103 protein-coding genes, 2 tRNA genes and 2 pseudogenes (1 of these 107 running past the window's edge) are annotated in these 115,343 nt (G+C 56.3%); 67 read left to right on the top strand and 40 right to left on the bottom strand.

What is annotated here, in order from left to right:
- Positions 1-533: 533 nt before the first annotated feature.
- The 4 genes and pseudogenes from ED661_RS17415 to ED661_RS17430 all read right to left on the bottom strand — a co-directional run bounded on the left by ED661_RS17415 (position 534) and on the right by ED661_RS17430 (position 4,490).
- Positions 534-1,040, bottom strand: coding sequence for a phosphoribosyl-AMP cyclohydrolase (locus ED661_RS17415; protein WP_122075522.1), 507 nt, complete (start codon positions 1,038-1,040; stop codon positions 534-536).
- 78 nt (positions 1,041-1,118) lie between these two features.
- Positions 1,119-3,039, bottom strand: a pseudogene (gene thrS, locus ED661_RS17420) (threonine--tRNA ligase).
- Positions 3,036-3,284, bottom strand: coding sequence for a membrane protein insertion efficiency factor YidD (yidD, locus tag ED661_RS17425; RefSeq protein ID WP_254054885.1), 249 nt, complete (start codon positions 3,282-3,284; stop codon positions 3,036-3,038). Before yidD ends, thrS begins: the two are co-directional and overlap by 4 nt.
- Before the next feature lie 63 nt (positions 3,285-3,347).
- Complete coding sequence (locus ED661_RS17430; RefSeq protein WP_371412459.1) at positions 3,348-4,490, bottom strand: GTP-binding protein; 1,143 nt, start codon at positions 4,488-4,490, stop codon at positions 3,348-3,350.
- A gap of 80 nt (positions 4,491-4,570) precedes the next feature.
- Here ED661_RS17430 and hisI point away from each other — a divergent pair, with 80 nt between their 5' ends.
- The 6 genes from hisI to ED661_RS17460 all read left to right on the top strand — a co-directional run bounded on the left by hisI (position 4,571) and on the right by ED661_RS17460 (position 8,987).
- Positions 4,571-5,044: a phosphoribosyl-AMP cyclohydrolase gene (gene hisI / locus ED661_RS17435; protein WP_122075527.1), complete on the top strand. Its 474-nt coding sequence runs from the start codon at positions 4,571-4,573 to the stop codon at positions 5,042-5,044.
- 139 nt (positions 5,045-5,183) lie between these two features.
- A complete protein-coding gene (locus tag ED661_RS17440; RefSeq protein ID WP_122075529.1) occupies positions 5,184-5,420 on the top strand; it encodes a hypothetical protein in 237 nt (78 codons plus the stop codon).
- Positions 5,421-5,467: 47 nt separating this feature from the next.
- Positions 5,468-5,797: a glycoside hydrolase family protein gene (locus ED661_RS17445; RefSeq protein WP_254054886.1), complete on the top strand. Its 330-nt coding sequence runs from the start codon at positions 5,468-5,470 to the stop codon at positions 5,795-5,797.
- A gap of 255 nt (positions 5,798-6,052) precedes the next feature.
- Complete coding sequence (locus ED661_RS17450; protein ID WP_162930167.1) at positions 6,053-6,448, top strand: hypothetical protein; 396 nt, start codon at positions 6,053-6,055, stop codon at positions 6,446-6,448.
- Positions 6,449-6,635: 187 nt separating this feature from the next.
- Positions 6,636-7,520 (top strand): AraC family transcriptional regulator, encoded by an 885-nt coding sequence (locus ED661_RS17455; protein ID WP_122075532.1) that lies wholly within the window; start codon positions 6,636-6,638, stop codon positions 7,518-7,520.
- Between the two features lie 66 nt (positions 7,521-7,586).
- The gene (locus ED661_RS17460) at positions 7,587-8,987 is read left to right on the top strand and encodes an amidase (protein ID WP_122075534.1); all 1,401 of its coding nucleotides are present in this window, start codon (positions 7,587-7,589) and stop codon (positions 8,985-8,987) included.
- A 252-nt stretch (positions 8,988-9,239) separates the two neighbouring features.
- Here the strand turns inward: ED661_RS17460 and ED661_RS17465 are convergent, their stop codons facing one another.
- On the bottom strand, positions 9,240-9,635 hold the full coding sequence (locus ED661_RS17465; RefSeq protein WP_162930168.1) for a hypothetical protein: 396 nt from the start codon (positions 9,633-9,635) through the stop codon (positions 9,240-9,242).
- 82 nt (positions 9,636-9,717) lie between these two features.
- A tRNA-Thr gene (locus ED661_RS17470) sits at positions 9,718-9,792 on the bottom strand.
- Between the two features lie 246 nt (positions 9,793-10,038).
- Between ED661_RS17470 and murA the strand changes: the two genes are divergently transcribed.
- From murA to ED661_RS17540, 14 genes are all read left to right on the top strand, one after another.
- The gene (murA, locus tag ED661_RS17475) at positions 10,039-11,307 is read left to right on the top strand and encodes a UDP-N-acetylglucosamine 1-carboxyvinyltransferase (RefSeq protein ID WP_122075538.1); all 1,269 of its coding nucleotides are present in this window, start codon (positions 10,039-10,041) and stop codon (positions 11,305-11,307) included.
- A gap of 3 nt (positions 11,308-11,310) precedes the next feature.
- Positions 11,311-11,787 carry a DUF2948 family protein gene (locus ED661_RS17480; RefSeq protein ID WP_122075540.1) on the top strand — a complete coding sequence of 159 codons (477 nt, stop codon included), beginning with the start codon at positions 11,311-11,313 and terminating at the stop codon, positions 11,785-11,787.
- 26 nt (positions 11,788-11,813) lie between these two features.
- Complete coding sequence (locus tag ED661_RS17485; RefSeq protein ID WP_122075542.1) at positions 11,814-12,341, top strand: GNAT family N-acetyltransferase; 528 nt, start codon at positions 11,814-11,816, stop codon at positions 12,339-12,341.
- Positions 12,342-12,399: 58 nt separating this feature from the next.
- Positions 12,400-13,704, top strand: a complete 1,305-nt coding sequence (gene hisD, locus ED661_RS17490; RefSeq protein ID WP_122075544.1) for a histidinol dehydrogenase — start codon at positions 12,400-12,402, stop codon at positions 13,702-13,704.
- 365 nt (positions 13,705-14,069) lie between these two features.
- Entirely contained in the window at positions 14,070-14,549 is a 480-nt protein-coding gene (locus ED661_RS17495; protein ID WP_122075546.1) for a UPF0262 family protein, read from the top strand.
- A gap of 3 nt (positions 14,550-14,552) precedes the next feature.
- Positions 14,553-15,011: a low molecular weight phosphatase family protein gene (locus tag ED661_RS17500; protein ID WP_122075548.1), complete on the top strand. Its 459-nt coding sequence runs from the start codon at positions 14,553-14,555 to the stop codon at positions 15,009-15,011.
- Complete coding sequence (locus ED661_RS17505) at positions 15,008-15,418, top strand: ketosteroid isomerase-related protein (RefSeq protein ID WP_122075549.1); 411 nt, start codon at positions 15,008-15,010, stop codon at positions 15,416-15,418. The genes ED661_RS17500 and ED661_RS17505 overlap by 4 nt, the downstream gene beginning before the upstream one ends.
- Positions 15,419-15,434: 16 nt before the next feature.
- Positions 15,435-16,028: a GNAT family N-acetyltransferase gene (locus ED661_RS17510; RefSeq protein ID WP_254054887.1), complete on the top strand. Its 594-nt coding sequence runs from the start codon at positions 15,435-15,437 to the stop codon at positions 16,026-16,028.
- Positions 16,029-16,114: 86 nt separating this feature from the next.
- Positions 16,115-16,993 carry a carbon-nitrogen hydrolase family protein gene (locus ED661_RS17515; protein ID WP_122075551.1) on the top strand — a complete coding sequence of 293 codons (879 nt, stop codon included), beginning with the start codon at positions 16,115-16,117 and terminating at the stop codon, positions 16,991-16,993.
- A gap of 84 nt (positions 16,994-17,077) precedes the next feature.
- Positions 17,078-17,296 carry a translation initiation factor IF-1 gene (gene infA / locus ED661_RS17520; protein ID WP_005620785.1) on the top strand — a complete coding sequence of 73 codons (219 nt, stop codon included), beginning with the start codon at positions 17,078-17,080 and terminating at the stop codon, positions 17,294-17,296.
- Positions 17,297-17,473: 177 nt separating this feature from the next.
- A complete protein-coding gene (locus ED661_RS17525) occupies positions 17,474-18,055 on the top strand; it encodes a nucleoside triphosphate pyrophosphatase (RefSeq protein ID WP_122075553.1) in 582 nt (193 codons plus the stop codon).
- On the top strand, positions 18,052-19,074 hold the full coding sequence (locus ED661_RS17530; RefSeq protein WP_122075555.1) for a ribonuclease E/G: 1,023 nt from the start codon (positions 18,052-18,054) through the stop codon (positions 19,072-19,074). Before ED661_RS17525 ends, ED661_RS17530 begins: the two co-directional genes overlap by 4 nt.
- On the top strand, positions 19,071-19,274 hold the full coding sequence (locus tag ED661_RS17535) for a DNA gyrase inhibitor YacG (RefSeq protein WP_122075557.1): 204 nt from the start codon (positions 19,071-19,073) through the stop codon (positions 19,272-19,274). Before ED661_RS17530 ends, ED661_RS17535 begins: the two co-directional genes overlap by 4 nt.
- Positions 19,275-19,356: 82 nt before the next feature.
- Positions 19,357-19,431, top strand: a tRNA-Phe gene (locus tag ED661_RS17540).
- Positions 19,432-19,462: 31 nt separating this feature from the next.
- Here ED661_RS17540 and ED661_RS17545 read toward each other — a convergent pair.
- Genes ED661_RS17545 through ED661_RS17555 form a run of 3 tightly spaced genes read right to left on the bottom strand, consistent with a single transcriptional unit; the run spans position 19,463 to position 21,033 of the window.
- The gene (locus ED661_RS17545) at positions 19,463-20,575 is read right to left on the bottom strand and encodes a tyrosine-type recombinase/integrase (RefSeq protein ID WP_122075559.1); all 1,113 of its coding nucleotides are present in this window, start codon (positions 20,573-20,575) and stop codon (positions 19,463-19,465) included.
- Complete coding sequence (locus ED661_RS17550; RefSeq protein WP_081893890.1) at positions 20,575-20,811, bottom strand: hypothetical protein; 237 nt, start codon at positions 20,809-20,811, stop codon at positions 20,575-20,577. Before ED661_RS17550 ends, ED661_RS17545 begins: the two co-directional genes overlap by 1 nt.
- Positions 20,812-20,826: 15 nt before the next feature.
- Complete coding sequence (locus tag ED661_RS17555) at positions 20,827-21,033, bottom strand: hypothetical protein (protein WP_122075561.1); 207 nt, start codon at positions 21,031-21,033, stop codon at positions 20,827-20,829.
- Between the two features lie 138 nt (positions 21,034-21,171).
- Between ED661_RS17555 and ED661_RS17560 the strand changes: the two genes are divergently transcribed.
- The 9 genes from ED661_RS17560 (at position 21,172) to ED661_RS17605 (ending at position 32,573) form a co-directional block, all read left to right on the top strand.
- Positions 21,172-21,594 carry a helix-turn-helix domain-containing protein gene (locus ED661_RS17560; RefSeq protein WP_014881196.1) on the top strand — a complete coding sequence of 141 codons (423 nt, stop codon included), beginning with the start codon at positions 21,172-21,174 and terminating at the stop codon, positions 21,592-21,594.
- 4 nt (positions 21,595-21,598) lie between these two features.
- Positions 21,599-21,895, top strand: a complete 297-nt coding sequence (locus tag ED661_RS17565; RefSeq protein WP_014881195.1) for a hypothetical protein — start codon at positions 21,599-21,601, stop codon at positions 21,893-21,895.
- Between the two features lie 116 nt (positions 21,896-22,011).
- Positions 22,012-24,477 carry a type I restriction-modification system subunit M gene (locus ED661_RS17570; RefSeq protein WP_122075563.1) on the top strand — a complete coding sequence of 822 codons (2,466 nt, stop codon included), beginning with the start codon at positions 22,012-22,014 and terminating at the stop codon, positions 24,475-24,477.
- On the top strand, positions 24,470-25,801 hold the full coding sequence (locus ED661_RS17575; RefSeq protein WP_122075565.1) for a restriction endonuclease subunit S: 1,332 nt from the start codon (positions 24,470-24,472) through the stop codon (positions 25,799-25,801). Before ED661_RS17570 ends, ED661_RS17575 begins: the two co-directional genes overlap by 8 nt.
- Positions 25,791-29,057, top strand: coding sequence for an HsdR family type I site-specific deoxyribonuclease (locus tag ED661_RS17580; protein WP_122075567.1), 3,267 nt, complete (start codon positions 25,791-25,793; stop codon positions 29,055-29,057). The genes ED661_RS17575 and ED661_RS17580 overlap by 11 nt, the downstream gene beginning before the upstream one ends.
- Positions 29,057-29,809: a M48 family metallopeptidase gene (locus tag ED661_RS17585; protein ID WP_122075569.1), complete on the top strand. Its 753-nt coding sequence runs from the start codon at positions 29,057-29,059 to the stop codon at positions 29,807-29,809. Before ED661_RS17580 ends, ED661_RS17585 begins: the two co-directional genes overlap by 1 nt.
- Before the next feature lie 366 nt (positions 29,810-30,175).
- On the top strand, positions 30,176-30,763 hold the full coding sequence (locus ED661_RS17595; protein WP_122075571.1) for a hypothetical protein: 588 nt from the start codon (positions 30,176-30,178) through the stop codon (positions 30,761-30,763).
- 14 nt (positions 30,764-30,777) lie between these two features.
- On the top strand, positions 30,778-31,023 hold the full coding sequence (locus tag ED661_RS17600; protein ID WP_122075573.1) for a HigA family addiction module antitoxin: 246 nt from the start codon (positions 30,778-30,780) through the stop codon (positions 31,021-31,023).
- 158 nt (positions 31,024-31,181) lie between these two features.
- Positions 31,182-32,573 (top strand): Fic family protein, encoded by a 1,392-nt coding sequence (locus ED661_RS17605; RefSeq protein ID WP_162930169.1) that lies wholly within the window; start codon positions 31,182-31,184, stop codon positions 32,571-32,573.
- A 45-nt stretch (positions 32,574-32,618) separates the two neighbouring features.
- Here the strand turns inward: ED661_RS17605 and ED661_RS17610 are convergent, their stop codons facing one another.
- Genes ED661_RS17610 through ED661_RS17620 form a run of 3 tightly spaced genes read right to left on the bottom strand, consistent with a single transcriptional unit; the run spans position 32,619 to position 35,490 of the window.
- On the bottom strand, positions 32,619-34,172 hold the full coding sequence (locus tag ED661_RS17610; RefSeq protein WP_122075577.1) for a relaxase/mobilization nuclease domain-containing protein: 1,554 nt from the start codon (positions 34,170-34,172) through the stop codon (positions 32,619-32,621).
- A complete protein-coding gene (gene mobC / locus ED661_RS17615) occupies positions 34,166-34,639 on the bottom strand; it encodes a plasmid mobilization relaxosome protein MobC (protein WP_254054879.1) in 474 nt (157 codons plus the stop codon). The genes ED661_RS17610 and mobC overlap by 7 nt, the downstream gene beginning before the upstream one ends.
- Positions 34,636-35,490, bottom strand: coding sequence for a hypothetical protein (locus tag ED661_RS17620; RefSeq protein WP_122075579.1), 855 nt, complete (start codon positions 35,488-35,490; stop codon positions 34,636-34,638). The genes mobC and ED661_RS17620 overlap by 4 nt, the downstream gene beginning before the upstream one ends.
- Before the next feature lie 257 nt (positions 35,491-35,747).
- On the opposite strand from ED661_RS17620, the gene ED661_RS17625 reads away from it, so the two are divergent.
- The 4 genes from ED661_RS17625 (at position 35,748) to ED661_RS17640 (ending at position 42,796) form a co-directional block, all read left to right on the top strand.
- Positions 35,748-36,935 carry a phage integrase SAM-like domain-containing protein gene (locus ED661_RS17625; protein WP_174214195.1) on the top strand — a complete coding sequence of 396 codons (1,188 nt, stop codon included), beginning with the start codon at positions 35,748-35,750 and terminating at the stop codon, positions 36,933-36,935.
- A 256-nt stretch (positions 36,936-37,191) separates the two neighbouring features.
- Positions 37,192-38,511 carry a hypothetical protein gene (locus ED661_RS17630; RefSeq protein ID WP_162930170.1) on the top strand — a complete coding sequence of 440 codons (1,320 nt, stop codon included), beginning with the start codon at positions 37,192-37,194 and terminating at the stop codon, positions 38,509-38,511.
- 197 nt (positions 38,512-38,708) lie between these two features.
- Complete coding sequence (locus ED661_RS17635; protein WP_122075583.1) at positions 38,709-39,074, top strand: hypothetical protein; 366 nt, start codon at positions 38,709-38,711, stop codon at positions 39,072-39,074.
- 941 nt (positions 39,075-40,015) lie between these two features.
- Positions 40,016-42,796, top strand: a complete 2,781-nt coding sequence (locus tag ED661_RS17640; protein WP_254054880.1) for a DNA polymerase — start codon at positions 40,016-40,018, stop codon at positions 42,794-42,796.
- A gap of 52 nt (positions 42,797-42,848) precedes the next feature.
- Here the strand turns inward: ED661_RS17640 and ED661_RS17645 are convergent, their stop codons facing one another.
- Positions 42,849-43,739 (bottom strand): hypothetical protein, encoded by an 891-nt coding sequence (locus ED661_RS17645; protein WP_122075585.1) that lies wholly within the window; start codon positions 43,737-43,739, stop codon positions 42,849-42,851.
- Positions 43,740-44,181: 442 nt separating this feature from the next.
- Between ED661_RS17645 and ED661_RS17650 the strand changes: the two genes are divergently transcribed.
- Entirely contained in the window at positions 44,182-44,442 is a 261-nt protein-coding gene (locus ED661_RS17650; protein ID WP_162930171.1) for a hypothetical protein, read from the top strand.
- A gap of 42 nt (positions 44,443-44,484) precedes the next feature.
- Here the strand turns inward: ED661_RS17650 and ED661_RS17655 are convergent, their stop codons facing one another.
- From ED661_RS17655 to ED661_RS17675, 5 genes are all read right to left on the bottom strand, one after another.
- Complete coding sequence (locus tag ED661_RS17655) at positions 44,485-45,135, bottom strand: recombinase family protein (protein WP_122075882.1); 651 nt, start codon at positions 45,133-45,135, stop codon at positions 44,485-44,487.
- 376 nt (positions 45,136-45,511) lie between these two features.
- A complete protein-coding gene (locus tag ED661_RS17660; protein WP_162930172.1) occupies positions 45,512-50,635 on the bottom strand; it encodes an AAA domain-containing protein in 5,124 nt (1,707 codons plus the stop codon).
- Positions 50,628-51,809: a M48 family metalloprotease gene (locus ED661_RS17665; RefSeq protein WP_122075591.1), complete on the bottom strand. Its 1,182-nt coding sequence runs from the start codon at positions 51,807-51,809 to the stop codon at positions 50,628-50,630. Before ED661_RS17665 ends, ED661_RS17660 begins: the two co-directional genes overlap by 8 nt.
- Positions 51,810-52,247: 438 nt before the next feature.
- Complete coding sequence (locus ED661_RS17670; protein WP_122075593.1) at positions 52,248-52,619, bottom strand: hypothetical protein; 372 nt, start codon at positions 52,617-52,619, stop codon at positions 52,248-52,250.
- 44 nt (positions 52,620-52,663) lie between these two features.
- Positions 52,664-53,497 (bottom strand): DUF4339 domain-containing protein, encoded by an 834-nt coding sequence (locus ED661_RS17675; protein ID WP_122075595.1) that lies wholly within the window; start codon positions 53,495-53,497, stop codon positions 52,664-52,666.
- A 149-nt stretch (positions 53,498-53,646) separates the two neighbouring features.
- Between ED661_RS17675 and ED661_RS17680 the strand changes: the two genes are divergently transcribed.
- Positions 53,647-53,904 carry a helix-turn-helix domain-containing protein gene (locus ED661_RS17680; protein ID WP_122075597.1) on the top strand — a complete coding sequence of 86 codons (258 nt, stop codon included), beginning with the start codon at positions 53,647-53,649 and terminating at the stop codon, positions 53,902-53,904.
- Positions 53,905-54,134: 230 nt separating this feature from the next.
- On the opposite strand, the gene ED661_RS17685 is transcribed toward ED661_RS17680, so the two are convergent.
- Positions 54,135-55,316: a DUF2235 domain-containing protein gene (locus ED661_RS17685; protein WP_122075884.1), complete on the bottom strand. Its 1,182-nt coding sequence runs from the start codon at positions 55,314-55,316 to the stop codon at positions 54,135-54,137.
- A 132-nt stretch (positions 55,317-55,448) separates the two neighbouring features.
- Here ED661_RS17685 and ED661_RS17690 point away from each other — a divergent pair, with 132 nt between their 5' ends.
- The 4 genes from ED661_RS17690 to ED661_RS17705 all read left to right on the top strand — a co-directional run bounded on the left by ED661_RS17690 (position 55,449) and on the right by ED661_RS17705 (position 62,757).
- Entirely contained in the window at positions 55,449-57,329 is a 1,881-nt protein-coding gene (locus ED661_RS17690; protein WP_216822463.1) for a hypothetical protein, read from the top strand.
- Positions 57,330-57,751: 422 nt separating this feature from the next.
- Entirely contained in the window at positions 57,752-58,711 is a 960-nt protein-coding gene (locus tag ED661_RS17695; protein WP_122075599.1) for a DUF1837 domain-containing protein, read from the top strand.
- On the top strand, positions 58,708-61,320 hold the full coding sequence (locus ED661_RS17700; RefSeq protein WP_122075601.1) for a DEAD/DEAH box helicase: 2,613 nt from the start codon (positions 58,708-58,710) through the stop codon (positions 61,318-61,320). The genes ED661_RS17695 and ED661_RS17700 overlap by 4 nt, the downstream gene beginning before the upstream one ends.
- A 249-nt stretch (positions 61,321-61,569) precedes the next feature.
- Entirely contained in the window at positions 61,570-62,757 is a 1,188-nt protein-coding gene (locus ED661_RS17705) for a site-specific integrase (RefSeq protein WP_174214196.1), read from the top strand.
- Positions 62,758-63,605: 848 nt separating this feature from the next.
- On the opposite strand, the gene ED661_RS17715 is transcribed toward ED661_RS17705, so the two are convergent.
- From ED661_RS17715 to ED661_RS17730, 4 genes are all read right to left on the bottom strand, one after another.
- Entirely contained in the window at positions 63,606-63,995 is a 390-nt protein-coding gene (locus ED661_RS17715) for a hypothetical protein (protein WP_122075605.1), read from the bottom strand.
- 374 nt (positions 63,996-64,369) lie between these two features.
- Positions 64,370-67,588 carry an error-prone DNA polymerase gene (locus tag ED661_RS17720; RefSeq protein ID WP_122075607.1) on the bottom strand — a complete coding sequence of 1,073 codons (3,219 nt, stop codon included), beginning with the start codon at positions 67,586-67,588 and terminating at the stop codon, positions 64,370-64,372.
- Positions 67,585-69,072, bottom strand: a complete 1,488-nt coding sequence (locus ED661_RS17725; protein ID WP_122075609.1) for a DNA polymerase Y family protein — start codon at positions 69,070-69,072, stop codon at positions 67,585-67,587. The genes ED661_RS17720 and ED661_RS17725 overlap by 4 nt, the downstream gene beginning before the upstream one ends.
- Complete coding sequence (locus ED661_RS17730) at positions 69,002-69,574, bottom strand: ImuA family protein (protein WP_122075890.1); 573 nt, start codon at positions 69,572-69,574, stop codon at positions 69,002-69,004. The genes ED661_RS17725 and ED661_RS17730 overlap by 71 nt, the downstream gene beginning before the upstream one ends.
- 413 nt (positions 69,575-69,987) lie before the next feature.
- On the opposite strand from ED661_RS17730, the gene ED661_RS22000 reads away from it, so the two are divergent.
- Positions 69,988-70,164: a hypothetical protein gene (locus ED661_RS22000; protein WP_162930173.1), complete on the top strand. Its 177-nt coding sequence runs from the start codon at positions 69,988-69,990 to the stop codon at positions 70,162-70,164.
- Between the two features lie 498 nt (positions 70,165-70,662).
- Positions 70,663-71,589, top strand: a complete 927-nt coding sequence (locus ED661_RS17740; protein WP_122075613.1) for a carbohydrate kinase — start codon at positions 70,663-70,665, stop codon at positions 71,587-71,589.
- A gap of 70 nt (positions 71,590-71,659) precedes the next feature.
- On the opposite strand, the gene ED661_RS17745 is transcribed toward ED661_RS17740, so the two are convergent.
- Positions 71,660-72,019 carry a hypothetical protein gene (locus ED661_RS17745; protein ID WP_162930174.1) on the bottom strand — a complete coding sequence of 120 codons (360 nt, stop codon included), beginning with the start codon at positions 72,017-72,019 and terminating at the stop codon, positions 71,660-71,662.
- A gap of 14 nt (positions 72,020-72,033) precedes the next feature.
- Between ED661_RS17745 and ED661_RS17750 the strand changes: the two are divergent.
- A pseudogene (locus ED661_RS17750) lies at positions 72,034-73,084 on the top strand (IS5 family transposase).
- A gap of 210 nt (positions 73,085-73,294) precedes the next feature.
- Positions 73,295-74,881 (top strand): Na/Pi cotransporter family protein, encoded by a 1,587-nt coding sequence (locus ED661_RS17755; protein ID WP_122075617.1) that lies wholly within the window; start codon positions 73,295-73,297, stop codon positions 74,879-74,881.
- Between the two features lie 98 nt (positions 74,882-74,979).
- Here ED661_RS17755 and leuB read toward each other — a convergent pair whose 3' ends face one another.
- Together leuB and ED661_RS17765 are read right to left on the bottom strand one after the other, a co-directional pair.
- Positions 74,980-76,083 carry a 3-isopropylmalate dehydrogenase gene (leuB, locus tag ED661_RS17760; protein WP_122075619.1) on the bottom strand — a complete coding sequence of 368 codons (1,104 nt, stop codon included), beginning with the start codon at positions 76,081-76,083 and terminating at the stop codon, positions 74,980-74,982.
- Between the two features lie 36 nt (positions 76,084-76,119).
- On the bottom strand, positions 76,120-77,064 hold the full coding sequence (locus ED661_RS17765) for a LysR family transcriptional regulator (RefSeq protein ID WP_122075621.1): 945 nt from the start codon (positions 77,062-77,064) through the stop codon (positions 76,120-76,122).
- Between the two features lie 95 nt (positions 77,065-77,159).
- On the opposite strand from ED661_RS17765, the gene ED661_RS17770 reads away from it, so the two are divergent.
- Positions 77,160-78,065: a sugar nucleotide-binding protein gene (locus tag ED661_RS17770; RefSeq protein ID WP_122075623.1), complete on the top strand. Its 906-nt coding sequence runs from the start codon at positions 77,160-77,162 to the stop codon at positions 78,063-78,065.
- Here ED661_RS17770 and ED661_RS17775 read toward each other — a convergent pair.
- The 4 genes from ED661_RS17775 to leuC all read right to left on the bottom strand — a co-directional run bounded on the left by ED661_RS17775 (position 78,062) and on the right by leuC (position 82,493).
- Positions 78,062-79,144, bottom strand: coding sequence for an endonuclease/exonuclease/phosphatase family protein (locus ED661_RS17775; protein ID WP_122075625.1), 1,083 nt, complete (start codon positions 79,142-79,144; stop codon positions 78,062-78,064). The genes ED661_RS17770 and ED661_RS17775 overlap by 4 nt on opposite strands.
- Positions 79,144-79,977, bottom strand: coding sequence for a hypothetical protein (locus ED661_RS17780; protein WP_122075627.1), 834 nt, complete (start codon positions 79,975-79,977; stop codon positions 79,144-79,146). The genes ED661_RS17775 and ED661_RS17780 overlap by 1 nt, the downstream gene beginning before the upstream one ends.
- Before the next feature lie 490 nt (positions 79,978-80,467).
- Complete coding sequence (gene leuD, locus ED661_RS17785; RefSeq protein WP_122075629.1) at positions 80,468-81,073, bottom strand: 3-isopropylmalate dehydratase small subunit; 606 nt, start codon at positions 81,071-81,073, stop codon at positions 80,468-80,470.
- 13 nt (positions 81,074-81,086) lie between these two features.
- Entirely contained in the window at positions 81,087-82,493 is a 1,407-nt protein-coding gene (leuC, locus tag ED661_RS17790; protein ID WP_122075630.1) for a 3-isopropylmalate dehydratase large subunit, read from the bottom strand.
- Positions 82,494-82,888: 395 nt separating this feature from the next.
- On the opposite strand from leuC, the gene rsfS reads away from it, so the two are divergent.
- Positions 82,889-83,320 carry a ribosome silencing factor gene (gene rsfS, locus ED661_RS17800; RefSeq protein ID WP_174214197.1) on the top strand — a complete coding sequence of 144 codons (432 nt, stop codon included), beginning with the start codon at positions 82,889-82,891 and terminating at the stop codon, positions 83,318-83,320.
- Between the two features lie 104 nt (positions 83,321-83,424).
- A complete protein-coding gene (rlmH, locus tag ED661_RS17805) occupies positions 83,425-83,895 on the top strand; it encodes a 23S rRNA (pseudouridine(1915)-N(3))-methyltransferase RlmH (protein ID WP_122075894.1) in 471 nt (156 codons plus the stop codon).
- A gap of 56 nt (positions 83,896-83,951) precedes the next feature.
- Here the strand turns inward: rlmH and rpiB are convergent, their stop codons facing one another.
- Both rpiB and ED661_RS17815 read right to left on the bottom strand, forming a co-directional pair.
- Positions 83,952-84,401: a ribose 5-phosphate isomerase B gene (gene rpiB, locus ED661_RS17810; RefSeq protein ID WP_122075632.1), complete on the bottom strand. Its 450-nt coding sequence runs from the start codon at positions 84,399-84,401 to the stop codon at positions 83,952-83,954.
- Positions 84,402-84,517: 116 nt separating this feature from the next.
- The gene (locus ED661_RS17815) at positions 84,518-84,874 is read right to left on the bottom strand and encodes a hypothetical protein (protein ID WP_122075634.1); all 357 of its coding nucleotides are present in this window, start codon (positions 84,872-84,874) and stop codon (positions 84,518-84,520) included.
- A gap of 151 nt (positions 84,875-85,025) precedes the next feature.
- Between ED661_RS17815 and ED661_RS17820 the strand changes: the two genes are divergently transcribed.
- The 7 genes from ED661_RS17820 (at position 85,026) to ED661_RS17850 (ending at position 92,053) form a co-directional block, all read left to right on the top strand.
- Positions 85,026-86,474, top strand: a complete 1,449-nt coding sequence (locus ED661_RS17820; RefSeq protein ID WP_122075636.1) for an FAD-linked oxidase C-terminal domain-containing protein — start codon at positions 85,026-85,028, stop codon at positions 86,472-86,474.
- A 60-nt stretch (positions 86,475-86,534) separates the two neighbouring features.
- Positions 86,535-87,674, top strand: coding sequence for an FAD-binding protein (locus ED661_RS17825; protein WP_162930175.1), 1,140 nt, complete (start codon positions 86,535-86,537; stop codon positions 87,672-87,674).
- A gap of 3 nt (positions 87,675-87,677) precedes the next feature.
- Positions 87,678-89,000 (top strand): glycolate oxidase subunit GlcF, encoded by a 1,323-nt coding sequence (gene glcF / locus ED661_RS17830; RefSeq protein WP_122075639.1) that lies wholly within the window; start codon positions 87,678-87,680, stop codon positions 88,998-89,000.
- Between the two features lie 184 nt (positions 89,001-89,184).
- Positions 89,185-89,973 (top strand): serine protease, encoded by a 789-nt coding sequence (locus ED661_RS17835; RefSeq protein WP_122075896.1) that lies wholly within the window; start codon positions 89,185-89,187, stop codon positions 89,971-89,973.
- A 169-nt stretch (positions 89,974-90,142) separates the two neighbouring features.
- On the top strand, positions 90,143-90,613 hold the full coding sequence (locus tag ED661_RS17840; protein ID WP_122075641.1) for an Hsp20 family protein: 471 nt from the start codon (positions 90,143-90,145) through the stop codon (positions 90,611-90,613).
- Positions 90,614-90,837: 224 nt separating this feature from the next.
- Positions 90,838-91,476: a TetR/AcrR family transcriptional regulator gene (locus ED661_RS17845; protein ID WP_122075643.1), complete on the top strand. Its 639-nt coding sequence runs from the start codon at positions 90,838-90,840 to the stop codon at positions 91,474-91,476.
- Positions 91,477-91,633: 157 nt separating this feature from the next.
- On the top strand, positions 91,634-92,053 hold the full coding sequence (locus ED661_RS17850) for a globin domain-containing protein (protein WP_122075644.1): 420 nt from the start codon (positions 91,634-91,636) through the stop codon (positions 92,051-92,053).
- A 105-nt stretch (positions 92,054-92,158) separates the two neighbouring features.
- Here ED661_RS17850 and ED661_RS17855 read toward each other — a convergent pair whose 3' ends face one another.
- Positions 92,159-93,631: an NAD-dependent succinate-semialdehyde dehydrogenase gene (locus tag ED661_RS17855; protein ID WP_122075898.1), complete on the bottom strand. Its 1,473-nt coding sequence runs from the start codon at positions 93,629-93,631 to the stop codon at positions 92,159-92,161.
- A gap of 189 nt (positions 93,632-93,820) precedes the next feature.
- Here ED661_RS17855 and ED661_RS17860 point away from each other — a divergent pair, with 189 nt between their 5' ends.
- The 5 genes from ED661_RS17860 (at position 93,821) to ED661_RS17880 (ending at position 98,142) form a co-directional block, all read left to right on the top strand.
- Positions 93,821-94,609 (top strand): alpha/beta hydrolase, encoded by a 789-nt coding sequence (locus tag ED661_RS17860; RefSeq protein ID WP_122075646.1) that lies wholly within the window; start codon positions 93,821-93,823, stop codon positions 94,607-94,609.
- Positions 94,610-94,818: 209 nt separating this feature from the next.
- A complete protein-coding gene (locus ED661_RS17865; RefSeq protein WP_122075901.1) occupies positions 94,819-96,027 on the top strand; it encodes an aminopeptidase P family protein in 1,209 nt (402 codons plus the stop codon).
- A 379-nt stretch (positions 96,028-96,406) separates the two neighbouring features.
- Positions 96,407-97,147 carry a CDP-diacylglycerol--serine O-phosphatidyltransferase gene (gene pssA / locus ED661_RS17870; RefSeq protein ID WP_122075648.1) on the top strand — a complete coding sequence of 247 codons (741 nt, stop codon included), beginning with the start codon at positions 96,407-96,409 and terminating at the stop codon, positions 97,145-97,147.
- A 74-nt stretch (positions 97,148-97,221) separates the two neighbouring features.
- Positions 97,222-97,488: a hypothetical protein gene (locus ED661_RS17875; RefSeq protein WP_122075650.1), complete on the top strand. Its 267-nt coding sequence runs from the start codon at positions 97,222-97,224 to the stop codon at positions 97,486-97,488.
- Positions 97,489-97,500: 12 nt separating this feature from the next.
- Positions 97,501-98,142, top strand: a complete 642-nt coding sequence (locus ED661_RS17880) for a DUF1523 family protein (protein ID WP_122075652.1) — start codon at positions 97,501-97,503, stop codon at positions 98,140-98,142.
- A gap of 43 nt (positions 98,143-98,185) precedes the next feature.
- Here the strand turns inward: ED661_RS17880 and ED661_RS17885 are convergent, their stop codons facing one another.
- The gene (locus ED661_RS17885) at positions 98,186-99,763 is read right to left on the bottom strand and encodes a DUF5928 domain-containing protein (protein WP_122075903.1); all 1,578 of its coding nucleotides are present in this window, start codon (positions 99,761-99,763) and stop codon (positions 98,186-98,188) included.
- Positions 99,764-99,902: 139 nt separating this feature from the next.
- Here ED661_RS17885 and ED661_RS17890 point away from each other — a divergent pair, with 139 nt between their 5' ends.
- The gene (locus tag ED661_RS17890) at positions 99,903-100,721 is read left to right on the top strand and encodes a sulfotransferase family protein (RefSeq protein ID WP_122075654.1); all 819 of its coding nucleotides are present in this window, start codon (positions 99,903-99,905) and stop codon (positions 100,719-100,721) included.
- A gap of 511 nt (positions 100,722-101,232) precedes the next feature.
- On the opposite strand, the gene ilvD is transcribed toward ED661_RS17890, so the two are convergent.
- Positions 101,233-103,083, bottom strand: coding sequence for a dihydroxy-acid dehydratase (gene ilvD / locus ED661_RS17895; protein ID WP_122075656.1), 1,851 nt, complete (start codon positions 103,081-103,083; stop codon positions 101,233-101,235).
- A 174-nt stretch (positions 103,084-103,257) separates the two neighbouring features.
- Positions 103,258-104,421, bottom strand: a complete 1,164-nt coding sequence (locus tag ED661_RS17900; RefSeq protein ID WP_122075658.1) for a benzoate/H(+) symporter BenE family transporter — start codon at positions 104,419-104,421, stop codon at positions 103,258-103,260.
- A 128-nt stretch (positions 104,422-104,549) separates the two neighbouring features.
- On the opposite strand from ED661_RS17900, the gene ED661_RS17905 reads away from it, so the two are divergent.
- From ED661_RS17905 to ED661_RS17940, 7 genes are all read left to right on the top strand, one after another.
- Entirely contained in the window at positions 104,550-105,113 is a 564-nt protein-coding gene (locus tag ED661_RS17905; RefSeq protein ID WP_122075660.1) for a helix-turn-helix transcriptional regulator, read from the top strand.
- 43 nt (positions 105,114-105,156) lie between these two features.
- Positions 105,157-106,011: a DMT family transporter gene (locus ED661_RS17910; RefSeq protein WP_122075662.1), complete on the top strand. Its 855-nt coding sequence runs from the start codon at positions 105,157-105,159 to the stop codon at positions 106,009-106,011.
- A gap of 44 nt (positions 106,012-106,055) precedes the next feature.
- Positions 106,056-106,532 (top strand): SsrA-binding protein SmpB, encoded by a 477-nt coding sequence (smpB, locus tag ED661_RS17915; RefSeq protein ID WP_122075664.1) that lies wholly within the window; start codon positions 106,056-106,058, stop codon positions 106,530-106,532.
- Positions 106,533-106,818: 286 nt separating this feature from the next.
- The gene (locus tag ED661_RS17920) at positions 106,819-107,364 is read left to right on the top strand and encodes a hypothetical protein (RefSeq protein ID WP_254054882.1); all 546 of its coding nucleotides are present in this window, start codon (positions 106,819-106,821) and stop codon (positions 107,362-107,364) included.
- A 431-nt stretch (positions 107,365-107,795) separates the two neighbouring features.
- Positions 107,796-108,650: a 3-mercaptopyruvate sulfurtransferase gene (gene sseA / locus ED661_RS17930; RefSeq protein ID WP_122075669.1), complete on the top strand. Its 855-nt coding sequence runs from the start codon at positions 107,796-107,798 to the stop codon at positions 108,648-108,650.
- The gene (locus ED661_RS17935) at positions 108,650-109,834 is read left to right on the top strand and encodes an amino acid aminotransferase (protein ID WP_122075671.1); all 1,185 of its coding nucleotides are present in this window, start codon (positions 108,650-108,652) and stop codon (positions 109,832-109,834) included. The genes sseA and ED661_RS17935 overlap by 1 nt, the downstream gene beginning before the upstream one ends.
- Before the next feature lie 161 nt (positions 109,835-109,995).
- Positions 109,996-110,253: a hypothetical protein gene (locus ED661_RS17940; protein ID WP_162930176.1), complete on the top strand. Its 258-nt coding sequence runs from the start codon at positions 109,996-109,998 to the stop codon at positions 110,251-110,253.
- A gap of 83 nt (positions 110,254-110,336) precedes the next feature.
- On the opposite strand, the gene ED661_RS17945 is transcribed toward ED661_RS17940, so the two are convergent.
- Positions 110,337-111,647 carry an ammonium transporter gene (locus ED661_RS17945; RefSeq protein WP_122075675.1) on the bottom strand — a complete coding sequence of 437 codons (1,311 nt, stop codon included), beginning with the start codon at positions 111,645-111,647 and terminating at the stop codon, positions 110,337-110,339.
- A 23-nt stretch (positions 111,648-111,670) separates the two neighbouring features.
- Complete coding sequence (locus ED661_RS17950; RefSeq protein ID WP_122075905.1) at positions 111,671-112,009, bottom strand: P-II family nitrogen regulator; 339 nt, start codon at positions 112,007-112,009, stop codon at positions 111,671-111,673.
- Positions 112,010-112,293: 284 nt separating this feature from the next.
- Here ED661_RS17950 and ED661_RS17955 point away from each other — a divergent pair, with 284 nt between their 5' ends.
- On the top strand, positions 112,294-114,546 hold the full coding sequence (locus tag ED661_RS17955) for a transglycosylase domain-containing protein (protein WP_122075677.1): 2,253 nt from the start codon (positions 112,294-112,296) through the stop codon (positions 114,544-114,546).
- A gap of 85 nt (positions 114,547-114,631) precedes the next feature.
- Here ED661_RS17955 and ED661_RS17960 read toward each other — a convergent pair whose 3' ends face one another.
- Together ED661_RS17960 and ED661_RS17965 are read right to left on the bottom strand one after the other, a co-directional pair.
- Positions 114,632-115,222, bottom strand: a complete 591-nt coding sequence (locus ED661_RS17960; protein ID WP_122075907.1) for a phospholipid-binding protein MlaC — start codon at positions 115,220-115,222, stop codon at positions 114,632-114,634.
- A 3-nt stretch (positions 115,223-115,225) separates the two neighbouring features.
- Positions 115,226-115,343, bottom strand: the 3' portion of a protein-coding gene (locus tag ED661_RS17965) for a VacJ family lipoprotein (RefSeq protein WP_122075679.1). 644 nt of this gene lie beyond the right edge of the window; only the last 118 of its 762 coding nucleotides appear in the window; its start codon lies beyond the right edge, outside the window; its stop codon occupies positions 115,226-115,228.

The following is a 115,343-nucleotide window of genomic DNA, read 5'->3' on the forward strand; positions in this document are numbered from 1 at the left end:
AMGAGACAGTTCCTGAGGGCGATACGGATCTAGGCCTCGGCGACCTGACGTTCCAAGTCCTGCGCCATGAGATGTGACCGCTGATCTGAAGCCCGCATGGGCCAAGGCAGATATAAAAATTCACGACACTCTTTTTATACAAAGTATTTGGCTAATAGGCACAACTGGCTTTGTTGCACAAATCGTTTGTAGGGATTCATGCTGTGAATCCAGCATGATAGATGGGAGGTGTGAGTGGCAGGCCCTCAATAATGTACAAGACAAAAACTGGTCGTCTTACAATGCTAGTCTGAAGCAGCGTGGATCTCTGTCGGGAAATGTCGACCAGCGCGTCACAGACCGCCTCTGGCTGCAAGATCATTCGCGCCTTTGGCAATTGATCGAGCGGCAACCTATCGATTCATTCCTGGAAGCCCGGCAGCGGTTTGCGCTGCCAGACCGTTGAAGCGCAGTTTGACTGATGAATTGCAGTCAGACTTCCAGGTGCGGATACAAAAGCCTGCAATCATCGAGTGCAGGGATTTTGTCGAGGATCATTTGAGGGGCCCTGTTTTCAGGGCCGGTTCCGGCGGCTGGTAGGGCAGCGAGGAGTGGTGCAGAACGATTCGCAGCGTACCGGTTTCGTCCTTTTTGTAACCAAAGCTCTTGTCGACCGTGGTGACCGACCCGTCCGAGTTGGTCAGTTTGACCCAGCCCATCCACATCGCCACGTCGCCCTGAAGGAAGCTGGCCGAGGGGATGCTTTCCATCGCGCGCCAGCCCATGATCGCAAAGCCGTTGTCGAGCGGGTATTCTTGGGAGTGTCCACAGAAATAGGCCAGGGCCCCCGCCTTGGTTGGACGGAAGGTCTGCGCGCCACTGGCCATGGTCGGTTTGAACAGGACCGGCCCAAGATCGTAGCCATAGTAGCTGTCGATATTGGCAGAGGCGACCGCGCGAGCCGCTTCAATGCCACCCTCCTCGAAAGCCTTTGAAATGGCGATTTTTCCATTGCCCCAGGTTGCCAAGGCCGTTTCGATATCATCTTGAGTGATCGGCAAGAGTTGTTCCTTTTTCGTCTATACTTCAAAAAGCCCAGGGCGCAGGGGAACTCGGTACCACTTGACCGAGCGTCGCCATCAGCCGTGCCGACTGGGGGATTGCGCCTCTGCTACCAGTGCCTGCACGGCTTCCTCCATGGACAGAGTCTGGGTTTTGTCGGTCCCGTGGCGGCGGATGGTCACGCTGCGTTCTTCGGCCTCCCGCCCGCCAAGCGCGATCTGCACTGGGACCTTCTGCAGGGCGTGTTCTCGCACTTTATAGCCGATCTTTTCGTTGCGCAGATCGGTCTCGACCCGCAGCCCCGCGGCTTTCAACGCTCCAGCGACCTCTGTGGCCCAACCGTCTGCCGCACTTGTCACTGTGGCCACAACCGCCTGCACTGGTGCCAGCCACAGAGGCAGGTGCCCTGCGTGGTGTTCGATCAAAATGCCGGTGAACCGCTCCAGCGAGCCAAAGAGCGCCCGGTGCAACATGACCGGCGCCAGTTTGTCACCGGAAGGGGCAACATAGGTGGTGGCGAACCGTTCCGGCAGGTTGAAGTCCACCTGAAGCGTCCCGCATTGCCAATCCCGCCCGATGGCGTCGCGCAGGACATATTCCAGTTTCGGCCCGTAAAACGCGCCTTCGCCCTCAAAGATCGTATAGGGATGCCCCGCTTGATCCAGGGCTGTGCGCAGTGCCTCCTCGGCGCGATCCCAGCTGTCATCGTCGCCGATGCGGTTTTCGGGGCGGGTCGACAGTTTGATCCGCACGTTGTCAAATCCGAAATCGCGGTAGATGGAAAGGACCAGATCGTTGACCTTCAGGCACTCCTCGGTCAGCTGTTCGGGTGTGCAATAGATATGGGCGTCATCCTGGGTAAAGCTGCGCACGCGCAGCAGCCCGTGCAAAGCCCCCGAAGGCTCGTAGCGGTGTACCTTGCCAAATTCGGCGATTTTTAGCGGCAGATCGCGGTAGCTCTTGGTGCCTTGCCCGTAGATCAGCATATGGCCGGGGCAATTCATCGGTTTCAGGGCGTAGTCGCGGTCGTCCTCGGTCTTTGCCAGGAACATGTTCTGGCGAAAATTCTGCCAATGGCCGGAGGTTTCCCAGAGCGCACGATCCATGATGTCTGGGGAGTTGACCTCAATGTAACCTGCCTCTTCCTGACGATCGCGCATATAACCGATCAGCGTTTGGAACAATCGCCAGCCCTTGGCGTGCCAGAAGACAGAGCCGGGCGCGACCTCTTCAAAGTGGAACAGGTTCATTTCGCGGCCCAGCCTGCGGTGATCACGTTTCTCGGCTTCGGCCATCATCGTCATATGGCCGTCAAGCGCAGCTTTGTCGGCAAAGGCAACGCCATAGATACGGCTGAGCATCTGGTTATTGCTGTCACCCCGCCAATAGGCCCCCGCCACACGGGTCAGCTTAAAGGCGCTGCCCGCATCACCGGTGCTACGCATATGCGGTCCCCGACACAGATCCAGCCAATCCCCTTGGCGATAGACCTTAACCGCCTCGCCCTCAGGGATCGCGTCAAGCAGCGCGACCTTGTAGGGCTCTCCGGCGGCTTCAAAGTGCTGCTGAGCCTGCTCGCGGCTCCATTCTTCGCAGGTGAAGGACGTCTTGCTGGCAATGATCTGGCGCATCTTTTTCTCAATGACGGGCAGATCCTCAGGCGTAAACGGCGTGTCGCGCTCAAAGTCATAGTAGAACCCATGCTCGATAGCGGGGCCAATGGCCGTTTTGGTGTCGGGCCAGAGCGCCTGGACGGCTTCCGCCAGAATATGGGCCAGATCATGACGGATCAGCTCCAGCGCGCGGATCATCGCGGGACATCAGTTCTACCGCGGCACCATCGGGGAAGGGCGCAGACAGATCGCTCACCTGGCCATTCACAACCGCAGCCACCGTGCGCTTGGCGAGGCTGGGGCTGATGGAGGCGGCAAGATCGGCGGCAGTGCTGGCAGGATCAAGCGCGCGGGTCGCGCCATCGGGCAGGCTAATGGTGATCACTTTGAAGTCTTTCTTTCGCGGGGGCAGGGCACCGGATCGTAGCCGCTGCCTCCCCAGGGGTTACAGCGGGCAAGGCGCCAGAGCGTCAGCCATGATCCGCGCAGCGGTCCATGTGTCTCCAGCGCCTCGATGGCATAGGCGGAACAGGTGGGTTGAAACCGGCAGGCATGGCCCAGCCAGGGTGACAACAGCAGGCGATAGCCACGCACAGGCAGGGCCAATAACCAGACAGCAAAGGCGCTGATCGGGCCGCGGCTGACCTGTGGCGCAATTGGGCGCTTTGACTGGGAACAGCAGCTCGGCATGGCTCAGAACGGCATCTCGATGGTCTCGACCATCATGCCGCCGGGCAGGTCTTTTGATCCGGCACCGTCTTTGGGCTGCATCAAGAGCATTTCCAGGCTGGCCTGCAGATCCGCCTGCTCCATGTCGCGTGCGATCACAACGACACGGCTGGTTGTGTCCTGCCCCGACCAGCTCTTTATTGGTACGGGGGCCTCAAAGATGTGCTGCACCCCGTGAAAGACAAATGGGTACTGCAGCCCTTCGACATGCAAAATACCCTTCATGCGCAGGATGTTCGGGCCTTTGAGCGCGATCAGCGTATCCAGCCAGAAGTCAAAAACATCCGCCGGAATTGGTTCTGTTACTTCGATGGATGCGGAATTGATCCGGTGATCATGATGGGCCACTGGCGCCGAGGGGCTGAAGGTGGCAGGCGTTGCAGGCTGGGCTGAGAAGCCGGAAAGCCCTGCCAGGGGATCGGGCTTGGCCATTTGCGCGGCCAGCCCCAGCCAATTGTCCACCTCTGATGATGTCACTTCGGTTTGCATGGCGGACAGGCCAAAAAGCACCCCCAATGGGACGCTCCCGTGGTCTGCATAGATGCGCCGTGCAGAGGCATTGATGCCTTCTAGCCGGGTCTCGAACCGGGACAGATCAAAAGCTTCGACAAGATCTGTTTTTGACAGGATCAGCACGTCGGCCATAGCGACCTGGTGAACCGCTTCGAACTGCTGATCGAGCGTTTTCATTCCTGTTGCCGCATCGGCCAGTGTCACAACACCGTCTAGCCGATAGGCCTGGGCGATCTGATAGTCCGTGGCAAGCGTGTGGACGATCGGGCCTGGATCAGCGATACCGCTGGTTTCAATTACAACCCGGTCGAAATCGACCTTTCCTGCAAAGCGTTTGTCAATCAAAGCCGCGAGCGTTTTAGCAAGATCGCTCAGGATTGCACAGCACAGGCAGCCGGATTGCAGCAATACGGTTTCCTCGGTCGCCTCCTCGATCAAGTCGTGATCAAGACCCACATCCCCGAATTCATTCATGATGACAGCAATCCGCCCGGCCTCCGGATCGCGGATCAGGTGGTTGAGCAGCGTTGTCTTTCCCGCGCCCAAGAACCCCGTCAACAAGGTGACAGGAACGCGGTTGTCCATTGATGCCATTTTGGCCTGCGCCTCAAAAAGTATCTGCTTTCAGTTGTGAACCGTTATGCTATAACATCTCAAAACACAAGAGAGCCAAGATGACACAATTGAAATTTCAATCCCGTCAAACCGTGGAACAGGTCGAAGAAAGCACAGATCTCGCCCCCAAGTTTGACGAAGATGGCCTTCTGCCCTGCATCACCACCGATGCCGCCACGGGTGAGGTGCTGATGCTCGGTTGGATGAATGCCGAAGCCTTCCGCTTGACCATCGAAACTAGTGAGGCGCATTACTTCAGCCGTGCCCGCCAGGTACTTTGGCACAAAGGCGCCACCTCTGGTCTGGTCCAGAAACTGGTTGAAGCGCGCATTGATGATGATCAGGATGCGCTGTGGCTGCGCGTCGATGTCGCCGGGTCCGGTGCGTCTTGCCACGTTGGCTATCGCTCCTGTTTCTACCGGGCGGTCCCGCATGGAGCAGAGGCTGGTGGCCCGCTGACCTTTGTCGAAGACCACAAGTCATTTGATCCCGTGGCTGTTTATGGTGATGTGCCAAACCCAACCCAACTCTGAACTGTATGCGTCGAGCCTTGGCGGGGCCAAGCGCGCGGCCGTGCCTAGCCCTTTCTCCCTATCGAGCTTTGGCTTTCAAATATTATTGCGCGAACAAACACCGGGATATTCTAAAGGCGGTATGTCAGAACGTAGTCCAATGCAGGCCGCAAAAGCCATGTGGCACAGACAACGCATCAAGCGTTTGGTCAGAGAGTATCTCGGCAGCGGTGCGGCCTGCCTCGTCTCGGTCCGCGAGACAATTTGTACCGATCCGGGCTGCACCGGACCGGCAACCGAGGTGCGCGTAATGAACCTGAGCTTTTGCGAAACCCGTTTTACCATCCACAAGCCAATATCTTCTGTGTCAAATTCCGACATCTTCGAGATTCTTTGACCGAAGATAAAGTCGCCAGAATGCTGCGAAATGCACGAATAGCCGCAATGCGAAAGCTGCAGCGCAGCGTTCAAATAACCAGCGGACAGCGGCTGTGGGCCGATCGCGCCTCTAAGGAGCGGCCTTGCGCCCTAGACTTTGCAAAATCCGCTAGCCGGCTGCCCTCTGAGCGAGACGCAGCATATGTGAGCCTTGCCTATAATGTCGGGATCCGTGGGATAGGGCGAAGCACCGCGACACGCGGCCTGAATGCAGGGGGTGTCGCGGGTGGGTGCCAGGCACTGACCTGGTGGAACAAGGCCGGAGGGCGCGTTGTGTGCGTACTGGTGCGTCGTCGCACTGATGAATACCGGCTCTGCATGTTGGGTGTGAGCTGATTATTGGGTGGCTTCGCTGGATTCCGCACATCGCCCTTGTCGGGGCCGTCTGGTGGCTGGTTGATCTGGTCAATGACCGGACCCAACTGCGCGAGGATCTTGCAGCGATTAAGTCCGACCTTTCCAGCAGGAATGCAGAGCTGGAACGGGCCGCAGAGACCGTTTGCATTCACCACGCTCACCTGGACCGCGCTTCCGATGAGGCGCGCGGCTGGGCGGCGCTTTCTAAAGATCTGCAATCCATGGAGGGACGCCATGCGCCTTTATCCCCTTTGCTTGCCGCTATTGCTGGCCGGATGCTTCGGGCTGGGCAGTGAGCCGATTACGCCACCACCCAGAGTGCCGGCCGATCTGCTGCAGCCCTGCGCTGGCTACACCGGGCCAGTGCCGCAGTCTGAAGGACAGATCTCGGATGCCCTGGTTGCCGAGGCGCGAGGTAGGGCCTGTGCTAATGGAAAACTCCAAACCGTTTCAGAGATCCTGAAACAAACCCAGCCCGAACAAGGGTTGATTGTTCCACTAGAAATAGAGGCCCTCAGGGTCGTGCAGGACACGGTGTTTAGCGAGAATGGCATCCTGGTGCAGCTCTCGGATACCCTGCGCACCTATGAGCTGCAGGGCGTCCGTCAGATCGACGGTAACGGGATCTAAACCCCGCTGCGGGTCTGGGCGGAGTGAAGAGGCGCAGTAGGAGGTAATGGCGGCTTTGCGCAGGTAGCGACCTTTGCAAAGTGGTGCCCGAGGCGCAAGTGAAGCGGATGAAGCTGTTCCTCCAAACAACGTTCAATATGGTCGCAAACCCCATTTAACTCCGCGAGGAGATTGCTAGTCTGTACGAATGCAGACACAGGATCGAAACCGAACAAAGATTGCCAGAGCAGCCCTCTATATCGAAGAGAACCTTTCGGAGCCATTGCGAGCCTTTGACATCGCCAACAAGGCAAATCTCTCGCCCTTTCACTTTCAGCGCTTGTTTTGCGCATACATGGGGGAACCCGTAAGCCAATACATCGTTGTACGCCGGTTGGAGGCCGCAGCCTTGGAACTGGCAAGCAACTCATGTGCCAATATTTTGCAGGTTGCTCTGGACTATGGTTTCCAGACACACAGTGCGTTTTCCAAGGCCTTTAAAAAGCAGTTCGGCGTGAGCCCATCCGCGTTTCGCAATGATCCAGATGCGGCAGTAAAAGGCATTGATCAAGACCGGCGATTTCTCATCAGCTCCCCTCCTAGCAAAACGATTGAGACCCTGGGCATTGCAAAACTGGAAGCGTTTCATTTTCTGCACCGCCAGTCATCCGGAACGCAAGAAGGACAGTTCTTTCAAAAAGGTAACCAAGATGTCGCCCTGCAGTTCTCATCGCTACTGGCCTCCCCCTCACCTCCTGATCTGTTCCTGATGAGTTGTTTTCCGAGCACGCCACAAAAGCTGAACGATGGCGATGTTCCGATCTGGTTCGGGGGGGCATTCTCCGCAACCGCAGAAAGTGATTGGAGCAAAGATTGGCATAGGTTTTCAGCGGGAAACTGGGCCGTTTTTGAACATTGGGGGGAATATGATTTTCTCTATCAGACATGGAACCAGATCTACCGCAACTGGTTGCCGCAGTCCGATCATGTTTTACGCGACGACATCCCCTTTGAAGCCTACCTGAGCCCAGGGGATGAAGCCGAAGGGGTGCCTCAACTCACTCACATCTACATTCCTGTCAAAAAAGCATGATCGGAACAGCAAGGCCAATTTTCACTTGTTACTTCGGGTTCAACTCTGAAACCCGAGGATCAACAAATGTCACTTCATCAACTCTCAGCAACCCAGATTGTAAAAGGCCTGAAATCCGGTGAACTTACTGCACATCAAGTTACGCAAAGCCAACTGGACCGCATCAATCGGCTGAACCCTGAGATTAACGCAATTGTCGCTACAAACGAAAAACCTGACAATGACATGTTTGGCAGTCTGGCTGGGTTGCCAATCACACTTAAGGATCAAATTCACCTTAAGGGAATGACATGTACCTTTGGCTCTGAGCAGCACAAGGACTTTCGCCCCACCCGGACGGCGCCGGTAGTTGAACGGCTATTGAGCGCAGGTGCTCATGTCATTGGGAGGACCAACCTGCCGCCATTTGCGATGGATTTTCAATGCAGTAACCCGCTGTTTGGCACAACCAACAATCCATGGAACATAGACTATACGACCGGCGGCAGCAGTGGGGGCGGCGCTGCTGCTGTTGCGGCAGGTTTGAGTTTTCTTGACATCGGAACCGACTTAAGTGGCTCTTTACGCATTCCGGCATCCTTCTGTGGTGTCTTCAGTTTGCTGCCAACCGAGAACGCCCTGCCAAATGACGGGATGATGGCGAATGGCGCTGCACCACTCCGACATTTTGCTCGCATGGGACCGATTGCCAGAACACCAGAGGACCTTGATTTGGCATGGGCCCATATGAGCGAGCCGACCGGTGAAGCAGAAAAGGAATTTGTGATGCCGGATGCCTTTTGGAGCGTTGACAGCGCTGGGATAGAGGTCTGCGACGGCATCCGTCAGTGCTTTGAGAACGCCGCAAAGGAATGGAGAAAATCCGGCTTTCAAGTATCTCAGGGCCAGCCAAAACACTTTGATTTCTCGCGCGCACGCCGCGCATTTGGCGAGATCATGGGCTTTGAAACTGGCGAGCTGATACCTGCGTCAGTCCGCTTCCTTGCCCGCCTCTTTGGACGTTCTAGCGCTCGCAGGTCTCCGGCGTTTATCGCCAACGTTATGCTTGGGTATCGCCACAATCAGAAACGCTATGATGACGCGCTTGCTGAAAAGGCAGTTTTATCTGAAGCTGTTGATGCTTTTCTGGGTGAGAATGGCATCTGGCTACTTCCTGTAACCGCAGTCTCTGCATTCAAACATATGGCGCCAACCAGCGATCGGAGCGGAATACGCGACTACGCCAACCCGCTGTTCATCAACGGGCAACCAGTGAATTACTTTGATGCCATGACGTCGTTTGTCACGCCAATCTCATTGACGGGGCACCCAGTTGTCACCCTGCCGCTCGGGCAGGATAAAAATGGCTTGCCGATCGGAGCTCAGTTGATTGGCAAGAAGGGGCAGGAAAGGCACTTAATCCAAACTGCGAAGTTTCTCTATGACGTTTTGAAGAAAGCAGATTGCCCAATGTTTACACGCGCGTAGGCAACGAAGAAGGACAGTTGCAGCCCTGATAGCGGTTTCTTCAAAGCAGCAATTGGCGGGAATGCAGGTCACGAACCTACCTGGCCTCAAAATGACTGTTTTTTCATCGTGGGCCAGCGTCCGCTATGGGCTGCCTTCAGACTTTGTGCGTTGGAGTTTCCTTCTTGGATGACCTTTGGTTCTAGGGCTGGTCAGGCTAGCTAGTCTCGCCTATTTTTTTCGCTAATGTTAATGCGCGGCGAAACCGAACTTTCAGTGATCGATCGGCACGAACTCTATGTGATGTGCAACTGCGGTCATGCTGAAACCGTGCGGGTTCTGGATCTCATCGAGAAACTTGGGGATCAGGTGAGGGTTGGTTTTGCCATCAGTAAAATGCGTTGCTCGTGGTGTTGGATGAAGCACGTCAGGGAATACCGGATCACCTTCTCCGCGGGCTCCCAATAGCTCCGCGGGCTCCCAATAGCGCTTTTTCGTGGTGGCGGCTTTGGTTTGAGTGAGTCTTGTTGCAGCAAGAGAAAAACCCATAGGCCCTGGCATCAGCTGGGGCATTTCTCTTTGATACGAAAAGAATCGCGGATTCTGCCAGTGCGGCATTTCTCCGCAATTGGAACGAAGTGCGAACAGATTTTGCCAATTTTTTGCCACACCCTGTCGCACGTTCTTGCAGTGTTCTGCAAATCAGCTCGCAGCGTCTTACAGAAAATATATAACAATCAAGGGGGTTTACTGGTGCTGCTGGAGAGAATCGAACTCTCGACCTCTCCCTTACCAAGGGAGTGCTCTACCTCTGAGCTACAGCAGCGCCGGTGAAGGGGCTTTTAGGGATAAACACCGAAGGGCGCAAGAGCTTCTGGACGGTTTTTTCTCACTAAGTTACAGAAGGTTTATGGCAGAGAAAAAAACACAGAAATCGAGCCCTTCTCCCACTCAGCGTGAGGATCGGCTAAAAGCCTCGTTGAAGGCTAATATGGCGCGTCGCAAGGCGCAGGCAAAAGCGCGTGCAGTGAAACAAGACACAACGACCGAAGAGTCGGAAAGGTAGAGGCAGATGGATTCGATTTTGGTAAAAGGTAACGGCCCCCTGAATGGTCAGATTCCAATCGCAGGGGCAAAGAATGCCTGCCTCGCTCTGATGCCCGCGACCCTGCTCAGCGAAGAGCCGCTGACACTGACCAATGCGCCACGGCTCAGCGATATCAAAACCATGACCGAGCTGCTGCAATCGCTGGGGGCCGAGGTCTCCAGCCTGCAGGATGGTCTGGTTCAGGCACTGTCGAGCCACACTATCGACAACCACGTCGCCGATTATGAAATTGTGCGCAAGATGCGCGCTTCAAACCTGGTGCTGGGGCCAATGCTGGCCCGGCTCGGTCAGGCGGTGGTTTCCTTGCCGGGCGGCTGTGCCATTGGTGCGCGCCCGATGGATCTGCACATTCACGGGCTTGAAGCATTGGGTGCCGAGATCGAACTGAAAGATGGCTACCTGCACGCCAAGGCGCCGCGCGGCCTCAAAGGGGCCGTGATCCAGCTCGGCTTTGCCTCCGTCGGGGCGACTGAGAACATCATGATGGCGGCGACCCTGGCCAAGGGCACCACCCAGATCAAAAACGCCGCGCGCGAGCCTGAGATCGTCGATCTGGCCGACTGTCTGAAGAAGATGGGCGCTCATATTGAGGGCGCCGGTAGTGAGGTCATCACCATTGAGGGGGTCGACCGTCTGCATGGCGCCACCCATCCGGTGGTCACGGACCGCATCGAACTGGGTACCTATATGCTGGCGCCTGCGATCTGTGGCGGCGAAGTCGAACTGCTGGGTGGACGTCTTGATCTGGTTGGCGCCTTTGTGGAGAAACTGAATGAGGCAGGTGTTGATGTCATCGAGACCAAGGCGGGTCTGAAGGTCAAACGGCGCGGTGACCGCGTTAAAGCGGTGAATGTCACCACCGAGCCCTTTCCCGGCTTCCCCACGGATCTGCAGGCCCAGATGATGGCCCTGATGTGCACCGCCGAAGGCACCAGCGTGCTGGAAGAGAAAATCTTTGAGAATCGCTTTATGCATGCGCCCGAGCTGATCCGCATGGGGGCCAAGATCGACGTGCAGGGCGGCCATGCCACGGTGACCGGCGTTGACCGCCTGAAAGGCGCGCCAGTCATGGCTACTGACTTGCGGGCCTCGGTCTCATTGATCCTGGCCGGTCTTGCGGCCGAAGGGGAGACCATCGTTAATCGGGTCTATCACCTGGATCGCGGCTATGAGCAGGTGGTGCGCAAATTCTCAGGCGTTGGGGCCCAGATCGAACGCATAAAAGGGAGCTGACCTATGTCAGACGCGAGCTTTCATGATGGGCGCGAGGCCCCGCTGAACCTTGGCGCGCTGAGCGCCGAGGATCTCCAGGTGGTGTCCACTCTGGTGCAGGATGCCGTCTTTCCCATCAACGAGATGAGTTGGCGCGCTAAGGAACGCCGCTTTGCGCTCCTGCTCAACCGGTTCCGCTGGGAGGATCTCTCCAGCGCCGAAAAACGCGGCCGCCCTTTTGAGCGGGTTCAGTCACTACTGGTGATCGACGCGGTCCTGGGCGTTGCCTCCCAGGGCATTGATCGCAGCGACAAGGAGATGGTTCTGTCGCTGCTCTCGGTCCATTTTGAACCGGGGGAAGATGGTGCAGGTCACTTGCTGCTCACACTTGCCGGTGATGGCAGTATCCGACTGGCGGTTGAAGCCCTTGAGGTCAGCCTGCGCGATGTCACCCGTCCCTATGTGGCACCCTCTAAACAGGCGCCGGATCACGGCGACTAAGGTAAAAACCGGGGGATGCCGTGGACATGCAAAACAAGCGCGGCATTTCACAGGTCTTTTCAGCTTTGCCCCTCTCGCAGGAACTGGTGCTGCGCCCTGCCACGGTGTTTGACGTCTTTGAAGTGAGCGAGGTTTTGGTGGCCTCCATCACCCAGCTTTGCCAGCGGGATTCTCTTGGCGATCCGGAATGCTTGGCGCAGTGGTGCGGCAACAAAAGCCCTGCAGATATCCGGGGTTGGATTGCCGCTGGCGTGGTCCCCACCGTTGCGACTTCACCTGAGAGAATCTTAGGAGTTGGTCTGATAGGGCCGCAGGCGGAGGTCTCGTTGTTGTATGTCGCGCCCTGGGGCATCAACTGCGGCGTTGGCGGCGCGTTGTTAAGGCATATGGAAGCAGAGCTCGCAGCACAGGGACATACGGCGGCGCAGTTGACCGCGACCAAAAGCGGGCTGGATTTTTATCTGTCGCAGGGCTGGCAGTGCAGTGGGGCGGCGACCAATTGCTTTGGCTTGCCAGGGCAGCCTATGCGCAAACTGTTGCAGGCGGCGCCGTAACGCTTGTCGCAGGCTGCTCTGGGCGATATGTCGACCCTAACAGCCAGAGAGAGCCGATATGCCCGTTTTCCTAGACTCATCAGACGCAGATTTTGAAACCGCCTTTGCCGGGTTGCTCAATGCCAAGCGCGAGGACAGTCCGGATGTAGATGCCGCTGTTGCTGAAATCATCGCAGATGTGCGCGCGCGCGGAAATGCCGCGGTCCTTGAACTCACCGCCAAGTTCGACCGCCTGGATCTCACCGCTGACCAGCTGGCGATCTCGGAAGCCGAAGTGGATGCAGCCATTGCCACCGTGTCACCGCAAGAACGTGCCGCGTTAGAACTGGCTGCTGAACGCATCCGTGCCTACCACATGCGGCAAATGCCGACAGATGCGCAATGGCAAGACGCCACCGGGGCGACATTGGGGTGGCGCTGGTCGCCGGTTTCGGCGGCCGGGCTCTATGTCCCCGGCGGGCTTGCCTCCTATCCGTCATCGGTACTGATGAATGCGATTCCAGCGCAGGTGGCTGGGGTGGAACGCCTGGCCATCACCGTACCAGCCCCGGACGGGGAGCTGAACCCGCTGGTCCTGCTGGCGGCGCGCCTGTCCGGCGTCACAGAGATCTACCGCATCGGCGGCGCCCAGGCGATTGCGGCACTGGCCTATGGTACCAAAACAATTGCCCCGGTGGATAAGATCACCGGCCCCGGAAACGCCTTTGTTGCCGCCGCCAAACGGCGGGTTTTTGGCAAGGTCGGCATCGATATGATCGCCGGACCGTCCGAGATTCTGGTCATCGCTGATAAGAACAATACCCCTGACTGGATCGCGCTGGATTTGATGAGCCAGGCAGAACACGACGAGAGTGCTCAATCACTGCTGATCACGGATGATGCCGATTTTGGCCGTGCTGTCGCCAAGGCGGTTGAGGCGCGATTGGAAACATTGGAGCGCCGCGAGATTGCAGGTGCCAGTTGGCGTGATTTTGGTGCGGTGATCACGGTTCGTGATCTGGACGAGGCCGCAGAGCTTTCCAATCGTATAGCCCCTGAACATTTGGAGCTTTGTGTTGCTGATCCGCAAGCGCTGAGCCTGAAAACCATCCATGCAGGGGCGATTTTCCTTGGCCAATACACTCCAGAAGCCATTGGGGACTATGTTGGCGGACCCAACCACGTCTTGCCAACAGCGCGCTCTGCCCGCTTTTCTTCCGGGCTCTCCGTGATGGATTTTGTAAAACGTACCACCCTTAGCCAGATGACCCCTGCTTCCCTACGTGCAATTGGCCCCGCCGCCGAAGTGCTCGCACAAAGTGAAAGCCTGGAGGCTCATGGGCTTTCCGTGACTGCCCGCCTTGAGGCCCTAAACCAAGAATAAGGGGGGGCGCTGCCCCTCTTGGCCTGTGGCCAATTCACCCCGGGATATTTTGGGCCAAATGAAGATTGGTCACCTCTCGGTCATGCGCTGGCGCAGACCGAGAGGCTTCACTTGGCACGGCCATCGGCGTCCCCGCCTGTTCCGCCTCTTGAGCCTAGAAGCATAGCAAGAGCGATTCCCAGCTTCATTTGGCCCAAAATATCCTCGCCGAAGGCAAGAGTTTCTCTTTTGTTGCCCTGTTTTCGAGAGTTTCACGGCCATTTTTTGTTGTACGGACAGCTGTACTGTGGACTGTCTGTTTGCCCCAGGCGGCGCCATAGATTAGAGAGATTGGTGAACCGCTTTTTCGACAGAGACCAAAACCCATGAGCCGCATCAGCCAAATCGATTTGGACGACCGCAATCTGCCTCCGCCCACGGCTGAGATAGAGCAGGAGCGCAAGGTTGCGATTTACGATCTGATCGAAGAAAATTCCTTTACCTTGCCTGAACGGGCCGACCGTCCAGTTGTGGATGGCCCTTATCATTTGGGTCTTTCCATCCGCGAGAAACGTCTGGTGTTTGATTTGGAGACCGAGGCTGGGCAAAAGGCTGCGGAATTCCATCTGTCACTCTCACCTTTCCGACAGGTGGTGAAAGACTATTATCAGATCTGCGAGAGTTACTTTTCGGCGGTGAAAACCCTGCCCCCCAGCCAGATCGAGACCATCGACATGGCGCGGCGCGGTATTCACAATGAAGGTAGCCGGGTGCTGCAGGAACGCTTGGAAGGCAAGGCAGAGGTTGATACCGACACTGCACGCCGTCTTTTTACGCTTATTTGCGTGCTGCATTTTGGGGGCTGATGCGTGAGCGAGTTGCCGCAGTCCGTTTTGTTCTGCTGTGATCATAACGCGGTCCGCTCGCCTATGGCCGAGGGGATCATGAAGAAGTTTTACGGCACTGGCACCTATGTGCAGTCTGTGGGCGTCAAAAATGATCTTGAAATCGACGGGTTCTGCGTTACTGTCTGTCAGGAAATTGACGTGGAGCTGTCGCGCCACCGGTCGCGCTCTTTTGACGAGATGGAACAATGGGGCGATGATCTGTCGTCCTTTGACTTGGTCATCTCTCTCTCGCCCGCCAGCCAACGTCGCGCACTGGAACTGACGCGGGTCTTTCATTTGGACGTTGAATACTGGCCGATCATGGATCCCACGGGGCTTGGTGAAACGCGTGAGGCCAAGCTGGACAGCTATCGGCAGACGCGTGACCAGATTATCCAACAACTTACAGCGCGCTGGGGCGAAGCCACGGAGATCCTATGACCAAGACCATTGCCCGTTATTTTGCGGCCTTTAATGCAGGCGATACAGCAGAAATGCTGGACTGCCTGTCCGACAATGTTGCCCATCACGTCAATGAAGGCGAGATACGACTGGGCAAGGAACGCTTTGCCGAATTCTGTTCTCATATGAGCCGGTGCTACAAAGAAGAGCTGACGGGCATTGTGCTGTTTGGCACTGAAGATGGCTCTCGTGCGGCGGCCGAATTCATTGTCAATGGAACCTATCTTGAAACTGATGAGGGGCTGCCAGAGGCCAAGGGGCAGACCTACCGCCTGCCTGGAGGGTCCTTTTTTGAGCTGCAAGATGGCAAGATCACCCGGGTGACCACCTATTACAATTTGGCTGACTGGATGGCGCAGGTTTCTGGCAAATCGGCCCAGGCCTGATGGCATTGTGAGCTCTGTGCGTCTCGAGATCCTGGCCAGTGCGGCGCTGGACCGCGTTTTGCCTGCACTCGCAGGGCTGCGCATAGAGGTGTTTCGCGACTGGCCTTATCTGTATGATGGCGACCTGGAATACGAAACAGCCTATCTGCAAAGCTACCGCAACAGCAAAGAGGCCATCGTTGTCGGTGCCTTTGATGGCGGGACTTTGATTGGGGCCTCGACCGGTACCCCGTTAACCGATCACGCCGAGGATTTTGCTGCGGCGTTTGAAGGTCGAGATATTGATCTGAACTGTGTCTTCTACTGCGCCGAATCAGTGCTTTTGCCTGCCTATCGGGGCCTGGGTCTGGGGCATGAGTTCTTTGATGCCCGCGAATCCCATGCCCAGGCGTGGGGCTATTCCAAATCGGCATTTTGCAGCGTGCTGCGACCAGTTGATCACCCGATGCGCGCTAAAGACTACAACCCGCTGGATCCTTTTTGGCGAAAGCGGGGTTACGTGCCGATGGAGGGGGTTGTTGCACAGTTTTGCTGGAAAGATCTCGACAGTTCGACCGCAACAGATAAGCCGCTGCAATTCTGGGTGCGGGATCTGACTGCGACACCTTAAGGTCGCAGCGGTTCAAAGCGAGAGTTGCCATTTCTTTTTTGATCTGGCCTGTTGGGGCTAGTCATAATCAACAAGGACCAGAGCATATGAAAATCGCGACCGCGGCCTATCCGCTTGATTGGCTCGACAGCTGGGCACAGTATGAGGACAAGCTGGCGACCTGGGTGGCGGATGCTGCGGGGCAGGGCGCTGATCTGCTGGTTTTCCCTGAATATGGTGCGATGGAGCTTTCCACTTTGGATGGTCCCGGTGTTGCAGCACACCTGCAGGCCTCTATCTCTGCAGTCTCGGATCGGATGGAAGAGGCCGCAGCACTGCACCAAAGGCTCTCTGCCGAATATAACGTATATATTCTAGGGGCTTCGGCACCAGTGCGGGCAGGGTTTGATTTGCCGGTCAACCGGGCTGAGTTTTACAGCCCCTGTGGCGCGCGGGATCATCAGGACAAGCAGATCATGACCATGTTTGAGCGTGATCCCTGGCGGATTGGCGCTGGTGGGCCGCTCAAACTGTTTGATACGGCGCTGGGCAAGATTGGTGTATTGATCTGCTATGACAGCGAGTTTCCTCTTTTGGGGCGGGCGCTGAGTGAGGCCGATATCATCTTGGCGCCGTCCTGCACCGAGGCCCTTGCTGGCTATTGGCGGGTGCGCATTGGCGCCATGTCCCGCGCGCTTGAGGGGCAATGTGTTACGGTACAGTCTTCTATCGTTGGCACCGCGCCCTGGTCGACCTCAGTAGAGGTCAATATGGGGACGGGGGGCATTTTTGGACCGCCCGATACCGGTTTTCCGGCCACGGGGGTTATTGCCGAAGGCAGATTGGGTCAGCCCGGTTGGACCCTGGCGGAGGTGGATCTAAAATCCATTGCAGATGTGCGTGCCCGGGGCGTGGTACGCAATCGCAGCCACTGGCCAGAGCAGGAGCAGAGGATAAAAACCTCTAGAATCCTTCTGAAGCCGTGATTGCGCCCTTGAAATATTGGGAAAATAGGCTCATTTAGTCCCAGTTCCCGCAGATCGGCGGGGTAATGTGAAGATGGAGACAACATGGCCAAGGAAGATACGCTCGAATTTCCCGGTGTCGTGAAGGAACTCCTGCCTAATGCGACGTTTCGGGTCGAGCTGGAAAACGGCCATGAGATCATCGCACATACGGCAGGCAAGATGCGCAAGAACCGCATCCGTGTTCTGGCTGGCGACCGGGTACAGGTGGAAATGACCCCCTATGACCTGACCAAGGGCCGGATCAATTACCGCTTCAAGTAAGCTGTTGATCCGCCAATTGAACCAAAGCCCGGCCTTTGTGCCGGGCTTTTGTATGTGCGGCCCTACGGGCCGCTGCCTCTGGCAGGAATATTTTTGGAAAGATGAAGTCCAGGGCGGCTCTTTCTTCGTGAAGCTTTCCGCTTTATGAGGGGGTGAATTGAAAAAGGGGCCAGGGTGATGGCATTTATTCTGGGATCAGGCAGTCCACGACGGCTGGAGCTTCTGGCGCAGCTGGGAATCAAACCTGACCATATACGTGCTCCGGATATTGACGAGACGCCTATGGCGCGGGAACTGCCGCGCGTCTATTGCGCCCGGGTGACCCGTGAAAAAGTAGGGGCTGTTCCTGCCGAAACCGATGATGTGGTGCTCTGTGCCGATACCACTGTGGCCTTGGGGCGCCGCATTTTGGGTAAACCTGCGGATGCCGGCCAAGCGGCCGAATTTCTGCTGGCCCTTGCCGGGCGTCGCCATCAGGTGATTACCGCCGTTGCCGTCCGTCGCGGCGAGCGGCTTTGGCAGCGCTCGGTGGTGAGCCAGGTTAAGATGAAGCGCCTCTCTGACGCAGAGCTGAACGCCTATCTCGCCAGCAATGACTGGCAGGGCAAGGCCGGGGGCTATGGTATTCAGGGAGCTGCGGGGGCGTTTATTCCCTGGATTAGTGGCTCCTTTACAGGAATCGTTGGTCTGCCCCTTGCTGAGACCGCAAATATGCTGCAGGCCGCTGGCTGCCAGCTTTACAAGGAGGCCGCCGCATGAAGGGCCGTTCGATCATTCTGGACCACATCCAAGGCCGCGAAGCCGCTGCCCTTATGGTGGATGGCAGGCTTGATGATTTCCTCATTGACGGCGATGCGCCGCTGCCAGGGACCATCTACCGCGCCCGTGCCGATCGTCCTGTCAAGGGGCAGGGTGGGATGTTTCTATCCACTCCTGACGGCCCAGCCTTTTTACGCCAGGTTAAGGGGCTTGCTCCGGGGCAGATGCTGCTGGTGCAGGTCACAGGCTATGCTGAACCCGGCAAGGCAATTCCTGTCACCCAGAAGCTGCTGTTCAAAAGCCGCTATGCCATCGCCACACCGGGAGCGCCTGGGCTCAATATCTCCCGCTCCATTCGTGATGAGGAGGAGCGCGACCGGCTACTGGAGATCGCGCATGGTGCTCTTGAAGGTGCGCGCTATGGCATGATCCTGCGCTCGGCCTGTGCGGGGGCGGATGCGGATGAGGTGGCCGAGGACATCGAAGCCATGGCGGATTTGGCTGCACAGGTGCTCGCCGATACAGAGGGGGAGATGGAGGTTCTGACCGAAGGTGATACTCCTCACCTGCGGGCTTGGCGTGAGTGGTCAGAGCCCGCTGAGCTCTTCCGTGAAGGCGGTGATTTTGAACACCACGGCGTGCTGGATGCGCTGGATGTTACGCTTAGTATCCGGGAACCGCTTTCGGGTGGTGCTCATCTGTTTATTGAACCCACCCGGGCGCTTGTGGCTGTGGATGTGAATACCGGCAGCGATACCTCACTGGCGGCGGGAACCAAGGCGAACATCGCCTGTGCAAAACACCTGCCCCGCGCCCTGCGCCTGCGTGGGCTTGCCGGTCAGATCGTGATTGATGTTGCTCCCATGCCAAAAAAGGATCGTAGCACCTTTGAGAGCGCGCTACGTGCAGCCCTGCGGGTGGATAGTGAAGAAACAACCATGGTGGGATGGACCAACCTGGGCAATTTTGAGCTTCAGCGTAAACGGTCCCGTGTTGTGTTATCGGAACTGCTGACATGAGCTGCCCGATCTGTGGGTCGGAGACCCAGCAGGCCCATCGCCCATTTTGTTCCAAACGCTGCGCAGATTTAGATTTGGTCAACTGGCTGAATGGCAGCTATGCGGTTCCGAGCAATGACCCAGAAGACATTGAAAACGCATTGAAAGAAATGGAAAAAGTGGAGAGTGGGCCTGTTGGAAAGCTTCCAACCCAGCATTAGTGCTTTTCTTTTAAAAACCCTCTGGACACCACCGCATGGACGTCATAGAAGGCCCCCACCCAAGGTGAACAACCTTTCCCGTGCCCGGGTAGCTCAGGGGTAGAGCAGTGGATTGAAAATCCTCGTGTCGGTGGTTCGATTCCGCCCCCGGGCACCATTTAACATCCTGATATATTTGTATTTTTTGCTCATGATTGATCCTCGTTTCGGTCAGGTTTGACGCTTTTCTGCGAAGGTTTGACAATCTTCGCGCGCTTTTCGTTTTCTTTTTCCAGCGTCGCTATGGTTTCGCGGTTCTTTTCGGCAAGGTTGGCCGAGCGGGAATAGTGCCGCGCCATGGAAGGTGTCTTCTGTCCTAGAAGGTCGGCGATGCGGCGTTCATCGAGCCCTGCTTCGCGCAAAGTCGTGGCGACGGTGTGCCGCAAGCCCTTGAGGGTCAGGCCTTTTTCAATAAGGCCTTCATTCTCAAGGGCGGTTTTGAAGCGGTGCCAAACGGTCGAAAAGCCGTTGTATGTCCATGCCTCACCGCGCGAATTGGAAAGCACAGTCTCGGCGTCGTGGTTAGGCATGCGGTTAAGCGCGGCCTGAAGGGTCGGGCTGACCGGAATCGCAACCTCTTCGCCTGTCTTGCCGCGTACGCCCCAGATCGTGCCGCCGTCGACCTGATCATTCCGCAATCTTAGGGCGTCGGACGGGTCGAGGCCGGTGTTCATCATCAGGGCAAGGGCCACGCGCACATGAGGCTTGGCCTTGCCCAAGACGGTGTCCCGTTCTTCGATGGTCCAAGGGCGGTTGGCATATGCGCGGTCGCGCGGGCGTCTCTTGGGAATGACGTCTTTGGCGAAGTTGGCGGAGATGAGCCCCTGCGGGATATTGTAGCGAAACACCTCGCTGAGAAGCGTGCGGACCATATTTGCCCGCCGCCAACCAATCTTCTTTGCGGCCTTGTCATGGATACCCGCGATTAGCGGTGTGTCGATAACGTGGATCGGCGTATCGCGGATCGGCTCAAGGAAATCGGCACATTTGCGGTAGTCGCGCCGGGTGGCTTCGGCGAGGTTTTGGAAGTGCTCGGTCTCAAAGTAGGACTGGATCAGCCCCCCAAGTGTTCCGGCCTTCGGTGCCTTCGCCCGCTGCGCCTCGGCGATCGCGCGGATCGTCTCGCATTCGGCAAAGAACTCGGCGGAACCAATAGGCGCGTGGGTCAGGTCAACCTTGTGGCCGGTCTCGCGGTGATAACATCGCTGCTTGCCGTGCCGGTCCTTGAAAATCTTGAACCCTTTGACCCGCACCTGTGTCATCAAAGGCGGTCCAGAATGGTGTCGCGGGTATCGGTCACAGCCCCAGACTTCACATCATCAATCCAGAGATCGAGGTCACGGCGATCCCAAAGCAGCGTGCCTTGCTTCAACTCAACGGGGCGCACGGGACAAGCCGCCTTGAAGTGCTTCACCGGCAACCCGGCATAACTCGCGGCTTCGGACTGCTTCAGCATGCGCTTGTCGATCACGCTGATATTGAGATTGGTCGTCGCCATAACCGGACACCCCCGTCAATTCGCCATCGAACTCTCGGCCCTTTTGACCTTGGTCGCGTTCTTCTGAAACCGCTCCCAGCCGCTCATCGTCAGCATCTTGGTCTTCGATGAGATCTCCACGAACTCTAGCTTCCCGGTGTTCATGAGCGCGCGAATTTGCGCAGGACTGAGCCCAACGATCTCGCTGAGCTGTTTGGGAGAGAGAAGACGTTCCTGGGTCAATTTCGGCCTCCATCGCTGGATATGAATAGAATCGCTTGTTCTGCACCTTATGACATGCTCAGATGATTTAAGGGCAAGAAATACGTCATTTCGTGCAGTTTCGCTCGTTATGGCGATTTCGTCAATAGGGAACCTTGCATGCGGCAGGACGCAAAATCAGTTTTCATTGCTATGGGCGCGCGCCTTGCTATCGCGCGCAACGAAGTCGGCCTGACGCAAACAGCAATGGCGGAGGCGATTGGCGTCTCACATCGCGCCTATCACAGCTACGAAAAGGGCCAACGGGGTCTTCCTGTGGAGGCGCTTGTCGCGATGTCAGACCGGTTTGAAGTAGATGCTGCGTGGATATTGCTCGGAACGCAGACAGTCCGTGCATCTCATGACTTTGAAGCCTTGAAACAGATTGAGACCTCGCTCGATCAGCACCTCAACGAAGAAAACATAAAGATCAAAAGTGAGAAGCGCGGGGCCATCGTCGCGCGCTGGTATCAGTCACATCTCGAGGGGCGGGAAGTCAGAGATGATGACGTTCACACTTGGATCGAACTGGTAAGGGATTAAGCCGATGCAAAAGCCAAGCGACAACTGGAAGAAACTTCGGCGCGCAACACTGGAGCGTGCACGCCGCAACGCAGTCGAGCCGTTGGAACCGCTCAATACGGTACTCTTGGTTGCCAGCGCACTCTATTTGATCGGTTTCCTAAGGCTGAGTTTCGGGGGGCAGCCTCATGATTTTACGTTGATATCCGGCGCGGCCATCTTTGCGGTAGCACTATCTGGAATTCTGGTGCCCATTCTTTCGGGTTCCGTCATCACGTTGCGGCTTGCAGACCGTCAGCTCAAAAAATTGATTGAAGAATGACACGATGCATTAAAGCCCCTCGCATTGATACCTCTGCGGCCTGTCCTGCGGCGTACGCCAGCGTAATTTGTACATTTGCACGCTCTGAGCGCGCGCCAACTTAGGAATACCAGTAGATGCCACTGACACTCGCCCAATTGGAGCGTCACCTTTTTAGCGCTGCAGACATCCTTCGCGGCAAGATGGATGCCTCGGAATTCAAAGAGTACATTTTCGGGATGCTCTTCCTGAAGCGCTGTTCGGACGTGTTCGAACAGGCCCGCTTAGAGGTGGTGCAAAAACGTATCGCGAGCGGTGTGGCCCCGGAGCAGGCCGCCGAAGAAGCGGAGAACAAGGTTTGGTACGGGCGCAGCGGCACGTTCTGGGTTCCGCCGCAATCGCGCTTTGGTCACCTGGTTGACGAAGCGCACGAGAACATCGGCGACAAGCTCAACAAAGCCCTGGGCGGCGTTGAATCCGAAAACATTGCGCTCGAAGGTGTCCTCGACCACATCGATTTCACCCGCAAAGTGGGCCAAAGCAAGATCAGCGACCAGAAGCTGCGCCAACTCATCAATCACTTCGGTGAAATCCGGCTTCGCAACGAAGATTTTGAATTTCCTGACCTTCTGGGCGCAGCATACGAATACCTGATTGGTGAGTTCGCGGACTCTGCCGGCAAAAAAGGCGGCGAGTTCTATACCCCGCGTTCGGTCGTCCGGATGATGGTCAGGTTGCTGAAGCCAACGCTCGAACATGATATCTACGATCCCTGCTGCGGGTCCGGCGGTATGCTCATCGCGGCCAAGGATTACATCGACGAACATGGCCAGGACGGGCGCAGGGCTAACCTTTTCGGTCAGGAAGCTGCTGGCACCGTTTGGTCCATCGCGAAGATGAACATGCTGCTCCATGGCATCAACAGCGCGGACCTGCGGAACGAGGACACCTTGGGCGAACCGCAACACGTCGAGGATGGCGAACTGCGCCGCTTTGATCGGATCCTCACGAATCCGCCGTTCTCGATCAACTGGGGTTCCAAGGACAAGGATCGCTCTGGCGAATACACGTGGCAGCCCAAGTTCCGGGAACGCTTCTTCCATGAGGTGCCGCTTGGCTCCAAGAAGGCTGACCTCATGTTCCTGCAGCACATGCTGGCCGTCAGCCGAGACGGCGGCATGATCGCGACGGTGATGCCGCACGGCGTTCTGTTCCGGGGCGGAGACGAAGGTAAAATCCGTCAGAAAATCATCGAGAGCGATCAGGTTGAGGCGGTCATCGGCCTCGGCCCGCAGCTCTTCTACGGCACCGGCATTCCGGCTTGCGTGATCGTCCTGCGCCAGCGGGTGCACCATGGCGCGAACCTGGTCTCGGGCAAGCCAGCCGAACGGCAGGGCAAGGTGCTCTTCATCAACGCCGACCGCGAATATTTCGAAGGGCGCGCGCAGAACCACCTGCTGCCGGAGCACATCGAAAAGATCGTCACTACGTTCGAGGAATACCGCGCAATCCCCGGTTTCTCGGCCATCGTCGACATCGACACGCTGCGCGAGAATGACTTCAACCTCAACATCCGCCGCTATGCCGACAACGCCCCGCCGCCCGAGCCGCATGACGTGCGCGCGCACCTTGTCGGCGGAATCCCGAAATCAGAGGTTGAGGCCAAGGCGGACCTGTTCCAATCCCACGGGCTGGACCCGATGGACCTGCTGACGCCGCGCGATGAAAACTATCTCGACTTCGCCGCAAGCCTGACCGCCAAGTCAGACCTCAAACCGGCCATCGAAACCAATGCGGGCCTCGTCGCCCGCGAAGCGCAGATCAAGGACAGCTTCAACGCGTGGTGGGGCGCGCATCAGGACAGCATCAAATCCCTCGCCGGGGCCGAAGACCCCGCCGCGCTCATCACGCTGCGCGATGAACTGCTCTCCAGCTTTTCCGAAACGCTCGAAAGCCTTGCCATGCTCGACCCGTTTACCGTGCGGGGCATCATCGCGCAGTTCTGGAACCAGTCGCGGTTTGACTTCCTGACCCTCATGGCGCGCGACACCAAGGGCGTGGTCGATGCCTGGCGCACCTCTATCGTCACGGCGCTGGAGGATAAGGGGAACAAGGAAAACCCGCTGGATCACAAGCTGGTCGCTTTCCTGATGGGCGACTTCGTGCGCGAGATTGCCGAGCTTGAGGCGCGCAAGGCGGAACTGGATGCACAGATCAAGGCGGCGACGGCCAAGCCCGAAGAGGACGAGGAAGAAGAGGACGAGGACGAACCGGTGGATGAGGCGCAGATCAAGCGCTGGAAGAAGGAGCTGAGCGAGGTCAAGAAGACGCTTAAGGCCAAGCAGGCGCAGTTCACGGATGAGATCAACGCAGGCGTTGACGGGCTGTCACCCGAGGAGGCGGCGGAGCTGCTGCTGAAAATCCTGCATGATGACATGCAGAAGATCCTGACCCGCTACATCGCAGCGCAGCGCGGCCAGATCGTGGCGGCGTTCGAGAACTGGTGGGACAAGTATCGCGTAACCCTGACCAAGATCGAGGGCGCACGGGCCGAGGCGACAGACAAGCTGGCCGGGTTTTTGAAGGGGTTGGGCTATGTCTGAGCCACTTACAGAATACGCGGACTTCCTTAGCAAAACACCGGCTCATTGGCCGAAGAAAAAGATTCGTGATGTTGGCACTGTTGTCAGTGGCGGAACGCCTTCTCGGGATGCGCCATCACTTTGGAATGGAAGCATACCATGGGTCACGCCGGGCGAACTGACTTCGCTTGCCACGAAAGAAATCAGCGAAACGAGTGAGACGATTTCACAGGCCGGATTGGCAGGCAGTGGGGCCAACCTGCTACCGCCAAATTCTCTCTTAATCACATCCCGCGCTACATTGGGGGCGCGCGCTGTGAACACCGTACCAATGGCAACAAATCAGGGCTTCAAGTCCATTGTGCCATTCAATCTGCGCAACACTGATTTTCTCTACCACCTTGTCGAGAAGCTTAAACCCGAACTGATGCGCCGCGCTTCTGGAACCACGTTTCTCGAAATATCTGGTTCTGAGTTCGGTGACATCGACCTTCCGCTTCCCGAAGTAGATGAGGCCACCAAAATCGCTGAGGTGCTGGATACGTTGGATGCGGCGATCCGGGGGACGGAGGCGGTGGTGGCGAAGCTGAAGGCGATGAAGCAGGGCTTGCTGCATGACCTTCTGACCCGCGGCATCGACGCCAACGGAGACCTCCGCCCCCCACACGCCGAGGCCCCCCACCTCTACAAAGAAACCCCACTCGGCTGGCTCCCGAAGGAGTGGGATGCTGTGGAACTGGACAGCGTAGTCGAAAACCGGAGACCCGTCGTTTACGGCATTCTGATGCCCGGCCATCACTATGAAGGCGGTGTTCCAGTTGTAAAAGTCCGCGACATAATCGGCGGTCGGATTTTGTCCGAGCAACTGTTGCTGACCGATCCAAGAATTGACGTCGAGTACCGTAGATCGCGACTGAAAGGTGGCGATCTGCTGTTTAGCATTCGTGGGTCAGTCGGACGGATGGTGATTGTTCCTGATCATCTTGAGAATGCCAACATTACCCAGGATACGGCGCGGCTCAGCTTAAGGGGGCTCGACGCACGTTTTGTCGCAGCGTATCTCGAAACTGAGCAAGCAAAGCGATTTGTCGCTAACCACACCATTGGCGTTGCAGTACAAGGGATTAACCTTCGCGACGTTCGCAGAATACCGATTGCGAAGCCGACAAACGGTGAGGACAAGATTATTGCCGACCGGATAGCTGGACTTGATCGCAAGTTAAGCTTTGAAGTCGCTGAGCTTGAAAAACTCCGGCTCCAAAAATCCGGCCTGATGGACGACTTGCTCACCGGGCGGGTGCCCGTCACGCCGCTGCTCGACGGGGAGGCTGCACATGGGGCATGAGTTCGACGATGTGGAACAGCCCTTTATCGACCAATGTGTCGCCATGGGCTGGCAGGCGCAGACCGGCAATATGGACGACCCCGCCCTGACCGGGCGCAACAGCTTCAAACAGGTCATCGCCGAGGCCACGCTGCGCGAGCGCCTGCGCGCCATCAATCCCGGCCCCGATGGCAAACCATGGCTCGACGAGGCGCGCCTGTCCGAGGCTGTCAGCGCGCTCACCCGCCACGGCCAGCGCGGGCTGATGGAGGCCAATCAGGCGGTCACAGACCTGCTGCTCAAGGGCCTGACGGTCGAGGGCCTGCCCGGCTGGGACGGTGGGCGCGGCCAGACCATCCGCTACATCGCCTGGGACGATGTGGAGGCGAACAGCTTCACCGTTTCCAACCAGTTCCGCGTCGATTGCCCGCCCGGCCATGACGTGGGCAAGGGCTTTATCATTCCCGATGTGGTGATGCTGGTGAACGGTATCCCCGTTGTGATGGTCGAGGCGAAAAGCCCCGGCATCCCGGAACCGCTGGCCGAGGCGGTCAAGCAACTGCGCCGCTATCACAACGCCCGCAAGGCCGCGCTGGAGGTGGACGAGAACGAAGGCGCGCCTGCGCTGTTTGCCTCGGTCCAGTTGCTGATCGCCACAAGCTTCGATCAGGCCCGCGTCGGCTGCATCGGTGCGGGGCTGGAGTATTACGGGCAGTGGAAGACGGTCGTGGGGCCGGATGGCAAAGGCTCCGAGGATGAGGTGGCTGCGGCACTTGGCAAGACACGCCTGTCCGAGCAAGAACGCATGATCGCGGGCATGCTGCGCCCCGCGCATCTGCTGGATATCCTGCGGCACTACCTGCTGTTCATGAATGTGGGCGGCCAGACCATCAAAACCGTCTGCCGTTATCAGCAATACCGCGCCGTGAACCGCGCGCTGGAGCGCCTGCGGACCGGCAAGACGCGGTTGCAAGACGGCGAATATGACCGGCGCGGCGGCATCGTCTGGCACACGCAAGGCTCCGGCAAGAGCCTGACCATGGTCTTCATGATCCGCAAGATGCGGACGGATTTGGACCTGAGGAAGTTCAAGGTGATCATGGTCACCGACCGCAAGGACCTGCAACGGCAACTGTCTGAAACGGCGACGATGTCCGGTGATGTGGTGGAACTGGCGACAAGCAACAGTTCCTTGAAGCGGCTGGCCCGCCGGAAGGGTCCGGGGTTGGTCTTTGCCACGATCCAGAAATACCGCACCGACGAGGATGTGGCCGAGGTCACGAAGGGCCCGGCCTTTGATGTGCTGAACGAAGATGACACGATCCTGGTCGTTGTGGATGAAGCGCACCGTACGCAGGCGGGCGATCTGCATGCCAATTTGCTGGCAGCGCTGCCGAACTGCGCGCGGATCGGTTTTACCGGCACGCCGATCATCATGGGGGAGAAGAAGCGTTCGACCGAGATTTTTGGCGATTTCATCGACCAGTATACGATCAAGGAAGCCGAGGCCGATGGGGCAACTGTGCCGGTGCTCTACGAGGGTCGCACCGCTGAGGGTGCGGTGAAGGACGGGGCCACCCTGGACGGCCTGTTCGAGGATATGTTTCGCGGCCGTTCGGATGAGGAACTGGAAGCGATCCGCAAGAAATACGCGACCAAGGGCAACATCCTGGAGGCCAAGGAACTGATCGGGGAAAAGGCCCGCGACATGCTGCAGCACTACGTGACCAATCTTTTGCCGAACGGGTACAAGGCGCAGGTCGTGGCCTACAGCCGCACAGCGGTCGTCCGGTATTATGCGGCTTTTTTGGAGGCACGTGATGAGCTTTTGGCCGAAGCGGCGGCTCTGCCTGATCGTGACAAGTCGTTGGACGATGAAGAGCTTTGCATCAGACCCGCAAAGCTGCAGGCGTTGGTCCAGGCTTGGCGATACCGCGATACGCTGGAGAAGATCGAGTTTGCGGCGATTATGTCCGGTGGCAACAATGATGATGCCAGCTGGAAGCAGTGGACCGAAGGATCAGCGCAGGAAATGCGGATCAAACGGTTCAAGAAACCTCTGTTTCACAAGGACCCTACCAAGTCGGACCCCCTCGCGTTTCTGATCGTGAAATCAATGCTTTTGACGGGCTTCGATGCGCCCATCGAAGGCGTGATGTACCTTGACCGATCGATCCGTGAAGCCGAGCTGTTGCAGGCCATTGCCCGTGTAAATCGAACCGGTTTTGGCAAGACCTGCGGGATCGTCGTGGACTATTTCGGCGTTGCGCATCACCTGAAGTCGGCCCTTTCCGCCTATTCGGATGAAGACATCGACGGAGCGCTGGTCAGTCTCACCGACCAAATTCCCATTCTGCGAGATCGGCACATTCGGGTCGTCGACATTTTCCGGCGGGAGGGCCTAGATGACTTGTCTGACGATGAGAAATGCCTTCAGGTTTTGGCCACCGAAAAGGTTAGGGCTGAGTTCACGGTGAAGCTGAAGGACTTCCTCAAATCCTTGGAAATCGTGCTTCCAAGACCCGAGGGTCTGCCATTTGTGAAGGATGCAAAGCGCCTTGCCTATATCCAGGCGCGCGCGCGGAACAGGTTCCGCGATGTCGCCGTCATAGGTTCAGATGTGGGTGCTAAGGTCCGAAAGCTGATTGATGACCATGTGATCTCGTTGGGTATCGATCCCAAGATACCTCCCGTTCAACTTACGGATGCCGAGTTTGAAGACCAGGTTGGGCAAGCAAGCGGTGCGCGCGCCAAAGCTTCGGAGATGGAACACGCGATCCGTTCACATATCCGCAAGAAGCTCGAAACTGACCCTGTTCGGTTCAAGAAGATGTCCGAGCGCCTTAATCAGATTTTAGATGGCTTTGGCCATCAGTGGGATGAAATCATCGAGCAGCTTCAAGCGATTATTGATGAGCTCCGGTCAGAGTCCCAATCAACTGGCGAAACTGAATTCGATATACCGGAGATTTATGTCCCCTTCCTTCGCACCGTTCTAGAAGAGGCGGGAGCGGACGAAAACACTCCGGCACAACATCTTCAGGCTCTGCATCGTGTGACCCAGGAAATCGTGGATCGCATTGTCGAAGAGGTTGTTGCCAATCGCTCAATCTGGAGCACATTCAAGATGGCTGATCAAGAAAATCTGCGATCTGAAATCTTCGAAAAACTGGTTGATGCAAAGATCGAGGGGCTTGGTGTTTTGGATGCAGAGCGGTTGTCGGAGCATTTGATGCAGCAAGCCAAGGCCAATGACGAAGCCTTGAGGGGATTCTGATGCCAAACCTCCCGCTTTCACCCATTCGAACCGGGGGCCGCTCAGTCCGTTTTTTCGACCAGCATTTGGACGTAGATGGCCTGTCGTTCAACATACGACGAAGCGATAGAAGAAAGACCCTCCAAATTACCGTGGAGAGGTCGGGTGAACTTGTAATTCTTGCGCCGCCGGACGCAACAGAAAGTGAACTGGTCGAGTTCGTTAAGGAGAAACTGCTTTGGGTGCATACCAAGTTAGAGGAAAAGGCGCGGCTTCAGCGAAGGGCCCCTGTTAAGGAGTTCGTCGATGGCGAGGGGTTCCTGTATCTTGGTAAAAGTTATCGCCTTCGCTTGGTCGACCGTCAGCTTGTCGATCTGACATTGAAGAATGGACGCTTCTGTCTTCGAACGGCCTCGGTCCATAGAGGCCGGGAAGTCTTTATTTCCTGGTATATTCGCAAGGCGCAGGCCTGGTTCGAGAAGCAAACCCTTCAGCATTCAAACCGCATGGATGTGAACATCAATGAAGTCAAAGTCCAGGACCTAGGCTTCCGGTGGGGTTCGTTCGGATCAGAGGGGAGGGTTTCCTTTCACTGGAAGGCTGCGCTTTTGCCGCCGAGGATCGCGCAATACATCATCATCCATGAACTGGCACATGCCCATCATTCCGATCATTCGGCGAAATTCTGGATCAAGGTTGAGCAACATCTCCCTGATTGGAGGGCCCGTAAAGAGTGGTTGGCCGAAAATGGAATGCAAGTTGAAGGCTTGTGAACGTTTCGATTTTGTTGGGGTAGCCCCTCAATCGACTCGAAGCAATAAAGTTGTCAGTTGACAACTTAAAGAAAGAGACCTATTTAATGCCTAGAAAGTCGCACAAGTCCAAGGAGATCGAAGCCGTTCTGCGTGAGCTGGAGGCCTTGGGTTGGACGGTCACTTTGCGTTCCGGGCGCGGTCATGCTTGGGGCCTGATCCGGTGTCCGAACAACGATCCTGACTGTAGGTGCGGTGAGTTTTGTCAGATGGGTGTCTGGTCGACGCCTCAAAATCCTGGCCGCTTTGCGCGGCAATTGAGAAGTCGGGCGCTTGGTTGCACGAAACTCGATAACACGAACGAAGGCGCGCAAGAGGACGAATAATATGGCAGAAATCGAGTTTGAACTGATCTTCGCCCTTCCAGAGGGTGAACATGAAGCGTTCCATCTGATGGACGCGGTCTTCGAGGCTGGCTTCGAGGATGCCATCGTCGGCACTGGTGTGCCTGGCGTGCTTGGCGTTGCGCTGGAAGCAGCGAGTGATCGTGCGGAAGATGCGATCCTCGATGCGGCGCGTGCGATCAAAAAGCAATTGCCGGAAGGCTCGGTTTTGTGGGAAGTGCGGCCTGACCTCGTCAGCTTGGCCGATGTTGCCAAGCGGTTGGACGTGACGCGCCAGTCGCTGCAAAAGCGCAAGATGCCCCCGGCCAGCCAGGGCGGGCTGTTCCGGATGGAAGAGGTCGCTGTGGTCATCATGGACGCTGCGGAAGGCAAGGGAGCTGGAGCGCGCAAAGGGCGCTTCGCAGTTGGCAAAGCGGGAAAGTGGCTTAGTGCGGGTAAACCGGCGCGGCGGGTGAACGCAGGCCTTGCCGTTGGCGCGATTGACGGGGCGACGCTGGAAGTGCGCGACGATGCCAAGCAATTCATCTACGCTGATGAGATGAACGCAGAACCCCGAACTGGCGCGGCCTGAGAGAGTATCCGGCGATGAGCTTGCTTGAAGACCCAATGCATCCCGGTGAAGTCCTCAAAGAGCTTTACCTTGATCCTCTGGAGATGGGGGCCATCGCGTTTGCGCGGCGTCTGGGCGTGCCTCGGACGCGGATCGAGCGGCTGATCAAGGGCACGACGGGGATCACACCTGATACAGCGTACCGCCTTGCCCGCTTGTTCAACACGACCCCAGCTTACTGGGTTAGCTTGCAAACGAATTACGACTTAGCGCGGGCATAACGATAGATCGGTGTATCTGATATTGATCGCTTTTCGCGGTTCTTTGCGGCGATTGCCAGTTCAGCGACGCCTATGGAGCGATTTCCATCAGGGATGGAACTTGGCTTGAGTTTGTGTTGATCTCAAGCGCAAGATGCTTTTTCAAAAAGGGGAAAATTTTGGAAGTTTTGGATCCACGAACCGCAGAATTGGCCCCCGAAACACAGAACCTCTTTGATGAAGTTTCAAGTGTCGCAAGCGATCTGGCAAAGAAGCGCCCGTTTAGTCAAGAGGTCAACTCCCGGCTTAGTACCGAGTTTTTGCCAGACAGGATTACCGCGAGTCTGAACATGGAGGGTATCTCCGTTTCCAGAAGGCAGACTCTGCTGATGATGGATGCAATGACACTCTCCGAAAATAGCTCCAAAGCCGAAGCGGAAATTTACAATGCTCTGAAGGCAGACGAGTTCATTTTTGGCCTCACGGAGGAAAATCACCCACTGACACCAAGTGCTATTCGAGAGACAAACAAGATACTTCAGAAAGAGATTCTGCCGAGTGCGGGCAAATTTCGTGAAACCGAGGTGGAGATCACCGGCGCTTCTTTTCAGCCACCACCACCTGCCGACATCGAACCCCTCGTGCGGGAAATGACGTCGCTCTACGGCGAAACGGAGGCGCTTCATCCGATTCTGCGCGCTGCCTGGCTTCATGCCACGTTTACCAGAATCCATCCGTTTGAAGATGGGAATGGCCGCACCGGTCGTCTGCTTCAAGATTACTCGCTACTATCCAGTGACCTTTATCCAACAGGAATTCCTTCATCTCGAAGAGATGACTACTATGATGCGCTTGAGAAAGCTGACAGCGGTGATTGGAATCCACTCTGCCAGATGATCTGTGAGTTCGAACTGGCGATCTTATCTCGCGTGACATCTATTCTGGAAGAAGTTCAATCTCGGGGCCAATTCATCGAGACGCTGGCGAGGAGAGCTAGCGACAAAAAAACCGGGGGCCTGCACAAGCAATACGTTGTCTGGAAACAGAGAATGCAGAACTTTTCAGACCAACTGGCGGCAACTTGCGAAGAATTGAACTCCAGCTCAGACATTCTTCATGTGCGCTCTGAAAAGTTTGATGCCATAGACTTCAGAAAATGGCGAGAAATCAGCGAAACGGGAAAATCAACGAATACTTGGTTTCTCAAGCAAACTTGGTTCTCTGAAGGAGAAGCGTTTTATCGAACGATCTTCTTCTTCAAGCGCCACAACTTCAGACCTGAGGACGTCCACGATAGGGATGACCTATATGGAGCTGTTTCGCTGTGCCTAACGGGCGGCGAACCACAGGCCAATGTCAGATATAATTTTGATCAGTTCACGGACGACGAAATTCGACTCCGCGAGCTTCTTTACATCAACGACAAAATGCACCTTTACACAGCAACAACGGAAAAGCGCAAAGGCCGCTTTGGTCCAGAGGAAATTTGGGCCTGTGAAGAGATTGGAGATACTTCGGTTCTTGTCCAGAGCTTCTTAGAGGATATGTTTGTCCGCAAGCTCGGCATCTGAACTGAACTTTGCAGTCAAGCGATGTTCGATTGGGGCCCAGCGAGTCTAATGCCGCAACCCCCGCTCCGCATGCGCGTCCTGGCTATCTAGCTGTCCCTCAATCTCTCGGCGGCGGCTTTCGCTAAGGTCAAGCTCTGCTGCAAGCTCTCGTTCAGCGTCTTGTAGCTCGCCTCGTCGTTCAGCAATCCGTTCAAGGCCTTCATGGATGCGGCCTGCGAACGAATGAGCAAGGCCACGCAGTCTTTCAAGCCAGCCAGTTCCCTCTCGATCCTGCCGGTCGAGCGTGTCTCCAAGGCGGTCAAGTCCTTCGCGGAGGCCTCTGAGGCCGTCACCAACCGCTCGACGCAGGCGAGCAAGTCGCGTTCCAAGGCTGTCAGTTGGGTCATCTAATCCTCCTCGATCCGAATGCAGGTGATGCTTTGGCCGCCCATCGTGCAGGTTCTGAGCCGCGTCTTCGATGGGTCCAGGATCAGCCAGGTCCCCTCGGGCCGCTCGATCCGCGTCAGGCCCAGTTCCGTCAGTTCCGAGCGCGTCAGATGCGCCGTCCAGAAAAAGCTCGCGACCATCATCAAGGCGATCCCCGTCAGCACCATCCCCGCGATCAGCCAGGGCGAGATCGTCAGCCAAAGGCGGATCGATCTGAGCCGCGTCTCGAACAAGGTCTCCGTTTCGGTCTGAAAGTGGCGCGTATCGCTCGCGATGGTATGCTGCGCGGCGCTCACAATGTTCTTCAAATCGATCCTGAAGCTCTTGAGCTGGGACGAGATCGAGGCGACGTGCTCGGCCCGGATCGTGTCGAGCTCCGCGTTCAGCTTCTCGCTCAGCCGGGTCGGCTTGCCAGTCTTCATGGAAAATCTCTCCTTTCAGCCGCCAGCGTTCGCCGGTCTCGGGGTCGCGGGCGGTGATGTAGGCCTTGCCCGCGCGTGGCAGGTCGAAGCCTGCGTCGGTTAGTGCGTCGACCATGGTGGCGCGGTCTGTGATCAGACCCATATCGATCTGGTCCTGTATCCAGGCGTGCAGCTCGTCCCGGCCCTGTGCGCGGGTGGGGGCTTCGATGGTGTCCCGGACGTCTTGGGCGCGCTCTACGTCCATGGGGTCGGCCCAGTCGTGGCGCTGGTTCATGACGTCCCGCAGGCTGTCATAGGCGTCCTGGTAGCCCGGTGGCGCGATGTTGAGGCTCTTGCCCGTGGTCAGCTCAAGGCGCGGCGTACAGAAGTGGAGTTCAACCCGGCCTTCGTGGCGATGGCGGACCCAGAGCACCTCATATTGCTCAGGGTCCAGCCCCGCGAAGGCCAGCCGTTCGAACTGGTCCATGACCTCGGCCTGTTGGTCCTCAGTCGGGGCGTCGCTGTCCGCAAAGCTGATCACGCCCGCGCGATAGGTCCACTGGTGGCGGCTGGCATCGATGAGGGCCTCGGTGCGCTCGGGGTTACCGCGCAGGACCTCGGGCAAAGGATCGCGCGTGACGGTTACGGGCTGGCCGTCGGCATCGCGGATCAGGTCGCGGTTGCCGTCATAGGCCAAGACTCGCTCGGCCACGAGATAGCCGACCGGCCCCGCGCCTGCGCCTTTGCCATTGGGGAAGAACTTGATCAGCACTGCCGCGCCTCATCGAGGAGGGCGGTAAGCTGGCGTTCAATCACCACAAGGCGGCGCGCGACGGTCAGCGTGTCGAGGTCCGTGCGCCCGGCCTTCATGGCGCGATTGAGCCAGCGGGCGATTTGGTTGAGGTTGCCGCCGATGCGTCCGACAGCGAGCACCAGCGCCGGATCGACGCGCGGCACGGGCTTACGTCGTCGCGCCTCAGTCAGGCCCAAAGCCTCACGCAGCAGGGTCGCGGCAGGCAGGCCAGCGGCCTCGGCCTTGGCGCGCAACTGGGCCTTCTCGGACGCTGTGCACCGGAAGACGAAGGTCTCGGTCAGCGGCTCTTTGGTGCGGGCTTTTCCCGCGCCGGTGGGGTTCGAAGGGGAGGCTTGCCGCCCCTCGCAAGGTCCCGTGTCAGCAGCGCCAGCGTATGACATGGGTCGCCTTGCTGTTTGCTCTTCGGTGGGATCGGTGCTGGTCATGTTCTGAGGCCTGCCGCCGTGATTTGCGCCTGCGTCACCAACTCAGCGGCCAAGAGCGCATCGATCTGGCCGGGTGTGATATGGCGGCAAAGGGGATGCTTGTCCGTGACCCAATTAGCCAAGCCTGTGAGCATCTGGGCTTCCTTCGCCTTCGCTTCATCTCGGCCCTTGGCGATGTCTTCGACATAGGCGCGCCACCGTCCCGACCTGAACCAGTTATCCGAGAAACAGACTTTCGAGCGGGTGAAGCCCGCGCTCTCGGTCGCGTAGGCCCTTACGGCCTGGAACAGGTCCTCGACCTCTGTTCCAGCGTCCAAAGCCTCCCTTATCCGGCTGAGGCACTCAGCCTTCCCGCGCAAACGGTCGGGCGGATAGGAGGCCAAAATCTTCTCAGCCTCTTCATCCTCCGCCGCCTCGCGCTCGCGCGTAGGTGGTTTATGGATGGTTTTAGGATGGTTTGGGGGCCGTGGTGGCCCCGGTACCCCGGCCACTGTGGCCCCCGTTCCGGGTCCAGTCTGGACGGGGTCCACAGTGGCCCCCGTCTCGATCTCGGGCTCGGCGGTCAGTTCAAGCGCCTCGACCCTGGCCAGATCGATCCGGTAGACGACGGTGAAACCGTTCTTGCAAGTCCTCGCGCCGGTCTCGACGAGGATGCCTTCTTTCAAGAACTCGCGCACGGTCCGCTTAACGGTGGTCTCTCCCAGCTCCGTATGCCGCTGGATCGTGCCCTTCGAACACCAGATGCCCGACCCATCATCAGAGGCCTTGTCCGCCAAAAACATGATGATCTGCTTGCGCGTCGCACTCCCAAACTTCCGCTCGGCACAAGCGTTTGCCACGCGCCAGCTCATTGGAAGGCCTCAGGGGCAAGGTTTGACAGTTCGCCGCTAAGTGCTTGATGCGCCGTGGTGGGTTTGACAGATTTTTCGTGACTAACCTGTTGAGCCTTATCAATAAGCTTCGGTTTGAAAATCCTCGTGTCGGTGGTTCGATTCCGCCCCCGGGCACCACTAAATCACTGAAATAGTTGATTTATTTGGCTCGTTGAAGCCTTTGAAATTCTCCCGTAAAAGTTACACACAGTTATACACTCTTTTACGGGCTTGCTTTGGCAGAAGATTCCAAAAATCGAATTCTCAAAAACAAACCCCTTCGAAAGGGCTTGGCGATACTGCTGACAGCCCGCAGCCCCTACTGGCTCATTCGGTTGTGGGATCCGGTTGCTCAGAAATACGTCCATCGATCCTCCAAAGAAACATCCCGTGTGGAAGCGAGAGAAGCAGCCTTTGAGTTTGCGGATAATTTCCACAGCAAAGCCAACAGCGACCATGCCAAGAAGAAAACCACCAGCTTCGAGCATTATGCCAAGAAACTGATGGCGATGCAGAAGGGCCAGTCCAAATGGTCCGAGGGTGACAACAAGCTGCTGAACCGAACAAAAGATGGTCTGATCTGCTATTTCGGCAAGCACGATGTCTCTAAGATCACCACGGGCATGGTTCGGGACTACCTGACGCACCTCGATGGGAATCGTAAAAGGCCATTGGCGCATTCGACCAAATCCAAACACGTCATCATCATTCGCAAAGTTCTGACGGTTGCTGTGGAAGATGGTGTCCTGAACGTCCTGCCGGTCATGCCGAAGATCAAAACCAAGGACACTCCCCGGCACACCTTCACAGACAAAGAATACAAGCAGTTCATGCGGGCTGCTGGCGAATGTGCCAAGCGTGGTGATGTGGTCCGGGGCGTTAAAATCACCGGCCACCATGCCAGGATGTTCCGGTTTGTCGTCCACACCTTCTTGCGCCCTACGGAAGGAGAGCTGTTTGGCCTGAAGCACAAAGATATTCAGGTTAAAGGTGAGCCTGCACACTTGGAAATGAACGTCCGTGGTGGCAAGACAGGTGGACGCGTGAGTGTCACCATGCCTCTCGCGGTTCCAATGTATCAGGGAAGTCTAAATCCCTTCGACAAGGGTGCTATCGACAAGGAAGCCTACGTCTGGATGCCGGACTATCCAAACCGCAGGACTGCCATCAACACCGCTCGACGCCTCTTTAATCACATTTTGGCCGAGGCAGAGCTCGTTGATGAAGACCGAAAACTGTCTCCCTATTCGCTTCGCCACTATGCCATCCAAGCGCGGCTCAGAGGCTCCAAGGGAAAGGTGAACCTTTACACGCTGGCCAAGAATGCTGGGACATCTGTTGACCAGTTGGAGCGCTTTTATCTCAAAAACATGGCTCCAACCAAAGAACTGATCGAGAACTTGCAGACCAAAGGCGATGATTGAGATACTAAAATTTTTCCAGCCGATCCTATCATGATGATCACTAATTCAAGACACTTCGATGATCTGATGTGGGGCAAGATTTTTGGGGCGATCTTTTGTCGAAGGTGAGCTTCAGACAAGCCAAAGCAATTGCTAGCCACCACCGCTATCGTAGGAGTGATTTTTGGAGAAAGGTGTGAGGACTTGACGGCGAGCCATCACGCAAGGTCTAGTCAGTTTAATACTTCATGAAGTTACAGATGATTAAGGATATCCCTTGGAAAATTTTGATTTCTTGACAAAGACCTTTGATGGATTTTTTGGGTATTTTCTTGCTGCGATCATAGGTTTTTTTAGCAGAGCTGTATTTTTACGCATCCCTCGCTTCTTCAGATACGTAAGTCGAAAAGCTCATGTTCGCTGGAAGGAAACCTATTTCCCAGATGATACTGACACAATAACTCTCGACTTGGCAGGAACGAACTTAGACGACGATGCCGGAAGTGGCTTCATATACGACTACAAGTCAATTCGGGACTCTGCGCAGGTCTTCCGATTAAGTTTTCCAGTGTCAGTTGTATCTGGAGAGGATATAGGATCAACGTCATTTTCACTGAAAGATTTCAATACAAAATCCGATGAAGTGTTTGGCAAAAATCACATTTCACACCTGGAGGAAATTACTGGGATTGAAGGCCTTTCTGAGAAAATCGTAAGAGCCTCAGAAATTGAAGCCAAGCTATTCTTTTCAAAAAAGAACGGAAGGCACTTCAATGGGAAAGCTTTCGGATTGAGGTCTGTAAATTTTAATAGATCTGGAAATCTTGAACAGCCAAAAATTGACATTTCACTATATAGAACTGACTATTTCACACAATGCGTTATGCATCGAGTTGCCCTTGACCTATTGTCTGATGGCACCCTTTCTCCTGACGAAATTTCTTCCAATCGCAATAGTGGGTTTGATGTTATTAACTCCACTTACTACCCTTTTATTGCCGGATTGGCCATCAATGCTTTTGTCCTTACTGACGAAGGTAGGGAAATCGTACTAGTACGGCGCTCAGCGAACGCAAACAATAGCCTTGACCATGCGGGAAAGTACAACACCTCCATCGATGAGGCCTTCTCTCAATTCGACACGACGCACTCCAAATTTGGTCATGGGAACGTGACGATACAGAACTGCTTTCGCCGCGGTGCAAAAGAGGAGCTTGGAATAAATTTGGATGACCCCATGCTAGGTGAACTAAGTGTTTACCAAGTGTTTTTTGTTAAGAGTCTATTTCAAGTTGCTTTGGCTGGACATTGTACATTTGATGGAACATTCGAAGAGCTCAGATCACTTCCTGCCCAAGACAAACCTCTGGAGCATGAAAGCATGGAGAGTTTTGAATTCCGAGTGAGACCTATGTCCAAGCTCGTAAATAGCGGTGAGCTTATACCTTTCGCACGTGATCTTTTAATTGATCTATGCAGAATAAGGGGTATTGATGTTGATTCAACTCTGGGAAAAGGAATTTCCCCATTATTCATGTATATAAAAATTTACGTTGGAACATTTGTGAAAACATTGACTTCAAGGATGGGTCAATAAGTCAACCTCGCAACTACGGGTGTAGCAATTCTGTAAACATGTAGAATTAATTACTTCTTGTTTGGACCTCCTAAGCGAGAAATCGATTTGCATAGTTTCATGCCAGCTCTTCGATCTTCCAGTGCATATCTGTCAAAGGCCCGTTGCCCTCTCTGTATGACCCAAAGGACGCCATAGGGGTAACAAAGGAGACCCCAATGGCACTTGAGAAACAGTTCAAACTAGAAGCGGCAGAGAAGCCAAAAGCGATTCAGCCGTTTGCTCAGCGTCGTCAGAAGTTCATCGCTGCTGTCGAAAAGCAACTGGCCGGTGTGCCGGATGATGGGACCAGCACGATCACCAGCACATGGGTGTGGAAGTCAGATGATGGCGATTGGTTCATCTCGCCCCGTTATGGGAGAACGCCGCTTGAGCTGTCCCCCGGCCTGAATGCGATCAAATGTGTGGATGTGGGTGACGTCGCCAAGAACCTCCAAAAGCTGAAGACGCTCGCCGATGAGGGCACGCTGGATGATGTGTTGATGGAAGCCGCCACCACGATCCGCAGCCGCTTCGGCAAATGAGACAATTAGCGGGCTGGGAACCAGTTTGGTCAAAGGCCGAACTCAATACTCAGCCCGCCCAAACCAACCAACGAATAGAAATCTCAAGCACCTGCGAAGCACTTCACGAAGTGAAGCCATATGCCAATCGTTGGTCAATTGCTTGATCCCTTCGTGATCAAGAACGGCGTTGGTATCTGATTGTAATATTTAAGTGTTTTGGATTTTGGACATACTTCTCCTATCCGTTGAGGAGAAGCCTGCAAGGCACAGCGGCCTGACAAACCATCTACACACGATTGCGTTCGACGCTCGGCTGGCGGTTATCCTGTCTCAGCCTACGTGCTGCTTACACAGCGGACCGATGTACTAGCGCCCTGTAGATGGCAATTTGGCTAGCTCGGCGACGGCACTTCCCCGTCTCGTGATGACAATTCATTTGCTCTGTCTCTCTCATGGGGGCTTTCATCCTTCCCCCGGCTTTCGCTGTCCCCTGACCCTACTATTCGATGACATCATGTCTGCTGACCTACTGGACTTCGGTTCGGCACCATCCGGCGGAGATTACCTTCTGATCGCATGACGCTTCGGGCTGTCTATGTGGTTTTCTGTATCGCGTTCCTGATACGAAGAGAGCTTCGAGCTGTGTGGAATATGGCTATGTGTGTCGGTGGGTATCGATGTATGTTTCTGTGTGTGTGAGGTTATTTATGGGCTGACGGTTGGGACTTTTTCGGGGTATGGCGGATTTGGGAGAATGTCCCACAGAAACTGTGTTTAGGGGCAGATTATCCCCCGAGGTCGGTAGCGAGCTCTAGTGATCATGACGAATGGTCAAAAATAGTAAAAGTGCCGTATGGGTGTGAGCGCATGACATTTACTATTTTTGCGATCTGGCGCAGGGTCGACTCATTGGATGATCCATAGCAGCCCTTCGTACCTTCAATAGATCTGGAAACCGCATGACCATCAAGCCTCAGTTTCGTCCAGATCAGTTTGGTCGCCGCAACAGCCCCAAGACCAAGTACCCTCGATATCTGATCATTGGCTTTGACACGGAGTATCAGCGTGAAGTCATCACAAATGCCGAGGGCAAAGTTGAGCTGAGGAACCAAGTTCTCTCATACCAGTACAGCTGCCGTATCATCTCACAAGAGAATGCTGATTTTGAGCCTCATTGGTCGGGTATCGTTCTGCCGGAAGGAACGGATGATGATGATCGTCTGACGCTAGCTGAATTCATCGAGCATGCTCTGACAGCCGGGTTTAAGGCACTTCCAGATCAGAAGATGCCTGTCGATATCTATTTGGTGGCCCACTTCACCCGTGCGGATGTGCCGGGGTTCAGCGACTTTAAGGACGAAGCCAGCCGGTCGGCAATGAACCTCGAAAACATTCGGGGCCTCTTCATGAATGTTGAAAAAGACATCACGGTCAATCTGAGCTGTGGCAAGGGGTTCAAACCTATTCGGCTTGGCGTGAAGATCAGGGACACGATTGCTCTGGCCCCAGCAGGGGCAAAGAGCCTTGCTAGGTTGGGTGATATTCTTGGGTTTGAGAAACTGAAGCTGTCCGTCGACCCTGATGAAGAGCTGCGGCTTAAGCAGAACATGGCAGAAGTATTGGCGACGGACTGGGACCTGTTTCGTGAATACGCCATCCGTGATGCTGAGATCTGCGATCAGTACACCACTAGAATTATCCGGATGTATTTTGAGAGAACAGGCAGGTTCAAGCTGCCTGTGACATTGACCTCAATCGGCGTCGATCTGATCCAAGAGTTCTGGAAATCTCAGGGACTTGATCCTCTGGCAGTCGTGGCCAAGGAGGAAGTGGTCGAGAAATACTGGAGCAAGAAAAAGGAACGCTTCCAGACTCGCAAGAGGACCGTTTCCACCAAAAAGATGCACTGGAACGAGGACTTTTTCACCGAGTGCTATCATGGCGGGCGCAATGAACAGTTTTGGTTTGGTCCAGCACCCGAAGGGGTTTGGTATGACTATGATCTGTCCAGTGCCTATCCATCCGGCATGGCGATCATTGGCAACCCGCATTGGGATACGATCAGGGCCATCAAAAGTACTGAGGAGCTTCTGACCAATTTTGAGCCTGATGATCTGGCCTACGCCAATGTAGATTTTGAGTTCCCTGAAGACGTCCGATATCCCGTTCTGCCAGTGCGGACGGAGAATGGGCTGCTGTTTCCGAGGAAAGGCAACAGCACCACCCATATCAGTGAGATCCTTCTGGCCAAGCGGCTTGGATGTAAAATCGATTTGGTTGAAGGGCGGCAGATCGATTCCGATAGGATCATCAGCAGGACAGAGGAGTTTTCCCCGGCCAAACGCCCCTTCTCTGGCTTTGCCCGCAACTGCATTGCGGAACGCTCCAAATACCCCAAGAAGTCTTTGGACAATCTGTTTTGGAAAGAGCTCGTCAACTCGACCTATGGCAAAACTGCCCAAGGGCTGAGGGAGCGTCGGATATATGATTTGCGGGACGCTGAGACAAAACCTCTTCAGCCCAGCAAGATTACCAACCCAGTCTATGCCGCCTTCATTACGGCCTTCTGTCGGGGTGTGCTTGGCGAGATCATGAATGCGCTTCCCCCTGAGGTGCAGATCTTCAGCGTGACGACGGATGGCTTTCTGACGACAGCAACAGACGAACAGATGCAAGCAGCTGCTTTTGGACCCTTGGGGCGAAGGTATTTGGATTCCCGTCGCAGGCTTGCAGGTGAGTGGGGCATCTATGAAATCAAGCATGTCATCCGTCAACCTGTCGGGTGGCGAACCCGAGGGCAGGCCACTTTGCAGCCCTCCCAGTCTACAGATTGGGAGGGAACAGGCATGACGCCCAAAGAGGACGAAAAGGTCGTTCTGGCCAAAGGCGGGATCAAGCTCGATGCGATGCTTTCCAAGAAGGAACAGAACGATGAAATCCTTCGTCTGTTCTTTGACCGCAAGCCGACGGACACAATGGTCGTCAAACTCGGGGCGGGCATTCGCGAGATGTACGAACAGGGAATGGACTTCGTTGACAAGACAATGAACAAACGGTTGTCGATGGAATTTGACTGGAAACGGCGGCCTTATAGTGCTGGCGACGTGAAGGTGCCAAGCTCAGGCAAGCAAACCTATGACCACCTCGCGTTCTCAACCCAAGTATGGGACAGCGTGGACCAGTTCAACACCGTGCGGGCGATTTGGTCTGACTACAACAAACAAGCCCCCCATTGCCTGAAGACGTTGGAAGACTATCAGGCATGGGCTGAGTATTTTGAGGGCAAGCTGGCAGCCCAAGGAGAGGCTGGGGCCTATCTGGCCAAGGACGACGGCATTCTAAAGCGTGTGCGTAGGGATCTGATCATTGCTCACAAACTCCGAAAGGCTGGCACCCATGTTCTGAAGCCACACGCCTTTGGCAACACAAAGATCTTCCCGACCTACAGGCTCAAGTCGCAGGAACTTGCTGACATTCTCAACGACGACCTTGGCATCCCTTGTTCGAAATTTGACGTCGACAATGCAAAGAAGAAGACCGCATTCATTCCGCACCAAGTGCCGAACTGTGTGGAAGCTGTCACCGTCCTCAGGAAGGCCAAACGGTATCTGTTCCCCCAACTGGACATCGATCAGTTCCTGACGCCGAAGGCAGCGTTCAATCTCGATGTGGAGAAGGCGGATATGACCCTGCACCCGCGTGATCCGTTGGAGGGGTGGGGTTCGACGGTCGAGAAGTAATCTGTTTATGGCTGAAAGGCTCCTGCACCTGACAAGTGGCGGTGCTTGAGGCCTAGAAAGGAAGTCCGCTATCTATCTGACTTTGGGTGTGTTTGACAAAGCTCTCAGCAGTATCGATCACTTCAGTAACATACAGCTTGTCGAAGACATTTAGCTGTGTGCCGCTCTTGTCCATTCCGTTCCTGTGGACGCAGTCATGCCGGTATCCAATGGCTTTTTTAATAGTCGTGAGCGCGTTACGGTCTGGGCGGATCGTTATGCCAAGTGCTTTTTTGTAGAGTTTCGCAACTTCGTCTATCTTGTGATAAAGCCTGTTTTTTAGGCTGGCCTCAATCATGCTTTTTACCAGGTCACTTCCGTCCAAGACATCTGTGAGACCGATTTTGATTTCGGAAAGTGATCCGTCTCCTGCAATCAGCTTCTTCATAGCATCATTTGACTTTGTAACTTCGATGATAAACGCGTCGCAGAAGTAGGCTTCAAATGCAGCGATGACCTGGGCGAAGATCATCCGATTCATTAGGGCTTCAGGGTCCATGCTGCCGTGCTTCTTCAGCATTTCTCTCAGCTCGGATGTCGTCGTCATAAAGATCTGGTAGGGGTCCTTTGGGAGTTCATAATCGTCCCAGTCATCTGGTTGAGTGTAGTAGGGAATATCCGCATGAACTGTAACGTCTGAATAGTCGTCCAACTCAATTGAGCAATGCGAGGGGCCTGCGTAAGCATATGCGGAGAAACAGGTCTCGCATTCTGGGCAAACGACTTCCGCCACGTCGTCAGTTTGCATGTCGGAAGATTTTTCACCGCCAAAAAATGGCTCAGGAACAGCGACTTCTGTTAGGACTGTCTTTTTGCACTCAGGGCACGTGAAGTGGACTCTAGAGACAAACCTCTGGGTGTTTTCCCACATTTTTTCGATAACGTAATCGGTTGTAGCTGACATCGGTGCCCTCTCTGGCAATCGTTCCCACTACATTGCTCCCGAACGACCCTAAATGACGTATGGTTGAAAGTAGGTTTTGTTATTCCCTCAATGTGGACAGCATGTTGCTGTCAGAAGCAATAGTGTTTGAGGCGGAAATCGTCGCACCCTGTTCGTTCAGCAATCTGAATCCAACAAGAGGAAGACACTTTGATCCAAGTCATGGAACACTCCCGTTAAACCAGGGTGAATACTGCTCATTGAAAACACCCATTGGGAGAATCATTGTGAAACTCATTATTGCAGCTGCGCTTGCTGTGAGCTTTAGCGCGGGCATCTCTGTCGCCGAAATCGAAACTTCCGCACCACGCGCTGAAAAACAAAGTGAAGTCGAGCACGGTGGAGGTTGCCGGAAAGACTCCCCAAGAGGGAAGTGCTGTCATGCAGGATCTAAACCCTATCATTGCCACTGACTTTTGAAAAATTGGGCGTCTTGCTACTCTGCAGGACGCTTTGGCTCGACGGTGTGAACGTTGTTGATGGTGCCTTGAACGCCTTCTACGCAACGAAGAACTTTTCAGCCGACGATGTTGATGACAATGAATTTACCAGCGCCGGAGATTTTACCCTCCATATGCTTGATGCCAACTCAGGTTTTGTAGAGGTCATCAAGAAGGCGTTTGGCGCGACAACAATTCCCTTCTCTGAGGATAAGGCGGCTTGATGATGCAAAGCTGATCTAAGAAACGGAAACGTGGGGCCAGCTCTAGGTTGGCCTCACGCCACTGGAAGCCATATCTGAATAGTTCCTCACAGTCTGAGGGTACCATTTCCCACCTTTGGCAGTTCGGACGCCTCTGTCGTTCAACAGTCGTGCGGTTCCCGAAAACGTCCCAGCCTCGGCAATCGCCTGTTCAAAATCGGTCCGTATCGTTTCGAAGAATTCCTGCTTCTCTAATCGTCGTTGAGCGGCCAGCGCCAGAGCATTCCGACCAAGCACGGTCCCTCGCTTCTTTGCCACTCTGAGTGCCGCTCTGGTGCGTTCTGAAATCTGTCGGCGTTCCTCTTCGGCAAAACAGGCCAGCAGGTGCAGGAAGAAGGTCGAGACGTTTGGATGCTCACAAACGACCAGTTCGACGCCTTGGTCGATGATCCCCGAGATGAATGACACCTTCCGAGAGAACCTGTCCAACTTCGGGATCAGTAGCTTGGATCGGGTCTTCTTGACTAGGTTGATTGCGTTCCACAGCTCGACCCGGTCGTCACGCTTGCCAGACTGGATTTCCGTGAACTCGGCAATCACCGTGTCATGCGGCTGAAGGAACTGCTCAACCATCGAACGCTGGGCTTCCAGCCCCAGACCAGACCGCCCCTGCCGTTCCGTCGAAACCCGATAGTAGGCAACGTATTCTGTCAAATCGAACCCTCCGTATAAAACAAACCTTGGTTTGTCGTGTAAGGGGTCCGAAAGTTGGACAGTGTTGGGCAACGGTCGAGTAGAGGCTTGGCCGATTGGCTTTGCCCAGATGGCCGCTATGCGCAGATTGGGTACTTTGCAAAGTCAAGCCGTTTTCCCAAAGCGGACCATCAGTGACACGGTCGCAAAGGTTGCTCTAAACCTACTTAGGGCAGTTCGCTTTGATCCTAGAGCCGCACGCAACGCTGATTGTTTTGGCCATTTCCCAGATCAATTTGTGTAGGCAAAATGCGAGATTTGGACTGCGAAATGTTCTGAATCCCTCGTAAGAAACATTCCTATTCAGCGCGAGGCCAATGGAAGCCTTGCTTGGCATTCAACTGGGTTCGCCTTCCAAGCAGGCCCTTATCACGTCAACGATCTTGGTAGGATTATCCCGCCATTCCCGCGAGGTGACGGTCACAGCCTTCCAACCAAAAGCTTCCAGCAGAATGGCACGTTCAGTCAAAACTTCTAAAGTGGCATGGTTCGCATAGGTCTCTTTTCTATCGATCAGAATGGCCAGCTTAAAGTCTGGTTCATCCGCGTGGCGGACGGCGACATCGACGCAAAAGCGGGACATGCCGTGGTTGACCACTGCAACAATTCCGCGCCTTTGCAAGGCATCGGCAATCTGTTCTGCGGCCACATTCACAGGTTTTTCGTTCCGGTCCACATTGCTCATTACCGCCTTAAGGGCCAGACCTGCTCCTTGCCTATCTCCGGTTGAGGCAAGTTGCGCATACCGCAAGAAAGTCTTCAGCGCGTTGGCACCTGCATTATAGTCGTTGGTGATCTGCTCAGAGGTGATCGACGACACAACGATCATGTTTTCCTTCGCACGCGAAAAGATAACATTCAGGCGCTTTTCGCCTCCGACCTTGTTGATGGGGCCAAAGTTCATCCGCATCTTACCATTTTCCGGCGGAGCATAGCAGATCGACAGCAAAATGATGTCTCGTTCGTCGCCCTGTACATTCTCGAGGTTCTTTACGAAAAGCCCGATGAATTCGCCATCACTTTCGCGTTCAAATTCAGTTTCGAGCTGGCGAGAAAAGTCCTTGTCGGTACGTGCCAGATCTCTCAAAGCGGTTTCAATCTCGGATTGCTGCGCCTCCGAGAAGGCGACGATGCCGATCGTTTTGTGACTTTCCTGAGCAAGGATGTCGCGCAGCAGATGGGCGATATAGCGAGCTTCTTCGGCGTTTCGCCGCAGGGCATAAACACCCTCATTGATCATATGATAGGAAATTGGACGCGCCAAAATCTCGGATGCGGTTAGCGGGGGAGCCCCTGCATCCATCACATCGATTTGAGGTTGCGCCTGCCGGTTGTGTGTCGCCGGAATCGTCAATAACTGCCCATTGTAAAAGGCCCCGTTGGAAAAGCTTATCAGCTCTTCGCTGCGCGATCGATAGTGCCAGCTAAGCATCGTCGATTTCAACCGTTCTGCCGCAAGGGTCAGAAAGCTATCCTGCTCCAATTCAAAGTTCAAATCTTCTTCAGCATCATCAAAACCCTCGGCAGCGTCACTACTGCCAAAGAACTTTGACGGCGGGAGCTGCATCTCATCTCCCACAACGATGATCTGCGGAGCGCGCATCAATGTTGGCACCGCATCTTCTACTGGAATTTGCGATGCCTCGTCGAAGATCACCACATCAAACAGATCGGAATCAAGTGGCAGCACATCCGCCACTGAAAGCGGGCTCATCAACCAGATCGGCTTCATGTCCGGTATCAATGCTCCGGCAGGACCACCTAACATTTCGCGCGGCGACCGATAGGCACGGGTCTTTTTGAATTCATGTTCTAATGCCCGACGCGCCTTGGCATAGGATGACTTGTGCGCCCGGTCTTCCATCGACAGGTTGCGATCCATTTCAGCGGTCAACGCGATATGGGTGTCAAAGGTTTCCATGGCACGCAGTTCCAGCAGACTCGCATTGACCTTTTGCAGGGCCTTCCGGCTCTCTGCGATCTTTGCACGAGCCCGCTCAAGCATGGCATGATCAATAGCCGACAGGCCAGGAGTCTGGACCACGCTGCGGCGCACAGTCTCAGACAGGATTTCTGCGTGCAACTGATCTGTTGATAAATCAAGGTTGCGCAAACAACGCCAGATCGATGCAGGCGCTTCTGCCAGCGGTTGCAACATGAACTTCAGATCACGCAAATGCGGCCGGCTGAGTGCGAGCGCATCAAGCACCAGAGCCAACTCAGACAGTGGCAATGTTTCCAGCCCGTCAATCAGGCCGGTAGCTTCTTCCAACAGCCCTTCGACCACAGGAGCGTGGCGGGCCAACGCCAGCACCTGACGCTCCGAAGCGGCCGGATCACTCGCCACGTTGGCCAGGATCGGGTCTACTGCGACCCCTTCTGCCATTCTCCCTGCCGCCCGTTCCGCCACAATTGTGGAAAGGACTGTGAAATCTTCAAATCCATACCGCCCAGCAGTTTGCCGTTTGGTTTCAACCAGTACCGCTCTGGCTGTATGTTCAGCATCAAGCTGCGATAGAAGATCTACCACAGTGGGAGCAACAGCGGCATCCACCGTCCGTGTGCGCGACGAAACGGTTTTTTTCAATTGCCGCCAAGGGCCAGACAGGAACGACAGGAATTTGCCTTCTTTGTCCTGCGCCAGCCGCAGCGCTGTTTTGGTTTCATCAGGGGTCAGCCGCTGGGTCCAGGCGGATGCCTTTTCAGCTGCCGCAGCTAAGGCACGCTTTTTCTCCTCTACCAGGCGCAATTCGCCCTTGAACTGGCGGCTTTCGCGGCTTGCAGGGTCCAGCAGGCCTAGTTGTCCCACCTCTGCCATTGCGGCAACACGCGCAGCAAACCGAATTTGCGCAAACCCAGCACCCGCGCTGGTGATCTCACCAAACAGGTCGGCGCTTATTCCGGTCAACAGCTTGGCGCGCGACGCCAGATTTGCGGCCCGTTCCGGCACCTGATCCAGGGTCTTGTCATCTGCCCAGACCGCCGGGGCCAACAGTCTTTCGGGTCGTTGCGACAGACACTGCCCCCCTGCCAAGCCTTTGGTTCCGGTCAGCGCCCGGTCTACGGCATCCTCATACTCCAACCAATCCGACAGATCAGGCAACAGGTCCCGATCATCATCGTCCAAACCGGTCGCAGGGGCGCTCAGCGCGCGGTCAATCACGGAATAAAGCGCTTCATTTGTCCCAACCGCAGCGGAGGACATGGCCTTGATATGCACGCGCACATCAGCAAGCGCTTCTGAAATACGTCTTAGCAGTGCCGTACGTTCATCCGTCAGCATGGCCGTGGTCTTTGGACGAGCCTCACTGGTCCAACGCGTGTAGATCTCCTCCATCTCTTGAATGAAATCGCGCTTGTTTTGCTGACTGTCGTGCACAAGACTACACAGAGCCCCAAGGCCCACGCCCGTCAAACGGTTGAACACCACATCCAAAGCGGCGCGTTTTTCACAAACGAACAGCACACGTTTCCCTTGCCCGATGAAGTCCGCAATCAGGTTGGTGATGGTCTGTGATTTGCCCGTACCAGGCGGGCCCTGAATGACATAACTTTCCCCACTGCGAGCATTCAGAACCGATTTTTCCTGACTAGGATCCATTTCGATGACTGGATAGCGATGTTCCGGCTTGGGAAGGCTGGGAATGCCACCAGTATCAAAATTGCGTTCATTGAACAGCAGATCAAAGGCGGGATTTGGAGGCAATTCACCCGCCAAGATGGAGTCATAATCCCGCACTAGAGACATTTTTCGATAGTTAAAGTTGGCAAGGGTTACCGAGCAAAGATCAAAGCTCCAGTTAAAGCGTCCATCAGTGTCCTGCGCCGAAGAAAACGTTGTCGCCTCACGTTCTGCCATTGCAGGATCGACCACGTGAGAGGTACTGAACATCCGAGGCAGTGCCCGCCCCATCACGGCCTGATTGGGAGCCTGCGCAGGTGTGACGTATTCTTTGAATAGCTGTAGCCCCAGCGGGTTGAACCCAGGATGCTCATAGGAATAGCGAAGCCCAGATCGCGCCCGCCTGCCTTTAACTATGCCAACGCGGCGCTTGTTAAATTGATCTAGGCGGCGGCGCACCTTTTGGTGCAATACCTTGATACGCGGTTTGTCTGCATATTCCAGGCGTACACCGGGCTCGCTGGACAAAATCTGGGTCTCGATAAGTTGATAGAGATCCTGCAGGGCCTCCGGCTGAGACATGTCCACCGTTCTTGGCAGTTTGATGCCAAACAGCTTTTCCAACGCAAAGGATAAGGCCGGATTGACCTCGGCCACTGTATCAAGAGCTTTTAGGGTGAAGACATCCTTTACCCCCTTGCGGCGCTTCAATTCTGCCCGCAGCAACAAAAGCGGCGAGGAAATCGGCACATGCGGATCGTTCTTCAGATCATACCAACGCAGGAATACGGGCACCAAACGCAGTGGGGCTGCCCCATATTCCCGCGCAACCCGCGCACTTTCTGAGCGTAGCTTGGACAGGACTGATGGCGCAAACTGCATCTCTTCAAAACGAATGTAATCCCGCAAGGCAACCTCTTTGCCCGACAGCAGCATTTGCATGGCACGGGCATCTGCGGTGAACAGTTCTTCGGATTTGATCGCCTGAAAATTCATAACCAAAGGCACGGATGTTTCTGTCAGGTTCAATTCGGTCGAGACAGGCTTGTGGTAGATCAGTCGATTGCGCCTAGTCATATCATATAGCCGGGCGCGCAAACGCTTAAGCAACTCACCTCTGGGCAAATTGGCATCTGTCCCGAATGAAGCACTCGTTGTCAGTTCATTGTCAAAAACTGAACCGATCATGCGATGGTTTTCAAACGCGCGGATCAGGGTGGGCATGTCTTGTGCTCGGTTGAACCGTTCCAACTCGGTCATGCGCTCGATCGCGCGACAGATCACCGGGCTAAGCCGATTGTTCAACTGAGCCAAATCACTGCGATAGCGGGTAAAGGTTTCGAGCTGTTCCTTCTGCCGAAAATCAAGACCGGTCGCCAGTGAACCGATGATCATTCCCAGCCCATAGATGTCAGTGATCGGGTCGTGATGGCCTGCTTCGACCTCCCAGGACCGGTAATGGGTTAAAAAAAGTGGACCGGCTTCGGCATCCTCTACAACTTTTGCGTCATGCACGTTGGTTCCGGTTGTGTCATCAGAAGTCACTCTGAGTTCACTCACGACCTTGATACCGCTCTTGGCCTGCAAGTCCTTGCGACTGCGAACCGCGCGGTCCGATGCCGGTGCACTTGCATCGGTCTGAATAAAGAACAGATGGCCATGATCCGTTTTCAGCTTAGCCAGCGGAAACAACGGAGCCACTTGTCCGGCATCATGCACCTCAGCGACCTGCTGCATCAGGGGCAAAACGGCGGCCAACAGGTCCTCATTCCCGATTGAATGCGTTTCATTCCAGCTTTCAAGAAGCTCAAAGAAACCATGTTCTGCAACATCAATCATTGGGCACCTCCACAAGTGCCTTGCGCAGTGACACCAGCTTTTTCTTGGGCACACCAAGGTCTTTGGTAATGCGCGGTGTAATCGCATCCGACAGCCCGTATTTGTCGGCAAACTGCATTGCTTCCAATAACGGTTCGTCTTCAAGATCCGGATCCGCAGCTGCAAAATCTAGCAGAACCGATGCCATGTAATCCTTCACGTCATCACTTGCCTCCGGCAGGCGGGACAGTTCTGTGTCATCGGATGGGATCATTGTGCGGTCAAAATCTGGGAAGTAAGCGCGGGCGTGCGCCTCGATCTCTTCGGACTGAGCCCAATCGGCGCTCAGAAGTTTCTGTATCGTCAGGCGGGTCAGATCGGTCAGTTTGCGCTGCGCCAGCAGGTCCAGCCGTTCCAACTGGTCATCACCTTCCACCAACTTGGGAAGACGCGCGTCAGCGGTCTCTTTGTCCTTGGCCCAATCGGCAAGAGCAATCGCGCGGATGTAGGTTTCAGGATGTGATCCCCCCTGCGATCCGTCCTTCTTGCTTAAATCAAGCGCCTCCGCTGCCTGTTCGAGATAGGTTTCAACCGAAAACTTCTTCAACCCGGACCCAACCTTGATCAGCAAGGAAATTGCTGCATCCCGGTTCGCACAAACCATAAGGCCGACCCGGTCAGCAAAAATCTCCTGATAGATCTGCGACAGCCAGAGCGACTGCAGATGCGCAGGATGCGATCCATTTTCCCCGCAAATCCACCCCAGCATCCGATCAGCCGTGAAATACCGCCCATCCTCGCGGGTCTTGTGCAGGTAATGCGCCATCTCATGACCCAGCAGGCAGCGCAACTCAGCGTCGTTGAGAATATCAATGATCTCGCCCTCAAACATGATGTTGATTTCATTGGGGGTATAGATCAACGCGGCATTCCGATGACTTCCCGTGCCCTGAAAAAGGTTGAGCGGCACGTCAATCTCAAGCGCTTTTTTCACTTCGCCCACAACAGCGAACAATCTGTCATGCGACCCTGCGTCCAATCGCACTGCATTTTTCAGCAACATCAGTCGATTTTCATCAAAGGCCTGTTCTGTCAATTTGTCAGAGGCAAACCAAGCCCAGGTATCGGCTTCTTCGCGCTGCAAAAAATCGGCGAGGGCGTTGTGGTAATTCAGGAATGGCGGGATTTCGGACAAAGGCTTTTCTCGCGTAAGAACTGAATGATCTGGTCGTAAATGAAGGGAGCATAATCTTGCCTACCCTATGGCAATAAGGAACTGACCAACCATCATCAAGCCGCTAGAGTCTCCTGACCGGGGACAACTGTCTCAGTCTTGCCCGAATTTCGCAATAATCGCGCAAACGCCCAGCAAGGTTCCGACCAGTGTGATCTACGAACGGACGGATATTCTAGCGTCGGAGGTCTGTTCTTGCGGCGAGTAACCAGCACCAAAGGCGTTGTTTCTGCTTCAGCACAGTCCGCAAACAAGAGGTTGATTTGTACCGCATAAGGGTTTTGCTGCTGGTCACGTTTAAAATCCGCTTTCTATGGAGATGATTTTATAGCGATGTCTCCTCTGGGCTGGGAGCTGCCCTTCCTTCCTGTAAGCAGACACCAGCAGCCCTCAGGCTTCTTAAAGGCCCGGACTGGGTATCAAGGTTCCTTCAGGAAACAGCCTGAAATCGCTTCGAAAAACCTTGTAGAGAGTGCATCTATCCTGCCCGATGATGTCCTGGCCGACGCGAATACACTCCGCCCTGACACGTTCGCCGCTTTCAAAACGAAACCCTATGTCAGCCAATGGATCATCCAATTGGTACTGTGCTTTCCCGAAGTAGTAGGTGCCGTTGATCATCACCAGATCGAGTAGCGAAGTGCCGCCAGGATAGTACATTACAAGCATATCGTGACCATCGGCGTTCGTCAGTTTGACAGATGTTGGAATGCAGGCCTGCATCACCAATAGTGCTGTCGCAGCGGCGGTTAGTTTGAAAAGTCGCTTCATCTTGTAAAAGCCTTTTGGGTTGGGAATGTATTTGTTTCAATCGGCTAGAAGCTGGCAAACCGAACCTGAAAATAGAACTGATTGTTCGTCTCGGAGATCGTCAGGGCAATCGGTGTGGCTGTGCCGCTGGTGTTTTGAACCGTGGCGCTGCACTCACGCTGGCCAAGCGTTTCTGAGTATTTGACCTCTTTGATGTCCGTAATCCTGACCACTTCGGCATTGGCAAAGTTGATCGGAATGTTGGGATAAAGGTCTTCGATCATGCTCATGGATGTTCGGCTGTCGCACTTCGGCAGACCCGACATAGTGTAGCCACCTCCCGGCCATGCAATCGAAATGAACCCGCCCAGCACCAACATGCCAATCCACGCAAACAGCGGCCCACTGCCCAAGCCCGTTCGTTTTGAGCGCAAGAAAATGTAGGCCGGAACAAACAACAGTATCCAAACCAACAGGCCGTCTGCCGCATCCTTGCGGCCACTTCGTTCCACGGCGTTCTGATCGAACAAAGCGCAGAGCGTATTGGCAAAGAAGACCAGCAGGAACGAGGCCCCGGGCAAGGAGGTCCAACCAAAAGGACCTGCTGCCAGTTGTCCGATCATCAAGTCCGCAAAGGTCATCACTAGCGGCACCAGTATCAGCATATACAGCCAGTGGTTCTGTATCTCGCCTGTCGGCACCAATGGCGGTTCGTTTGCTTCTCTGACCCCCGGAACCTCTGCGATCCTCTTCCAGTCGTCCGCATAACCCTTGGTCCAAACGAGTGTCTTCTCGTTCAGCTCTCCGTTCTCGTAGCGCGTCTTCAGGTCAGAGAAAGTGACCGGCCCAAGACGTTCGCCGCCGATGATGTAAAACCATTCTATATTCGCTTCAGTCACGCGGACCTCCGAAAGGTGAAATTGCTACGCGAGATGTGCTCGCAATGCCTTGGTACGGCCATCCAAGTGGAAGGCCGACATGAAATATCTACTTTTTAGATAATCTGATTTCAAGATTATTGGAACCCTCGCTAGTTGCGAGGGACCAAATGACAAAGACACTGCGTTCAGAAGGGCAAATTGCGCTCGTGGCTGCGCTCATTCAGGCTCGCAAAGATGCTGGCCTCTCTCAAGCGTCGCTCGCGGAAAGGCTGCGCTGCCATCAGTCGTTTGTTGCACGGATCGAAAGTGGGCAGCGGCGGATCGATGTGCCCGAACTGGTGATCCTGTGCCGGGCTTTGCGGGCTGATCCTATGGATGTTCTGCAGGTCGTTGCGGAAAGCACGCCCGTGGATGCGCGGATCTAGCTGCTCGATTGCTTGAAATTTTTACGCAAACACCCCGACCATAGGTCAAAGGTGTCGCTGGTCGCCCAGCGACCATTCTTCGTGAGAGGTTTCTAAGCCCCAATGTGACCGCGTCGGCCACATCAGAATCAGTGGTAGCAGCTAGTTTGGGGAGCGGAAGGCGTCTGTTCGCGCGTTGAATTCTCTAGTACTTGTCAGTCAAAGGGGCTGTGTGGGTCAATTTTTCCAACTCAAAAAGTGTTGTAGTTCCTTGGCAAATTCGACCTTTCTACGGCGTTGTGGCATTGATTGTGCTCAAAGACACTCGAGTGAATATTTGCCCCATCTGGAACAATTCGCTCCTCGAACCAAGGGATGTATACCCCTGCAGCGGTCTTTCTTGTGGTCGGGATGTGGCTGCGTTTGAATCTTGGAATGCCCTCTATGATCGACCATGCTCTGGTCATGGAGTCGTTTATCGGAGCTTGGGCATCAGGTCCCACGTACTGTCCGCCGTTTTGAGCGAAGACGATGGTATTGATGGTCCGTGTTTTGAGTTTCAAACCCGCTGACTGGGCTTCGTGAATCATCCACTCTAGAGGTATCTTGGCAATTGCGCTCTTAGGCTCGGGATATCCTCCTCCAACATCACCATGAGACCCTACGAACCAGACCTCTTTGGCATCTTGTTCTACTTCAGACTTTGGATTGAAATGTTCGGAGCGGTACGGTTTTCCCGTAGGCCAAAGCTGAGGTTGGAACATTGTTCTGCGCTCATCCAAGGCAAGTGCATGCCGGATACTTTTAACACTTGAGTTGGTGCTTGTGAACGCATGAGACCTGAGCCTTGGGCCAAACCTTCCGCTCTCAATGACAGATCCAACTGTATCAAAAAGTCCCAGGAAACGAATTCTGGGCCTGGTTGGACGGAGCATGCGTTCAAACAAACGGACTTCTGCAAATTTTCTGTCGTTCCCTTCGTTGCCTGCATTGCCCCCAATGCCCTTGTAGGCCCGGTATGCGTAGTCAAGCAGGTTTAGGTTGTCAGGATGAAGCAGCCCGACCGCGTGAATGAAGCCGGCCAGGACCCTTGCGGTGTATGCGCCGCGGCTGAAGCCAAAGATATAAATTTGATCTGCTTGGTCATCGTCGCCGCCACTGGGTTTATGTTCGTAATGTTTGACTAGATAGCGGTAGGCTTCCTTCACGTTGGCGTCCAACCCCCAACCAGTTGCCAGGCCCCAAATCTCAACACCGCGCCGGTAGTAGTATGAGGCCGAGTTTTCTGCCCCAAAGGTGCCAACGCCTGGATCATAGAACACAGATTGTTCTGGAGATTTCTTGAGGCACCCAAAGAGCCGCAGGATATTGGTCCTATCCTGTGAGATCTCGTTCGAAGTTCCATCGCAAAGTATGACAATATTTTTGCTCAATCTCTTCATCCATAGATTTAATACTCTATAGGTAGAATAGCGTCTTGCGTTGGAATGTGGAGTATGAATTTCCTATGGTGGGCCTCCTTGCTATTGGAGTTCTCACAGAAGTAAGCTCGTTGGAGGTGAAGTGTGCCTATTTCTCATGACGATTGCCGACCTTATCTATCGGCAACCCTTTTCAGAATTACGACCAACACTGAAATCCTTTTGGGTGACCTCAAAAAGGATATCATTGCAGTGCTCCGGGCGAGCGTGCTCCCAAAGAACGAGGCATCTTCAGCAACTCGTAGCTTTTCAACGGTTGGAGACCCCGAAGAGTTGCCGGGTGGTTTGGAGTTAACTTGGCTGGCGTATGACGAAAAACGCCCGCCTGCTTGGTATGCCCGGGATGATCTGAAAAACACGCTTCATCATCTGGTAGTAATCTCCTCACGGGAAGATGTGCTGGCAATTTGTTTCACGGATGGTGCCGCCAGGCAGACGGTTGTGCGAGCAATAGCAAAGGATGACAAGGCATCGTTCAAACATATCAAGAAGATGGCAGCTACAGACGTCGAAGCAGCGTTTGTCGAAGATAAGGTTCGGACCTTGTGGCTCAGCGGCGCCCATCGGCGCTCGCTCGTGAAACCTGACGCGAAGGTACTCTCAGGAGCGGAGTTGGAAAACGCCTTGGATCCTTTGGAAGATCAAAGCTACTACTTCAGTTCAGTAAGAACGACTTCTTCGAACACTGAATTGGCGCAGGATGGTCGAAATGCCATCATTGGCACGAGCCCCAAACATGCACGGATATGGCTTGGTCCATGTAGAGATTGGAACCAATTCACTGATCGATTGGCAAAGGTATTGTGTCAAGCAAAACGTAGCTTGGACGAAGGAGACAAAAATTATACCCCCATCCCTGTGCTTGCCCGCCCGACAGCAGATGTTGGTGATGTCGAACACCCATATGGTGTTGCCATAATTGTTCCCGAACAACTTCTAGCGGATGTGGTTGAAGGCGGCGGTGATGATCGCTGGTTTCAGCAGTTTGCGGACCAAGTACACTTTTCTGTCTTTGAACAAGAAGGGACTCCGGATTTTCTTGCCAGAGTGATGTGGGGAGATGAACAATACGGAGAATTGTCATTCAAATTTGAAGCCAAGGGAGGTGGTGTTCAAAAGCTCAGTATTGAAAAACTGACTTGGGATGAAACCAAGGAACACCATGAAGAAATTCTAGAAGTTTGCACTGATCAAGAAAACCTGACGCTATATTTCGACACCGGTCACACCTTTGCGCGCGGGCAGTTCTACCTTACTCAATTCCGCGATGCCCAGTTTGAAGATTGGCGATGGGTGGACATGGGAGCGGCCGGTGTTTCCGTCAAACAAGAAAAACCCTTAGATGGCAAACGTTTTGCCGTCGAAACGACGGGTGACGACGAAGATACTTCCTTGTTCGGCTTGATCGTAAAGCACTGGCCGAATGTTGAAGGCATGGGTGACTCGACGGGATGGCTGGTCTGCGACGATGGAGCTGGTGAGTCTGCCGACTTCATACATTTGGATGATAATCCAGGAAGTGCAAAGCTCACTCTGATACATGCCAAAGGCAGTGGCTCAGAAAACGATAGTCGCCAGATATCCGTATCAGAATACGAGGTTGTGGTAGGGCAAGCGGTCAAGAATCTGAGACATGTTGACCGCGGGTTGCTTCATGAAAAGCTAGCGGCAAATGGCAATGGCGTGCTGCGCGATGCGGTCTGGTACAATGGAATCCGTCAGGCTGACAGGTCAGGTTTTTTGGGTGCATTGGCTGATGTTGGATCGGACCTTGAGCTGGAAGTCGTTGTACTTCAACCGCGTGTCCGGAAGGCGGAACTCGCTAGAGCTAGGGCCGAGATCGAGGGTGGTCAAGAAACCGCTAGGATACGCAGAATGCAACAACTGGATGCGCTTCTTTTGGGGGCAAAAGCCAACTGTGCTGCACTCGGAGCTTCCTTTCGCGTTTATGCGGACGATGCTTGAACTTGCCGCATTAGTGTTCTTCTTGTTGCCCGCGATGTAGATTGCGCCGGAGACAGTGGCAACGAGTCGGCATATGGGTATGGTCCTAGCTGTTTGGATGTCGCAAGGTCTGCGCCTTTTCAGGCAAAAGGGTGGATCTCTGCCATTCTCTGCATATGCGGGTTTGTCCCGTTGGTTCACAAAAGAAACCATTCACGACAGAAAGCTCATGCGGTCCCAATGTCGGTTGGTGCCTCTATGTCAATACTGCACTCCACATCAAACTTCGCGATATTGGCTTGTTCCCGCATGCATTTACGCCCTAAGTTGTGAAAAATACTAACATATGACAATCAAACAGACGTTCGAACTGCCCATTTCTACTCTATGACAATCGATTCGGAAGTTTGGCGGCAAGCGTATTGAGAGATGCCAAGAAAAAAATGACCGCACCACTGGACACCGATTTCCAAGAAAAACTAGAAGCCGCCATTTCAGGTGGTGCGAGCGTCACTGACTCCCATTTGCATGTGGTGGAGCGCGACTTAGTGGTTGATGGTACCAAGACGACCGCGCACTGCTACATACCAACCCTCGACGGGAATGGGCGATTGCGGATTAAGCTTCTCGTCGAGTTCTTGCGTAATCGTGTCGTTGAATACGCTGTTCCACCGTCCAAATTGCAGCAAGCGAAAAAAGAACTGAACGAAACCGGTTCGCCTGCAGCCTTGGCGAAACTTCACGAAGAAGCAAAGAGGTCGTTCACCTCCCTGAAGACAACCGGGGAAGGTGGTGAATTCTTGCTTTTTGCGCTTGCAGAAAAAGAATTCAAGCTGAAGCAAATACTCTGCAAAATGCGATTAAAAACAAGCTCATCCATGCACTATCACGGTGCCGATGGCGTGTATGCCTCAGGTGGTGAAGACGGATACTTCAACCTGTTCTGGGGTGAGTCAAAGGTCTACGCTGACGCGAAAAAAGCCATAAAAGCTTGCCTTAAGTCGCTTGCTCCATTCCTAACTGAAGAGCTGGGTGAAGACGCAGAAAACGCACGAGACATTCTTCTCCTAAACGAATACTCAGACCTCGCAGATGGGCATCTTGAAACTGTCATCAAGAGCTTTCTTAGCCCTGATGATCCTGCCTCGAAAAAGCTCCGGCTTTGCGGTTTCGCACTTGTCGGCTTTGATGACGAGGCATTCCCCTCCGAAGGTGAAACAGCGGACTTCAATCAAATCGTCAGCACCATACAGGGGCAACTTGATAACTGGAAAAAGTACATTGGCAAACGTGTTGAAGCGGAGAACCTAAAAGTTTTTGACATTCATTTTGTTTGTATCCCCATGCGCTCGGTAGAGGATTTTCGGGCATACTTTCTAGAAAGTCTTGGGGTGGCAAAATGAGTGGAACGGACCTTCAAAAATGGATCGTGTCCGATCAGGGGGTGCGAGACGATATCCGAAATCTTCGTGGCTGGCACGCACGGCGAAGCTTGGGTAAGGACACTGTTGACTGCAACGAAAAAGAAACAGACAGCCCAAACTGGCGTAAACTTCTACTTGCATCCAGTGTCCTCGCTGAAAGTGAGGACATTGGGCACCAAGAAACATCCCTAATGATCGCTCAAGCGGCAATGCAATTTGGCGATACAACGACGGTGAGGGACGCAGGAGCAGTAGTCCTTACACAGCTTTCCAACTCTCGCTCGATCTCTCTGGCAGAAGAACGTGGTCTAATTGCCGGAGGGATTCTGGAAAGGTTGGGGGTCTCAGAGACCTTATTGGCTAATCGTAGACTGCTTGAGTCTTCCATCGTCTTATCCGATTCAAACGCAATCGCCGGAAACAGTTTTCAGATCAAGCTTTGGGATCGACTCAAGGATTCTGATTGGGTCTCTGCAACAGCACCAACGGCAGCAGGAAAGACCTACCTCGTTCTGAACTGGCTATTAAGGCAATTCCAAGACTCGTCATGCGGGCTTGCTGTGTTTTTGGCACCGACAAGAGCACTCGTCAGTGAAATCGAAAACGAACTTGTGGAGCTAAGCAAATCTTTCAAGCTTCCCTCGCTACGAGTTTCCTCCCTACCGGTCCCCGAGTTTGGAGACCTAACCGAACCTACGATACTTGTTTTGACACAAGAACGCCTGCACCTCTTTCTGAACGGCTTTGATGTTGCTCCAGAGATCGACATCACGATTGTTGACGAAGCCCAAAAGCTCGGAGACGGTGACAGAGGTGTGCTTCTTCAAGACGCTGTAGAGAGAATTTACCGAACAAATGAAAGTGGCAAGTTCGTATTTCTCAGCCCACATTCAGAAAACCCGGATCTATTGTTGTCTGACGCTCCGTCGGACAGCTCGAAGTCAGCGGTCCCGGGGGGAGCACCGACAGTTACGCAGAACTTGATCGCTGCAGAACAGGTTTTTCGCCACCCGCAAGAATGGACACTTTCCTTCGTGGGTAGCGAGGAAGATGGACCATTCGGCAAAATCACTCTTCACGACCGGCATGAAGGGTCTCCACGAAAAAAACTTGCCTATGTTGCCCTAGCACTCGGTCAGAAGAACCAAGGCACTTTGGTTTACGCGAACAGACCCTCGGATGCGGAAAAGATTGCGAATATCATCTATGCCGGACTTGAAAGAGAGATCGACGACGAGATCGTGGATGAAGAACTGCACGATTTATCAGAATTCTGCAAAACATCTATCCACCCAATGTTCCAGCTTGTTCCGCTGGTCAAACGAGGCGTTGCTTTTCACTACGGGAACATGCCCGCAATCTTGCGCAACGAGATCGAAAGACTGTTTCGCACCGGCAAAATCCGTTTCCTCGTTTGTACTTCGACACTCATTGAAGGAGTCAATCTCGCCTGTCGAACTATTGTTGTGCGTGGACCGAAAAAGGGCAATGGCAAGTACATGCTCCCTCAAGACTTTTGGAACCTTGCTGGCAGAGCTGGGCGGTGGGGGGCGGACTTTACTGGCAACATTGTGTGCGTCAACACGACAGATAAATTGGCTTGGCCCACTGGAGTGCCACCAAAATCCAAGTTCGTTCTTGCCCGAGAAACCGACGCGGTTCTAAACAACTCAGAGAACCTTATTGAGTACGTTGAGATGCGTACCGCTATCAAACCGCATGCAATCGACACCGAAAAGGAGGCCGTGACTGCCTATCTTCTTTCGTGGTTCGCTCGAAACGAGAGTGTTGCAGATTGCCCATCCATAAAACGAGTACCAGTTGAGTTTGTCCCACAAATTGACTTTGCGCTCAGGACTGCTTCCGCACAAGTCAGGATACCAGCAGAGCAAATCACAGCTCATCCCGGTATTAGTTCGGTGGCCCTCCAGGCGCTTCTCGACTCTTTCACCGAATCCGAGTTGGAACCAGAGGACCTGCTGCCACCTTGGCCTGAAAGCGACGACGCGGCGCCTCAACTGAAGCAAGTGTTAAACCGGATCAATGAGCACATGGCTTCCAAGTTCGGCAATGATGCCTATCAATGGGCATGCACTTTCACGACTCTGGACTGGATGGGGGGCAAGCGGATCGCGCAAATGATCCGGGGCGCAATAGATCGTCATAAAAAGAACCACCCCGAAGAAGCTGACGAGGATGTTCCCTACGCGAGCCTTATCAGAAAGACGTTCGAAATGGTCGAAACCGTTGCGAGGTTTTTAGCTCCGAAATATCTCTCCGCGTACCTTGATGTTCTACGCCTTCACTATGAGGAACAGGATCGGCTGGATGAATTCCCAGAAAACCTTAAGCTCGATTTATTTTTAGAATTTGGCGTTAGCACTGACACCCTTCTTTCATTGATTGGTCTTGGTTTGTCGCGAACCTCTGCGATTGAAGTCAATGAGTACCTAGCTCGCAGTGATATGTCTAAGCAGGAAGTCGCAGATTTTCTACGTAACGGATTGTGGGAAACGTTTGACCTCCAAAATGTGGTGAAGCGAGAAATTCGATACGCAATTCAGCGCGACTATTCCTCTATCGAGTAGAGAATTTCCTTATTTTTATCAAAGCACTACAGGGCAAATTTCATATAGTTGCACACAAAATTCGACACTCACATATAACTGCCTGATTTCATTATTGGTAATGTGATTGAAAATCCTCGTGTCGGTGGTTCGATTCCGCCCCCGGGCGCCATTAAGTCACTGAAATAGATTATTTATTTGGTTCGTTGAAGCCTTAGAAATTCTCCCGTAAAAATTACACACAGTTATACACTCTTTTACGGGCTTGCTTTGGCAGAAGATTCCAAAAATCGAATTCTCAAAAACAAACCCCTTCGAAAGGGCTTGGCGATACTGCTGACAGCCCGCAGCCCCTACTGGCTCATTCGGTTGTGGGATCCGGTTGCTCAGAAATACGTCCATCGATCCTCCAAAGAAACATCCCGTGTGGAAGCGAGAGAAGCAGCCTTTGAGTTTGCGGATAATTTCCACAGCAAAGCCAACAGCGACCATGCCAAGAAGAAAACCACCAGCTTTGAGCATTATGCCAAGAAGCTGATGGCGATGCAGAAGGGCCAGTCCAAATGGTCCGAGGGCGACAACAAGCTGTTGAACCGGTCAAAAGATGGTCTAATCTGCTATTTCGGAAAGCACGATGTCTCCAAGATCACCACGGGCATGGTTCGGGACTACCTGACCCATCTCGATGGGAACCGTAAGAAGCCCTTGGCGCATTCGACCAAATCCAAACATGTCATCATCATTCGCAAGGTCCTGACGATTGCTGTTGAGGACGGCCTGCTGAACGTTCTGCCGGTCATGCCGAAGATCAAGACCAAGGACACTCCCCGGCACACCTTCACGGATAAAGAATACAAGCAGTTCATGAGGGCTGCTGGCGAATGTGCCAAGCGTGGCGATGTGGTCCGAGGTGTTAAAATCACCGGCCACCATGCCAAGATGTTCCGGTTTGTCGTCCATACCTTCTTGCGCCCTACGGAAGGAGAGCTGTTTGGCCTGAAGCACAAAGATATTCAGGTTAAAGGTGAGCCTGCGCACTTGGAGATGAACGTCCGTGGCGGCAAGACTGGTGGACACGTGAGTGTCACCATGCCTCTTGCGGTTCCAATGTATCAGGGAAGTCTCAATCCATTCGACAAGGGTGCTATCGACAAGGAAGCCTATGTCTGGATGCCGGACTATCCAAACCGCAGGACTGCCATCAATACTGCCCGCCGCATCTTCAATCACATTTTGGCGGAGGCAGAGCTCGTTGATGAAGACCGAAAATTGTCTCCCTATTCACTTCGCCACTATGCCATCCAGGCACGGCTCAGGGGTTCCAAAGGGAAGGTGAACCTCTATACACTTGCCAAGAATGCTGGGACGTCAGTCGACCAGTTGGAGCGCTTTTACCTCAAAAACATGGCTCCAACCAAGGAACTGATCGAGAACTTGCAGACCCACGGAGACGATTGAAGAGTTGGGAAGGTCCCATCTACTATCACTCAAGCTGCCGTTCGTCCTAGATGCAGCGAATGCTCACTTCGAGCCCAGACCTACCAGTTCAGGAGCTTGCAGCGAATGACGGCTCACGTCTTGCGCAAAACATAGGAATTTTGTTATATACCAATATGTTCTGGGAAATTGATGCGACATCTAGGCTGGTGAAATGTTCAAAGGATTGTGCACGGGCTTTGTAGCGACTCTGTTTTTGGCATTCGCTGCAACGAGTAGCCGGGCCGAGAGTGTTGATATCATTTGTTCGAATGTGGGTGCTCTCAATTCTCAGTTCGTGTTCCTTCTGGCAAAGCATCTCCATTTCGAACCAAGCGTTGTAATCAATCCTCGACGGCAAAATGCCATTTCTAGTGACGATGCTAGAACCGTTCGTCTCGTAATTTCTGGCCGATCTTACGAGTCCGTCGTTGCTTGCGCTGTTGGACACAAATTCGAGCGAGATGAACTGGATCAGAAAATTGGAGAGCTACGCCGACGGTTGGGCAACGAAGGGCAACCCGTTTTTCCTGGAGGGGCAAGAGGTAGACTACTGTCTGTTGGAGAGGCTGTTAAGTTGAACGGTCAGCAGTTCTTCATCAGTGTGTCGGGCGTTGACGACTTGATGGTGGCCGCTGCCGCAGTCGCGCAATCGCACGATGTTGACAGTAAAGCGTGCTGGTTCGATAACGAATGTTTGGCCGCGGCTGAGACGTACTGGTCGCGAAATGCAAATTGAAATCGGCTCTATTGTCATCAGTCATTTACTGAAAGCTGTCATTGGGTACGGCCCCCAAACGGTGGCTCTGTCCGCCTAGCTGACTATGGCTTTAGAGTGGTTGAATGTCTGCTCTTCGATTTTCCAGTGCATAACCAACTTCCCAGACACCACCGAGGCAGGTACCGCTGAAGTCCTTTGCAATAAATCGATGACCCGCGTTCGATGTCAGGGCGATGGATTCATCGGGAACCATGCCGCCCATTTCAACGTTGTTGCCCTGCAGATCGAGCCAGTAGAGATTGACGGCACGGTCGGACCGATTGACGAAGGTCACATCACCAGCATCTTGCGAGTCGATGGAGCGGACAGTGCCATAGGCCGGGCAACCCGCCCCCATGCGTGCTGAATCATGCTCCACAGGCGCAACCGCTGGGGTCGAATTGCGCGGCACAACATTGGCGCGCGCGACCTGGCCACGGCGACTGACACATTCCTTCACTTTAAGGATCGCAGCCGTGGTGCCTTTGAGCGAGATACGGTATAGCTTTCGACGCAGGTCGTCATGCCAGCTTCAATGATCCCGTCATATTCAGCATCCGGAAACTCTCCGCGATGATGATAGAGATAGGGGTACTCCACATTTCCGCGTTCTGGTTGATCTACGGCAGGGCAGCGTCGTGCAGGGAGAATGTCAGGTGAAAGTCTTGCGGGGGCTGCCGGGCAGCGGAGGCTCTGTCTGAAACTGATGGGCCAATCGCTCATGGCACGGGGCTTCGGCAGGCGGTTGCGGAGATCCAAATCCGCCTGGGGGAAGGGGCATCCAGCCTCAAGCTGATTTGTGCAACAAGGCCGCAGTGAAAATACATTGCGAGGTCAATGAAAGTCGCGGCTGGGGAACAGGCGTTTGGCTTGTTCGCGAGGGTGGCGTGCACTGGCAGCATGGCGTTGGGCGCGCGGGGCATCGTCGGCTTCGTGGTTGGTGACGCCAATGGCATCTTCCATAGGGTGACCAAGATCTGCCAGGCGGTGTGACATGTCCTCAATGCTCTGGGCAATCAGGTGCACAACGATGCCTTCGCGTTGCAAATACCCCTTCACCAGCAGAAGTCGCCCGCCCATCACACTGCGGCGGAACTGCTTATAGATCTTGGGCCAGACGACGATATTTGACACGCCTGTTTCGTCTTCCAGTGTCAGAAATATCACCCCGGATGCTGTGCCGGGGCGCTGACGGGTGACCACGAGACCGCAGACACTGGCACGACCCAGAGGCACATGGGGCAACTGATCATGTGGCGTCAAACCGGGTATCGCGGGGCGTAAGAGCTCCATGGGATGGGCGCGCAGGGTCAGGCGGGTTGCGACGTAGTCTTCGACCACCTCTTCGCCCAGATGCATTGCGGGCAGATTGACGGTGGCTTCCTGAATGGCCTCGCCGTCAATCGGGTCATTGAAGAGTGGCAAAGGCGTCTGGCTGCGGATTGCTTTCACCTGCCAGAGCGCATCGCGCCGTGTCAGCCCCATGCCAATAAAGGCATCCGCTTCGGCCAGACGTTCCAGCACCGCAGGTGCGAGGCCTGCGCGCATCCAGACGGTTTCGGGGTCTTGGTAACCATTGCCGCGTGCCGCTGCGATCCACCCGGCGTCTTCTTCGCGGAATCCTTTGATTTGACGAAATCCCAGGCGCAGCGCCAAGGCGCCGTCAGTGCGCCGCTCCAGCATGTTATCCCAGCCACTGGCATTCACACAGATCGGGCGCACCTCGACCTGATGATCGCGCGCGTCGCGCACTATCTGGGCCGGGGCATAGAACCCCATGGGCTGGGAGTTCAGCAGGGCGCAAGCAAAGATCGCCGGGTGGTGGCACTTCAACCAGGCCGAGACATAAACAAGCAAAGCAAAGGCCGCTGCGTGACTTTCAGGAAACCCGTATTCGCCAAAGCCCTCGATCTGGCTGAAACATTGGTTGGCGAAGGCTTCGGTATAGCCACGGTCCAGCATGCCGCCGACAAAACGGTCTCGAAATGTGCCGATGGTGCCCATTTTGCGAAAGGTCGCGAGAGAGCGGCGCAGCTTATCTGCCTCCTCCGGCGTAAACCCCGCCCCAACCACTGCGATCTGCATCGCCTGTTCCTGAAACAGCGGCACCCCAAGAGTTTTTCCCAGCACAGCGCGCAGGTCTTCCGATGGAAAGCTGACTTCTTCGCGGCCCTGACGGCGGTTGATATAGGGATGCACCATGCCGCCTTGAATGGGGCCGGGACGCACGATGGCGACTTCGATCACCAGGTCATAAAATTCGCGCGGCCGCATGCGGGGCAGAAAGTTCATTTGCGCACGGCTTTCGACCTGAAACACACCAATGGCATCGGCAGCACAGAGCATGTCATAGGTCTTGGTGTCGGCTTCTGGCACGCTGGCAAGGCTAAGATGCTGCCCTTCATGCTCTGCCAGGAGATCAAAACTCTTGTGAATGCAGGTCAGCATTCCAAGGCTGAGCACATCGATTTTCAGAATGCCAAGCGCATCGATGTCATCTTTGTCCCACTCAATAAGCGTGCGGTCTTCCATGGCGGCATTTTCAATCGGGCAGAGTTCATCCAGCCGCCCTTTGGTGACAATAAATCCGCCCACATGCTGCGACAAATGGCGGGGAAAGCCGATGATTTCGTCGATCAAGCGGATGGTTTGCGCAAGACGTGGATCGTTTAGATCAAGCCCCAGTTCGCGGATGCGTTCCGGATCTGCGCCACCGTCCGACATCCCCCAGATCTGGCCCGACAACCCGGCGGTGACATCCTGTGAGAGCCCCATGACCTTGCCCACTTCCTTGATCGCGGCGCGGGAGCGGAAGTGAATAACGGTTGCACAAAGCCCGGCGCGGTGGCGCCCATAGCGCTGATAAATCCACTGGATCACCTCTTCGCGGCGTTCATGTTCAAAATCCACATCAATATCTGGCGGCTCGCCGCGATGCTCTGACACAAAGCGCTCGACCACCATGGTGATGGTTTCGGGGCTGACATCGGTGATGCCCAGCAGGTAACAGATAATGGAATTGGCGGCAGATCCACGACCCTGACACAGTATCCCCTGACCGCGCGCGTATTGCACAATGTCATGGACGGTTAGGAAATAGGCCGGGAAATTGAGTTTGGCGATGAGCTTGAGCTCCTTGGCGAGCTGAGCCTTCGCCTTGTCGTTTGCCCCATCAGGATAGCGCCGTTTCAAGCCTTCCCGCGCCAGTCGCTCCAGCCGCACCATGGGCGCTTCGCCCTTTGCAATCTCATCGGGGTATTCATAGCTCAGCTCGCTCAGGTCAAAACTGCACCGGGCGGCGATTTCCATCGTGCGCCGGATCGCAGCGGGGTGATGGCGAAACAGACGCGCCATATCCTCGTGCCCCTTCAGGCGGCGTTCGGCATTGGGCAGGGCACGCGTGCCGATCTGATCAATGGGGATGTGGTGGCGCATGCAGGTGAGAACATCTGCCAATTGCTTGCGTTTGCCGTGGTGCATCAACACATCGCCCACTGCGACCATGGGGGTCGAACAGCGCAGGGCAAGATCAGCGCAGGCGTTGAAATAGCTCTGATCGCTGCCATCATATTGCGGGGCTGCGCCCAGAAAGACCTGGCCGGGAAACCGACGCTGGACTGGGTAGATGTCACGCTGTGCCCCAGCCAGATCACGGGGCATTGCGATCAAGATCATTCCTGCACCCTGCTCTGTCAGATCCTTTAGTTCAAGGTGACAGTGGCCTTTTGGCGCGCGCCGCTTGCCGCGTGTCAACAGCCGCGTCAACCGCTGATACGCCGGGCGATCTGTGGGCAGCGCCAACCAGTCAACAGGGCTATCTTGCAGCACCAGATGGCAGCCAATAATAAGCTTTGGCAGATTTTCTGCCGGAGTATCGCCCTTCAAAACCTTCAGCGCCGAGTAGGCCCGCACCACACCGGCCAGCGAATTGCGATCCGTGATGGCAATCGCCGCAAGGCCCAGATCAGCGGCGCGTGTGATCAGCTCTTCAGGGTGGGAGGCCCCGGTCAGAAAAGTGAAGTTGCTGGTAGTGCAAAGCTCGGCATAGGTCATGCAAACTCTCCCTGGACAAACCAACCGGGGTTTTGAGGGGTGTAAAACAGCCAGAGCCTGCGGCCTTGTCGCGTTTCCACGCGCCAGTAATCGCGCAGGCCAGAGCGCCAGGTGTCATCCGCCATCCACCATTCCGGGGCAATGCGTTCAGGCCCGATGGCGCGCCCTGTCGTCATGGCCATGCGGCGCCAGCGAAATCGCGCGGGAGGGCGTGACCCGGTGCCAGCAATGGGTTCCGGGGGGAACAGGCGGATCGGGCGGGGTTGCGAATGGGCCCAGGCATTGCTTGGCTCAGAGAAGGCTGCTGCTGCAATGATAAAGCTACGCTCTGGAATATGGCTATCGGCGGGGAGAAACCTTTGAATGTTCTCCAGCCCGATCCGTGCCCCAAGGCGGGTGATGAGATCGTCAAGCTGATCCTTGCCCCCCTTTGAGACATGGCTGAGCTGTTGCACTGGCAGCTTTTCCACCTGCGGTGCCATCAGCCGGAGCTGGTCAATGCCAAATCCTGCATCGACCGCTTCAATCTTGCGTTGAAACAGGGGCAGGATGCGATGGGCGTCGTGCAAAGCGCGGGCCAACCGCAGTTCAACCTCTTGCGTATCGCGATCGACCCGCCGCAGGGATAACAGCAAGATGCGTGCCCCGTGACCTTCAGTGGCCAGCCGGTCACAAAGCTTCACCAAAAGACGTTTTACCCCGGCCATGACATCATCGCAGAGACCAATTGGTTCGGGAAAACTCATGCGCACCGCATAGTGAGGAGGGTCTTTCAGCGGGGTGATCTCTTCGGGCTGCACTCCAAGTGCCTGATCCAAGCGCAGCAACAGCCCCTGCCCAAAACGCCGCGCAAGCGGGGCGCGTTCGGTGGTCATCAGATCACCAATTCTACGCAGGCCCAGCCGTTGCAGCGCCACATCTATTTTGCGTTCAATACGCAGGGCGGCAACGGGCAAAGCCGCCAGGGCAGCCTGCATGTCATCTGGCGCAGGCGTCTTGCCATAATGCGCCAGGGCCCAGGCGGCACCGCGACTAACGCCAAGCCCGATGCGCACCGTAAGACCCGCACGCATCAGGCGCTGATGCATATCCTCAATCATCGCGATTTCAGTGCCGAACAAATGGGCGGACCCCGTGATGTCGAGGGTCAAGCCATCAGTGCCTTCCAGGCCAACCCAGGGGCAATAGCGCGTTGCCCAACGCCGCAGGGCTAGCAAAAATTGCTGATCGGCATGCAGATCTGCCGGCATGCTGTGCAGCTCAGGGCAAAAGGCATGGGCATCCGATAGGGGCATGGCTTGGTGCAGGCCCAGCTGTTCAGCTTTGACATTCAGGCAGTAAATCCGGTTTGCGTTGCGTTCCATTATGGTCAGTGCAAAAGGCCCTTCCATTGGGCGTGCGCGCAGAAACCGGTCACTGGACAGGCGGGGAAACCACAGCGAGACGATCCGCCGGGTTGGGTTTTGTTGCGTCCCATCGAACATACCAATCACACAATGTTCCTGATTTGTTCTTGATAAGAGACCAGTGCATGAGAGTCGAGTCCGCTCTGTCGGCATCAAACACCGGATCACAGCGCCAGCGGGTCTCAGCCGCATTGCTGCCGAGGCCCTCAGGAATGATGCACAGCCCGGTTGTGTCCCCGGCTTTGGCTGCCAACTGCAATCGTCGCCCGGCTGTCAGGTCAAGCGGTTGATCCAGTTCGATGATCACCAAAGGCACGCTGCCATCGCGCAGTGTTTCCTCCATAACCGCGAGCCCCTCGACCTGACTGCCGACCCGGGCCAACAGTATTTTGGCAGGATCACAGAAAGGCAGCAGCCCAACAGGGTGCAGCAGGTCGGAGCTCCACTCTTGGCGGATCCACAACACACGGACATGGTTCTGGGCTGCCAAGATTGCAGCGAATTTGAAGGCACTGGCACCACATGCCTCGTGGACGCGGGATTTTACCAATGGAAAACAAGTGAGGGGTTTCGGTCGCATGGCGGGCATATTACCGAAGCCCCCCAAAAACTTAAACTGGCTGTCGCCTGTGGCCTAAAGTAATTGGGGGTGTGTGCCTGGATCTAGAGGGTGAATTTATCTTAACATGTTGATTTAATACCTTAATATTGAGCATTGAGGTATTTTCAAGATCCGCTGATCCTTGACGGAAATGCAGGGAACTCCATCGGCCAGCTTGGGTGGATCTATCCGCATCGAAAGGGGGCAGGGCCGGATCTTTCGGATCACTGTGTATGGCACTTCATCTACAGATTCGGTGGAAAGCCGGTATTCTCTGCAAACCCCTTCCAAGAAGATATTCACAGGGGGGCAACAGGGGGCGTTTTGGTAAACACAAATTCCGACCCTATGTGCTGATACACTCTGACCAGACCGTAAGACGAGCATAGCCAATGGATAGACGCACCGACATCGAAGGTATTTGGGCTCAATATCGGTCTGGCTTGATGGCTTTTCTTCAGTCTCGCGTGTCCAACCCCGCGGATGTTGTGGATCTGATGCAGGAGACCCTGATCATGACCCATACCAAGCTGCCTGCTCTGAATGCGCAGACCAGCCTGCGTCCCTGACTCTATCAGATCGTCAGCCATACGATCATCGACTTTTATCGTCGCGACAAGAGTAAGCGACCCATCAACCCGGATGACCTGTGGTACAAAAATATCGAAGCAGAGAGGCTGCAGGATCTGGAGCAATGTCTCGAGCCCTTCATCGATGCGCGGCCAGAGGAGTTTGTTAGGCTTTTGCGAGCGATCGATCTGGAAGGGAAGTTGGAACTGCACGCATTGGGAGCACAGAAATCTTTTTGGACGACGTTATTTCGCGGGCGCTTGCATCACAGAGAACACAGCGCATACTCGAACCAATAGGATGAGTTTAGCGCTCCCTGAGCGATTTCAGCCTTGGCTGAGGCGCAATGGTTCCGGATCTGGGAGGGGACTTGGTGAATGGTGATCGTTTTCAAGCAGTCTGCACCCAATGGTTTGCACTGATTTGGGAGCAAGAGGGGAGGCGGTGCTTATGAATTGTTTGACGGGCACCTCTCTTCGGCTTGGCGAGGCTCCACAATGATCCTCTGTTGTGGCGAAGCCCTAATGGATATGATCCCCACGGTGACACCCTTGGGCCGCGAAGCCTATGAGCCGCGACCTGGCGGGGCTGTGCTCAATACTGCTGTTGCGATGGGGCGGTTGGGGGCACCGGCCGGTATGGTCACGGGATTGTCGCATGACATGTTTGGTCGGAAACTGGCTGAGCATTTGTCTGGCTCCAACGTCGACATATCCTATGTCCTGTGGTCAGATCGCCCCACAACCCTGGCTTTTGTCGAGCTGGAGAATGGTCAGGCATCCTATCAGTTTTACGATGAGAACTCTGCTGCGCGGATGCTGAAACTTGCTGAAATACCCCCGCTTCCCACGGACGTTTCCGCTCTTTTCTTTGGTGGCATCAGCCTTGCATGCGAACCTGCAGCCGATAGCTACGCGGCTCTGATGGCCCGCGAAGGGCGGGGCTGTGCGGTGATGCTCGATCCCAATATTAGACCTAGCTTTATCCAGAATATCGAGCGCTACCGGCAGCGTTTGGACAGGATGCTGCAGCTATCTGACATAGTGAAGGTTTCAGACGAGGATTTGAACTGGATCTTTCCTGAGCCAGGGGAGCTTGAGGGGAAAGTGCAGTATATTCTGCAAAAGGGCGTCTCGGTGGTGGTTCTCACCTGCGGGGAAAAAGGTGCAACTGGATTTTTGGCCAATGGCACTCGGGTACATGTTCCGGCGATGCTGGCAGAAATAGCCGACACAGTGGGTGCTGGTGATACCTTTAATGCCGGTTTCCTGACCAAACTCTCCGAACAGGGCAGTCTCAGCAAAGATCGGTTAAAGTCTCTTGCTCCGCGCGCTCTTAAGCAGGCTTTGAAACATGGCACCAGGGCGGCGGGCGTAACGGTCACTCGGGTAGGTGCGGATCCTCCCTGGGCGCGCGAGATTTGAACTCAAGTTCGGTTGCCCGGATTGCAGCCAATCGGGTTCATGCTCTTGTAAGTTGCTGGTGTGCAGCGGCTCATCGACGCCAACTGCCTTGCTGGATGCCAAGCCGATGTCCACTTAGAAAATTTGCGCACCAAAGCTGGATGGCAGGATAAAAATAGGCCCCAAAAGCCTCGTAATCTGACTTGTAGAATTCACGGATTTTTTGCTGCTGTTTCGTAGTCAGGTCTTCAACTTTGAACTTAGGTCCATGGGTTTGCGACCTACCCACTTTGACCTCTTGCCCTGTTCGCTCTGACATGTCGCTAGCGAACTGATCCATTTCAAAAAGGGTGTAGATGCGGTTGTAATAACTTGGATCCATTCCTAGGAAGTCTGAGGACGGCTTTGTTGCGAAAATGGGTTGAGAGGATTCACGCTGTGAATCCAGCATGATAGCTGGAGACCATGAGCAGTTGGACACCTACGAAGTACAAGACCACGAACTGGTCGACCTACAACACGGCATTGAAGCGTCGTGGATCGCTGGCAATCTGGTTTGATCCCGAGATGGTTTGGGTGCCGCCGCCAAACGGCAAACGCGGTCGGCATCAGAGTTTCAGCGATGCCGCGATCCAGACCTGCCTGACGTTGAAAGTGTTGTTTGGCATGCCGCTCCGCCAGGCCCCTGGCTTTGTCGAAAGCCTGTTACGGCTGGCAGGGTTGGACTGGGCGATGCCGGATTACAGCACGCTGTGCCGCCGACAAAAGACGCTGAACATGCGCCTACCGTATCGAGGCGGCAAAGGCCCACTGAACCTCCTTATCGATAGCACCGGCATCAAGGTCGAAGGTGAAGGGGAATGGAACGCGCGCAAGCACGGAGGTTCGAAACGGCGTATCTGGCGCAAGATACACATTCACTGCCCGGCAGGGTCATGCATTGCATGATCCCGAGAGGGGGATCGACGAGGAAACATTGGAGGTTCGAGCCGTCGAGGTCACCACCAGCAATGTGGGAGATGCGCCCATGTTGCCAGACCAGCTGGATCAAATCCCGCCCGACCAGAAGCTCGGATCAGTCACGGTGGGTGGGGCCTATGACACCCCCAAATGCCACGAGGCGATTGCCGTACGTGGCGCTGACGCCATCATTCCACCGCGCAAAAACTCCAAGCCCTGGAAGCCGACGAGCGCTGGTGCCATCGCCAGAAACGAAGCTGTGCGCGCATCAAAGTACCTGGGCCGGGCGCTGTGGCGAAAATTGACCGGATACCACCGCCGAAGCCGCGTCGAAACGACCCTCTCGGGATCACGCTACGCATAACCCTGCCGGGCAGCGGATGCATTGTGTGAAACGTCTCGGTCAATCGCTCATGGCAAGGGACTTCGAAATGCAGGTTGCGGAGATCAAAATCCGCATCATTCGACCATTGTCCTCGGACCAATGGCGGAAAAGGTCTCATTCCTCAACCGTTACACGGCAATCGGCATACCTGTCACAGAGCCCGTAGGATAAGTCCGTCCGTGGTAAGGGGAAGTCTGGCCCTCACGCGATTTGCGCAACAAAGCCACTGTACAGCCCTTTGGTGAAATCTTGATCCGGAGTACATGGTTTGTGCGGGTTTTCTTGCGTTTTCGTCCTTATTCCTTGCCCAGTGCCCGCTCGTGCTCACCTTGCGCAGAGGGGCGCGACTGGGCATATTGCGCGGTGACTTAAGGGGGCAACATGGCGGAGCAACTGTTCTATGTTTTAGGTGGAATTGGCATGTTTCTCATGGGGATGAAGGTGATGACCTCTGCCCTGCGCGAAGCCGCCGGAACCCAGCTTCAGGCGGTGCTGACCCGGTTTACCACGACGCCTCTCACCGGGGTGATCTCAGGTGGTTTGACAACGGCAGCGATCCAATCCTCCAGTGCGACTACTGTGATGACGGTAGGTTTTGTCGGGGCTGGGTTGTTGACCATGTCGCAGGCGCTTGGGGTGATTTATGGGGCCAATATCGGCACCACGGCAACCGGTTGGCTTGTCAGCCTGTTGGGGTTCAAGCTCAAGCTGGGGACCATGGCGATGGCCCTGCTGTTTCCGGCCAGCCTGCTGGACCTGCTGGGGCGGGGCGGCTGGGCACGGGCCGGGCGCATGCTGGCGGGGCTATGCCTGTTGCTTATCGGGCTTGATCTGATGCAGGCCGGGATGAAGGATGTCAGTGATATCCTTCACCCTGAGATGTTGCCTTCCGGTTCGGTGCTGGGGCTGCTGGCCCTTGCGGTCCTGGGCGCCGGGTTGACGGTGGTCATGCAAAGCTCCTCGGCGGCGATGGCACTGGCGCTGGTGATGATCCAAAGCGGCGCCATCAGCCTGACACAGGCCATTGCGATTGTGGCGGGGATGAATATCGGCACCACCTGCACGGCTCTGTTGGCCTCCTTGGGTGGATCGCTGCCGATGCGCCAGACTGCGGTTGCCAATCTGCTGTTCAACATTGCCACCAGCCTGTTGGTGGTGCCCGTTATGATGTTTGGGCTAGGCGCTTTGCAGGATGTGGCAGATCGCACCAATGCGATGACAGCAATCCTGGTGTTTCATACCGGGTTCAATCTGGTCGGGGCGATGCTGTTCCTGCCGATCACGGCGCAGTTTGCCCGGTTCATCAACTGGCTATTGCCAGAGGCACCAAAAGATACATTGATCGATTTGGACCGGGCTTTGCTCTCAGACCCTGCCATGTCGCTTTTGACGGTGCAGGCCGCGCTGGAGACACTCACACATCGGGTTTACGGAGCCATGGCCTCGGCCTTGCAGGAGCCCTCGGATTATCGCGGTATTGCGGCACTGGCCCCCTGTCACGCCGGATTGGCCGAGGTGGAGGTTTTTCTGGCTGACATTCGCCTGACGGCGGATGACGCAAAGCAAGAGGCTGCGCTGTCGGCCCTGCTGCACCAGACGGACCATTTGCTGCGACTGCTGGAGCGCTTGACCCAGACGGGGCGCATTGCGGTGCTGAAAGAGGATCCGTTGTTGCGGCGCCCTGCCTTGATTGCCGGTGCGGTACTCCGGCGGCTTGTAGAGGCCTCCCCCAGGGCAACAGACCGTGCCCGGTTGCGACGGATTGAAACCCTGGTCAGCCAGCGCAAAGAGCGTCATCGTCGCGCTCTGTTACTCGGAGAGCATGCGGGGCTTTACGATCTGAGCGAGGTTTTTGCCCATACGGATGCGATGCGTTGGCTGAGCCGCAGCCTGCATCATCTTGAAAGGTTGGAGCATTACCGCAATGCCACCAGCGTGGTTTTGCCGGTCGCCTCCAAGCCGAGCTAACCAATGCGTTCCAGGCAAAAGAAAAGAGGGCGAAAACGCCCTCTTTTTTGGATTGCAAAAGCGGCACCCTATCGGGCGACGCTTCAATAGCGTTTGGCTTACAGGCTGGCCTGCAGGGCTGCGACCACGGCATCGCCCATTTCGCTGGTGGAGACGGGCTCTACGCCTTCTTCGCCCAGCAGGTCGGCAGTGCGAACGCCATCTGCAAGAACCTTTTCGATGGCGGTTTCCAGACGGGTGGCCTCATCGCCCATGTCAAAGCTATAGCGCAGCGCCATTGCAAAGCTGAGGATACAGGCCAACGGATTGGCCTTGCCCTGACCGGTGATGTCAGGGGCGGAACCGTGGACCGGTTCGTACATTGCCTTGGGGCGACCATTGGCCATCGGCGCGCCGAGGCTGGCCGAGGGCAGCATGCCCAGCGAGCCGGTCAGCATTGCGGCGCAGTCGGACAGGATATCGCCAAACAGGTTGTCGGTCAGGATGACGTCGAACTGCTTGGGCGCGCGGACCAGCTGCATGGCGCCATTGTCGGCATACATGTGGGACAGTTCTACTTCGGGGTAGTCTTTGGCCACACGGGTGGCAACCTCGCGCCACAGGATGCCGCTTTCCATCACGTTGGCCTTCTCCATCGAGCAGACCTTTTTGTTGCGGCGCATCGCCAGCTCAAAGGCAGAGCGCGCAGCGCGTTCGATCTCAGACTCGGTGTAGCGCTGGGTGTTGATGCCGACGCGCTCGTTGCCTTCTTCAAAGATGCCGCGAGGCTCGCCAAAGTAGACGCCCGAGGTCAGCTCGCGCAGGATCATGATGTCGAGACCGGCAACAATGTCTTTCTTCAGCGAGGAGAAATCCGCCAGGGCGTCAAAGCACTGAGCCGGGCGCAGGTTGGCATAAAGGTCCATTTCCTTGCGCAGACGCAAGAGGCCACGCTCAGGTTTGACCGAGAAGTCCAGATCGTCATAGGCCGGGCCACCCACCGCGCCGAGCAGAACCGCGTCGACCTCTTGAGCACGTGCCATGGTCTCATCCGCCAGTGGCACGCCGTGCTTGTCATAGGCGGCGCCGCCGACCAGATCTTCGCTCACATCGAACTGAATGTCGCGGGCTTCACCAAACCAGGTGATGACTTTACGAACCTCGGTCATGACCTCTGGGCCGATACCGTCGCCGGGCAGAATCAGAATCGATGGATTGGACATATGTGCCTCCTAAAAACAGTTGAAAAGGGCCTACCCCTATGGGGCCTCAGGGTCAACAACAGGCCTTGATTTCAAGGGCGCTGGCGTTGATTTGCCCGCAGTTTTTAGGGCTTTTGCCAAGAGCGACCAGACCCGGCGGATCCGGGGGGTTTCCCGCATGGCGCTATGGGTGGTCAGCCAGACCGGCAAAGGCGGGATTTCGACGCCCAGATCCAGCTCTGTCACGGTGTCATCCGCGCGGGCCACATCGCTTTGGCAAAAGCCGATTCCGCATCCTGCCCGCACCAATTGCCAATAGGTGGCCTGGTTGTCACAGCGCATGGCAAAGGCGCTGCGGTCCACCTGCCAGCCCATCGCCTGCATGGTGTTGAGGATCAGCTCATTGCTGTCATAGCCGACCAGATCATGGCTCCACAGCTCCTCTGCTGTCAGCGGCGTGCCGCGTCGCGCCAGATAGGATTTGGCAGCAAAAATCCCCAGCGGCAAATCGGTGATGTGCTGGGTGATCACATCCAGTTGCTTGGGGCGATACATGCGCAGGGCAATATCGGCGGCGCGGTAAAGCAGGTTCTCGCTTTCATCCGTTGGCACCAGTTCCAGCTCAATGCCGGGTTCGGCGGCGCGGATCTCAGCCAGAATGGGCGGCAGCAGGTAATGCGCGGCAAAGACGCTGGCAGTGATGCGGACGGTGCCGGCCAGCTCTTCGGACTGACCCGCTGCCTGAAGCGACAGTCGATACATCTGGGCCTGCATCTCGCGCGCCATAGGTAAAAGCGTTGTCCCGGCCTGCGACAGCTGCAACCCGCGCGGGTGGCGCTCAAACAGTTGTTGATTGAGATCGGATTCAAGGCTTTGAATATGGCGGCCCAGGGTCGGCTGGCTGCGCGATAACTGCCGCGCGGCTGCCGATAGTGAACCGCAATCGGCCACGGCCAGAAAGCTTTGAATCAGGGACCAATCGGTGATCATTGTCTTATCCATTCAATATTGAATGGCAGATATGACAAAATTGGCAATGCCATTTCCTGTTTGAATGGATGAGGCTGGGCGTAGAGTTAGGGACAGGAGAAAATAGGATGACCCAAACAGCCCTCATATTAGGCGCCTCCGGCCGGTTTGGCCGCGCAGCAGCAGAAGGCTTTGAACAGGCCGGATGGCAAGTGAAACGCTTTTGCCGTGGGCGGGATAGTCTTGCCCAGGCTGTTGCTGGGGTTGATGTGATTGTGAATGGCTGGAACCCGGCCTACCCGGATTGGGCGGCGCAGGTGCCGCAGCTGCATCGGCAAGTAATCAAGGCGGCTGAAACAAGCGGCGCGACCGTCATTGTTCCCGGCAATGTCTATGTCTTTGGGGCAAAGACGCCGGCACCCTGGTCTGAGAGCAGTCCCCATGCGGCGGTGAACCCACTGGGGCGCATCCGGATTGAGATGGAGGAGGCCTATCGTGCCTCCGATGCGCAGGTGATTGTGCTGCGGGCCGGGGATTTTCTCGACACTGAGGCCTCGGGGAACTGGTTTGATGCGATGATCACCGCCAAGCTGGACAAAGGCAAATTCATCTATCCGGGACGCGCGGATATTCCCCATGCCTGGGCCTATCTGCCGGATCTGGCAGGTGCCGCAGTTGGACTGGCCAACAGACGCGCGGCGCTGCCGCAGTTTTTGGATGTGCCTTTTGCGGGCTATACCCTAACAGGGGAAGAGATGCTTGCGGCAGTGAATGCCCATCTGCGCCGCCCTGCCAGGCTAAAGCAAATGTCTTGGCTCCCCCTACAACTCGCCCGCCCCTTTTGGCCCATGGGGCGCTGCCTGTTGGAGATGCGCTATTTGTGGGACACCCCGCACAGCCTGAACGGTGATCTGTTGCAGCAGCTTTTGCCAGCGTTTCAGGTAACACCGCTGGAACAGGCCCTGCCACATTGCTTACCCGAGGCGCTGCGTGCCCCTCAGTCCGGAGAAATGCGCAAGGCGGCTATGGCTTAGTCTAGGATGAGGTCGACCCAGACCAGCCGGTGACGGCTGGCACTTGCGGCAGGCGAGCTGGCGCTGTCTGGCCAGACCACCGCGGCCCCGGCAACCTGCAACTCCGCTGAGGGCAGTAGGTAGTCCACCCGCATGTGTCGTCCCTCTCCCCAATCCACGGTTTCGGTTCCAGCCTGCGGTGACTTGGGGCGTGGATCCTGCATCCTGGGGTCTTTTAACAGCTGGGCGATGCTCTCGCGGTGCCCGTCGCCCTTGTCGGGGTCCAGATTTGCGCCACCGGCAATGACAAAGCCATTGGTGGGCGGTAGAGCATTCTGTGTCGCCAGCTGCCCATCAAGAAACACCTGCCAGAGCCGGATTTCATCGGCATTGCGCAGCCCATTGCGGTCCTCAATCCCATCAAACAGCGGCGGTGCCGCCTGAAAACACAAGAGCGTCAGGCGCTGACCCTTTCCAAGCGCAACTGGCAGGACCCAATGGACGGTGGAGGACAGGCGTTGGATGGCCTGGGCCTGCTCTGAAGGAAAGGGGCTGCCGTCGGGGTGTTTGGGCAGGGTTGCGCCGGGAATGTCGCGCCACACAAGCGGCGTAAGGTCGATCATCTCCTCCACGCGCAGCGGATAGCGAGAAAGAACTGCCATGCCACCCCGACCTGTGTAATCGCCATAGCCCTGCGAATCTCCGGGTCCACCCAGGCGGCCATCGCCATCCAGATCAAGATCCGTGGCAAGGCCCGCATTGGGTTGGCTGGCAAAGAGATGTGGGTAGGGCGATCCGGCCTGCGCCAGCTTGCGCTCCAGCGCTTTGAGCGCCAGATTGTTGTGATCCCAGTCAACGCCCTGCAACAGCAGAATATCTGGCTGGGTCTCGGCAATGACGGCAACCACCGCAGCAATCTGTTCATCTCCGCCGCGCTCAATATCACGCAGCAGCAAACCCGGCCCCTTGCGGGAGAGCTCGGTATTGAAGGTGGCGATCCGCAGGGTTTCGGTCTGTGACCAAAGCGCCGACCCATATAAGACAAACAGCAATGAGAGGCCGGGCAATATGGAGAGAGGTCTCCACATCGCCCAGGACATCACGCGACCTGTAGGGCTTCGGCATGGGCGTAAACCGCCCGTCTTTTCTGGGCGATCAGATCCGCCACCCGCAGCATCGCCAGCCCGCGCATGATCATGGAGGCCGGCACAAAGGCCCAGCCCGCGATCACCCAGATCAGCATCTGCGGCGAGGTGAGGTGGCTGACATCGATAAGGCCAGACAAGAGCTTGATAGTGGCGGGAATAGCAAAGGGCAGCAAAACACCGATGATGATGTTGATCCGGCCATCGCGTTGCAACCGGGTGACGACATCGCCGCCGGTGGTCGGATCAAACAGTGGCAGGTTCACCCAGACGTTAAAGGCCCCATTGGCAACCGGCCAGTTGCCAACCCGAATGGCGAGGATAAAGCCCAGGATGGCCAGGGCGGATACGGCATAGGCGATGCCAGCAGCGCTCCGGACGAGGTGCAGGCTCTCGCTGGGGGTGTCCAAGGGCAGCATCAAGACCGTCAGCTGCACGGGCGAATAGGCAAAATCCAGGGCCTCGCCCAATGCTGTACCAAGGCTTTGTACCAGCGCAGTCAGCCCGGTTGGATCCAGCGCGTGACGGGTCAGCAGGCTGAGCAGGCTGACCATGGCAAAGGCCGCCACAAACCGCATTCGGTTCAGCGGTGGTGCCTCGCGGAATTCAACAAAACTGGGATAGTTGGAGAAGTACTCAGCAAAGGTCAAAGCTCCGCCAAGTATCGCCATAAGGACGATAATCTCCGGAGATTCTGTGGCGAAAACCGGCAGTACCATCGACGGCATTGCAATCAGCAATGCAACCAATAGACCACGAGTTGCCGCGCCTGTTATGCGAGCAAACACTGCTATTTTTCCCTTCAAACTGGACTGGACGGTACTTTGCCGTGCCCTTGTTCCAACTTGATGCACCCTGAAGTATCCAGAATGCGCGCCTCAATTTTGCCCCATTTGTGCATGGATTGAGCGTTGGGCTCAAGTTTCCAATTGTGGAAATTCGATTTTCTTTAAGGAAGGCCAGTGGCCTGATGCGGGAATGCATCAATTTTGACCATGCCTATCAGAGGCTTGCCAGATCTCTACCAGATATTGTGGTTCGGAGTTTTAAAACCCCTACCCGATCTGCGGATAAAGCAAACAGAAGGGGTGCGCGCTAGAATGAGGCGGATTTGTGGCGAATTTGTCTTAATTTGCGCTCAGATGGTGTGAGGGGAGGATTCGATTGGGCGTCTTTCCCCGCGGCGCGCCGAAATGACAAAGCCGCCCCAGTGGAGCGGCTTTGACTTTTAGTTATCTGGTGAAGCGCAGCAGGGCGCCAGAGCCAGAGATTAGCGCCTTAGACCCAGGGGCGTTCTTGCGCCATCTTGGTTTCATAGCTGTCGACCGAACTTTGCTTTTGCAGGGTCTGGCCGATGTCATCCAAGCCTTCCAGCAGGCATTGCTTTTTGAAGGCATCAACCTCGAAGGAGATCACTTCACCATCAGAAGTGGTGATCTCCTGCGCTTCCAGATCCACGGTCATACGGGCGTTCTCGCCCTTTTCCGCGTCCTTCATCAACAGATCAACCTGCTCTTGCGGCAGCACGATTGGCAGGATGCCGTTCTTGAAGCAGTTGTTGAAGAAGATATCGGCAAAGCTGGTCGAAACCACACATTTGATGCCAAAATCTGCAATCGCCCAGGGCGCATGCTCGCGCGAAGAGCCGCAGCCAAAGTTGTCACCAGCCACCAGGATCTCGGAGCTGCGATACTGCGGTTTGTTCAGCACAAAATCAGCGATTTCGGTGCCGTCGCGGTTGTAGCGCATCTCATCGAACAGGTTTTTGCCAAAGCCGGTGCGTGCAATCGACTTCAGAAACACCTTGGGGATGATCATGTCGGTGTCGATATTGACCAAAGGCATAGGTGCGGCGATGCCGGTGAGTTTTTCAAACTTTTCCATTTGTCTCGCTCCTTCAGATCAAATCACGGATGTCGGTCAGCTTGCCGGTGAGAGCAGCTGCGGCAGCCATGGCGGGTGACACCAGATGGGTGCGGCCTTTGTAGCCCTGACGCCCCTCAAAGTTGCGGTTCGAAGTCGCGGCGCAGCGCTCGCCCTCAGAGAGCTGATCGGGGTTCATCGCCAGACACATGGAGCAACCTGCGAGGCGCCATTCAAAACCAGCCTCGCGGAAGATATCTGCCAGGCCTTCTTCTTCAGCCTGGGCACGGACCAGGCCAGAGCCGGGAACGATCATGGCGCGCATGCCGTCCTTGATCTTCTTGCCTTTGACCACCTCGGCCACGGCGCGGAAATCTTCGATTCGACCATTGGTGCAGGAGCCGATGAACACGGTGTCGATTTCGATATCGGTCAGCTTCTGACCCGGTGTCAGACCCATGTACTCGATTGAGCGGCGGGCAGCTTCGACCTTGCCACCGGTGAAATCTTCGGGGTTTGGCACCACGCCGGTGATCGGCAGGACGTCCTCGGGCGAGGTGCCCCAGGTGACAACCGGCTGGATGTCTTCGCCCTTCAGAGTGACGACTTTGTCGAAATGGGCGCCCTCATCGGTGTAGAGCGTTTTCCACCAGTTCAGCGCGGCTTCCCACTGTGCACCTTTCGGGGCGTGGGGGCGGCCGTTGACGTAAGAATAGGTGGTTTCATCAGGGGCGATCAGGCCAGCGCGGGCGCCGCCCTCAATGGCCATGTTGCAGACGGTCATACGGCCTTCCATCGACAAATCACGGATGGCTTCGCCGCAATATTCGATGACATAGCCGGTGCCGCCGCCGGTGCCGGTCTCGCCGATCACCGCCAGGGTGATGTCTTTGGCGGTTACGCCGGGCTTCAGCTTGCCGGTGATCTCGACCTTCATGTTCAGGGATTTTTTCTGAATCAGGGTCTGGGTCGCCAGAACGTGTTCGACCTCGGAGGTGCCAATGCCATGGGCCAGAGCGCCAAAGGCGCCATGGGTGGCAGTATGGCTATCACCGCAAACCACGGTCATTCCGGGCAGGGTCCAGCCCTGTTCGGGGCCGACGATATGCACGATGCCCTGACGCACGTCAGAGACGGGGTAATAGTGCACGCCGAACTCTTTGGCGTTCTTGTCGAGCGCTTCGACCTGAATGCGGCTTTCGGTCGTCATCTGTGCCGGGTCTTCGCGACCTGCAGTGGTGGGCACGTTGTGATCCGGAACCGCGATGGTCTTGTCCGGTGCGTGGACCGAACGGCCCGCCAAGCGCAGACCTTCAAAGGCCTGCGGGCTGGTCACTTCGTGGACCAGGTGACGGTCGATATAAAGAAGGCAGGTGCCATCCTCTGCTTCATGCGCAACATGCGCATCCCAGATTTTGTCATAGAGCGTTTTGGGGGACATGTGTCCTCTCCCGTATTTTCAGGTGTATGTAGCTGGCTTAGGGCTTGGGCTGCGGCCTTATAGGCGCGCCAGGACCGTGCGGGCGGCACCATAGAATCGCTCGCGCAGGCGGGCGCGATCTTGCAACTCAATTGTCTGGGCCAATACGAGGGTCATAGGCGTCAGATACAGGCGGGCGAGCGGGCGATCAAGGGTCAGCTGGGGGAGATCACTGTAAACTGGGCAATCTTTCCTTTGAATCCTTGTAAATATGGCGCCTTCCCTCTTTCGGTGAGGGTTTAGATCAGGCAAGGAGTGCCGATGATTCGAATCCCGTAGCTGCTTTCATTGAAATCTGGCGCGGGAATTGCTATTTTTAGCATATCCCCAGCGCCGGGGGAGGGTCGGCGCGCCTTATGGAGGACAGTGTTCTGTCGACCGAACCTCAAGCGGCCAATGCCGCTGATAGCGAGGCAGCCGAGACCGCTGCCAAGAGCCGCCCAACCAATCTGGTATTGCTGGAGCGGATCCTGAGCTCTCTGGATGAAGACAAGGCCGAAGATGTCGTGCAGATCGATCTGCGCGGTAAGACGGCTATTGCCGATTTCATGGTCATCGCGACCGGCCGCTCAAGCCGCCAGGTGGCGGGTATCGCGGAAAAGCTGACCGACCGCCTGAAGCAGGAATATGGCATCCTGAGCAAGGTCGAAGGTCGTGACACCGGCGATTGGGTCCTGATCGATACCGGCGATGTTATCGTGCATCTGTTCCGCCCGGAAGTGCGTGAATTCTACCAGATCGAAAAGCTCTGGCAGCCCGGCATGACCCCTGGTCAGGACGGCGCCTAAATCAGGAATGACGCAACCGGGATGGCGCCATGTTTGGGGCCATCTTTTCTGTCCTCACCGGGCAAGCGGATTCAGGCGGCAATACTCAGCGAGGGGCTTTTCCGATGCGTATTCATATCTGCGCGGTTGGGCGGCTGCGCGCTGGGCCTGAAAAGACCCTCATCGATGATTATCTCACCCGATTTGACCGTACCGGACGAGCCCTGGGTCTTGGCCCGGCCCGCATTGTTGAGGTCGAAGACAAGAAAAACGCCGGCATGGGGGCTGAGGCAGCCCTGCTGCGCAAGGCCCTGCCCAAGGGTGCAGTGATCTGTACATTGGATGAACGGGGCAAGCTGCTCAGCTCGCCTGATTTTGCCACCCGTCTGGGCCATTGGCGCGATTCCGGGCGGCAGGATCTGGCGCTGATGATCGGCGGTGCCGATGGCATTGATCCCAGCCTGCGCGCCGAGGCGGATTTTTCAATCTCGTTTGGCAAGATGGTTTGGCCGCATATGATGGTGCGGCTGATGCTGGCCGAGCAGATCTACCGCGCGGCCACCATTCTGTCAGGCAGCCCCTATCATCGCAGCTAGACCCAGTGCCGCGCAGCTAGAGTTCTCCAGCTGCGCGTGCCGATCTCTGGGCGATGTTACCCTTCGGCGGGTTCGATCATCTCCATGCGGGTGGCATGGCGGCCGCCTTCGAATTCAGCCGACAGGAAGGCATCGACGATATCCAGTGCCAGGCCTTTGCCGACCACGCGGGCGCCGATTGACAGCATATTGGCATCGTTATGCTGGCGGATCATCCGGGCCGAAAACGTATCAGCGCAGACACCGCAGCGGATGCCTTTGACCTTATTGGCAGCCATCATGATGCCCTGGCCGGTGCCGCAGACAATAATGCCCAGATCATACTCGCCTGAGGCCACGCGCTCGGCGGCTTCGCGGCCGTGCTTGGGGTAATCCGTGCTCTCGGAGGTGGTGGGGCCGAGGTCCAGAACCTCCAAGCCTTGGCTGGCAATATGTTCCGCAATGGTCTGGCGGAGCTGGATGTCGGCGTGATCGCTGGAAAGAACGACGCGTTTTGTGGCTGTCATGGCAGGGGTGTCCTGTAGCAGAGGAGGAAGTCGCGGAGTGGCTGACCTGTGTCACAAGATGGCCCTTGCTGCAAGACGGGTGGGGCACTGGTCTGACCCGTTGCAGCGCCGCCTGATCACTTCAGATCTACAGTGAAGCGCCCCTCTGCCCAGCCATCGACCAGGCAGCGCGCCTGAATTTGGACCTGATGGGTTCCTTGAGGGATCACAACGCCGGACAGGGATCTGGTGAAGGGCTGTTCCTCAACATGGGGGTGGGCCAGAACCCGCAGCCCCAGCTCATTGCCCTGCATATCCAGCACCCGCCAGCCATCGGCGTAATGCTCCCATCCGGTATCCGGATGCGAGAGGGTAACGTCAAAGCGCCAGGTCGTGCCTGTCTGGGTGGCAGAGGCAGCCTCGATTCGTGGCTCATCGGCCAAAGCGGGCAGGGTAAGCAGGCCGAAAATGGCCGTCATCACATGTGTTTTCATGCCAGAACCCTAGCCTGTTTGTACTGTCATGACAGTCACGAAGCCGTGTCTCGCGGGCTATTTCAAAGGGGCGCGACAACTTCCCCCTTGCTTGAGAGGGGTAATTGGTAATATTACTTTACCAAATAGCGTGCCACCAAAGGAGAGCCCCATGGAGATGCCCGTCCCCGATTCCACCATTCTGGCCCGTAAGGCGCATCTGGCGCGGCGACTGGCTGCTGTATTGCCAGACGATGCCCTGATTCAGGATGAAATGGAGACGCGGGCCTATGAGTGTGACGGCTTGGCGGCATATCGTTGCCCGCCGCTGCTGGCTGTGCTGCCGCGCAGCACGCAGGAGGTCTCCGATGTTCTGCGGATCTGTCATGAGGAGGGGGTGCCGGTGGTGCCGCGCGGTGCTGGCACATCGCTGGCGGGGGGCGCCTTGCCCACCGCGGATAGTGTGATCCTGGGCGTTGCGCGGATGAATGAGGTGCTGGAAGCCGATTATGACAACCGGGTGATCCGGGTGCAGTCGGGGCGCACCAACCTCAGCGTCTCTGGCGCGGTTGAGGAGGAGGAGTTCTTCTACGCCCCTGACCCGTCGAGCCAGCTGGCCTGTGCCATTGCCGGCAATATCGCAATGAACTCAGGCGGGGCACATTGCCTCAAATATGGGGTGACCACCAACAACCTGCTGGGCGTGACCCTGGTGATGATGGATGGCACGGTGGTGGAAATTGGCGGCGCGCATCTGGATGCGGGTGGTCTTGATCTGCTCGGGGTGATCTGTGGCAGCGAGGGCCAGCTGGGTGTGGTGACAGAGGCCACGCTGCGGATCCTGCGCAAGCCCGAAGGCGCGCGCCCGGTACTGATTGGCTATGACAGCAATGAGGTGGCGGGGGCTTGTGTCAGCGATATCATCAAGGCGGGCGTTTTGCCCGTTGCTATCGAATTTATGGACCGGCCTTGTATCGAGGCCTGTGAGGCCTTTGCCAAAGCGGGCTATCCGATGTGTGAGGCGCTGCTGATTATTGAGGTCGAGGGCAGTGACGCGGAAATTGCCCATCAGCTGGAGCTGATCGTCGAGATCGCCCGCACCCATAATCCGGTAGAACTGCGTGAGGCCACAGATTCGGATGAGGCGGCGCGTATTTGGTTGGGGCGCAAATCCGCCTTTGGCGCCATGGGACAGATCAATGACTACATGTGCCTGGACGGGACCATCCCGGTTGGATCGCTGCCGCAGGTGCTGCGGCGCATTGGGGAATTGTCGAAAGAATACGGGCTTGATGTGGCCAATGTCTTTCATGCCGGTGACGGAAATATGCACCCGCTGATCCTGTTCGACGCCAATAAGCCGGGGGATCTGGAGCTCTGCGAGGAACTTGGTGCCGAGATCCTGAAGCTCTGTGTCGAGGTGGGCGGCTGCCTAACCGGAGAGCACGGGGTTGGCATCGAAAAACGCGATCTGATGCTGCATCAGTATAGTCCGGTGGATCTGGAGGCCCAGCTTTTGGTCAAGGATGTCTTTGATCCCAAATGGCTGCTGAATCCGGCAAAGGTTTTTCCACTCTCGGCAACCGAAGCACGCCGTGCACCAGCCCTGGCGGCTGAGTGAGGCAAACACGTGATGGGGGCTTTGCCCCCAAACCCCCAGAATATTTTTGGAAAGATGAAAATGTATACTCCACAGGATGAGGCTGAACTGGCTGAGGTGATCGCCAATGCGCGTGCCCCTTTGTGTATCAAGGGCGGCGGCACCCGTGGCTGTGGTGTCGAAGGTGCTGCCTTGAGCCTCGCTGGTCTGAGCGGCATTGAACTCTATGAACCGGGGTCCCTGACCCTGGTTGTCAAAGCGGGGACGCCTTTGGCTGAGATTGAAGCGCTCCTGGCCAGCGAGGGGCAGCGCATGGCCTTTGAGCCGATGGATGCAAGAGGTCTCTTGGGCACTGTGGGCGCGCCAACAATTGGCGGTGCATTTGCGACCAACAGCTCTGGGCCCCGCCGTATTCAGGCCGGGGCAGCCCGTGATTATCTGCTGGGGGTGCGCTTTGTTGATGGCGCCGGGCAGAGTGTGAAAAACGGTGGCCGGGTGATGAAAAATGTCACCGGCTACGATCTGGTCAAGCTTATGGCGGGGGCGCATGGCACGCTTGGTGTGATGAGCGAAGTTTCTTTGAAAGTTCTGCCCATCCCCGAGGCAGTGGCCTCTCTCAGCCTTGCCGTGGCAGATCTGCCGACGGCTGTGCGGGCGATGTCAGCGGCGCTTGGATCCCCCTATGATGTAACCGGCGCGGCTTATGATCCGATTGCCGGACTTGTACATATTCGCCTGGAAGGTTTTGCGCCTTCGGTCCAGTACCGTCAGGAAAAGCTGACAGCAGAACTGGCGGGTTTTGGCCTGGTTGCACTTCAAGATGACGCAGCTGGCCTTTGGGCGGGGATCCGCGATGTCTCTGCCTTTCAGGGAAGGGAAGGGGATGTCTGGCGGATTTCGGTAAAGCCAAGCGATGCGCCTCTTCTGGCGCCTGTGCTGGAGGCTGAGGCGCTGCAGTTTGACTGGGGTGGCGGGTTGATTTGGGCCTTGACCTCGGCAGGCTTGGATCTGCGGGCGAGGGTGGCGGCGGCCGGGATTGCTGGCCATGCCACCCTCGTGCGGGCTGATCAAGCAACACGGGCGGCGCTGGGCCAGTTCCAGCCACAGGCAAAGCCGCTGGAGGCGATCTCGGATGGGTTGCGGCGCAGGTTTGATCCGCGTGGCCTGTTGAACCCGGGCTTGATGAATGCTGGACAGATGCCCAGTGGGCAAAAGGGGTAGATCATGCAGACGACATTCACCAAAGAACAGCTGGCCGATCCTGCCATTGCCCGCTCAAACGAGATTTTGCGTGCCTGTGTGCATTGCGGGTTCTGTACCGCTACCTGCCCCACCTATCAGGTGTTGGGGGATGAGCTGGACAGCCCGCGCGGCCGGGTTTACCTGATCAAGGACATGCTGGAAAACAACCGCAAGCCCGATGCCAAGACGGTCAAACATGTGGATCGTTGCCTCAGCTGTCTGGCCTGCATGAGCACCTGCCCATCTGGGGTGCATTATATGCATCTGGTGGATCATGCCCGTGCCTATATCGAGCAGAACTACAAACGCCCCCTGACGGATCGGCTGCTGCGGGCGGTTCTGGCGCGTATTCTGCCCTATCCGGGGAGGTTCCGCCTGGCGCTGTTGGGGGCCAAGATCGCGCGCCCCTTCAAGGGCCTGGTGCCGGATGCGCGGCTGCGGGCCATGTTGGAGATGGCGCCAAAACAGATCCCGCCGGTTAGTCGCAACGATGATCCGCAAAGCTTTGCCCCAAAGGCACCGCAGAAAAAGCGGGTGGCGCTGATGACGGGCTGTGCGCAAAAGGCTCTGAACACCGATATCAATGATGCCACCATTCGTCTGCTCACCCGATTGGGCTGCGAGGTTGTGGTGGCCGAGGGTGCCGGCTGTTGCGGGGCGCTGACCCATCACATGGGGCGCGAAGAGGAAAGCCATGCGACGGCCGCCAAGAACATCCGCGCCTGGAGTGCCGAGATTGACGGTAAGGGGCTGGATGCCATTGTTATCAACACCTCGGGCTGTGGCACCACGGTCAAGGATTACGGTCATATGTTCCGCAATGATCCGCTGGCCGCAGATGCCGCGCGTATTTCCGAGCGCAGCCTGGATATCTCGGAATTGCTGATGCAGTTGGAGTTCCCTGAAGGGGCGGATAAAGACCTGACGGTTGCCTATCACGCGGCCTGTTCCCTGCAGCATGGACAACAGATCAAAACGCATCCCAAAACCCTGCTGAAACGCGCCGGGTTCAAGGTGGTTGAGCCTGCCGACAGTCACCTGTGTTGTGGCTCGGCCGGCACCTATAATCTGATGCAGCCGGAAATCTCCGGTGAGCTGAAGGCGCGCAAGGTGAAAACCCTGGAAGCCAAATCTCCGGACCTGATTGCGGCTGGCAATATCGGTTGCATGATGCAGATCGGTTCGGCAACGGAGGTGCCAATCCTGCATACGGTGGAGCTGCTGGATTGGGCGACAGGTGGGCCTAAACCAGCCGCCATGATCGGCGGCAGCCAGCGCGGGAGTGAGGTGCCAATCCTGCGCTGAGGGCCTGCGCCCCTGCAACACCCGCGGGGGAGACGGTATTTATTTCCCTTTGGGGCTGTCTTTCGAACGGCTATGCCGTATTTTTGCCGAAGCTTGCTGGTAGCACTGTCAGCAGTGAGGTGAGGAGACAGATTTGCTGAGTTTGCGTTTCATTGGACAGGGCTTTGCCGGGGTGTTCGGCCTGATGGGGCTCTTTCCCTTGGTGGCAGAGGCGGCGGACAGCCGATTGCAACGCATGGAGACCTCAGATGCAGGCCGTGGCTGGGAGGCTGTGGGGCGGTTGGACGTCAATGGCGAGGGCTTTTGTACCGGGTCACTGATCGCGCCGGATCTGGTGCTGACAGCGGCACATTGCCTGTATGATTCCCGCAGTGGTGCGCGCATCAAACCGCAGACAATCGAGTTTCTGGCGGGCTGGCGCAATGGGCGTGCCTCGGCCTATCGGACAGTGACGCGGGCCGTGGTGCATCCTGACTATATTTTTGATGGCGAGGTCTCCACCGATCGGGTGCGCAGGGATATCGCCCTATTGCAGCTGCAGCGGCCAATCCGCAATACCACTGTGATTCCGTTTCAGACGGACAGCCGCCCGCGCCGAGGCGCGGATGTGGGGGTGGTTTCTTATGCGCATGATCGTTCCGAAGCACCGTCGATACAGGAACTCTGCGCGGTGATGGCAAAACAGGAGGGGGTGTTGATCATGTCTTGCGACGTTGATTTTGGCTCCTCCGGCGCGCCGGTGTTTTCCTTTGATGGCGGCAAGCCGCGCATCGTTTCGGTGGTTTCTGCCAAGGCCGAGGTGGATGGAAAGCGGGTCTCCCTGGGGGCGGCTTTGGCGGAGGAGTTGCAGATCCTGCGGGCGCAGCTCACCAGTACCCGCATTGGCAATCGCATGCCCGAAGGCGTTGGGCGGGTCCAGGTCGGTGGTGCCCGCACTTCAGGTGGGGCGAAGTTTGTTCGGCCTGGCGGTTAGACATCGCGCAATACCTCGGTGCAAAGGTGCCTTGGCAGCGGCTCTTGTAATCGGGTGCAGCGTACATATTTCATGTTGTGTCAGGGTCGCCGGATGCCGGGGCCCAGATGACAACTGCCCGTCCCATCAGGGAGGGCAAATGAATGTCGCTCATACTCGAGGATAGAACATGCGTAGATTTGATTTTGCACCACTCAACCGTGCAACTATTGGTTTTGACCAGATCGCTGATCTGATGGACCGCGCCCTGAGCAATGATGTTGGGCAGCCCAGTTACCCTCCTTATAACATCGAAAAAACCGCCGCGGACAGCTACCGTATTTCGATTGCTGTTGCTGGTTTCAGCGAAGAAGACCTGACCGTTGAAGTGAAGGAAAACGCCCTGGTGATCTCTGCCCGCAAGGCGGATGAGTCCGAAGGACGTAGTTTTCTGCACCGTGGTATCGCCACCCGCGCCTTTGAACGCCGTTTTACCCTGGCGGACCATGTCCGTGTTACCGGCGCCAGCCATGCCGATGGCATGCTGCACATTGATCTGCACCGCGAAGTGCCCGAGGCGCTAAAGCCACGGCGGATTGAGATTAGCTCCACCGAGCCGCGACAGACCGCGATTGAGGCCGAGGCCCAGTCGATCAATTGATACCTGAGATCCAAATTCCGTTCTGTTCATAGGCTTTCTCCAGGGAGTCTGAATGGAGTGAGCATAACCCCGGACCACATATGTGGTTCGGGGTTATGTTTTTGTTTGTGGGGCGTTTGCAGGCGCTTTCAAGTGCGCTTACCGAGTGGTAGGTAAGGTTGCTTACCATATGGTAAGTTTTGCGAGGACCTGTTAGGTTTCACCGCACCAATTGGAGGCCTGACATGTCATCTGCCAAGCAGACTCAAAACGATTTGATAGACATTGCAAGGCGCCATTTCGCCGAACGTGGGTACCAGGGGACCAGCCTGGCACAGGTATCTGTGGAGCTGGGTGTCACCAAGCAGGCATTGCTGCATCACTTTAAGTCCAAAGATCTGCTTTACCGGGCGGTCCTGGATCAGTTGACCCAGGAGCTGGTGCAACTGCTTTTTGCCGCAATGGAGGAGGCAGAGGAGGCCGAGCGCCAGCTTGAGAGGTTCTTTGTCGCCCTATCGGCCCATTTTCAGGCGCATCGCTCAGCACCGGCTTTGCTGATTGGGGTTTTGATTGACGCACCGGGGCAGGCTGCTGTTGGCGGTACTGACCGCCCCCCATTACAGGATTTCCTCGAGCCTCTGGTGGCCTTGTTTCAGGCCACAGCCCGGTGGCAGGGGGCTGGTTTTTCGGCGGCTCTCACTGCTGCTATCGAGGTTTTGGGGGCCACCTGCTTGCTCCCAGCGGCGCGGGGAAACCTGACTCATCGGTTTGGGTGCGAACCGGTGGAGCAAGCCGAGCGTGTTGCCCTGGCGCAGGCCAGTGATCTAGTTCGGGCCGTGGTTCATGCCCAGGGCTTAGGGGGAGCCGGTCAGGGAAACCTTTGAACCGATTTCGCGCGTATGAGGAGAGTTTTCCTGAAGGATCAAAAATTACCCATGTCTCCTAAAAAATTAGATTTGGAAATTTTTGTCTCTTGCTTAAGTTGTCCAATAAAGGTGTAAATAAATAGTACCAATTGGTTTGTCGTGAAGGGGTAACGGAATGGAAGCTAAGGACATCGCAGAGATGCAGTCCAGTTTTTCAACGATTTACGCAAGAAAAGCTGAACTGGCGGAACGCTTCTATGTCCATCTTTTTGACCTTTTGCCCGAGGTTGAACACCTGTTTGGAAATGATTTTTCCAAGCAAAAGGAAATGTTCGCCTCCATGTTGACCTATTGCCTCAAAGGCGTGACCAACAACCAGAGTATGACCCATACCGGGATTAGCCTGGCCAAAACCCACGCACGCTATCGTCTTGGGCAGCGCGAGATTGAACTCGCCGGGAAGGCGGTAATGGCGGCTTTGCAGGATGTGCTGGGCGATGATCTCACACCAGCGCAGGGCCATGTTTGGGAACAGGCCATTACGGGTGTCATGCAGTTGCTTTTGTCTGAGGGCCATGCCGATCTGATGTCGTAATCCAGGCAATACTTCAGGCCTGGAGATCGTAGAAACCTGAGCCGGGCCCCAATGTGACATCGGGGCCCAGAAATTGTTGATGGTCTAAAGGCCTGCCTGCCGCAGTTATACCGCCATGCAGATATATTTCATTTCCAAGTAGTCTTCGATGCCGTGGTGGCTGCCTTCGCGACCCAGACCAGATTGCTTGACCCCGCCAAAAGGCGCGACCTCGGTAGAGATGATACCGGTGTTGACGCCGACAATGCCATATTCCAGCGCTTCAGCGACCTTGTAAACGCGGCTCAGATCTTTGGCGTAGAAATAAGACGCGAGGCCAAAGATGGTGTCATTGGCCATCTCGATCACCTCGTCCTCATTTTCGAACTTGAACAAGGGGGCCAGCGGACCAAAGGTCTCATCGGTGGCAAAATCCATGTCGCGGGTGGCGCCGGTCACGATGGTGGGCTGGAAAAAGGTCCCACCCAATTCGGATGGGTTGCCGCCCAGGATAACTTCCGCACCTTTGGCGGTGGCATCGGCAATGTGATCCTGCACCTTGGTGACGGCTTTGGCATTGATCAGCGGCCCGAACAGGATGCCGTCTTCCATGCCATCGCCAACTTTCATTTTGGAAACAGCGTCTTTCAGCTTGGCGGCAAAGGCGTCATAGACCCCGGCCTGCACATAGATCCGGTTGGCGCAGACGCAGGTCTGGCCGTTGTTGCGGAATTTGCACATGATGGCACCTTCCACGGCGGCATCCAGATCGGCGTCATCAAAGACGATGAAAGGCGCGTTGCCGCCCAGCTCCATCGAGCATTTCATCACCGTATCGGCGGCCTGGCGCATCAGGATGCGGCCCACTTCGGTCGAGCCGGTGAAGGTCAGTTTGCGCACCGCGTGATTGTCGCAGAACTCCTTGCCGATTTCCGAGGCATTGGAGGAGGGTACGACGCTGAAGACACCAGCAGGGATGCCGGCACGATCCGCCAGCACCGCCAGGGCGGTGGCGGAAAGCGGTGTGAGCTCGGCAGGGCGGGCGACAAAGGCGCAGCCAGCGGCCAGCGCCGGGCCAGCCTTGCGGGTGATCATTGCATTGGGGAAGTTCCAGGGCGTAATCGAAGCCGCAACGCCAATGGGCTGTTTCAGCACGGTGATGCGTTTGTCGCGCTGATGGCCGGGAATGGTTTCACCGTAGATGCGTTTTGCTTCTTCCGCGAAGAACTCGATAAAGGAGGCGCCATAGGCGATCTCACCACGGGCCTCGGCCAGGGGTTTGCCCATCTCTGCGGTCAAGATAGCTGCCAGGTCTTCCTGATTGGCCATCATCAGATCGTACCATTTGCGCAGCACATTTGCGCGTTCCTTGCCGGTCCATTTGGCCCATTCTTTCTGCGCGACATCGGCCTGTGAAATGGCGCCAGCCACCTGCGCGCGGCTGACATCGGCCACCTGGGCAATGACATCGCCACGGGCCGGGTTGGTAACGTCAAAAGTACCTTCGCCATCGGTGAAAGCACCACCGATATAGGCGCGGGTCTCCAATAGGGTTGGGTCGCTTAGCAGCGATTTCAGCGCGGTAGTGGTCTGTAGCATAGGGGCCTCCCGGGGGGTGTTTGTGGCGGCATGGAAAACGGTTTCGGATAGATATGTCCAGAAAGAACCATGAGTCCAGAATTTGATCATAAATAACTTCACTTGTTAATCTTATTCTATTTGAGAGAAGAACATTTGACAATGGTCGGGCCAGATAGTCACTTGATGCACAATTAGGGGAGCAAACTCATGGAATTGGACGACGCCTATGCAAATGGGGCTCATATTGCGGGCGCTGAGGATTTTCCGCCGCGCTGGGCGGCCTCGGCTGAGGACTTCCGCAACAGCCTGCATGAAAGGGCGCGCCTGGATATCCCCTATGGCAAGGGCGAGAGGCAGCGCTTTGACCTCTTTATGCCTGAAACAGCCCCAAAGGGTGTGCTGATCTTTGTTCATGGCGGTTATTGGATGGCCTTTGACAAAAGCTCCTGGTCGCATCTTGCGGTTGGGGCCTTGGCCCATGGTTGGGCGGTCGCCATGCCCTCCTATGATCTCTGCCCAGAGGTGCGGATCGCGGATATCACCCAGCAGGTTGCCAAAGCCCTGCTCCGGATTGCAGAGGAGGTGCCGCAGGTGCCGATCTCGCTGGCGGGGCACTCGGCGGGGGGGCATCTGGTGGCCCGGATGCTGGATCCTGAGGTGCTTCCGGAGGCGGTTGGCGCGCGCCTGAAGATGGTGGTCCCCATTTCACCTCTGTCTGATCTCCTGCCGCTGCTGCGCACCTCGATGAACGACAAGTTCCAGATGGATTGTGACAGCGCCAAGGATGAAAGTCCGGTGGAGATGCAGGATCGCTACACTGCCGATGTTACTGTCTGGGTGGGGGCCGAAGAGCGCCCGGCTTTCCTCGATCAGGCGCAGTGGCTGGCTGATGCCTGGCATGCGGATCATGTGATTGCTTTTGGCAAACATCATTTCAATGTGGTGGAGCCCCTGGCGGACCCCGAAAGCGACCTGGTGCGACTGCTTGTCAGCTAGCGCCTGAGGCCTCACGCGGTGTGAGATCCGCTAATCAGAATGCCGTTGATTGAGGTGGCGAAAAAATTCGCTTGCCTCAATCGAGATTCACAGCCATGTTCCCGCTCAGGGCCAGGCGATGGCGTCGCCGCATGGAATACATGCTGTCCTTTAATCTCAAAAACCGTCCTGAACGCCGGGACCTTTCTTGTAAGAAGGAAGGGTCTGATATGACTTCACGTCCTGATATGTATCGTTTTCACAATGGTGAAAAAGCGCCGCTGCAATTTGCAGTGTCTGAATATGAGGCGCGCATTGCGGGCCTGCGCAAAATCATGATCGACAACGGGGTGAGCGCCGCTGTCTTCACCTCGATGCACAATATCTCCTATTACTCCGGCTTTACCTATTGCGCCTTTGGGCGCCCTTATGGCCTGGTGGTCACCGCCGACGAGGCCGTGACGATCTCTGCCGGGATCGATGCTGGCCAGCCCTGGCGGCGGTCGTTCTGTGACAACATCACCTATACCGACTGGCAGCGCGACAATTTTTGGCGTGCGATCAAATCGGTCTCGGGTGAGGGTGTTGTTGTTGGGTTTGAAAGCGACCACCTGACCCTGCTGCAAAAGGCAAAACTCGAAGGCTTCCTGAGCCCCTCCAAGCTGGTGGATCTGTACGAGCCCACTATGGTGCAACGCATGGGCAAATCCGCGGCGGAACTGGATATGATCCGCGCTGGTGCCGCCGTTGCTGACGTGGGTGGTTTTGCCATTCGCGATGCCGTCAAGGAAGGCGCGCGCGAGATAGATGTGGCCATGGCTGGTCGTGACGCGATGGAGCTGGAGATTGCCAAGCGGTTCCCGGATGCAGAGTATCGTGACAGCTGGGTCTGGTTCCAGTCCGGCATCAATACCGATGGCGCTCATAACCCGGTGACATCACGTCAGTTGCAGCGCGGCGATATCCTCAGCTTGAACACCTTTCCGATGATTTCCGGCTATTACACCGCGCTGGAACGCACCATGTTTGTGGGCGAAGTGGATGCCGAGAGCCTGCGCATCTGGGAAGCCAATGTGGCGGCGCATGAGCTGGGAATTTCCCTGCTGAAGCCGGGCGCCAGCTGTGCCGAAATCACCCATCAGATCAACGCCTTCTTTGAAGAGCAGGACCTGCTGCAATATCGCACCTTTGGCTATGGTCACTCATTTGGTGTGCTGTCGCATTATTATGGTCGCGAAGCTGGTCTGGAACTGCGTGAAGATATCGACACGGTGCTGGAACCCGGCATGGTGATTTCGATGGAGCCGATGCTGACAATCGCCGACGGCCAGCCTGGCGCCGGTGGCTACCGTGAGCATGACATCCTGATCATCCATGAAGATGACAACGAGAATATCACCAAATACCCCTATGGGCCTGAGTTCAACGTAGTTGGCTAACTGGCCAGGCGCTGCGCTCTGAACTGAGCGCAGCGCTCCCGCCCGGATTTGATCCCTGTCGGCATCGCTCCCGTTGGGCATGGCACCGCGCCCAAGGCGCGGTGCTGTCACGTGATACGGCCAGAGTTGTGGTTTAAAACATGCGTGTAAAATCTGGTTCCTTGGGGCAGTGGGGGGAGAAATTCTACAGTTTTGGGGGGCTGTTCTTGCTCTCTGGGATGGCTTCCTCTTGCTTTCAAGGTGAAATCTCTTATGAGTGAGCGGTCTCACCTTGCTGTTCAAGAAGCCTGCACTTCAGAAGCAGATTCGATTTTGACAGCGGGTGGGGATCTGTTTCCAACAGATGAAATCTGTCTCATACAAGTGACCACGCCGCGCCATGGATGAACCCCACGACAAAAGACTGACCGAATTTGCGCTGATCCAACTCTTGCCAAATATCATGACGGTAGGCGCAATCTGTGCCGGGCTTTCGGCTATTCGCTTTGGGGTGCAGGGCAATTACGTGCTGGCGGTGCAGCTGATCCTTGCGGCGGCCATCCTGGATGGGTTGGACGGGCGTCTGGCACGGGCCCTGGGCAGTGACAGCAAGATGGGGGCCGAGCTGGATTCGCTGGCAGATTTCCTCAACTTTGGTGTGGCCGCGCCTCTGGTGATCTATTTCTGGGCGCTTCAGGACATGAGCAATGCCGGCTGGATCTCCGTGCTGGTGTTTTCTGTCTGCTGTGTGGTGCGACTGGCCAGGTTCAACGTGGCCGCCAAATCCGATGAGGTGAGTGAGGTGCCCAGCGGCTACTTTGTTGGCATTCCTTCGCCGGCCGGCGCGCTCTTGGCGATGCTGCCGATGTTCATCTCCTTTGCCTTTGACGCAGGCACTGGCTTTCCCAAGCTGTTGATCTGTTTGCACATGGTTGTCATCGGATTGCTGATGATCAGCCGCATTCCAACCTGGTCGCCTAAAATGGTCCGCATTTCGCGCGAGAACGTGAAGTATTTTCTGGTGGCCTGTGCTTTTGCCGGAGCGGCCGTTCTGACCTACGCTTGGTCAACTCTGGTGGTGCTCTGCCTCAGCTACGTGGTTCTGGTGATCTGGGGGTTGATCACAAAACCCGCTGAATGACCCCGAGCTTGCCGAGGTTTTTGTTGCGCTCCCTTGGACGCGCGGGCCTTGATACTGCAAACTAGGAGGCCGAGATGTTCGCCTTTCTTCGCTTGTCATTGTTGCTTCTGGTGGGGCTGACCCTGGTCTATGGCGCCCTGTCGCTTTATTCGCGTGAGCGGCGACGTGCCAAGTTGAAACGGCGCTGGGCAGAGAAGGGGTTGACCGGAGACCGGCGGACCTTCATCCAGCGGGGGCTGAAACAATACGATCATTCCCTGCGGCGTCGGTTGATCCTCTTGGTCTATTTCCTGCCGCTGGGCGCAATTGCGCTGGTCATTTATATGGTAAACTTTAGCTGAGGGGCATTTGTCATGGCCTATATCAAATGGGGATTTTTGATCACGGTCTGGTCTGCCTTTGCAGCCTTCCTGCATTATACCCTGCCGCAATACGATGTGGTGCGGATTGTCAGCACCTATGAGGAACGCCAGGAGCTGGACAATTGGAAGCGGATCTTCTGGTCTACTCCGGATAGCCAATCACAGGCCGCCGTGACCCGGGATGTTCAGTTCATTCAATCCTTCCGCGCCAATGGGGATGCCATCGTTTACCGCAACGAGGACACTGGCTGGCACTGGCCGCCCTATTTCAAGTTCGACACTGCCAATCTCTATACCGAGGCAAACGATGCTGTCTCGACCAAGGATGATCCGGAATGGGTTGTGGTCCTGCACTACGGCTGGCGCAGTGTGTTTTTGTCCACCTTCCCCAATGCGATCTCGATCACGCCAGGTTCCGGCCCTGAGGACAAGCCAGTCAACTGGTTCAATATTGTCTTCCTGACCCTGTTGGCGGCGCTGTTTTGGGCGATCTACGTGCGTTGGCGCCGGTTCCGCCGCAATCGGATTGATCCGGTGCTGGAAGAGGTCGAAGACGGGTTCTATGCAGCAGGAGATGCCATTTCTGAACGGCGCGGGCGACTGCGGCGCTGGTTTGCCAACCTAAGGGGCTAACCCTTTTGCGGCCTGTCAAAAGGCGGGCCTACAAGAGGTGTTTCTAATCGGCAAAGAGATGTGGCGTCTCGGCCAGCTCTTTGGCGGATTCAAACGGCAGGCTGAAGAACTGCATGAGCCGGTCGGCGTTTTCCTCAGCGCTGTCGGATTCGCGAATGATCGTGTAGTTTGAATAGCCTGAATCGCGAATGCGGTCTGCTTCATAGATAATGTCGTTGCGGATAGTTGGCAGCAGCCGCTCCAGTGTCTGCTGGGGGGTGCGCTCCCCTGCCAGCCCGACCCGATGCGCATGGCCAATCAGATAGTCATCGGTGAACTCGCATTCGATCTGCAAAGTGCGGGTGGTTGACCGGTCCGAATTGAAGTCATTCATCAGTTCCAGCGCCGAAGGATCCATACAAATGACCAGCCGATCCGTGTCATAATACTCAAACAACATCCGCATCAGTGCCCGCCGGTGCCGGGTGCGTTTGCTCAAAGAGGCCTGGATGCCACCAAGATCGGGCAGCGGCGTGCCTTCCTCGTGGAACAGATATTCAATAGCCGGGATATTGGTGCTTTTACGTAGCTGGTCGATCAGGCGCTTGGCCACATGCCACTTCTTGCAAACCACGATCATCAGCTCGCGCTCACGTCCCAGCGAGCTTTCTTTTTCCCAGAATCGGGTGGCAAAGCGGCGGCCGATGCGGCCACGCTTTATCAGGAATTTGTAGAGGCTGCGGCCCTCATTGGAGATTTGGAAGCTCACGCCCTGGGCGGCGTAAAGACGCCCCAGACGCAGTTTCAACTCCTTGGCGTCAGGGCTGATTTTGCGGGCAAAGAGAAAGTCCTGACTGAGCAGGAGATCATAGTGATCGTTGTAGAAGTTCACTGGCATGCCGTAGTCGGTGAACATCAAAAAGGTCAAGGTGCGGCTGTCGATTTCGGATCCGGGAACCAGATGGCGCACCAGGGTCTGGAAAAAGGTTTCATCCGGGATCCAGGTGGTCTGGAAAAAGCGGATGATGTCTTTGCGTTGTGTCAGCAAATCAAAGATGGATTCCACGGTGCGGCGGCGCAGACACCACCATTGGCTGCCGATCTGTACCTGGATATCGCTGGGGATTTCCCGCTTTAGCCCAAGCTTCTTTTGCAGGTTCACGCTGCCATAGAATAGCGCTTTGTTGTTGCGTTCATTAAAGAAATGGCGATAGGTCAGCCGCTCTTCCTTCATGCCGGTCTTGATCCAGTCACTCTCGAAGAAGTCAAAGCTTTCGACAAAATCGCAGTCGTGGCGGTCCAGAAAGTCATGGGCATATTCGGCGGTTTTGACCGCCATGCAATCGCCCGAAAGCATGTAGAAATGGGTGGCGCGTGGGAAGGCTTCGATGGCGCTGCTCAGCGCGTGTAGGGTGGCCTGCACCAGAGACCATTCGCCCCAGCCACATTTGATACGCTTTTTGGCAAAGCAGACGTTTGGGTTGTCTGCCAGTGCCCTTTGAATGCTGGCGTAATCCTCTGGATTGGCACGGCGGTCAAAGTGGATGGACATGTAGTCGCCGACTGCAGTCAGCTGCTCAGCCTGCTGAATGATCGCTTCGGGATCCTTGTGGCAGAGCAGTATATACGCAATTTTTGCCATTTTGGAGACGATACACCCTGTTTCTGCCTGATTGTCCCCTTGATAAAGGCGCAAGCCCATTGAATAAACCAGATTATTTGAATTTTATGCTGAGATGTGGATTGTACCGCAAAAGCGGCACGACTGGAGGAAGGCTGACATGGGATTTCCGGGCACCTGGATGACCGAGAGCGAGAGCGTCATTTATCGTGTGGTGCCAAAATGCGCCTGCTCGACCATTGGCCAGATCCTGCACTATTCGGATCACGGCGAATTTTTTGAGGGCGATATCCATGATGCGCAGAAGGGGCTGCACAAATGGGCGCTGGATCACAGCCAGGGGCCGATCACCCGCAATGTCCGCGGCCAGCGGACCTATGCTTTCACCTGTGTGCGCAATCCCTATACCCGGGTGCTCAGTTCGTTTTTTGACAAGATCTGCGGCATTCAGCGCAATGGCAAACGCTATCGCGGCAATCTGGTGCCCAAACTGATCTATGAATATGGCATCGAAGTCGGCGGCGAGGACGGCAAGCAGGAGTTCGACCAGATCCAGAGTTTCCGCCGATTCCTGCTCTTTGTCCGCGACAGCATTCGCTTCCGCCGCCCGATGGATCCGGATATCCACTGGTCAGCCATGTCGGGCCATGTCTCGACCTTCATCTGGAATGGTGGCCGCTACAACAAGATCTTCTGGACCGAGGATTTCAACAGCGGCATGCAGGAGGTGCTGGAGGCCATCGAGACACCTCATGCGGTCGACCTGGGCGCGATCCCGCGCTTCAATGAGAGCGAAGGTCATGGCCCCAAACGGGCGCATCCGGTTGAGGACTATTTTGACGACCTATCGATGCATCTGATCTACGAGATCTACAAACGCGATTTTGAGCTGTTCAAATACGACTTTGAGGACCCCTCCAACAAGATGCCGATTGGAGAGATTGATCTCGACGAGGTGCACGCCAAACTCGGCGAATAGCCTTGGTATAGCCGGAGCAGGGGTGGGCTCCCGCCCGTCTCGGAACAATCTACAGATTGTTCCTCCCCCGTTGGGGGTGGCGCCGCGCTGACGCGCGGCGCTGGCGTGGTCAATACAACCCCCAGCTTTACGGCTTGCGCCCTGTTCTTGGATCTAGGGCGGCAAAGCCGCCGCGCCTTGGCGCGGGCTACCCTTGAGGCGGGATTTTGTGTCGAAAATCCAGAGGACGCGTTGGCGGCAGACCTGCCCCAGATCTGCTTCTCAGCAGAGTGGAGTGTCTCATCTGCCCTGCTCCAAGTGTTTCGATGGCTAGGCTAGATTGGCAGCGCAACCCGCGCCGGGCTTTGCCCGGCGCCATGCCCAAGGCCTCTGGTTGGCTTTTGCCGAAAGGCAGAAGGCAGCTAGAGGGGGCGGGAGCGCTTGGGGGGGAACTGCAGGGCGTTGTTTGGCCACAAAAAACCCTCTGCATGCGGAATGCAGAGGGTCACTTGGTCAGACAAGTCTAGATGGATCAGCCGTCGTAGTCGTAAGGCAGCTCACGTACCGCGCCTTTGGCGGCGGAGGTGGCCAGCATCCCATAGGCCTTCAGCGCCTTGGAGACTTTGCGTTTGCGGGGCTTGGCGGGCTTCCAGCCTGCGGCGTCCTGAGCGGTGCGACGGGTTGCCAGAACCTCATCCGAGACCGCCAGATGGATGCTGCGGTTGGGGATGTCGATCTCGATCTTATCGCCCATCTCAACCAGGCCAATAGTGCCACCCTCGGCAGCCTCTGGTGAGGCATGGCCAATCGACAGACCCGAGGTGCCGCCGGAGAAACGCCCGTCGGTCAGCAGGGCGCAGTCTTTGCCCAGACCTTTGGATTTCAGATAGGAGGTCGGGTAGAGCATTTCCTGCATTCCCGGTCCGCCGCGTGGGCCCTCGTAGCGGATCACCACCACATCACCAGCCTTGACCTTGCCGGTGAGAATATCACTCACCGCCTGATCCTGGCTTTCGCAGACATAGGCGGAGCCGGTGAACTTCAGGATCGAGGCATCCACGCCGGCGGTTTTTACGATACAGCCGTCCAGCGCGATATTGCCAAACAGCACCGCCAGACCACCGTCCTGGCTAAAGGCGTGTTCTTTGGATCGAATCACGCCGCCTTCGCGGTCGACATCCACCTCTTTGAAGCGGTTCTCGGTGGAGAAGGCCTGGGTGGTGCGCACGCCGCCCGGTGCCGCCTTGAACAGCTGCTCGGCCTCTGGATTATTGGCGACCTTGATGTCCCATTTGCCAATGGCCTCGCCCATCGAGGTCGAATGCACGGTGGAACACTCATCATGCAGCAACCCGGCACGGGACAGCTCCCCCAGGATCGAGAAGATGCCACCAGCGCGATGGACGTCTTCCATATGAACGTTTTCGATATTGGGCGCGACCTTGCACAGGCAGGGCACCTGGCGGCTCAACCGGTCGATGTCATCCATGGTGAAGCTGACTTCGCCCTCATGGGCAATTGCCAGAAGGTGCAGTACAGTATTGGTCGACCCGCCCATGGCGATGTCCAGGCTCATGGCGTTCTCGAAGGCCTGAAAGTTGGCGATCTCACGCGGCAGCAGGCCCTTCTCTTCGCCCTCATAATGGCGCTTGGTGATCTCAACGATCTTGCGACCAGCCTCAAGGAACAGATGCTTGCGGTCGGCATGCGTGGCCAGGGTCGAGCCATTGCCGGGCAGAGCCAGGCCCAGGGCCTCGGCCAGGCAGTTCATCGAGTTGGCGGTGAACATGCCAGAACAAGAGCCGCAGGTCGGGCAGGCGTTTTCCTCGATATGTTGGACCTGCTCATCGGTCATGGTTTCGCTGGCGGCGGCAACCATGGCGTCGACCAGATCGACCTTCTTGACGTCGAGCCCCTCGAGATCGACCTTGCCGGCCTCCATCGGGCCGCCAGAGACAAAGATCACCGGAATGTTCAGGCGCATGGCGGCCATCATCATCCCCGGCGTGATCTTGTCACAGTTGGAAATGCAGACCATGGCATCGGCGCAATGGGCATTGACCATATACTCAACCGAGTCGGCGATCACTTCACGCGACGGCAGCGAGTAGAGCATACCGTCATGACCCATGGCGATACCGTCATCTACCGCGATGGTGTTGAACTCTTTGGCGACACCACCGGCAGCTTCAACCTCGCGGGCGACCATCTGACCCAGGTCCTTGAGGTGCACGTGGCCGGGCACAAACTGGGTAAAGGAGTTGACGATGGCGATGATCGGCTTGCCGAAATCATCGTCCTGCATGCCGGTGGCGCGCCACAATCCGCGGGCGCCCGCCATATTGCGGCCATGGGTGGAAGTTCTGGATCGGTACATTGGCATCTGAGCTGTTTCCCTTGTCTTTGCCCTCAGACACATCATTTGCGCAACAAACGCAATATCCGGAGGTGGGTTTTGGTTCTTTTGATCTCAAGAGTGGGGTCTTGAGGCGGAGATTCAGGGGCTGGGCCGCTAAGAGAGGGGCCATAAGTTGCCCGAGGAGGAGGGGCGCGCGACTTACGCGCGGGGCTTTGCGAAGAGGTGATTCACCAGCAACCCAAAGACCAAGGCCCAAAAGGCGGCCCCAATGCCGAAAAAGCTGATACCGGAAACGGCGGTCATAAAGGTGATCAATGCCGCTTCGCGTCCTGTTTCCTCTCGCAGGGCCTGAGACAGGCTGTTGCCGATGGTGGACAGCAGCGCCAGCCCGGCAACAGCAGCGATGAGCGCCGATGGTGCGATCAGAAACAGGCTGATGACCGTGGCGCCACCCAGACCGACCAAGCAGTAAAACACTCCGGCAGCGGCGCTGGCCAGATAGCGGGTTTTGGGATCGTCATCGGCCTCGGGACCCGCACAGATGGCGGCGGTGATGGCGGCCAAGTTGAAGGCAAAGCCACCAAAGGGGGCAAGGATCAGCGTGGCCGCACCGGTCACGGTCATGCTGGCCGAGACGGGTGGAGTGTAACCCGCAGCGCGCAGGGTGACGGTCCCGGGCATGTTCTGCGAGCACATGGTCACCACGTAAAGCGGCAACCCCACACCGATCAGCACCGGCAGGTTAAAGCTGGGCAGGACGGCCTCGGGTAGGGTCAGGCTGGTATTCAATTGGCTGAAATCCCCAAAACTGCCCGCAAGGCCTGCCCAAATCCCGCCAATCAGCAGCACCCCCAGAATAGTGTAGCGGGCAAACCACAGCCGTCCGGCCAGAAAGGTGAGGCCCATCACCGCCACCAGAGCGGTGTCATCACCAAGGGCGGTAAAGGCGGAGAGGCCAAATTTGAACAGAATCCCCGCCAGAAGCGCATTGGCAAGGCTGTCCGTGATCAGCCGCGCCAGGCGTTCGAACCAGCCTGTCAGCCCCGTCAGCGTGAGCAGCAAGCCACAGAACATAAAGGCGCCGACGGCCTGTTCTAGGGAGACATCCTTTAGCCCCACTGCCAGCAATGCGGCGCCGGGCGTCGACCAAGCGGTGAGGATTGGCATGCGAAACCATAAGGACAGGCCAAGAGTGGTGAGCCCCATGCCAAGCCCCAGTGCCACCAGCCAGCTGTTGGCCTGGGCCTGGGTGGCCCCCACAGCTTCGATCGCTTGGAAAATGATCGCAACCGAACTGGTGTAGCCAACCAGTACCGCAATGGCGCCTGCCGCCAGATGCGAGAGTTTCAACTGAGTGAGCATTTGGGTTTTCCTTCTCGCAGAGCTGCGCTAGGGTTGCGTGCGTTATAACGCCCATACTGCCCTTGTGCGTTATAACGCACAAGCCCCTTTTTTGAATCGCCTGCTTTAGGCTCTTTGGAGCAAATGCCATGACCGAGGATGTAATCGGTGCAAACCTGCGGGAAATCCGTAATAGGGCTGGGATCAGCCTGTCCAAGGCTGCGGACCTCACTGGGGTGAGCAAGGCGATGCTGGGGCAGATTGAGCGTGGCGAATCCAGCCCGACCATTGCCACGCTTTGGAAGATTGCCAAAGGGTTTCATCTGCCCCTGTCGGCGCTGATTGGCGAGGCGGAAGCGGCACGGCCGGATCCGGGCGCGGAATTCAAAACGGTGCAGTTTCCCGGCAGCATCGCGGTAAAGATCGTCTTTCCCTTTGATCCGGATCTTGGGGGGGAGACCTTTCGGATCAGCCTGACACCGGGTCAGACTCATGTTTCGCAGCCGCATGAGAGTGGGATGGTCGAAGAGGTCTTTGTGCTCGAAGGCGAGATGGAGGTTTTGCGCGAAGGCCATTGGCTGGCGCTTGCGACGGGTGAGGGGGTTCGGTTCAAAGCGGACCAGCCTCATGGCTATCGTGGTGGCGCCCGGGGGGCAGTGTTTTTGAACATGCACCACTATCCACGTCACGTTGGACTTGCAGCACCCGCCTGAGGCTAGCGAGTGGCGTCTGGAATTGACAGTGAGGGATAAGAGCATGGAGACACTGCGCGGCAGTTTTCTGATGGTTCTGGCCATGGCGGCTTTTGCTTTGGAAGACATGTTCATCAAAGGGGTGGCGCAGGAGCTGCCGGTTGGGCAGATCCTTATCCTCTTTGGGCTGGGGGGGATGGTGATCTTTGCGGCGATGGCGCGTGCGAAAGGTCAGCCCCTGTGGCACCCGGGGTTTTGCACGCGCCCCTTGGTGTTGCGCTCTCTGGCTGAGGTCACCGGGCGGCTCTGTTTTACCCTGGCGATTGCGCTGACGCCGCTGTCCTCGGCTTCGGCGATTTTGCAGGCAACACCGCTGGTGGTAGCCGGCGGTGCTGTGGTGTTTTTTGGCGAAAAGGTGGGCTGGCGGCGTTGGCTGGCGATAGGGTTTGGATTTATCGGGGTGCTGATGATTCTGCGCCCTGGAGCCAGTGGTTTTGAGATCTATTCCCTGTTTGCGGTGATCGGCACGCTGGGCTTTGCGGGACGGGACCTGGCCACACGAGCGGCGCCCAAATCCATGACCAACCTGCAACTGGGGCTATTTGGCTTTGCCATGTTGGTGATTGCCGGTGCCATAGCGCTGGCCTGGACCGGGGGCGCCATCTGGCCCAGCTGGCGGGCCTGGCTGTACCTGGGCCTCACCACCGGCATCGGGGTCGTCGCCTATAACGCGCTGACCGGAGCGATGCGACATGGAGAAATCTCGGTTGTGGCGCCGTTTCGCTATACGCGGCTGGTCTTTGCCATGGCGCTGGGCATTCTGGTCTTTGGCGAACGACCCGACAGTTGGACACTGTTGGGCAGTGCGGTGATCGTCGCAAGTGGTTTCTTCACCCTGATCCGCAGCTCCAGACGATAGAGTCATCTTGCGCCCGCCTGCGCAGGCGCTTACATCTGCCAGCTATGGCCCAGACGAAATCAGACCCGAACTACAAAGTGATCGCCGAAAACCGCCGTGCGCGGTATGACTACGCCATTGATGATGACGTGGAATGCGGCATCATGCTTGAAGGCTCCGAAGTGAAGGCTCTGCGGGAAGGTGGCACCAATATCGCCGAAAGCTACGCCGCCGTAGAAGATGGCGAGCTGTGGCTGGTGAACTCCTATGTGCCGCCCTATTCGCAGGCTAAGATGTTCAAACACGAGGAGCGTCGCCGTCGCAAGCTGCTGGTCTCGCGCAAGCAGCTGTCGGACATGTGGAATGCGACACAGCGCAAGGGGATGACCCTGGTGCCTATCGTGATGTATTTCAATCACAAGGGACGCGCCAAGCTGAAGATCGGCATCGCCAAGGGTAAGAAGGCACATGACAAGCGCGAGACAGAGGCCAAGCGTGATTGGTCGCGCCAGAAAAGCCGCCTGATGAAGGATCACGGCTGACCCTTTTGCGCCGCTGGCCAACTGGCAAGTCGTTTTGACAAGAATTAGAAGCAGCCTCTCTTGGATAAAGGGAGGCTGTTTTCTTGTATCCGGCCTGTTTCGACCGCTGAAATCACGGCCGAAGGGGGGCAATAGCTATCAAAAATCAGGGCTTGATTAATCTTATTATTTTTGTCAGGTAATGCGCAGCCCAGATTGGTGGCCCAGTCAGATTGATCCAGCGCGATCCCGCCCGGCACTCCTGTCTTCTCAATTCAAACCCGTTACACGGGCAAAGGACAGATCAATGACGCCTTCAATCCCCCTCACACCCTCCACTCCCTCAGAGCTTCACCAGTCTCGACCCGCAGAGAAAGCGGACCGGATGCCTCTGGCGTTTTGCGATCTGGATGAGTTTGAAGAGGGGCTGTTGCCGGTTTTACGACACTTTCTGCAAAGTCTGGCCCAGCCTGAGAGCCAATCATGGCAATTTGCCTTTCGCGTTGCTGCTGAACGCTGGGGAGAGAGCCTGGGGCTGCCAGTCGCTCAGTCCCTGTTCAAACTGGTGCAATTTACGACCAAGGCGCGGCGAGTCGGATTTGACAGTATAGATCCTTTGTCTTTGGAAGACCGAGAATACGTAACCCGCGATGAACAGGCCTTTTTGCAGATGCTGCACCACATGCGTCGTGATGAAACCCCGCGTGCCCGTGAGGCTGTGGCCAATGTGACCGGCTGCACCATGGATCCGGATGTCATCCGTGCTGGTTTGTCCTTTGCAGATCGCTTTCCGGCGGGGACGGCACGCAGCAAAAGGGCCAGTTCGCGACCCATTTTGCGGGTGGTGGGTTAGGGCATAAACCAGCGTTGGGATAGGGCCGGAGTTTGCCCGGCCGCATCGGGTTTGCTCTAGCAGGATCAGGCAAGAGTGGACAGACCGAGTTGTTTCGGATCACGTCCATGCGCCTAGGTGTCACGTTACCAGCTTCAGTCACTACTACAGCTTTGATCCCCAAAACCTGAAGGTGCGATCCGTGGCGATAATGTCGGGCAGGCCTTCGGTGACGAAACGGGAATATAGGTGCATCTTGTCAAAGAGTGCTCCCAACCCGGGGCTGGCGTTATCCGACCCTGTGGCGAAATGGGCCCCTGACAGATCCCGACGGAGTTCCAGTCCTGAGTAAAGATCTGACATCTTTCTGAGGTATTGCGCAATATTTCAGCCTTCCCTTGCACCTCTGGCACGCCGATAGTAGGCATTGACACATCTTCAGGGAGGCTTTGATGCGCGACGATCCAAAAACGCTTGTATCCACCGAGTGGCTGGCCGCTCACCTGAAAGATCCGGACCTGCGGGTGCTGGACGGATCCTGGTATCTGCCGCAGGAAGAGCGCGACGCAAAGGCGGAATATGAAGCCGGTCATATCCCCAATGCCCGGTTCTTTGATATCGACGAGATCTCCGATCATCGCTCGGAACTGCCGCATATGGTGCCCCCGGTTGAGAAATTCATGTCCCGCATGCGGGCGATGGGCGTTGGAGATGGTCATCAGATTGTGGTCTACGATGGGGCCGGTCTGAAATCGGCTGCCCGTGTGTGGTGGCTGTTCCGCCTGATGGGGCAGAACAATATTGCAATCCTCGATGGGGGCCTGCCCAAATGGCTGGCAGAGGGCCGCGAGACCGAAGACCTGCCCCCGGTAATCCGCGACCGCCATATGACCGTACGGGTGCAGAACCATCTGGTGCGCGACGTGACCCAGGTCTCCTCTGCTGCCAAGCTGGGCGACCATGAAATCATTGACGCGCGCGCCGCGCCGCGTTTCCGCGGTGAAGTAGATGAACCGCGCGAAGGCCTGCGGGCTGGCCATATTCCCGGCTCCAAAAACACCCCCTACACTGAACTGCTCAACGCGGATGGCACCATGAAAGAGCCCGATGCCCTGCGGGCCAGTTTTGAAGCCGCTGGTGTAGATCTGAATAAACCTGTCATTACCACCTGCGGGTCGGGCGTTACCGCCGCCGTCCTGAGCCTGGGCCTAGAGCGGATCGGCAAGACCGATCACGCGCTCTATGATGGCTCTTGGTCGGAATGGGGGGCCTTCCCGACCCTTCCCGTTGCAACCGGAGAGAACTGATGTTCGAAACCCTGAAACCACAGCCAGCTGACAAGATCCTGGCGCTGATGCAAATGTTCCGCGACGACCCGCGCGACAACAAGATCGACCTGGGCGTCGGCGTCTATAAGAACGCCGAGGGTCTCACCCCGGTGATGCGCGCCATCAAGGCGGCCGAGCATAAGCTCTGGGAAGAGCAGACCAGCAAATCCTATGTTGGTCTTGCAGGCGATCCGGCCTATGGCGATGCCATGATCAAACTGATCCTGGGCGATGCGGTCGCCCGTGAAAACATTGCCGCAGCGGCGACTCCCGGTGGCACAGGTGCGGTGCGTCAGGCCTTTGAGATGATCAAGATGGCCAATCCTTCGGCCAAGGTGCATGTCTCGGATCCGACCTGGCCAAACCATGTGTCGATCCTGAACTATGTCGGCATCGAAACCGTCACCTATCGCTATTTCGACCGCGAGACCCGTGGTGTGAACTTTGACGGCATGATCGAAGACCTGAAGCTGGCCGCCAAGGGCGATGTGATTCTGCTGCATGGCTGCTGCCACAACCCCACTGGTGCCAATCTCAACGAGGTGCAGTGGAAAGAGGTCATCGCGCTGATGAACGAGCGGGGGCTGATCCCGATGATCGACATTGCCTACCAGGGCTTTGGCGATGGTCTGGAAGAAGACGCAATGGGCGTACGTCTGGTGGCCTCCAGCTGCCCCGAGGTGCTGATCGCTGCAAGCTGTTCCAAGAATTTTGGCATCTACCGCGAACGCACCGGCCTGCTGATGGCCCTGTCGCAGGATGCCTCGGCGCAGGTGTTGAACCAGGGCACCCTGGCGTTTTTGAACCGCCAGAACTATTCCTTCCCTCCTGATCACGGCGCCCGTCTGGTGACCATGATCCTCAATGATGAGGCTCTGCGCGCGGATTGGGCGGCAGAACTGGAAGAGGTCCGTCTGGGCATGCTGGGTCTGCGCACAGATCTGGCAAATGAGCTGCAACGCCTGTCCGGCTCTGATCGCTTTTCCTTCCTGGCGCAGCATCGCGGCATGTTCTCGCTGTTGGGCACCACGCCAGATCTGGTGGAGAAAATGCGCGCCGATAACGGCATCTACATGGTGGGCGACAGCCGCATGAATATTGCCGGCCTGAACTCGGCCACCATTCCGGTACTGGCCAAAGCGATCATCGACGCAGGCGTCTGATCACCACTATATACATCACTTAAAAAGGGCGTCGGTTATCCGGCGCCCTTTCTGCTGCCTGTGAAGGTGCTGGTTTAGGCTCTGTCTTTTTTCTGCGACGGAAAATCCGTCTGTCTTCGTTTGTGTTGGGTAAGGAACAGATTGATCCCAAGGAGACGCAGATGAACGTTTTGAAATCCGCATTGGTGGTGGCAATGGTTGCCGTGCTGGCAAGCCCTGCTTTGGCCCATGGGGTGCATGTCAATCCAGACCGGGTGGAAGATCGAATGGATCGCCGGGAGAACCGCCGGGATGAGGCGGTGGATCATGGGCCCCTGGATGTCATCGAAGATCATCTGGACCGCGCCGAAGACCGCTATGACCGGCGGTCCGATCGCCCGCACTATCACCACGGCAACAAGGTGATCATCATCAAGTAGATTTAGCCCAAAACTATGTGCTCACAAAAAACGCGACCCCTAGGGGCCGCGTTCCTTTGTTTTTGAGGTAGGGCTCGGGGTGGTTAGCCTGCTTTGAACTCGGGGTACGCTTCCATGCCCAGCTCAGCCATGTCGAGGCCGTTAATCTCGTCTTCTTCGCTGACGCGGATACCAATGGTTGCCTTGAGGATGAACCAGATTACCAGCGAGGCGACGAAGGTGAACACACCGTAGGCAACGATGCCGGTCAGCTGAGTCATCAGGCTGGCTTCGCCGTAAAAGATAACCGCGATGGTGCCCCAGATACCTGCCAGCAGGTGGACAGGGATGGCGCCGACCACGTCGTCGATCTTGAACTTGTCCAGCATTGGTACGGCGAAGACCACGATTACACCACCAACGGCTCCGATCCAGAGCGAGCCAAAGAGGGTTGGGGCGAGTGGTTCAGCGGTGATCGATACGAGACCGGCCAGCGCGCCGTTCAGGACCATGGTAAGGTCAGGCTTTTTGTAGAGTACCTGCGTCAGGACCAGAGCGGCAACGGCACCGGCAGCAGCGGCCATATTGGTGTTGGCAAAGATGCGCGATACGTCAGAAACATCACCCACGGTGCCCATTGCCAGCTGCGAGCCGCCGTTGAAACCGAACCAGCCGAGCCACAGGATGAATGTGCCAAGCGTTGCCAGGGCCAGGTTGGAACCAGGCATTGGATTGACGCGGCCATCTTTGTATTTGCCCAAGCGGGGGCCAAGAACGATCGCACCAGCCAGCGCGGCCCAGCCACCGACAGAGTGAACAACGGTGGAGCCTGCAAAGTCAGAGAAGCCCATTGCATCGAGCCAGCCGCCGCCCCATTTCCAGGAGCCGGAAATTGGGTACATGAAGCCAGTCAGAACGATCACAAAGACCAGGAAGGGCCACAGTTTGATCCGCTCAGCCAGGGCACCCGATACGATCGAAGCGGTGGCAGCAACAAATACCAGCTGGAAGAAGAAGTCCGAACCAACCGAAGCATAGTCCAGGGCAGCATCTGCCGCGGAGACGCCTACGGCATCCAGCACAGTTTGACCGCCAATGGAAAAGAACCCATTGAAGTCGCCAGGATACATCGTGTTGAAGCCAACCAGCCAGTACATGATGGCAGCGATCGAATAGAGCGCGATGTTCTTGGTCATCTGCATGGTCACGTTCTTGGACCGCACCAGGCCGCCTTCGAGCATTGCAAAGCCCGCAGCCATGAAGAACACCAAGAAACCTGCCATGCAGAACAACAGGGTTGTCATGATGTAGGGGCCGATTTCGTCAAAGCTTGGGGCGGCCGCCTCATCCGCCAGGGCCAGGCCCGGCAGGGTGGTCAGCGCCAGGGCCGACAAGGAGAGAGAGAGTTTACGCATCAGTTATCCTCCAAATGCGGCGCTTAAAGCGCGTCTTGATTGGTTTCGCCGGTGCGCACCCGTAGGGCGTGCTCCACATCGATCACAAAGATCTTGCCGTCACCGATCTTGCCGGTGCGGGCGGTTTTGGCGATGGTTTCAACCACTTGCTCGGCCAGGCTGGCGGAAACCACGATTTCCAGCTTTAGCTTGGGAACAAAGTTCACTTCGTATTCGGCGCCGCGGTAGATCTCGGTATGGCCCGCCTGAGCGCCAAACCCTTTGACTTCGGACACCATCAATCCAGAGACGCCGATGCCTGTCAGTGCTTCGCGGACGTCCTCCAGTTTGAAGGGTTTGATGGCAGCGATGATCATTTTCATTTCGACATCCTCGTCTTGGAGGGGGCCTGTCACCAAAGGATCTGGCTGTGGCACCCATGCATTTTGCACATGCAGAAAAACCAAGGCGCCGAGTCGGGGGAACCGGAGTGGCGCTTTTGCAGGTGCAGCACGTAGGGGGAAGATCAATAAACGAGCGGAAAATCGTAAACCTGCTGGAAAATTGGGCAGGTTTGAGAGGGAAATTCCCCATAAACCGCCTCTCTACAAAGTGAGGCGAAACGGGTAGAGTGGTTAAAACGGGCAAACCGGGCAGGATTTTTGAAATGGCGCAGGGTTCAGGGCGAAAGCCACTGGTGGCGGAAAAACGCTATGCAAAGACAGGGGCCAAAAGGCCGGCCAAGCGATCTGGCGGGTTGTGGGGGCTGTTGTTTGGCAAGGCCAAGCCCAAACCGAAGGCAAAGCCAAAACCAAGAACCAAACCACAGCCACAAGCACAGCGTCCGGGTTCTGCGCGGCGCAAGGCTGCACGGCCTCGTAAACCACGTGGATTGATTGGCACCCTGCTGATGCCGTTCCGCTGGCTGTTGCGACTGGTCTGGGGCTTCTCCTGGCGCGTTGGAGTGATTGTCCTCTCCCTGGTGGGCATGGCGGTCGGCTATCAGACCCTCAATCTGCCAGAGCTGGCAACTCTGCTGGATGGGCGCGCCCGTGGCTCTGTCACCATGCTGGATCACGAGGGCGAGGTCTTTGCCTGGCGTGGCGATCAGTTTGGCGGTGTTGTGACAGCACAGACTGTCTCACCGCATTTGAAAAACGCCATTGTCGCCACCGAAGACAAACGGTTCTACCGCCACTTTGGCATCTCCCCACGTGGTGTGGCCTCGGCGGTACGCATCAACCTGAGCGAAGGCCGTGGGCCTTTGTCGGGACATGGTGGCTCTACCATCACCCAGCAGACCGCAAAACTGCTGTGTCTTGGGCGGGTTTACGACCCAAAGGATTGGGAGAGCGAAGCGGCCTATGAGAAAGACTGTCGTCAGGGGTCGCTGTGGCGCAAGGGCACCGAGGCGATCTATGCCATGGCGCTGGAGGTCAAGTTCACCAAGGATGAGATCCTCTCCATCTATATGAACCGCGCCTATATGGGGGGTGGGGCCCATGGGGCAGAGGCTGCTGCGAAGCGCTATTTCGGCAAATCCGCTAGTCAGCTGAGCGCTGCTGAGGGCGCGATGCTGGCGGGATTGTTGACCGCCCCCTCGTCACTGGCCCCGACCAATAATCTGAAACGATCGCAGGATCGGGCTGCGACGGTGCTGCGTCTGATGCATGATCAGGGCTATCTGAGCGCTTCTGAGGCCAAATCCGGGCAGGACAATCCGGCCCGCCTGAGCCCGGCAGCCGAGGCGCGGGCGGGGGGCTATTTTGCCGATTGGATCATGGACAGTGTTCCCAGCTATTTTGGCGCTCAAACTGCCGAAGATGTGGTGATCCGCACCACCATGGATCAACGTCTGCAAACCGCCGCCGAAGAGGCGATCACCTATGTCTTTGACAACAAGGTGCGTCCGGGCTCCAAGGCGCAGGCCGCCATTGTGGTGATGAGCGCGGATGGCGCGGTGCGCGCCATGGTAGGGGGGCGCAAGACCCGCGTTTCCGGGGTTTTCAACCGAGCGACACAGGCAAAACGGCAGACAGGTTCGGCCTTCAAACCCTTTGTTTATGCCACGGCGCTGGAGCTTGGCTACTCGCCGCTCGATATCCTGCTGGACACGGAATACTGTCTGGATCTGCCGGGCTCTGGTGAATGGTGCCCCAAGAACTACACCCGTAAATACTACGGCGAGGTGACGCTGGCCCGGGCTTTGCGGGATTCGCTGAATGTGCCTGCGGTGAAACTCTCTGAGGCGGTGGGCCGGGATCGGGTGCGCCGCGTTGCCAGCGATTTTGGCATTGATAACGCCATGGCAGAGGGACCCGCACTGGCGCTGGGTGCTTCGGAAAGTACTCTGTTGGAAATGACAGGTGCCTACGCAGGTATTCTCAACGGTGGTTCTTCAGTGACGCCCTACGGGGTGAGCGAGCTGCGATTGGTCACTGATACCGAACCTCTGATGGGGCGCAGTGGCGGCATGGGAGAGCGGGTGATCCGCACCGAGGCGGCGCAGCAGCTGGTCTGGATGATGGAGAAAGTCATTGCCGAGGGCACCGGGCGTCGGGCGCAAATTCCGGGCTGGCAGGCGGCGGGGAAATCCGGCACCACCCAGGCCGCACGCGATGCCTGGTTCATCGGCTTTACTGCGGATTATGTCGCCGGGGTCTGGATGGGCTATGATGACAATACCCCCCTGAGCGGCGTCACTGGTGGGGGGCTGCCAGCCGAGATCTGGCGCGAGGCCATGGTACGCGTACACGAAGGGCTGACGCCGGACCCTCTGCCGATGTTGGCTCCGGCCCCTATTGTTATTCCGGAACCTGTGCGACCGGCACCGCAACGGCGCCGTGACAGAATTCGCCCCGGCCAGGAAATTGGCCGTGCAGTGGACGGGCTGTTGCGCGATATCTTTGGTCGCAACTAGCCGCCCCGTAGATCTTTGCCGCTCACAAAAAAGGCTCCCGCTTGGGAGCCTTTTGATTTCAGTATTTGGGGCTGCAGAGATGGCCTTAGCTCTGGCGCTTTAGCTCGGCAATCATGGCGTCGATGTCGCCTCTTTGGCCGTCCAAAATCGCACCAATCTCGGTCCGCTCGGTCAGTAGCAGGTTCACCCCTTCAATATACATATTGAAGAACAGGTCCTTGCCGGAGCGATCGGAGACCAGGAAGGTGACGACGAAGGGAGCTTGGCCCTGTAGGTGGGCGAGGGTGGTTACCTCGTACCATTTCTTGACCCGCTTGACGCTTTTGACCTCAAGACTGCCACCAATGAATTCGCGGAAGCGTTTGCCGTATTTCCGAGAGATATAGGCCTGGAATGCCTTGGAAAAATTTCGTTTCTGCGCTGCTGAAGCCCGGCGGGCATCTACGCCAAGCGCATAGGCCGCGATATAAGAGGTATCGCTATAGCGTTTGAAGATCCGTTCAAACTCGCGGAACATGGCGTTTTCCGCCTTGCCCGATGCGATGACCTTATTGATGTCGGTGACGAGGCTGTTGATCAGCTTGCTGGCCCCTGCTTCGTTCAAAGCCCAAAGAGGCGCAGCAGGGACAAGCGCCGCGCTGGCGGAAAGTCCGGTCAAAAAGCTGCGGCGATGCATCATTCAAAATCCTTCAGTATTTAGTTCAAAGGGATCGATCTCTTCGATCTCGGCCGTTTCACCCAGCTCAAAGCGGCGGTTCTGCAAATAGAGCAGCCGTGCCTGTGCATAGCTGTCGGCA

The sequence above is a fragment of the Pseudophaeobacter sp. EL27 genome (assembly GCF_900313025.1).
Classification (GTDB): domain Bacteria; phylum Pseudomonadota; class Alphaproteobacteria; order Rhodobacterales; family Rhodobacteraceae; genus Pseudophaeobacter.

Excerpts from the sequence above, each read along its gene's own strand:
- ED661_RS17430 (WP_371412459.1), bottom strand. The coding sequence starts at position 4,490 with ATGGCATCAATGGACAACCGCGTTCCTGTCACCTTGTTGACGGGGTTC.
- hisI (WP_122075527.1), top strand. The coding sequence starts at position 4,571 with ATGACACAATTGAAATTTCAATCCCGTCAAACCGTGGAACAGGTCGAA.
- ED661_RS17440 (WP_122075529.1), top strand. The coding sequence starts at position 5,184 with ATGCAGGCCGCAAAAGCCATGTGGCACAGACAACGCATCAAGCGTTTG.
- ED661_RS17445 (WP_254054886.1), top strand. The coding sequence starts at position 5,468 with ATGCGAAAGCTGCAGCGCAGCGTTCAAATAACCAGCGGACAGCGGCTG.
- ED661_RS17450 (WP_162930167.1), top strand. The coding sequence starts at position 6,053 with ATGCGCCTTTATCCCCTTTGCTTGCCGCTATTGCTGGCCGGATGCTTC.
- ED661_RS17455 (WP_122075532.1), top strand. The coding sequence starts at position 6,636 with ATGCAGACACAGGATCGAAACCGAACAAAGATTGCCAGAGCAGCCCTC.
- ED661_RS17460 (WP_122075534.1), top strand. The coding sequence starts at position 7,587 with ATGTCACTTCATCAACTCTCAGCAACCCAGATTGTAAAAGGCCTGAAA.
- murA (WP_122075538.1), top strand. The coding sequence starts at position 10,039 with ATGGATTCGATTTTGGTAAAAGGTAACGGCCCCCTGAATGGTCAGATT.
- ED661_RS17480 (WP_122075540.1), top strand. The coding sequence starts at position 11,311 with ATGTCAGACGCGAGCTTTCATGATGGGCGCGAGGCCCCGCTGAACCTT.
- ED661_RS17485 (WP_122075542.1), top strand. The coding sequence starts at position 11,814 with ATGCAAAACAAGCGCGGCATTTCACAGGTCTTTTCAGCTTTGCCCCTC.
- hisD (WP_122075544.1), top strand. The coding sequence starts at position 12,400 with ATGCCCGTTTTCCTAGACTCATCAGACGCAGATTTTGAAACCGCCTTT.
- ED661_RS17495 (WP_122075546.1), top strand. The coding sequence starts at position 14,070 with ATGAGCCGCATCAGCCAAATCGATTTGGACGACCGCAATCTGCCTCCG.
- ED661_RS17505 (WP_122075549.1), top strand. The coding sequence starts at position 15,008 with ATGACCAAGACCATTGCCCGTTATTTTGCGGCCTTTAATGCAGGCGAT.
- ED661_RS17515 (WP_122075551.1), top strand. The coding sequence starts at position 16,115 with ATGAAAATCGCGACCGCGGCCTATCCGCTTGATTGGCTCGACAGCTGG.
- infA (WP_005620785.1), top strand. The coding sequence starts at position 17,078 with ATGGCCAAGGAAGATACGCTCGAATTTCCCGGTGTCGTGAAGGAACTC.
- ED661_RS17525 (WP_122075553.1), top strand. The coding sequence starts at position 17,474 with ATGGCATTTATTCTGGGATCAGGCAGTCCACGACGGCTGGAGCTTCTG.
- ED661_RS17530 (WP_122075555.1), top strand. The coding sequence starts at position 18,052 with ATGAAGGGCCGTTCGATCATTCTGGACCACATCCAAGGCCGCGAAGCC.
- ED661_RS17535 (WP_122075557.1), top strand. The coding sequence starts at position 19,071 with ATGAGCTGCCCGATCTGTGGGTCGGAGACCCAGCAGGCCCATCGCCCA.
- ED661_RS17545 (WP_122075559.1), bottom strand. The coding sequence starts at position 20,575 with ATGACACAGGTGCGGGTCAAAGGGTTCAAGATTTTCAAGGACCGGCAC.
- ED661_RS17550 (WP_081893890.1), bottom strand. The coding sequence starts at position 20,811 with ATGGCGACGACCAATCTCAATATCAGCGTGATCGACAAGCGCATGCTG.
- ED661_RS17560 (WP_014881196.1), top strand. The coding sequence starts at position 21,172 with ATGCGGCAGGACGCAAAATCAGTTTTCATTGCTATGGGCGCGCGCCTT.
- ED661_RS17565 (WP_014881195.1), top strand. The coding sequence starts at position 21,599 with ATGCAAAAGCCAAGCGACAACTGGAAGAAACTTCGGCGCGCAACACTG.
- ED661_RS17570 (WP_122075563.1), top strand. The coding sequence starts at position 22,012 with ATGCCACTGACACTCGCCCAATTGGAGCGTCACCTTTTTAGCGCTGCA.
- ED661_RS17575 (WP_122075565.1), top strand. The coding sequence starts at position 24,470 with ATGTCTGAGCCACTTACAGAATACGCGGACTTCCTTAGCAAAACACCG.
- ED661_RS17580 (WP_122075567.1), top strand. The coding sequence starts at position 25,791 with ATGGGGCATGAGTTCGACGATGTGGAACAGCCCTTTATCGACCAATGT.
- ED661_RS17585 (WP_122075569.1), top strand. The coding sequence starts at position 29,057 with ATGCCAAACCTCCCGCTTTCACCCATTCGAACCGGGGGCCGCTCAGTC.
- ED661_RS17595 (WP_122075571.1), top strand. The coding sequence starts at position 30,176 with ATGGCAGAAATCGAGTTTGAACTGATCTTCGCCCTTCCAGAGGGTGAA.
- ED661_RS17600 (WP_122075573.1), top strand. The coding sequence starts at position 30,778 with ATGAGCTTGCTTGAAGACCCAATGCATCCCGGTGAAGTCCTCAAAGAG.
- mobC (WP_254054879.1), bottom strand. The coding sequence starts at position 34,639 with ATGACCAGCACCGATCCCACCGAAGAGCAAACAGCAAGGCGACCCATG.
- ED661_RS17620 (WP_122075579.1), bottom strand. The coding sequence starts at position 35,490 with ATGAGCTGGCGCGTGGCAAACGCTTGTGCCGAGCGGAAGTTTGGGAGT.
- ED661_RS17635 (WP_122075583.1), top strand. The coding sequence starts at position 38,709 with ATGGCACTTGAGAAACAGTTCAAACTAGAAGCGGCAGAGAAGCCAAAA.
- ED661_RS17640 (WP_254054880.1), top strand. The coding sequence starts at position 40,016 with ATGACCATCAAGCCTCAGTTTCGTCCAGATCAGTTTGGTCGCCGCAAC.
- ED661_RS17645 (WP_122075585.1), bottom strand. The coding sequence starts at position 43,739 with ATGTCAGCTACAACCGATTACGTTATCGAAAAAATGTGGGAAAACACC.
- ED661_RS17660 (WP_162930172.1), bottom strand. The coding sequence starts at position 50,635 with ATGATTGATGTTGCAGAACATGGTTTCTTTGAGCTTCTTGAAAGCTGG.
- ED661_RS17670 (WP_122075593.1), bottom strand. The coding sequence starts at position 52,619 with ATGAAGCGACTTTTCAAACTAACCGCCGCTGCGACAGCACTATTGGTG.
- ED661_RS17680 (WP_122075597.1), top strand. The coding sequence starts at position 53,647 with ATGACAAAGACACTGCGTTCAGAAGGGCAAATTGCGCTCGTGGCTGCG.
- ED661_RS17695 (WP_122075599.1), top strand. The coding sequence starts at position 57,752 with ATGACCGCACCACTGGACACCGATTTCCAAGAAAAACTAGAAGCCGCC.
- ED661_RS17700 (WP_122075601.1), top strand. The coding sequence starts at position 58,708 with ATGAGTGGAACGGACCTTCAAAAATGGATCGTGTCCGATCAGGGGGTG.
- ED661_RS17720 (WP_122075607.1), bottom strand. The coding sequence starts at position 67,588 with ATGACCTATGCCGAGCTTTGCACTACCAGCAACTTCACTTTTCTGACC.
- ED661_RS17725 (WP_122075609.1), bottom strand. The coding sequence starts at position 69,072 with ATGTTCGATGGGACGCAACAAAACCCAACCCGGCGGATCGTCTCGCTG.
- ED661_RS17730 (WP_122075890.1), bottom strand. The coding sequence starts at position 69,574 with ATGCGACCGAAACCCCTCACTTGTTTTCCATTGGTAAAATCCCGCGTC.
- ED661_RS22000 (WP_162930173.1), top strand. The coding sequence starts at position 69,988 with ATGGATAGACGCACCGACATCGAAGGTATTTGGGCTCAATATCGGTCT.
- ED661_RS17740 (WP_122075613.1), top strand. The coding sequence starts at position 70,663 with ATGATCCTCTGTTGTGGCGAAGCCCTAATGGATATGATCCCCACGGTG.
- ED661_RS17745 (WP_162930174.1), bottom strand. The coding sequence starts at position 72,019 with ATGCTGGATTCACAGCGTGAATCCTCTCAACCCATTTTCGCAACAAAG.
- ED661_RS17755 (WP_122075617.1), top strand. The coding sequence starts at position 73,295 with ATGGCGGAGCAACTGTTCTATGTTTTAGGTGGAATTGGCATGTTTCTC.
- leuB (WP_122075619.1), bottom strand. The coding sequence starts at position 76,083 with ATGTCCAATCCATCGATTCTGATTCTGCCCGGCGACGGTATCGGCCCA.
- ED661_RS17765 (WP_122075621.1), bottom strand. The coding sequence starts at position 77,064 with ATGGATAAGACAATGATCACCGATTGGTCCCTGATTCAAAGCTTTCTG.
- ED661_RS17770 (WP_122075623.1), top strand. The coding sequence starts at position 77,160 with ATGACCCAAACAGCCCTCATATTAGGCGCCTCCGGCCGGTTTGGCCGC.
- ED661_RS17775 (WP_122075625.1), bottom strand. The coding sequence starts at position 79,144 with ATGTCCTGGGCGATGTGGAGACCTCTCTCCATATTGCCCGGCCTCTCA.
- leuD (WP_122075629.1), bottom strand. The coding sequence starts at position 81,073 with ATGGAAAAGTTTGAAAAACTCACCGGCATCGCCGCACCTATGCCTTTG.
- leuC (WP_122075630.1), bottom strand. The coding sequence starts at position 82,493 with ATGTCCCCCAAAACGCTCTATGACAAAATCTGGGATGCGCATGTTGCG.
- rsfS (WP_174214197.1), top strand. The coding sequence starts at position 82,889 with ATGGAGGACAGTGTTCTGTCGACCGAACCTCAAGCGGCCAATGCCGCT.
- rlmH (WP_122075894.1), top strand. The coding sequence starts at position 83,425 with ATGCGTATTCATATCTGCGCGGTTGGGCGGCTGCGCGCTGGGCCTGAA.
- rpiB (WP_122075632.1), bottom strand. The coding sequence starts at position 84,401 with ATGACAGCCACAAAACGCGTCGTTCTTTCCAGCGATCACGCCGACATC.
- ED661_RS17815 (WP_122075634.1), bottom strand. The coding sequence starts at position 84,874 with ATGAAAACACATGTGATGACGGCCATTTTCGGCCTGCTTACCCTGCCC.
- ED661_RS17820 (WP_122075636.1), top strand. The coding sequence starts at position 85,026 with ATGGAGATGCCCGTCCCCGATTCCACCATTCTGGCCCGTAAGGCGCAT.
- ED661_RS17825 (WP_162930175.1), top strand. The coding sequence starts at position 86,535 with ATGTATACTCCACAGGATGAGGCTGAACTGGCTGAGGTGATCGCCAAT.
- glcF (WP_122075639.1), top strand. The coding sequence starts at position 87,678 with ATGCAGACGACATTCACCAAAGAACAGCTGGCCGATCCTGCCATTGCC.
- ED661_RS17835 (WP_122075896.1), top strand. The coding sequence starts at position 89,185 with ATGGGGCTCTTTCCCTTGGTGGCAGAGGCGGCGGACAGCCGATTGCAA.
- ED661_RS17840 (WP_122075641.1), top strand. The coding sequence starts at position 90,143 with ATGCGTAGATTTGATTTTGCACCACTCAACCGTGCAACTATTGGTTTT.
- ED661_RS17845 (WP_122075643.1), top strand. The coding sequence starts at position 90,838 with ATGTCATCTGCCAAGCAGACTCAAAACGATTTGATAGACATTGCAAGG.
- ED661_RS17850 (WP_122075644.1), top strand. The coding sequence starts at position 91,634 with ATGGAAGCTAAGGACATCGCAGAGATGCAGTCCAGTTTTTCAACGATT.
- ED661_RS17855 (WP_122075898.1), bottom strand. The coding sequence starts at position 93,631 with ATGCTACAGACCACTACCGCGCTGAAATCGCTGCTAAGCGACCCAACC.
- ED661_RS17860 (WP_122075646.1), top strand. The coding sequence starts at position 93,821 with ATGGAATTGGACGACGCCTATGCAAATGGGGCTCATATTGCGGGCGCT.
- ED661_RS17865 (WP_122075901.1), top strand. The coding sequence starts at position 94,819 with ATGACTTCACGTCCTGATATGTATCGTTTTCACAATGGTGAAAAAGCG.
- pssA (WP_122075648.1), top strand. The coding sequence starts at position 96,407 with ATGGATGAACCCCACGACAAAAGACTGACCGAATTTGCGCTGATCCAA.
- ED661_RS17875 (WP_122075650.1), top strand. The coding sequence starts at position 97,222 with ATGTTCGCCTTTCTTCGCTTGTCATTGTTGCTTCTGGTGGGGCTGACC.
- ED661_RS17880 (WP_122075652.1), top strand. The coding sequence starts at position 97,501 with ATGGCCTATATCAAATGGGGATTTTTGATCACGGTCTGGTCTGCCTTT.
- ED661_RS17885 (WP_122075903.1), bottom strand. The coding sequence starts at position 99,763 with ATGGCAAAAATTGCGTATATACTGCTCTGCCACAAGGATCCCGAAGCG.
- ED661_RS17890 (WP_122075654.1), top strand. The coding sequence starts at position 99,903 with ATGGGATTTCCGGGCACCTGGATGACCGAGAGCGAGAGCGTCATTTAT.
- ilvD (WP_122075656.1), bottom strand. The coding sequence starts at position 103,083 with ATGCCAATGTACCGATCCAGAACTTCCACCCATGGCCGCAATATGGCG.
- ED661_RS17900 (WP_122075658.1), bottom strand. The coding sequence starts at position 104,421 with ATGCTCACTCAGTTGAAACTCTCGCATCTGGCGGCAGGCGCCATTGCG.
- ED661_RS17905 (WP_122075660.1), top strand. The coding sequence starts at position 104,550 with ATGACCGAGGATGTAATCGGTGCAAACCTGCGGGAAATCCGTAATAGG.
- ED661_RS17910 (WP_122075662.1), top strand. The coding sequence starts at position 105,157 with ATGGAGACACTGCGCGGCAGTTTTCTGATGGTTCTGGCCATGGCGGCT.
- smpB (WP_122075664.1), top strand. The coding sequence starts at position 106,056 with ATGGCCCAGACGAAATCAGACCCGAACTACAAAGTGATCGCCGAAAAC.
- ED661_RS17920 (WP_254054882.1), top strand. The coding sequence starts at position 106,819 with ATGACGCCTTCAATCCCCCTCACACCCTCCACTCCCTCAGAGCTTCAC.
- sseA (WP_122075669.1), top strand. The coding sequence starts at position 107,796 with ATGCGCGACGATCCAAAAACGCTTGTATCCACCGAGTGGCTGGCCGCT.
- ED661_RS17935 (WP_122075671.1), top strand. The coding sequence starts at position 108,650 with ATGTTCGAAACCCTGAAACCACAGCCAGCTGACAAGATCCTGGCGCTG.
- ED661_RS17940 (WP_162930176.1), top strand. The coding sequence starts at position 109,996 with ATGAACGTTTTGAAATCCGCATTGGTGGTGGCAATGGTTGCCGTGCTG.
- ED661_RS17945 (WP_122075675.1), bottom strand. The coding sequence starts at position 111,647 with ATGCGTAAACTCTCTCTCTCCTTGTCGGCCCTGGCGCTGACCACCCTG.
- ED661_RS17950 (WP_122075905.1), bottom strand. The coding sequence starts at position 112,009 with ATGAAAATGATCATCGCTGCCATCAAACCCTTCAAACTGGAGGACGTC.
- ED661_RS17955 (WP_122075677.1), top strand. The coding sequence starts at position 112,294 with ATGGCGCAGGGTTCAGGGCGAAAGCCACTGGTGGCGGAAAAACGCTAT.
- ED661_RS17960 (WP_122075907.1), bottom strand. The coding sequence starts at position 115,222 with ATGCATCGCCGCAGCTTTTTGACCGGACTTTCCGCCAGCGCGGCGCTT.